At 58.9% G+C, this 101,806-nt stretch carries 97 protein-coding genes and 7 tRNA genes; 69 read left to right on the forward strand and 35 right to left on the reverse strand.

Going from position 1 to position 101,806, the window contains the following annotated elements; all coding sequences use genetic code 11:
- Positions 1-371: 371 nt before the first annotated feature.
- From ACB040_RS12240 to ACB040_RS12255, 4 genes are all read left to right on the forward strand, one after another.
- Complete coding sequence (locus ACB040_RS12240) at positions 372-575, forward strand: hypothetical protein (RefSeq protein ID WP_167565963.1); 204 nt, start codon at positions 372-374, stop codon at positions 573-575.
- A 223-nt stretch (positions 576-798) separates the two neighbouring features.
- A complete protein-coding gene (locus tag ACB040_RS12245; RefSeq protein WP_371155025.1) occupies positions 799-5,040 on the forward strand; it encodes an ATP-binding protein in 4,242 nt (1,413 codons plus the stop codon).
- Positions 5,021-6,232 (forward strand): EAL domain-containing protein, encoded by a 1,212-nt coding sequence (locus ACB040_RS12250; protein WP_371155023.1) that lies wholly within the window; start codon positions 5,021-5,023, stop codon positions 6,230-6,232. Before ACB040_RS12245 ends, ACB040_RS12250 begins: the two co-directional genes overlap by 20 nt.
- Positions 6,233-6,271: 39 nt before the next feature.
- Positions 6,272-8,248, forward strand: a complete 1,977-nt coding sequence (locus ACB040_RS12255; protein WP_371155021.1) for a methyl-accepting chemotaxis protein — start codon at positions 6,272-6,274, stop codon at positions 8,246-8,248.
- A 59-nt stretch (positions 8,249-8,307) separates the two neighbouring features.
- On the opposite strand, the gene rfaH is transcribed toward ACB040_RS12255, so the two are convergent.
- The 4 genes from rfaH to metN all read right to left on the reverse strand — a co-directional run bounded on the left by rfaH (position 8,308) and on the right by metN (position 11,408).
- The gene (rfaH, locus tag ACB040_RS12260; protein ID WP_216949623.1) at positions 8,308-8,808 is read right to left on the reverse strand and encodes a transcription/translation regulatory transformer protein RfaH; all 501 of its coding nucleotides are present in this window, start codon (positions 8,806-8,808) and stop codon (positions 8,308-8,310) included.
- A gap of 96 nt (positions 8,809-8,904) precedes the next feature.
- Positions 8,905-9,705, reverse strand: a complete 801-nt coding sequence (gene metQ, locus ACB040_RS12265; protein ID WP_005339072.1) for a methionine ABC transporter substrate-binding lipoprotein MetQ — start codon at positions 9,703-9,705, stop codon at positions 8,905-8,907.
- A gap of 25 nt (positions 9,706-9,730) precedes the next feature.
- Positions 9,731-10,384: a methionine ABC transporter permease gene (locus ACB040_RS12270; protein WP_005339070.1), complete on the reverse strand. Its 654-nt coding sequence runs from the start codon at positions 10,382-10,384 to the stop codon at positions 9,731-9,733.
- Positions 10,365-11,408: a methionine ABC transporter ATP-binding protein MetN gene (gene metN, locus ACB040_RS12275; protein WP_335854508.1), complete on the reverse strand. Its 1,044-nt coding sequence runs from the start codon at positions 11,406-11,408 to the stop codon at positions 10,365-10,367. The genes ACB040_RS12270 and metN overlap by 20 nt, the downstream gene beginning before the upstream one ends.
- A 505-nt stretch (positions 11,409-11,913) precedes the next feature.
- Here metN and ACB040_RS12280 point away from each other — a divergent pair.
- Entirely contained in the window at positions 11,914-12,369 is a 456-nt protein-coding gene (locus ACB040_RS12280) for a hypothetical protein (protein WP_338773830.1), read from the forward strand.
- Positions 12,370-12,473: 104 nt separating this feature from the next.
- Here the strand turns inward: ACB040_RS12280 and ppgK are convergent, their stop codons facing one another.
- A complete protein-coding gene (gene ppgK / locus ACB040_RS12285) occupies positions 12,474-13,214 on the reverse strand; it encodes a polyphosphate--glucose phosphotransferase (RefSeq protein ID WP_005339062.1) in 741 nt (246 codons plus the stop codon).
- A gap of 111 nt (positions 13,215-13,325) precedes the next feature.
- Complete coding sequence (gene queG, locus ACB040_RS12290; RefSeq protein ID WP_371155016.1) at positions 13,326-14,480, reverse strand: tRNA epoxyqueuosine(34) reductase QueG; 1,155 nt, start codon at positions 14,478-14,480, stop codon at positions 13,326-13,328.
- Between the two features lie 60 nt (positions 14,481-14,540).
- Between queG and ACB040_RS12295 the strand changes: the two genes are divergently transcribed.
- From ACB040_RS12295 to ACB040_RS12345, 11 genes are all read left to right on the forward strand, one after another.
- The gene (locus ACB040_RS12295; RefSeq protein ID WP_371155014.1) at positions 14,541-16,052 is read left to right on the forward strand and encodes an NAD(P)H-hydrate dehydratase; all 1,512 of its coding nucleotides are present in this window, start codon (positions 14,541-14,543) and stop codon (positions 16,050-16,052) included.
- 10 nt (positions 16,053-16,062) lie between these two features.
- Positions 16,063-16,536, forward strand: a complete 474-nt coding sequence (gene tsaE, locus ACB040_RS12300; RefSeq protein ID WP_005339056.1) for a tRNA (adenosine(37)-N6)-threonylcarbamoyltransferase complex ATPase subunit type 1 TsaE — start codon at positions 16,063-16,065, stop codon at positions 16,534-16,536.
- Between the two features lie 23 nt (positions 16,537-16,559).
- On the forward strand, positions 16,560-18,248 hold the full coding sequence (locus ACB040_RS12305; protein WP_338773836.1) for an N-acetylmuramoyl-L-alanine amidase: 1,689 nt from the start codon (positions 16,560-16,562) through the stop codon (positions 18,246-18,248).
- Positions 18,249-18,264: 16 nt separating this feature from the next.
- Complete coding sequence (locus ACB040_RS12310) at positions 18,265-18,423, forward strand: hypothetical protein (RefSeq protein WP_338773837.1); 159 nt, start codon at positions 18,265-18,267, stop codon at positions 18,421-18,423.
- Positions 18,424-18,426: 3 nt separating this feature from the next.
- A complete protein-coding gene (mutL, locus tag ACB040_RS12315) occupies positions 18,427-20,292 on the forward strand; it encodes a DNA mismatch repair endonuclease MutL (RefSeq protein WP_338773839.1) in 1,866 nt (621 codons plus the stop codon).
- Positions 20,282-21,211, forward strand: a complete 930-nt coding sequence (gene miaA, locus ACB040_RS12320; RefSeq protein WP_082182310.1) for a tRNA (adenosine(37)-N6)-dimethylallyltransferase MiaA — start codon at positions 20,282-20,284, stop codon at positions 21,209-21,211. The genes mutL and miaA overlap by 11 nt, the downstream gene beginning before the upstream one ends.
- A gap of 72 nt (positions 21,212-21,283) precedes the next feature.
- A complete protein-coding gene (gene hfq, locus ACB040_RS12325; RefSeq protein ID WP_005339045.1) occupies positions 21,284-21,547 on the forward strand; it encodes an RNA chaperone Hfq in 264 nt (87 codons plus the stop codon).
- Between the two features lie 63 nt (positions 21,548-21,610).
- Positions 21,611-22,897, forward strand: a complete 1,287-nt coding sequence (hflX, locus tag ACB040_RS12330; RefSeq protein WP_005339043.1) for a ribosome rescue GTPase HflX — start codon at positions 21,611-21,613, stop codon at positions 22,895-22,897.
- 91 nt (positions 22,898-22,988) lie between these two features.
- A complete protein-coding gene (gene hflK, locus ACB040_RS12335; RefSeq protein ID WP_005339041.1) occupies positions 22,989-24,140 on the forward strand; it encodes an FtsH protease activity modulator HflK in 1,152 nt (383 codons plus the stop codon).
- A gap of 3 nt (positions 24,141-24,143) precedes the next feature.
- Positions 24,144-25,028 (forward strand): protease modulator HflC, encoded by an 885-nt coding sequence (hflC, locus tag ACB040_RS12340; protein ID WP_005339038.1) that lies wholly within the window; start codon positions 24,144-24,146, stop codon positions 25,026-25,028.
- Between the two features lie 106 nt (positions 25,029-25,134).
- Positions 25,135-25,323: a DUF2065 family protein gene (locus ACB040_RS12345; protein ID WP_194496634.1), complete on the forward strand. Its 189-nt coding sequence runs from the start codon at positions 25,135-25,137 to the stop codon at positions 25,321-25,323.
- Between the two features lie 81 nt (positions 25,324-25,404).
- Here the strand turns inward: ACB040_RS12345 and ispB are convergent, their stop codons facing one another.
- Positions 25,405-26,376: an octaprenyl diphosphate synthase gene (gene ispB / locus ACB040_RS12350; RefSeq protein ID WP_005339034.1), complete on the reverse strand. Its 972-nt coding sequence runs from the start codon at positions 26,374-26,376 to the stop codon at positions 25,405-25,407.
- Between the two features lie 242 nt (positions 26,377-26,618).
- Here ispB and rplU point away from each other — a divergent pair, with 242 nt between their 5' ends.
- From rplU to ACB040_RS12370, 4 genes are all read left to right on the forward strand, one after another.
- A complete protein-coding gene (gene rplU / locus ACB040_RS12355; RefSeq protein ID WP_005304210.1) occupies positions 26,619-26,930 on the forward strand; it encodes a 50S ribosomal protein L21 in 312 nt (103 codons plus the stop codon).
- A 17-nt stretch (positions 26,931-26,947) separates the two neighbouring features.
- Positions 26,948-27,205: a 50S ribosomal protein L27 gene (rpmA, locus tag ACB040_RS12360; protein ID WP_005339028.1), complete on the forward strand. Its 258-nt coding sequence runs from the start codon at positions 26,948-26,950 to the stop codon at positions 27,203-27,205.
- A gap of 200 nt (positions 27,206-27,405) precedes the next feature.
- Entirely contained in the window at positions 27,406-28,608 is a 1,203-nt protein-coding gene (gene cgtA, locus ACB040_RS12365; RefSeq protein WP_005339026.1) for an Obg family GTPase CgtA, read from the forward strand.
- A gap of 366 nt (positions 28,609-28,974) precedes the next feature.
- Entirely contained in the window at positions 28,975-30,345 is a 1,371-nt protein-coding gene (locus tag ACB040_RS12370; protein WP_005339025.1) for a YjiH family protein, read from the forward strand.
- 99 nt (positions 30,346-30,444) lie between these two features.
- On the opposite strand, the gene ACB040_RS12375 is transcribed toward ACB040_RS12370, so the two are convergent.
- Both ACB040_RS12375 and ACB040_RS12380 read right to left on the reverse strand, forming a co-directional pair.
- Positions 30,445-30,786, reverse strand: coding sequence for a hypothetical protein (locus ACB040_RS12375; RefSeq protein ID WP_108612192.1), 342 nt, complete (start codon positions 30,784-30,786; stop codon positions 30,445-30,447).
- Between the two features lie 101 nt (positions 30,787-30,887).
- Positions 30,888-31,217: a hypothetical protein gene (locus tag ACB040_RS12380; protein ID WP_019444893.1), complete on the reverse strand. Its 330-nt coding sequence runs from the start codon at positions 31,215-31,217 to the stop codon at positions 30,888-30,890.
- A gap of 305 nt (positions 31,218-31,522) precedes the next feature.
- Between ACB040_RS12380 and ACB040_RS12385 the strand changes: the two genes are divergently transcribed.
- The 3 genes from ACB040_RS12385 to ACB040_RS12395 all read left to right on the forward strand — a co-directional run bounded on the left by ACB040_RS12385 (position 31,523) and on the right by ACB040_RS12395 (position 33,586).
- Positions 31,523-32,512 (forward strand): luciferase-like monooxygenase, encoded by a 990-nt coding sequence (locus tag ACB040_RS12385; protein ID WP_371155006.1) that lies wholly within the window; start codon positions 31,523-31,525, stop codon positions 32,510-32,512.
- 3 nt (positions 32,513-32,515) lie between these two features.
- Positions 32,516-32,962 carry a VOC family protein gene (locus ACB040_RS12390; RefSeq protein ID WP_115521655.1) on the forward strand — a complete coding sequence of 149 codons (447 nt, stop codon included), beginning with the start codon at positions 32,516-32,518 and terminating at the stop codon, positions 32,960-32,962.
- Positions 32,963-33,085: 123 nt separating this feature from the next.
- Positions 33,086-33,586, forward strand: a complete 501-nt coding sequence (locus ACB040_RS12395; protein WP_064338711.1) for a 2TM domain-containing protein — start codon at positions 33,086-33,088, stop codon at positions 33,584-33,586.
- Positions 33,587-33,705: 119 nt separating this feature from the next.
- On the opposite strand, the gene ACB040_RS12400 is transcribed toward ACB040_RS12395, so the two are convergent.
- From ACB040_RS12400 to lptD, 6 genes are read right to left on the reverse strand one after another with little or no spacing between them, the layout of a single operon-like run.
- Complete coding sequence (locus ACB040_RS12400; RefSeq protein ID WP_069526582.1) at positions 33,706-34,527, reverse strand: symmetrical bis(5'-nucleosyl)-tetraphosphatase; 822 nt, start codon at positions 34,525-34,527, stop codon at positions 33,706-33,708.
- Positions 34,528-34,533: 6 nt separating this feature from the next.
- Positions 34,534-34,896 (reverse strand): Co2+/Mg2+ efflux protein ApaG, encoded by a 363-nt coding sequence (apaG, locus tag ACB040_RS12405; RefSeq protein WP_040065073.1) that lies wholly within the window; start codon positions 34,894-34,896, stop codon positions 34,534-34,536.
- 4 nt (positions 34,897-34,900) lie between these two features.
- Positions 34,901-35,713 (reverse strand): 16S rRNA (adenine(1518)-N(6)/adenine(1519)-N(6))-dimethyltransferase RsmA, encoded by an 813-nt coding sequence (gene rsmA / locus ACB040_RS12410; RefSeq protein ID WP_139732845.1) that lies wholly within the window; start codon positions 35,711-35,713, stop codon positions 34,901-34,903.
- On the reverse strand, positions 35,703-36,698 hold the full coding sequence (pdxA, locus tag ACB040_RS12415; protein ID WP_371155002.1) for a 4-hydroxythreonine-4-phosphate dehydrogenase PdxA: 996 nt from the start codon (positions 36,696-36,698) through the stop codon (positions 35,703-35,705). Before pdxA ends, rsmA begins: the two co-directional genes overlap by 11 nt.
- Positions 36,698-37,996 (reverse strand): peptidylprolyl isomerase SurA, encoded by a 1,299-nt coding sequence (gene surA, locus ACB040_RS12420; protein WP_005349338.1) that lies wholly within the window; start codon positions 37,994-37,996, stop codon positions 36,698-36,700. Before surA ends, pdxA begins: the two co-directional genes overlap by 1 nt.
- Positions 37,997-38,025: 29 nt before the next feature.
- On the reverse strand, positions 38,026-40,479 hold the full coding sequence (gene lptD / locus ACB040_RS12425; RefSeq protein WP_371154999.1) for an LPS assembly protein LptD: 2,454 nt from the start codon (positions 40,477-40,479) through the stop codon (positions 38,026-38,028).
- Positions 40,480-40,653: 174 nt separating this feature from the next.
- On the opposite strand from lptD, the gene ACB040_RS12430 reads away from it, so the two are divergent.
- From ACB040_RS12430 to djlA, 3 genes are read left to right on the forward strand one after another with little or no spacing between them, the layout of a single operon-like run.
- A complete protein-coding gene (locus ACB040_RS12430) occupies positions 40,654-41,664 on the forward strand; it encodes an aminoglycoside phosphotransferase family protein (RefSeq protein ID WP_371154997.1) in 1,011 nt (336 codons plus the stop codon).
- Entirely contained in the window at positions 41,661-42,329 is a 669-nt protein-coding gene (gene murU, locus ACB040_RS12435; RefSeq protein WP_371154995.1) for an N-acetylmuramate alpha-1-phosphate uridylyltransferase MurU, read from the forward strand. The genes ACB040_RS12430 and murU overlap by 4 nt, the downstream gene beginning before the upstream one ends.
- A gap of 19 nt (positions 42,330-42,348) precedes the next feature.
- On the forward strand, positions 42,349-43,182 hold the full coding sequence (djlA, locus tag ACB040_RS12440; protein ID WP_005358354.1) for a co-chaperone DjlA: 834 nt from the start codon (positions 42,349-42,351) through the stop codon (positions 43,180-43,182).
- 81 nt (positions 43,183-43,263) lie between these two features.
- On the opposite strand, the gene ACB040_RS12445 is transcribed toward djlA, so the two are convergent.
- Entirely contained in the window at positions 43,264-44,715 is a 1,452-nt protein-coding gene (locus ACB040_RS12445) for an aminoacyl-histidine dipeptidase (protein ID WP_371154992.1), read from the reverse strand.
- A gap of 947 nt (positions 44,716-45,662) precedes the next feature.
- On the opposite strand from ACB040_RS12445, the gene gpt reads away from it, so the two are divergent.
- The 5 genes from gpt to ACB040_RS12470 all read left to right on the forward strand — a co-directional run bounded on the left by gpt (position 45,663) and on the right by ACB040_RS12470 (position 50,598).
- Positions 45,663-46,130, forward strand: a complete 468-nt coding sequence (gpt, locus tag ACB040_RS12450; protein ID WP_005339007.1) for a xanthine phosphoribosyltransferase — start codon at positions 45,663-45,665, stop codon at positions 46,128-46,130.
- 172 nt (positions 46,131-46,302) lie between these two features.
- Positions 46,303-47,571: an esterase FrsA gene (frsA, locus tag ACB040_RS12455; RefSeq protein ID WP_005349360.1), complete on the forward strand. Its 1,269-nt coding sequence runs from the start codon at positions 46,303-46,305 to the stop codon at positions 47,569-47,571.
- 62 nt (positions 47,572-47,633) lie between these two features.
- Entirely contained in the window at positions 47,634-48,026 is a 393-nt protein-coding gene (gene crl, locus ACB040_RS12460) for a sigma factor-binding protein Crl (RefSeq protein WP_005339003.1), read from the forward strand.
- Positions 48,027-48,206: 180 nt separating this feature from the next.
- Entirely contained in the window at positions 48,207-49,310 is a 1,104-nt protein-coding gene (gene proB / locus ACB040_RS12465) for a glutamate 5-kinase (protein ID WP_005358365.1), read from the forward strand.
- A 34-nt stretch (positions 49,311-49,344) separates the two neighbouring features.
- Positions 49,345-50,598: a glutamate-5-semialdehyde dehydrogenase gene (locus tag ACB040_RS12470; RefSeq protein WP_265783944.1), complete on the forward strand. Its 1,254-nt coding sequence runs from the start codon at positions 49,345-49,347 to the stop codon at positions 50,596-50,598.
- A gap of 85 nt (positions 50,599-50,683) precedes the next feature.
- Here the strand turns inward: ACB040_RS12470 and ACB040_RS12475 are convergent, their stop codons facing one another.
- From ACB040_RS12475 to rsgA, 5 genes are read right to left on the reverse strand one after another with little or no spacing between them, the layout of a single operon-like run.
- Complete coding sequence (locus ACB040_RS12475) at positions 50,684-51,073, reverse strand: hypothetical protein (protein ID WP_279499106.1); 390 nt, start codon at positions 51,071-51,073, stop codon at positions 50,684-50,686.
- 2 nt (positions 51,074-51,075) lie between these two features.
- Entirely contained in the window at positions 51,076-51,327 is a 252-nt protein-coding gene (locus ACB040_RS12480; RefSeq protein ID WP_005338984.1) for a DUF2960 domain-containing protein, read from the reverse strand.
- Positions 51,317-51,586: a VF530 family DNA-binding protein gene (locus ACB040_RS12485; protein WP_005349372.1), complete on the reverse strand. Its 270-nt coding sequence runs from the start codon at positions 51,584-51,586 to the stop codon at positions 51,317-51,319. The genes ACB040_RS12480 and ACB040_RS12485 overlap by 11 nt, the downstream gene beginning before the upstream one ends.
- Positions 51,583-52,455 carry an archaetidylserine decarboxylase gene (gene asd / locus ACB040_RS12490; RefSeq protein WP_026034874.1) on the reverse strand — a complete coding sequence of 291 codons (873 nt, stop codon included), beginning with the start codon at positions 52,453-52,455 and terminating at the stop codon, positions 51,583-51,585. Before asd ends, ACB040_RS12485 begins: the two co-directional genes overlap by 4 nt.
- A gap of 28 nt (positions 52,456-52,483) precedes the next feature.
- Positions 52,484-53,518 (reverse strand): small ribosomal subunit biogenesis GTPase RsgA, encoded by a 1,035-nt coding sequence (rsgA, locus tag ACB040_RS12495; RefSeq protein ID WP_043822940.1) that lies wholly within the window; start codon positions 53,516-53,518, stop codon positions 52,484-52,486.
- Positions 53,519-53,609: 91 nt separating this feature from the next.
- On the opposite strand from rsgA, the gene orn reads away from it, so the two are divergent.
- The 8 genes from orn to ACB040_RS12535 all read left to right on the forward strand — a co-directional run bounded on the left by orn (position 53,610) and on the right by ACB040_RS12535 (position 55,032).
- The gene (gene orn, locus ACB040_RS12500) at positions 53,610-54,155 is read left to right on the forward strand and encodes an oligoribonuclease (RefSeq protein WP_042080584.1); all 546 of its coding nucleotides are present in this window, start codon (positions 53,610-53,612) and stop codon (positions 54,153-54,155) included.
- Positions 54,156-54,333: 178 nt separating this feature from the next.
- Positions 54,334-54,409, forward strand: a tRNA-Gly gene (locus tag ACB040_RS12505).
- 37 nt (positions 54,410-54,446) lie between these two features.
- Positions 54,447-54,522, forward strand: a tRNA-Gly gene (locus ACB040_RS12510).
- Positions 54,523-54,555: 33 nt separating this feature from the next.
- Positions 54,556-54,631, forward strand: a tRNA-Gly gene (locus tag ACB040_RS12515).
- A 25-nt stretch (positions 54,632-54,656) separates the two neighbouring features.
- Positions 54,657-54,732, forward strand: a tRNA-Gly gene (locus ACB040_RS12520).
- A 24-nt stretch (positions 54,733-54,756) separates the two neighbouring features.
- Positions 54,757-54,832, forward strand: a tRNA-Gly gene (locus ACB040_RS12525).
- 24 nt (positions 54,833-54,856) lie between these two features.
- Positions 54,857-54,932: transfer RNA gene (locus ACB040_RS12530), tRNA-Gly, on the forward strand.
- A 24-nt stretch (positions 54,933-54,956) separates the two neighbouring features.
- Positions 54,957-55,032 (forward strand) — tRNA-Gly (locus ACB040_RS12535).
- Positions 55,033-55,261: 229 nt separating this feature from the next.
- On the opposite strand, the gene ACB040_RS12540 is transcribed toward ACB040_RS12535, so the two are convergent.
- From ACB040_RS12540 to ACB040_RS12550, 3 genes are all read right to left on the reverse strand, one after another.
- A complete protein-coding gene (locus ACB040_RS12540; RefSeq protein WP_005338972.1) occupies positions 55,262-55,471 on the reverse strand; it encodes a cold-shock protein in 210 nt (69 codons plus the stop codon).
- 274 nt (positions 55,472-55,745) lie between these two features.
- Positions 55,746-56,414, reverse strand: a complete 669-nt coding sequence (locus ACB040_RS12545; RefSeq protein ID WP_194496624.1) for a LysM-like peptidoglycan-binding domain-containing protein — start codon at positions 56,412-56,414, stop codon at positions 55,746-55,748.
- A 99-nt stretch (positions 56,415-56,513) separates the two neighbouring features.
- The gene (locus ACB040_RS12550; protein WP_338773866.1) at positions 56,514-58,616 is read right to left on the reverse strand and encodes a methyl-accepting chemotaxis protein; all 2,103 of its coding nucleotides are present in this window, start codon (positions 58,614-58,616) and stop codon (positions 56,514-56,516) included.
- Between the two features lie 252 nt (positions 58,617-58,868).
- On the opposite strand from ACB040_RS12550, the gene gltX reads away from it, so the two are divergent.
- Positions 58,869-60,284 (forward strand): glutamate--tRNA ligase, encoded by a 1,416-nt coding sequence (gene gltX / locus ACB040_RS12555; RefSeq protein WP_371154984.1) that lies wholly within the window; start codon positions 58,869-58,871, stop codon positions 60,282-60,284.
- A 144-nt stretch (positions 60,285-60,428) separates the two neighbouring features.
- On the opposite strand, the gene ACB040_RS12560 is transcribed toward gltX, so the two are convergent.
- Positions 60,429-61,679 (reverse strand): methyl-accepting chemotaxis protein, encoded by a 1,251-nt coding sequence (locus ACB040_RS12560; RefSeq protein ID WP_005362726.1) that lies wholly within the window; start codon positions 61,677-61,679, stop codon positions 60,429-60,431.
- A 101-nt stretch (positions 61,680-61,780) separates the two neighbouring features.
- Between ACB040_RS12560 and ACB040_RS12565 the strand changes: the two genes are divergently transcribed.
- The 11 genes from ACB040_RS12565 to ACB040_RS12615 all read left to right on the forward strand — a co-directional run bounded on the left by ACB040_RS12565 (position 61,781) and on the right by ACB040_RS12615 (position 76,156).
- Positions 61,781-62,533 carry a potassium channel family protein gene (locus ACB040_RS12565; protein ID WP_227342006.1) on the forward strand — a complete coding sequence of 251 codons (753 nt, stop codon included), beginning with the start codon at positions 61,781-61,783 and terminating at the stop codon, positions 62,531-62,533.
- Between the two features lie 146 nt (positions 62,534-62,679).
- The gene (locus tag ACB040_RS12570) at positions 62,680-63,285 is read left to right on the forward strand and encodes a TIGR04211 family SH3 domain-containing protein (protein ID WP_005335443.1); all 606 of its coding nucleotides are present in this window, start codon (positions 62,680-62,682) and stop codon (positions 63,283-63,285) included.
- Positions 63,286-63,620: 335 nt separating this feature from the next.
- Positions 63,621-66,785: a bifunctional proline dehydrogenase/L-glutamate gamma-semialdehyde dehydrogenase PutA gene (gene putA / locus ACB040_RS12575; RefSeq protein ID WP_371154981.1), complete on the forward strand. Its 3,165-nt coding sequence runs from the start codon at positions 63,621-63,623 to the stop codon at positions 66,783-66,785.
- A 220-nt stretch (positions 66,786-67,005) separates the two neighbouring features.
- The gene (nudC, locus tag ACB040_RS12580) at positions 67,006-67,785 is read left to right on the forward strand and encodes an NAD(+) diphosphatase (protein WP_338773873.1); all 780 of its coding nucleotides are present in this window, start codon (positions 67,006-67,008) and stop codon (positions 67,783-67,785) included.
- Between the two features lie 180 nt (positions 67,786-67,965).
- On the forward strand, positions 67,966-69,033 hold the full coding sequence (gene hemE, locus ACB040_RS12585; RefSeq protein WP_005354434.1) for a uroporphyrinogen decarboxylase: 1,068 nt from the start codon (positions 67,966-67,968) through the stop codon (positions 69,031-69,033).
- Between the two features lie 112 nt (positions 69,034-69,145).
- Positions 69,146-70,075 carry an ROK family protein gene (locus ACB040_RS12590; RefSeq protein WP_371154978.1) on the forward strand — a complete coding sequence of 310 codons (930 nt, stop codon included), beginning with the start codon at positions 69,146-69,148 and terminating at the stop codon, positions 70,073-70,075.
- 60 nt (positions 70,076-70,135) lie between these two features.
- Complete coding sequence (epd, locus tag ACB040_RS12595) at positions 70,136-71,146, forward strand: erythrose-4-phosphate dehydrogenase (protein ID WP_005335438.1); 1,011 nt, start codon at positions 70,136-70,138, stop codon at positions 71,144-71,146.
- Positions 71,147-71,207: 61 nt separating this feature from the next.
- Positions 71,208-72,371, forward strand: coding sequence for a phosphoglycerate kinase (locus tag ACB040_RS12600; RefSeq protein ID WP_005335436.1), 1,164 nt, complete (start codon positions 71,208-71,210; stop codon positions 72,369-72,371).
- A 115-nt stretch (positions 72,372-72,486) separates the two neighbouring features.
- Entirely contained in the window at positions 72,487-73,566 is a 1,080-nt protein-coding gene (gene fbaA / locus ACB040_RS12605) for a class II fructose-bisphosphate aldolase (protein ID WP_005340963.1), read from the forward strand.
- Positions 73,567-73,725: 159 nt separating this feature from the next.
- Positions 73,726-75,030, forward strand: a complete 1,305-nt coding sequence (locus ACB040_RS12610) for an NAD(P)/FAD-dependent oxidoreductase (protein ID WP_371154975.1) — start codon at positions 73,726-73,728, stop codon at positions 75,028-75,030.
- A 115-nt stretch (positions 75,031-75,145) separates the two neighbouring features.
- Entirely contained in the window at positions 75,146-76,156 is a 1,011-nt protein-coding gene (locus ACB040_RS12615; protein WP_139433854.1) for a hypothetical protein, read from the forward strand.
- 4 nt (positions 76,157-76,160) lie between these two features.
- Here ACB040_RS12615 and ACB040_RS12620 read toward each other — a convergent pair whose 3' ends face one another.
- From ACB040_RS12620 to cutA, 4 genes are all read right to left on the reverse strand, one after another.
- Complete coding sequence (locus ACB040_RS12620) at positions 76,161-76,574, reverse strand: hypothetical protein (RefSeq protein ID WP_371154973.1); 414 nt, start codon at positions 76,572-76,574, stop codon at positions 76,161-76,163.
- 70 nt (positions 76,575-76,644) lie between these two features.
- Positions 76,645-77,136, reverse strand: coding sequence for a GNAT family N-acetyltransferase (locus ACB040_RS12625; RefSeq protein ID WP_371154971.1), 492 nt, complete (start codon positions 77,134-77,136; stop codon positions 76,645-76,647).
- The gene (locus ACB040_RS12630; RefSeq protein ID WP_371154969.1) at positions 77,126-78,925 is read right to left on the reverse strand and encodes a protein-disulfide reductase DsbD; all 1,800 of its coding nucleotides are present in this window, start codon (positions 78,923-78,925) and stop codon (positions 77,126-77,128) included. The genes ACB040_RS12625 and ACB040_RS12630 overlap by 11 nt, the downstream gene beginning before the upstream one ends.
- Positions 78,922-79,239 (reverse strand): divalent-cation tolerance protein CutA, encoded by a 318-nt coding sequence (gene cutA, locus ACB040_RS12635; RefSeq protein ID WP_371154967.1) that lies wholly within the window; start codon positions 79,237-79,239, stop codon positions 78,922-78,924. The genes ACB040_RS12630 and cutA overlap by 4 nt, the downstream gene beginning before the upstream one ends.
- Positions 79,240-79,483: 244 nt before the next feature.
- Between cutA and ACB040_RS12640 the strand changes: the two genes are divergently transcribed.
- On the forward strand, positions 79,484-79,840 hold the full coding sequence (locus tag ACB040_RS12640; RefSeq protein ID WP_005362699.1) for a hypothetical protein: 357 nt from the start codon (positions 79,484-79,486) through the stop codon (positions 79,838-79,840).
- Positions 79,841-80,002: 162 nt separating this feature from the next.
- Here the strand turns inward: ACB040_RS12640 and ACB040_RS12645 are convergent, their stop codons facing one another.
- Positions 80,003-80,449: a PACE efflux transporter gene (locus ACB040_RS12645; RefSeq protein WP_371154965.1), complete on the reverse strand. Its 447-nt coding sequence runs from the start codon at positions 80,447-80,449 to the stop codon at positions 80,003-80,005.
- Between the two features lie 125 nt (positions 80,450-80,574).
- Between ACB040_RS12645 and ACB040_RS12650 the strand changes: the two genes are divergently transcribed.
- Positions 80,575-81,456 carry a LysR family transcriptional regulator gene (locus ACB040_RS12650; RefSeq protein WP_338773880.1) on the forward strand — a complete coding sequence of 294 codons (882 nt, stop codon included), beginning with the start codon at positions 80,575-80,577 and terminating at the stop codon, positions 81,454-81,456.
- A gap of 6 nt (positions 81,457-81,462) precedes the next feature.
- Here ACB040_RS12650 and ygfZ read toward each other — a convergent pair whose 3' ends face one another.
- Complete coding sequence (gene ygfZ, locus ACB040_RS12655) at positions 81,463-82,371, reverse strand: tRNA-modifying protein YgfZ (protein ID WP_338773882.1); 909 nt, start codon at positions 82,369-82,371, stop codon at positions 81,463-81,465.
- 111 nt (positions 82,372-82,482) lie between these two features.
- Here ygfZ and ACB040_RS12660 point away from each other — a divergent pair, with 111 nt between their 5' ends.
- Both ACB040_RS12660 and ACB040_RS12665 read left to right on the forward strand, forming a co-directional pair.
- On the forward strand, positions 82,483-82,752 hold the full coding sequence (locus ACB040_RS12660; protein WP_005335417.1) for a succinate dehydrogenase assembly factor 2: 270 nt from the start codon (positions 82,483-82,485) through the stop codon (positions 82,750-82,752).
- A gap of 19 nt (positions 82,753-82,771) precedes the next feature.
- The gene (locus tag ACB040_RS12665; protein ID WP_338773884.1) at positions 82,772-83,164 is read left to right on the forward strand and encodes a protein YgfX; all 393 of its coding nucleotides are present in this window, start codon (positions 82,772-82,774) and stop codon (positions 83,162-83,164) included.
- Between the two features lie 155 nt (positions 83,165-83,319).
- On the opposite strand, the gene nadB is transcribed toward ACB040_RS12665, so the two are convergent.
- On the reverse strand, positions 83,320-84,927 hold the full coding sequence (nadB, locus tag ACB040_RS12670; protein ID WP_005335413.1) for an L-aspartate oxidase: 1,608 nt from the start codon (positions 84,925-84,927) through the stop codon (positions 83,320-83,322).
- A gap of 182 nt (positions 84,928-85,109) precedes the next feature.
- Here nadB and rpoE point away from each other — a divergent pair, with 182 nt between their 5' ends.
- The 11 genes from rpoE (at position 85,110) to cysQ (ending at position 94,781) form a co-directional block, all read left to right on the forward strand.
- Positions 85,110-85,691 carry an RNA polymerase sigma factor RpoE gene (gene rpoE / locus ACB040_RS12675; RefSeq protein ID WP_005335411.1) on the forward strand — a complete coding sequence of 194 codons (582 nt, stop codon included), beginning with the start codon at positions 85,110-85,112 and terminating at the stop codon, positions 85,689-85,691.
- A 22-nt stretch (positions 85,692-85,713) separates the two neighbouring features.
- On the forward strand, positions 85,714-86,316 hold the full coding sequence (locus ACB040_RS12680) for an RseA family anti-sigma factor (RefSeq protein WP_005335409.1): 603 nt from the start codon (positions 85,714-85,716) through the stop codon (positions 86,314-86,316).
- A gap of 21 nt (positions 86,317-86,337) precedes the next feature.
- Complete coding sequence (locus tag ACB040_RS12685; protein ID WP_047436059.1) at positions 86,338-87,318, forward strand: MucB/RseB C-terminal domain-containing protein; 981 nt, start codon at positions 86,338-86,340, stop codon at positions 87,316-87,318.
- A 93-nt stretch (positions 87,319-87,411) separates the two neighbouring features.
- Positions 87,412-87,873, forward strand: a complete 462-nt coding sequence (locus ACB040_RS12690) for a SoxR reducing system RseC family protein (protein WP_047436058.1) — start codon at positions 87,412-87,414, stop codon at positions 87,871-87,873.
- Between the two features lie 116 nt (positions 87,874-87,989).
- Positions 87,990-89,783 (forward strand): translation elongation factor 4, encoded by a 1,794-nt coding sequence (lepA, locus tag ACB040_RS12695; protein WP_005335396.1) that lies wholly within the window; start codon positions 87,990-87,992, stop codon positions 89,781-89,783.
- A gap of 3 nt (positions 89,784-89,786) precedes the next feature.
- Complete coding sequence (gene lepB, locus ACB040_RS12700) at positions 89,787-90,710, forward strand: signal peptidase I (RefSeq protein WP_005335395.1); 924 nt, start codon at positions 89,787-89,789, stop codon at positions 90,708-90,710.
- Positions 90,711-91,382, forward strand: a complete 672-nt coding sequence (gene rnc, locus ACB040_RS12705) for a ribonuclease III (RefSeq protein ID WP_005335394.1) — start codon at positions 90,711-90,713, stop codon at positions 91,380-91,382.
- Positions 91,379-92,278: a GTPase Era gene (era, locus tag ACB040_RS12710; protein ID WP_064341348.1), complete on the forward strand. Its 900-nt coding sequence runs from the start codon at positions 91,379-91,381 to the stop codon at positions 92,276-92,278. Before rnc ends, era begins: the two co-directional genes overlap by 4 nt.
- Entirely contained in the window at positions 92,279-92,989 is a 711-nt protein-coding gene (gene recO / locus ACB040_RS12715) for a DNA repair protein RecO (RefSeq protein ID WP_005335391.1), read from the forward strand.
- Between the two features lie 84 nt (positions 92,990-93,073).
- Positions 93,074-93,811 (forward strand): pyridoxine 5'-phosphate synthase, encoded by a 738-nt coding sequence (pdxJ, locus tag ACB040_RS12720; protein WP_005335389.1) that lies wholly within the window; start codon positions 93,074-93,076, stop codon positions 93,809-93,811.
- A 202-nt stretch (positions 93,812-94,013) separates the two neighbouring features.
- Positions 94,014-94,781 carry a 3'(2'),5'-bisphosphate nucleotidase CysQ gene (gene cysQ / locus ACB040_RS12725; protein WP_371154957.1) on the forward strand — a complete coding sequence of 256 codons (768 nt, stop codon included), beginning with the start codon at positions 94,014-94,016 and terminating at the stop codon, positions 94,779-94,781.
- A gap of 79 nt (positions 94,782-94,860) precedes the next feature.
- On the opposite strand, the gene ACB040_RS12730 is transcribed toward cysQ, so the two are convergent.
- The 3 genes from ACB040_RS12730 to ACB040_RS12740 all read right to left on the reverse strand — a co-directional run bounded on the left by ACB040_RS12730 (position 94,861) and on the right by ACB040_RS12740 (position 97,359).
- A complete protein-coding gene (locus tag ACB040_RS12730; protein ID WP_371154955.1) occupies positions 94,861-95,157 on the reverse strand; it encodes a YciI family protein in 297 nt (98 codons plus the stop codon).
- Positions 95,158-95,181: 24 nt separating this feature from the next.
- Positions 95,182-95,745, reverse strand: coding sequence for a septation protein A (locus ACB040_RS12735; protein ID WP_064335576.1), 564 nt, complete (start codon positions 95,743-95,745; stop codon positions 95,182-95,184).
- 90 nt (positions 95,746-95,835) lie between these two features.
- A complete protein-coding gene (locus ACB040_RS12740) occupies positions 95,836-97,359 on the reverse strand; it encodes an aminotransferase class V-fold PLP-dependent enzyme (protein ID WP_371154953.1) in 1,524 nt (507 codons plus the stop codon).
- A 174-nt stretch (positions 97,360-97,533) separates the two neighbouring features.
- On the opposite strand from ACB040_RS12740, the gene ACB040_RS12745 reads away from it, so the two are divergent.
- The 3 genes from ACB040_RS12745 to ACB040_RS12755 all read left to right on the forward strand — a co-directional run.
- The gene (locus tag ACB040_RS12745) at positions 97,534-98,169 is read left to right on the forward strand and encodes a hemolysin III family protein (protein ID WP_371154951.1); all 636 of its coding nucleotides are present in this window, start codon (positions 97,534-97,536) and stop codon (positions 98,167-98,169) included.
- Between the two features lie 127 nt (positions 98,170-98,296).
- Positions 98,297-99,958 carry a putative transporter gene (locus ACB040_RS12750; protein WP_371154949.1) on the forward strand — a complete coding sequence of 554 codons (1,662 nt, stop codon included), beginning with the start codon at positions 98,297-98,299 and terminating at the stop codon, positions 99,956-99,958.
- Positions 99,959-100,189: 231 nt separating this feature from the next.
- On the forward strand, positions 100,190-101,806 hold a 1,617-nt coding region (locus tag ACB040_RS12755), incomplete at its 3' end, for a retention module-containing protein (RefSeq protein ID WP_371154947.1).

Consider the following 101,806-nt stretch of genomic DNA (forward strand, 5'->3'; position numbering starts at 1 on the left):
GGAAGTCGAGAGCATGGGCGATACGCATAAAAAATCCGAAACCAATCAACAGGTTTCGGATTTTCACACAACAGAAGGATCGGTCAATGGATCCTTAACTGATCGGCATTAGTCGCAAGAGGCTTGTTTTAAATTCGGATATTTTTTAGACTTCTGCAACCTGTTCAACTTTTACCCGGTAAGGAGATGAATATGCAACATCTGATGCTCAATATTGCATTCTCTCGCGGCACTGCGTGCGGCGTGAAATCTCGTGCTCTTTTACCGCGTGGCGTAAACAGGTAACCCCTGTCTTTTTATCACCCGCGGTTCGTCCCGCAGGGTGATATCCACTTTCTCCGGGAGAACCGCATGTTCAACTGGAGAATGTCATGTCTATCGAACTGGTTTTACTGCGCAGTGTTGAATCCCTGGTCCAGAGAAGGATTGCCTGGGTCGAGCGTCGTCTCGTGCAGGTCAATTTGTCACCCGCCCTGCTCAGGGATATCGGGCTGGAAGGATATCAGGGTCAAATCGCCCTCGTTCGCGAGCGGGAGTATCAAACCGGCTTCCGCCTCGGGAATCGAATAACCTGATCGCGAAGGGGAGAATAAGATCCCCCTCGCTAGTGAAATGGCAGGCTGCATGCCTGCCATTTTTCCATCTTATGGTTGATTCCAGGTTCACATGTTGGTGACTCAGTATTATCCTCTCCGCCCTCTTTGTTACAGTTGCGATTGTTTTCTCGCCTTGCGTCGTCAGGATCTGCAAGATTAGAGGTGGCAGCCCTATCTGTTTTACTCATCAGGACAAGACCTTATGCCACTCCTTCGTCAGCTTTTTCTTCCCATGTTGCTGTTGTTTTCAGGCATGTTGGCTGTTGCGGCTCCCCAGCCGCAAGATGAGAGCACAAGTAACGAAATCTCCGCACAAAAGGAGCTGCTGGTCGGGGTTCCCCGTGGCGGCTATCTCCCTTTCATCTATCAACTCCCCAACCAGCGTTATGCCGGTCCGCTCAAGGAGCTGGCCTCGCGCATTGCAGCCGAAATGGGCGTGTCATTGCGTTATATCCCCTACAACTCCTACGTGGATGCCCAGATTGCTCTCCAAGGCGGCCAGATCGATGCATTAATCGGGGTCGAACGTAATGCTCTTGAATTGAAGGGGATAAACCCTATTGGCAGTATCGGTTCTTATGCTCGCTCCATTTTAATGCATACCCCGGATCAGCGATTGACCCTGGAGCAGGCGCGCAAGTTACTCTGGGTCTGTATTCGTGGTTTTGGCAGTTGTAATGAATTGGCTCGTTTGGGGATCTCTGATGTAACTGAGCTTGAGAGCCGTGACGAGGCGACCTATATGGTCAAGCTGGGCGCTGTCGATGCATATCTTGATTTGGAACCAATTGTTTCCCTTAAGATGGAGAGAATGCCTGCATCAATGGGGGTTGTCGCTCCTGGGTGGCTTTCTGGCAGCACGCTGACGATGGCGACCAGCTCCCGCCAGCCAGAGCTGAGCGAGAAGCTTTGGCAGGCATATCAACGGATACCCGTTGCAGACTCACGATTACGGTTGCATCAGAAAGATGAACGCGCCAACGCTGGCCTTTTGCTGGAACCAGATGAAGCTAGTTGGCTGAAGCAGAGAAACAAGGTGATCAAGTTCGCCGTTGCCCCCGGATTTGCCGGCATCAGTGAAATCGATGACGAAGGTGAATTGCATGGCTATACGGCAGACCTGATGAAGTTACTGAGTCTGCGCTCCGGAATCCGCTTTGAGCTGGTGTCGACAAATACCTGGCAGGAGTCACTTAAACTGCTGAAAGAGCACAAAGTGGACCTTATTCCCTTGATGACACCGCTCAAGGATCGTCAGTCCTTTGCCTCTTTTACCTCCTCCTATCTGAAGTTCGACAGCTATGTCGTAGCCAGACACGGTGCTCGCCCGCTGAAGTCGTTGGTCGAGCTGAAAGGGCGTCTGATTGGTGGTGTGACGGGCTCTTACGAAGCCTCTCTCATTCACGCGCTGGGCGCCAATATTATCGAAGTGGGCAAAGATGCCGATTTACTGACCTTGCTTGATACTGGGCGAGCCGAATATGTGCTGTTGACCATGACCAATCTGGGACAGCAGGCGATGAAGGGTTTCAATGATAAGTATCAGGTGGTGCTGAGCTCCCCCGAATTTTCCGTACCTATCAGTATGGCCGTCGATAATGCTCAGCCCGAGTTGCTCCGCATCATGGACAAGTTGCTGCTGACCATCACGGATGAGGAGTGGCAACTGCTGGAGCGACGCTGGCTCAATGTGTCGGTCAATATCGAGTCTGATTACACCCTGATTTACAAGTGGTTGGCTATAGGGGGGGGCGCCTTGCTCGTCAGCGGTTTGCTGGTGATGCTCTGGGCTCGCAGTTTGCGTCGCCAGATTGCGCAGCGGAAAATCGCAGAGGACAAGCTGAACGAACAGTTGCTGTTTGTGCAGACCTTGCTCAACTCACTGCCAACCATGGTGGCGCTACGTGATAGCGAGCAGCGGATCACCTTGTGCAATCAGGCCTATCGCGATGCTTTCCTTGGTGCTGGCAGTAGCAGTGAGGAGCTGCAAAACATGCCAGAGACACTCAGAAACAGTGTGTTGGCAGAAGAGCGCCGGGTGTGGCAGACCGGACAGGATCTGGAGGGGGCAGGGAGCAACCTGCGAGCAGATGGCACGCCCTGCCATGTTATCTATGCCAAACGTCCTTATCGCGATCCCGATGGCAATATGCTGGGGGTGTTGACAGTACTGACCGATGTCAGCCGGATCAAAGAGGCGGAGGAGCGCGCCCGTCAGGCTGAAAATCGCCTTACCCAGATTACCGACAGCATGCCTGGGGTGGTCTATCAGTATTTGTGGCAAGGACCCGGCAAGGGGCGGTTTTTGTATGCCTCTCAGGGTGCCAGCGAGATCCTCGGGGCTTCCCGGCAGGATCTGTTCAATGCCGAATCGGGTGGTGAGGTGTTCGGCTTTACCGAAGAGGCGCTTCAGGATTTTGTCAGCAAGGTGGCCAATCATGCCGAGACCCTGGCGCCCCTCGATCTGGAGGTCAAGGTGGAGCGGCCTGATGGAGATCGCTATCTGCAAGTGCGTGGCAACTTTGTCAGACAGGAGCAGCAGGCACTGATCCTTAACGGGGTGATTCAGGACATCACTGCCCTCAAGCAACAGGAATACGAGCTGCGCGAAGCTCGCGCCTATGCCGAGCAGGCGATGCAGGCTCGCAGCCGCTTTTTGGCAACCATGAGCCATGAACTACGAACACCTATTTCAGGCATGCATGGCATGCTCGAATTGCTGCAAATGAGCGAGCTCAACGACGACCAGCGTTTTATGGTGCGCAATGTGGTCACCTCGACCAATAACCTGCTCTATCTGGTCAATGACATCCTCGATTTTTCCAAGATAGAAGCGGGTCAGTTGCAGTTGAATTACCAGAGCAGCCGCTTGCAAACGGTGATCTGCGATGCCATTCGTGGCCACGCGGCACTGGCTCATAACAAGGGGCTCCACGTGGTGCTGGAGTGGGAGCATCATGTGCCGGATTGGGCCGACATCGATGGGGTGCGTATTGGTCAGGTCATCTCCAACCTGCTCAACAATGCGGTGAAGTTTACCGAACAAGGGGGTATTACTATCCGGGTCAGCTATCTGAGTGAGCAACTGACCATCAGTGTCAGTGACACCGGTATCGGGATCGCCGAAGAGAAGCAGGCGCTGCTGTTCACGCCTTTTGAGCAGGTGGAGTCAGATATCAACCGTCGTTTCGGTGGCACCGGCCTGGGGTTGGCAATCTGTGAGCAGCTGGTGTGCAAAATGGGGGGAGCACTGACACTGACCAGCAAGGCAGGAGAGGGCTCCAGCTTCCGCTTTACCGTACCGCTTACCAATCCGCAGTGGGATCCCCCAGCTCTGGCTGACACAGAATGGTGGTTTTTCAGCGATGACACCAACCTCGAAGCGGCCATGGTGCGGCAGGGGGCCAAGCTCAGGTACTTGGGGGCCAATGAGCTCAGTCGTTCACTGGAAGGGTTGCTGTTGGCCGATCAACGGTGGCTTGAGCAAGCGCTTGGGGGGGAATGGCAAAGCTGGCTGCAACACTCTGCGCTGAAGGGGATCATAGCGTCACCCGATGAGGCGTTACGGGGTCGGATTGGTGAACAGAAATGGTGGCGCCTGGGTCTATCTCCTCTCTATCCGGATCTTCTGCTGGAGAGCTGCCACGAATTGCTACAGGAGCGGGTCACACCAATCCTCCCTGCGCTTGCAGAGAAGCTGGGTGGCAAAGTATTGGTGGCCGATGATCATCCGGTCAATCGTGCCTTGCTGGCACGGCAGTTGGCCATTCTTGGTATCGAGGCTCAGGTTGTGGAAGATGGCGAGAAGGCTCTGCGGGCCTGGCAGGGACAGCAATTCTCTCTGCTGCTGACTGATTGCCATATGCCGGTGATGGATGGTTATGCCCTGACCAAGGCGCTGCGGGCTGCGGGAGTGACGGCCCCCATCATAGGGGTAACGGCAGATACGTCGGAAGAGGCGAGTGCTCGTATGGTAGAGGCAGGCATGAGTGACATGTTACTGAAGCCCTACCCGCTGGATATCTTGCGCCAGATGCTGGCCCATTGGCTGGCAGAGAAGACGCCAACCAGAAGCGCGGTTGCGCCCGTTGATGGGGCTACAGGCATGCAGGCTGAACGCTGGTTGGCGTTGTTTGGTGACGAGCTGACCGCGCGAGCCATGGCGGTGGAGTATCTCGATTCCAACCGGCAGGATGGCGAGGCCATGATGGCAGCGCTTATTTGTCATGATGCCAGCGCTTTGGTAGAGAGCGCCCACCGGATCAAGGGGGCTGCCCGAATGGTCGGGTTGGAGGAGCTTGCCAGCCAGGCCGCCATGCTGGAATCGGCAGCGCGATTGAAGCGGCTCGACGAGCTCGACGATCTGGTCAGCACAGTGCAGAGGTTGATGACGGCGATTGCCCACGACATTGGATTATGGCTCGATGAAAAAAGCACAACATGAGTTGGTCATCATGGTCGTGGAAGACCATGGATTTCAGCGCAAGGCGCTGCTGCACCAGATCCGCAGCCTGGGTTACCAGAATCTGCTGGAAGCGGTTGATGGTATCGAGGCGTTGGCGCTTAGCCAGCAACACAACGTCGATATCCTGTTTTGCGATCTGCGAATGCCCGGAATGGATGGCATGGCGCTGTTGCGCCGCCTGTCGCTGGGTGGTTTTCAGGGCGGCATTATCCTCTCCAGCGCGCTTGAGGGGGATGTGGTCGAAGCCGTATTGCGTATGAGTACCGCTTATGGCCTGCAGGTGCTCGGTCGCATAGAGAAACCCTCAACGCCGCAGCAGCTCCAGCGGCTTATCCAGGCTTGGTCACCCCGGCAGGAACCCCTCAGGGAGGAAGAGGGGCACAGAATAGGACTCGATGAGTTGCGTCGGGCGATCGAACAAGATCAACTGCTGCCCTGGTATCAGCCCAAGGTGAGTTTTGCATCCGGCGAGTGGGTCGGGATGGAGGCGTTGGCCCGCTGGCAACACCCCGAGTTTGGCCTGATCCCGCCCGGGCGTTTTATTTCACTGGCGGAGCACAACGGGTTTATCGATCCGTTGACCGAGGTGATCATCAGCAAATCTCTGAGTGATGGCCATTTATGGGAGGAAACCGGGTTGTCACTCAATCTGTCGATGAACCTCTCCACCACCTCACTCATTGAAGGGGACCTCTGCAACTTATTGATTGATCAGTGCAAGCGCTGGAGTATCAATCCTGAGCTCATCACCCTCGAGGTGACCGAGAGCGCATTCGTGCAGGATCTGGGCAAGTCTCTGGAGGTGCTGACCCGGCTGAGGATGCATGGTTTTGGCCTCTCCATAGATGATTTTGGTACCGGCTACTCCTCGATGCAGCAGCTGGCACTGTTGCCGTTCACCGAACTCAAGCTGGATCGCTCCTTTGTCGATCGCTGCCATGCCGATCCGTCACGTTTGGCTATCATCGAGTCCAGTATCGAGTTGGCCCGCAAGCTGGGGCTGAAGTCGGTGGCGGAAGGGGTAGAGGATGAGGCAACCTGGCGAGTGCTGGCCCAACTCGGTTGCGACCTCTGTCAGGGATTTTTCTCTGCCCGCCCGATGCCGCGCAGTGAATTGGCTAATTGGCACCGGACTTGGCAAGATAGATTACCTACACTGATATCTATCTGATTCTGTTGGCTGGATCCCTCCGTTTGAACAAGGATGTTCATGAAAATCTCAAGCAAGTTGCTGCTCAGCTTCGGTTTTATCAACCTGCTGATCCTGCTCTCCTCCACGCTGGTCTATTACCGGCTGACCCAGATCAATCAGGCCCAGCACACCCTGCTGGAGCAGGCGCTGCCCGCCTTGCAGCGGGATGAGGCGAGCCAGAAGGCACTGGTTGCCACCGTTTCTGCCCTGCGTGGCTATCTGATCCTCGGCAAGGATCCGGCTCAGGCTTCCCGCCTCAAGCAGGAGTGGGAGTCGGCCTGGCAGGCCATTGCCCATCAGGCCTTCAGTCCGGCGCTCGCCAAGTCTCTCGAGACCTTCAAAAGCCATCAGGAGAAGGTGTGGACCATCGCCCAGAGTGAAGAGAATCTGCCCGCTCACACCCTGATGCTGCAGGAGGCGGGGCCGCTGGCGGAGGCTGCGCTCGATCAGCTGCAATCCTTTGCCAATGAAGAAGTTGGCACTCCGCAGGATCAACTCTCCGGCGATCGCCGCATGCTGCTCAAACAGGTGGGGGATGCCTACAACAGCCTCGCCAACGCCCTCTCAGCCCTGCGGGATTTTCTCATCTCAGGCGACCCCGAATACCGCAGCAAGTATCAGGATTACTACCAGTTTCATCAGCAGCGTGTGGCTGAGGTTAAACAGCAAGCCGCGCTCTTTACCGACACCCAGCAGAGCCTCTGGCAGCTGTTTGAAGAGATGGTGACCCCTTTCTCCGAGCTGGTGGGGCAGGTGATCGAGAAACGCCAGGCGCCGGATTGGGATCAGGCAAACTACCTGATGGCCACCGACATCGAGCCGATGCAGTCCAGCCTCAGCGAGCAGCTGGTCCAGCAGGTGGGGAAAACCCGTGCCGAGGTGGATCAGATTTCGGCGCAGATGACCGGAGCTGGGAGGGCCATCAACCAGACACTGCTGTTGGCTACCGGCAGCGCCATCGTGCTTGGCATGGTGGTCGCTTGGCTCTTTAGTCGCCGTCTGACCCGTGACATTGCCTGTTTGGTGACCCGGGCGGGGCAGGTTGCGGATGGCCGGCTGGCGGCCGAGTCCTTGCCAATCACAGGGCAGGATGAGTTGGGAGAGTTGACCGGTTCCATCAACCGGATGTCTGCCCAGTTACATCATCTGGTCGGGGAGTTGCAGGGTGCAGTGGGGCAGGTCGAGGTGGCCTGTCTCGATGTGGGCAGCACCACCAGAGCCATAGTGGCGGATCTGACGGAGCAGGATCAGCGGGTTGATGCGGTGGCGGCGGCTATCGATCAGATGTCGGTGAGCGCTCGTGATGTGGCTGGCAACATTGCCGGTGTGGCGGATGGTGCCCATCAGGTGCGGCAGCAGACCCGTCAGGGAGAGGCCGCGCTGACGCGAATGAGCGATACCATGCAGCAGATTGCCGCCATGATTGGACAGGCCAACGAAGCCATGGGGCTGTTGGAGCATCAGAGTGAACAGGTGGGGCAGATCACCGAGGTGATCGCCACTATAGCCGAGCAGACCAATCTGCTGGCACTCAATGCGGCGATAGAAGCTGCGCGGGCAGGCGAGCAGGGGCGTGGTTTTGCGGTGGTGGCCGATGAGGTTCGCCAGCTGGCAACCCGCACCCATCAATCCACCGCCGAGATCAGCCAGACTATTGCGGCCATCTCCCAGCAGACTCGCCAGACGGTGAGTACCGTCAGCAGCGGTACCCGGTTGGTAGAGCAAGGCCGGGATGCTGTTGGATTGGTGACCGATACCCTGAGTGCCATGAACCAGCTGGTACAGTCGCTGTCGGGCCAGCTGGAGGCCATTTCGGTGGCAACCGAGCAGCAGTCGCGGGTGGCCGCCGAGGTATCCGGGACGGTCGACGACATTGCCGCGCTCAGTCGGCAATCCTGTCAGCGCAGTCAGCAGGGGGAGGAGATCGTAGCCAGACTGGCTGGTGATACCGGCAAGCTGAAGGCGGTCATCGCCCGCTTTGATCTTGATGCATGAGATGGCGGGATCATCCCGCCATTGCTATTGCCATTCACCGATCCGTCTGGCCCGTGGGTTTAGTCCAGACGTCTGAAGGTGTGGTTGTCGAAGCTGCTGGTGGTCTCCCGGTTGAGCAGGCTGACCAGCAAAATTGCCCGTTTCTCTCCATCCGGCTCCATATAGATGGCTTCGAATCCAGCCAACGGCCCCTCTTCAATCAGCACCTTGTCGCCCGAGCAGGGCAGGCAGGCGTAGCTGGCTCTCGCCTCGTCGCTGTCATCGCGGCTCATCAGCTGATAGACCAGCTTGCTGCTGATGGGGGTCCATTCACTGCCAAAGTGGATGATCCGGCTGATGCCGCGGGTCGATTTCAGGGTGACCGGTGTCACCTCTTCCAGATCGACAAAGATAAACAGGTAGTTGGGGAACATGGGTTCCCGTACCGGAACTCGCTTGCCCCGGCGCAGCTTCTCGATCTCCACCATGGGGTAATAGGATTCGATACCCTGGGCATCGAGGTGGGCGCGGGCGCGGGCCTCTTCTTTTGGCTTGCAGTAGGCCAGATACCATTTTTTCATGTTATGAGTATGTTCGTGTTGCCGTGCTCGCGGATATGATAGCGGCGCCAATAAAAAAGGCCACGCATTGCGTGGCCTTTTTTGCCGAGTGAGCAATTACCAACCTTTTACCAGGCCGCCTTTGAACAGCTCCAACCCTTTCTTGTAGACATCATCAGTCTGGAAAGCTTGTACGAACTGTTTGACCTTCTCGTCATCCTTGTTGTTGTCGCGGGCGACGATCAGGTTGACGTACGGGGACTCTTTGTCTTCAACAAACAGGCCGTTTTCGGTCGGGGTCAGACCAATCTGACCGGCGAAGGTGTTGTTGATGATAGCCAGATCCACATCTTCCAGCGAGCGCGGCAGCTGGGCTGCTTCCAGCTCGACAATCTTGAAGTTGCGCGGGTTGCTGGCGATATCCAGCACGGTGGCTTCCAGACCGGCGCCATCCTTCAGGGTGATCAGACCCTGTTTGGCCAGCAGGATCAGCGAGCGACCCAGGTTGGTCGGATCGTTCGGTACCGCGATCTGGGCGCCATCTTGCAGTTCGCTCAGCGCCTTGATCTTCTTGGAGTAACCGGCAATCGGGTAGACGAAGGTGTTGCCAACCGGCACCAGCTTGAAGCCGCGATCACGCACTTGTGCATCCAGATAGGGTTTGTGCTGGAAAGCGTTGACGTCGATGCTCCCATCGTTAAGCGCTACGTTCGGGGTGACGTAGTCGGAGAAGTTGACCACCTCGACTGTCAGACCGTATTTCTCTTTGGCTACCTTGGCAGCCACTTCAACCAGTTCGGTCTCCGGGCCGGCAATAGCGCCCACTTTCAGAACCTTGCTCTCTTCTTTTTGACCGCAACCGGCCAGAACCAGACCAGCCAGCAGGGCAGCCGCAACGGATTTGATGCCAAATTTCATAAAACCTCCTGTCAGAAATCGACGATTAACGATGATCACATTTGTTGACCAGGCGCTCACCCGCGCTCTGGATAAGTTGAACCAGTACTACCAGGATAACCACGGTCACCAGCATGACGGTCGGGTCAAAGCGCTGATAACCATAACGAATACCCACATCCCCCAGACCACCGCCACCGATGGCCCCGGCCATGGCCGAGTAGTTCACCAGCGTGACGAGGGTAATGGTGACGCTGTTGAGGATGCCGGGCAGGGCCTCGGGCAGCAGCACCTTGGTGATGATTTGCAGCGGCTTGGCGCCCATCGCCTTGGCCGCTTCCAGCAGGCCGTCCGGCACTTCCATCAGGGCCCCTTCCACCAGACGGGCGATGAAAGGGATGCAGCCGACAGTCAGCGGCACTATGGCGGCGATGGTGCCGATACTGGTGCCGACAATCAGCCGGGTTAGCGGAATGATGGCGACCAGCAGGATGATAAAGGGCACCGAGCGACCCACGTTGACCACCATACCCAGAGTACGGTTGAGCAAGGGGTTGGCCAGGATCTGGCCCGCCTTGGTCACGTGCAGTGCCACGCCGAGCGGCAGACCCAGCAGGCAGCCGAACAGGGCGGAGGCAAACACCATGATCAGGGTGTCGCCCAGGGCCGTGATGAGCAGATTAATCATGGCTTCGGACATAACCCATTACCTCCAGCTGAATGTGGTTGTCGATAAGGAACTGCTGGGTGGCCTCGCATTGGGCTTCATCCCCGAACAGCTCGGCCAGCAGGAAACCGAATTTGACGCCACCGGCGTATTCGATGTCTGCGCTCAGAATGCTGATGTCGATATTGAAACGGCGGCTCGCCTCGGAGATGAGCGGCGTATCGACCGTGCTGCCGGTAAAGCCGAGCTTCACCAGCGGGTAGCTGCCCGGCACCCGCTCCGCACTCATCCGATCCTGATACTCCTGCGGTACCTCCAGATGGATGGTGGAGTGGATGAAGTCACGGGCCAGCTGGGTCTTGGCATTGCTGAAGAACCAGGCCACTTCGCCCTGTTCGATCAGGCGGCCGTCGCTGATGATGGCCACTTCGTCACAGATCCCCTTCACCACATCCATCTCGTGGGTGATGAGCAGGATGGTGAGCCCCAGCTTGACGTTGATCTCCTTGAGCAGGGTCAGGATCGAGCGGGTGGTCTGCGGGTCGAGGGCCGAGGTGGCCTCGTCGCAGAGCAGTACCTTGGGGGCCGGTGCCAGTGCGCGGGCAATGGCGACGCGCTGTTTCTGACCGCCGGAAAGCTCGGACGGGTAGGCATGGGCACGGGCTTCCAGCCCGACTAGCGCCAGCAGCTCGGCAACCCGTTGCTGGATCTTCTCTTTGCTCCAGCCTGCCAGCTCCAGCGGAAAGGCGATGTTGGCAAACACGGTACGGGAGGCAAGCAGGTTGAAGTGCTGGAAAATCATCCCGATCTGGCGGCGAGCCTGGGTCAGATCCCGTTCGCTCAGGGCGACCAGATCCTGGCCATCAACGATGACTTGACCCTCTGTCGGGCGCTCCAGCAGGTTGACACAACGAATGAGGGTACTCTTGCCGGCACCGGAGGCACCGATCACCCCGAAAATTTTGCCTTGGGGTACATGCAGACTAACATCACGCAGGGCGTGCACGGCGTCACTGCCTGTACCGTAGACTTTGTTGAGACCGATCAACTTAATCATGGATTCTTCCGTGCTAACAGCCTTAAAGCACAGGGCGCTACAGGCGGGGAAATTGGGCAGAGGTTCCACTGGGTTACTCTGTCATCATGGAGGATGATGCTAAGATGTCTGGATGGCCATGTCAACGCATGTTTTTACGTCTAGACGTCTAAAAAAGTGATAAGGATTTCTGTCAGGCGGATAACGATCAGGATGGTATTGTTGCTCTTCCAGATCCTGTTTCGTACCTGCGGTATATGGCCGAATTAAAGATGGTTTATATCGGGTATATGCTGGTTTTATTAGTGTGCCAGCCCGTTTCTGTTCACATCTGCTGTCGAGCCTGATGCTCCTCCATCGTTGCACAAATTGCTGCACAAATCGTTCCCTATTCGTGACCGTAGCACCTGACAGTCACTTTGTCGGCGTCAACCTTGATGCAGCGCAAGGGGGGCTCGGATAGGGATTGGGTCGGTTGCGCTTGTTTTTTATACTGATGATGCCTACAAGCATGGAGGGCAGTGCGATGAGATTCCAACAGATCAAAGAGTTGCTGCACTATCTTGAACAGGTTCATCACCAGCTCGGGCTCTGTTACGGGCGTTTGACCAGTCAGGTGGACAGCGAGCGCAGCCGGATGTTGCTGGTCTATCTGCAAGGGCGTGAGGATGCGGCCAGTGCCCATCTGCACGAATATGCCGCTCAGCTGGGAGATGCGGTCAGGGAGACCTGGCTGAACCAGAGTTTCAGCGAGGATATGCTGCCTGCCATTACCCGCTTCGAGCTGCCGGTATCAGTCCAGACCCAGGATATCGTCACTCAGGTATGCCGTTGGGAAGAGCAGCTGGTGGGCGAGCTGAGTCATCTGGCCCGGGAGTGCCCGACACCGGCCACCACCGCCCTGCTCGAGAATCTGGCCGGGCTGGAGCAGACTCGTCTGACCCGACTGGTGCACGGCGTTCATCGACTCGACGACATGTAACGGGTGATAAGCGCCAAACACGCAAGATGACCGCCAAACAAAAGGGCCCGGCAGCAGTGCCGGGCCCTTTCCATTGGTATCTGCTGACTTGCAGTGAACGTCGGTCAGCCCTGCTGCTCGGCCGCGTAGAGGGCGGCCCCGATAATGCCCGCCTGATTGAGGCTGGCCGCCGGAATAAGCGGCGCCCGGGTCTCGATGCGATCGACAAACTTATCCAGCTTGGCTGCGCTGCCGCCCCCCAGAATGAAGAGGTCGGGGGAGAAGAGAAACTCAAGGCGCGCCAGATACTTGTTGAAACGCTTGCCCCAGCGGTTCCAGGAGAGATCTTCCCGTTTGCGCGCCGCATCGGAGCAGTAGTGCTCGGCGACCATCCCTTCCAGCATCAGATGGCCCAGCTCGGTGTTGGGCAGCAGATGGCCGTTGACGAAGATGGCGGTGCCGATGCCGGTGCCGACCGTGATGAGGATGATGACCCCCTTGCGATCCTTGCCGGCGCCAAAGCGCATCTCGGCCAGACCGGCGGCATCGGCATCATTCAGCACATAGCAGGGCTTGCCGGTGACATCGGCAAACAGATGCTCGGCATCGGTTTCGATCCAGCTCTTGTCGATGTTGGCGGCACTCTTGGCAACCCCGTTGTGGATGGTGGCGGGAAAGCCGCAACCCACCGGTCCTTTCCAGTCGAAATGTTCGACCAGCGCCTTGAGGGTATGGGCGATGGCGGCCGGGGTGGCCGGTTGCGGTGTGGCAATGCGATGGCGCTCGCCAATCAATTCGCCGGTTTTGGTATCCACCAGACAGCCCTTGATCCCTGAGCCTCCAATATCCACTCCCAACATATGCATCTGTGTTGTCCTTGTTGTGTGCCGAGCAGTTTGCAGTGACCACGCTGTTATGGGCACTGCAGGTCGGCAGAGCATGAAAAAAGTGCTGCAATCCGGCAAGGGGCAGATCACTTATGCGTGATCCGACAGACCTTTTTCGATGCAGCGGATCAGCAAACGGGTCTTCTTGTTCTCTTCATCCTGACGTCGGGCAAGGGTGGCCAGCGCCCATTCGATATGTTCGGCCACCATGGGTTCGGCGGTGGTCAGCGCCAGTTGCAGGGCGGCGATCACCTCGGGAGTCGCCGGGCCATTGCCCAGGGCGACCGCCAGATTGCGGCGCCAGCGCTGGTAACCGATGCGGCGGATCGGGCTCCCTTCGGTCTGCTTGAGAAAGTCGCTCTCGCTCCAGCACCACAGCGCCAGCAGGGGCGGGCGGTGCAGACTGGGGCGCGGGCTGAAGTCGGGTTCCGGGCTGGCATCGGCGTAGCGGTTCCAGGGGCAGATGAGCTGGCAGTCGTCGCAGCCGTAGATGCGGTTGCCCATCAGGGGCCTGAACTCTTCCGGAATAGGGCCGTCATTCTCGATGGTGAGATAGGAGATGCAGCGGCGGCCATCTACCACATAGGGGGCGACAATGGCGCCGGTCGGGCAGATGTTGATGCAGGCGACACACTTGCCGCACTGCTCCTTCTCCACTGGCTGGTCGAGCGGCAGCGGCAGGTTGAGCAACAGCTCACCGAGAAAGAAGAAGGAGCCGGCCGATTCGTTGAGCAGCAGTGAGTGTTTGCCAACCCAGCCGAGGCCGGCCTTGGCTGCCAGCGGCCGCTCGAGGATGGGGGCGGAGTCGACGAAGGGGCGCCACTCACCCAAGGTCTCTTCAGAGCCTTGAAACAGCTCGGCGCAGCGCGCTTCAATGCGATCACCCAGCTGTTTGAGCCGGTTGCGCAGCACCTTGTGGTAGTCACGGCCGAGGGCATAGCGGCTGATATAGCCGAGAGTCGGATCGCGCAGGGTAGCGGCAAAGCCCGCCTCGAACGGCAAGTAGTTCATCCGCACCGACAACACCCGCACCGTGCCCGGCAGCAGTTCGTGGGGGCGCGCCCGCATCATGCCGTGACGTGCCATGTAATCCATGCTGCCGTGATAGCCCGCATCCAGCCAGGCCTGCAATCTCGGCTCTTCGATACGCAGGTCGGTGTCGGTGATGCCCGCCTGGTCAAATCCTAGCTCCCGTGCCCAGAGCTTGATATCGTGGGCCAGCTGGTGGAAGTCAGGTGCACTCATGCGGCTTGGCCTGGCCGGAGTTTGCTGGCGTGGGTCGATTGATAAGAGGCGGGAGCCGTCATGGTAGAGGTCATCAGGGGCGCGTTGGGCACAAAAGAGGGGAGCAGTTTACCACAGGGGTTGTGGCAGACTGAACAGATCCGCGCACTGGAGCTCAACTGGGCCGCGCGTGAGGGGCAACCTCTCTATGCCCTGATGGAGCGAGCCGGTGCCGCGCTCCGCACCTATGCCACTCTGCATTGGCCCGACAGTCGCTGCTGGTGGATTTTCGTCGGCCCCGGTAATAACGGCGGTGATGGCTATGTGCTGGCCCGCCTTGCCCGCCAGATTGGCATCGAGGTGGTGGTGATTGCCGCCAGAGCACCTGACCAGTTGAAGGGGGATGCCAGACGGGCCGCCGATGAGTGGCTGGCGACCGGTGGCCGGGTCTGGCTGGCCGAACAGTTTTATGGGGACCAGCACTCCACCCCGGAGCTGGTGGTCGATGCCCTGCTTGGCACCGGCGTCAACACGTCCCTCTCGCCACTACTGACAAAGATCGTCGCAACAATCAATGGCTTGGCTGTGCCCGTGCTGGCGGTGGATCTCCCCTCCGGCCTCAACGGCGATACCGGCCGTGCCATGGGGGCCGTGGTGCAGGCCACTCGCACCCTCACCTTTATCGGTATCAAGCAGGGGATGCTCACCGGCGACGGGGTGGATTGTGTCGGCCAGCTCGACTGTGATCCCCTTGGCGTGACGCCAGATGATGCTATTTCGCCCGCCGCCTGGCGTATCGATTATCCGCTGCTCTGCACGCAGCTGACCCCGCGCCCGCGCGCTTCCCACAAGGGCTCTTATGGCAAGGTACTGCTGGTGGGGGGCAATCGCGGCATGCAGGGGGCCATCGTGCTGGCGGCCCGCGCCTGCCTGCGGGCGGGGGCCGGGCTGGTGCGGGTATGTCAGCATCCGGAACATCCGCCGGTCAGCCTCTATCAACCCGAACTGATGAGTCTCACTACCGCAGATGACGAGGGGTGGGCGTCGGTGCGGGTCATTGGCCCCGGGCTCGGTCAGGATGAGTGGGGAAGAGCGCAAATCGCTCGTTATCTCACCGATCGGCTGCCACTGGTTTTGGACGCCGATGGATTGAATTGGCTGGCGCAATCTCCCCGCCATCAGGATAATTGGGTGCTCACGCCCCATCCCGGCGAAGCGGCGCGCCTGCTGGGATGCACCATTGCCGAGATTGAAACAGACCGGTTTGCCGCCGTGCAGGCGCTGCAGCGGCGTTATGGCGGTGTGGTGTTGTTAAAAGGGGCGGGAACACTTATTTATGACGGCGAGCGGGTCGCTCTCTGTTGTGAAGGCAATCCCGGCATGGCAAGTGGCGGGATGGGCGATCTGTTATCTGGTATAATCGCCGCCCTTTTGGCCCAGGGCTGGTCTGCCACCATGGCAAGCTGGCTGGGCGCAGTGATCCACGGCGAGGCTGCAGATCAGGCCGCCGCTGACGGCGAGCGGGGCATGCTGGCGTCAGACTTGCTGCCGCTGATCCGCAAACTGGTTAATCCCGACACCATTACAAGTTAAAAAGAAGAACATGGCAAAACAGTTGATGATGACACTGCCGGACGAGGCAGCAACCGTGGCACTGGGTGGCCGTCTGGCACAGGCTTGCCAGCAGGCGACCACAGTGTTTTTGCATGGCACGCTTGGCGCCGGTAAAACCACCCTGACCCGCGGCTGGGTGCAGGGCCTTGGCCATCAGGGCAAGGTAAAAAGCCCGACTTACACCTTGGTCGAACCCTATGAGCTCGATGGCTGGCAGGTCTACCATTTTGATCTCTATCGCCTTGCAGATCCGGAAGAGCTGGAATTCATGGGCATTCGGGACTATTTTGCCGCCAACACTCTCTGTCTGGTGGAGTGGTCCGAGAAGGGCGAGGGCTGGTTACCGGCTCCCGACCTGGAAATTACCCTCACTTATGTAGGCGAGCAGCGCGAGGTTCTGATAGAGGCCCGCACTGCTATTGGCGAAGCCATTCTGGAACGGTTGTCATCTACGTGCGCTTGATCCTTGTTATTGCTCTCTCTTTGATGGCGTTACCCTCCTGGGCGAATCAGCTCAAGAGCGTACGAATCTGGCCATCACCGGATAACACCCGGGTGGTGCTCGATATGAGCAGCGCCCCCAACTTCAACTATTTCACCCTCACCGGCCCGGATCGGCTGGTGATCGATCTGAAAGGGGCGAGCAACGCCGCCAATCTGGCGCGGATCGAGAACAACAGCGAACTGGTGCGCAAGATCCGCCAGAGTACTCCGCTGGAGAAGGGCGGTCTGCGGCTAGTGATGGATCTAAGCTCCGCCATCAAGCCGGTGGTCTTTCCGTTGGCGCCAGCCGGGCCCTATGGCCACCGTCTGGTCATCGACCTCCCTTATGAAGAGAAGCGCTCGGCGGCTGCGGTGCAAGCCACGCCCGTCGGTGGCAAGGGCAAGGGGGTGGTGATTGCTATCGACCCGGGCCACGGCGGGGAAGACCCGGGATCCATCGGCCCGCGCCGTACCTATGAGAAGCGGGTGACGCTGGCGGTCTCCCAGAAGCTGGCGGCACTGATCGACCGCGAGCCGGGGATGCGTGCCGTGATGACCCGTCGTGGCGACTATTTCGTCGACCTCAACAAGCGCTCCGAGATTGCCCGCAAGGCCAAGGCGGATCTGCTGGTGTCGGTCCATGCGGACAGCTTCCATAACTCCACTCCGCGCGGCGCCTCGGTCTGGGTCCTCTCGACCAACCGTGCCAACCGCGAGATGGGCAGCTGGCTGGAGAAGCAGGAGAAGCAGGGCGAGCTGCTGGGCGGTGTCGGCAAGGTGTTGGCGGAATCCGATCCCAATCCCTATCTGGCGCAGACCTTCCTCGACCTATCCATGGACAAGTCCCGTGCCGAAGGGTACGACGTCAGCCGCCAGATCCTGCGCTCCATGGGCAAGGTTGCCCGACTGCACAAGAAGGCACCGGAGCATGCCAGTCTGGCGGTGCTGAAAGCGCCGGATATTCCCTCGGTGCTGGTGGAGACCGGTTTTATCTCCAACCATGCGGAAGAGAAACTACTGGCCACCGCCAGCTATCAGGACCAGCTCGCCCGCGCCATCTTCGAGGGGATCCGCAACTACTACCGCGCCCACCCGACCAAGGGGGCCATGCTGACCGGCAAAGGGCAGGTGAGCCAACCTGCCGCTACTCGCCCTGCACCGGTAGCCCGGCAGCCGGTGAGCCAGCCCAGGCAGACACAGTCGCAGCCGGTAGTGACCAACAAGATGCCCGCCACCGCCCGCGACGGCGGTGCTGGGAGCGGCTCTGGCGCCGGGGTGATCAAGCCTTACTCGGCGGCAGCGCAGGAGAGCGGTGCACCGGTCAGCAGTGTGGGCGACTATGACAAATCGCGGATGCTCCGCCATGTGGTCAAACGGGGTGAGAGCCTCTCCCGCCTTGCCGAGAAGCATGGAGTGAGTCAGTCCACTCTGGTGGAGATCAACCAGCTGCGCAGCCGGGATATTCAGATTGGTCAGACCATCTATATTCCCCAGCAAGGGCAGAGCCGCGCTGCTGCTCCCGTTCGCAGTGACGACAAGTCGCAGATGATCCGCCATGTGGTCAAGCGGGGCGAGAGTCTCTCCCGCCTTGCCGAGAAACATGGGGTGAGTCAGGCTCGGCTGGTAGAGATCAACAAGCTCAAGTCGCGGAATATCCAGGTAGGGCAGGTGCTCTACATTCCGCAAAACTGACGCGCGGGAGCGAGCGATGCCGCTCCCGCTGTTAGCGAATACCATCAGCAAGATTGAAATTCAGGAGCAAGTGATGCCGATCCGTATATTGCCCTCGATTCTGGCTAACCAGATTTCGGTTGGTGGAGAGGTGGTGGAGCGGCTCTCTATCCGCAAGATTGAAATTCAGGAGTAAGTGATGCCGATCCGTATTTTGCCACCCATTCTGGCTAACCAGATTGCAGCCGGAGAGGTGGTGGAGCGGCCCTCATCTGTGGTGAAAGAGCTGGTGGAAAACAGCCTGGATGCGGGGGCCGACCGGGTCGAGATCGACATCGACAAGGGGGGCGCCAAGCTGATCCGCATCCGTGACAACGGCTGTGGCGTCGCCAAAGACGAGCTGGTGCTGGCGCTGTCGCGTCATGCGACCTCCAAGGTGGCCACGCTGGATGATCTGGAAGGGATCAACAGCCTCGGCTTTCGTGGTGAGGCGCTCGCCTCCATCAGCTCGGTCTCCCGTCTCACCTTCACCTCCCGTACTGCAGATCAGTCCGAAGCTTGGCAAGCCCAGGCGGAAGGGCGCGAAATGAGCGTCACCATCAAGCCGGCGGCCCATCCGGTGGGCACCACGGTGGAGGTGGTGGATCTCTTCTTCAATACCCCGGCGCGGCGCAAGTTCATGCGCAGCGAAAAGACCGAGTTTGCCCACATCGACGAGCTGGTGCGCCGCATCGCGCTCTCCCGCTTCGATGCCACCCTGATCCTGCGCCACAATGGCAAGGTGGTGCGCCAGTACAAGTTCGCCAATACCGTGCCGGAGCAGGAGCGACGTCTTGCCGCCGTTTGCGGCACTCCCTTCATGCACCATGCGCTGGCGGTGGAGAGCGAGCACAGCGATGTGCGGCTGTGGGGCTGGTTGGCGACTCCGGAGGGGGCAAGACCGCAAAACGATCTGCAATACACCTATGTCAACGGCCGGATGATGCGCGACAAGCTCATCAACCACGCCATTCGTCAGGCCTATGACGAGTTGCTGCCTCCCGACCGCTTCGCCGCCTATGTGCTCTATATCGAGCTGGATCCCCGTCAGGTGGATGTCAACGTCCACCCGGCCAAGCATGAGGTGCGCTTCCATCAGGCGCGGCTCATCCACGACTTTATCTTTCAGGCGCTGTTTACCGCGCTGCGCCGCGAAGGAGTCAGCGCCGCTCATCAGGACGCGCCGCTGGCCGAAACCCTGGTCGAGTTGCCGGTCAGTCCGCAGATTGAATATCCCGGTCAGGCGCCACGTCCCGAATGGTACGGTGCCGAGCACAGCTACCGGGCACCTGCACAGGTGCGGGAGGGGGGCAGTGGGGCTGGCCGAGCCAGTAATTATCAACCGCCCGAGCCCCCCAGTCGGGAGGCGATGCGCGGCATGGGCGCTCTGCTCACTACGCTGCCTATAGCAGCTGAGGTTGCTCCTGCGCAGCCCACTGATCCAGTGCCGTCACCCAAACAGGGGGGATGTCGCGCCCTGACACTGGTGGAGCAGGCCTACCTGTTGATCGAGCGGGATAATCAGCTGGCCCTGCTCTCGCTGGTACGCGCCGAGCGGGTGCTGCTGCGCCACTGGCTGCTGGAGACCTGGGGCCAGGGACTGGCGGCCCAGCCGCTGTTGCTGCCGGTCTCCTTCAAATTGCCGAAGAATTTGATCGCGCTGGTGACCGAGCAGGAGCGTTTGCTGAAACGGATGGGGCTAGAGTTGAAAAGCGGGGGGCGTGACACCATGATCCTGACTCGGGTGCCGGCTCTGCTGCGCCAGACCGATCTGGTTCGTCTGTTACCCGAATTGCTGCAAATTATCGAGGGCGGATCTGACAGTGATGCTGGTCAGCAGGCTGAAGTATTATGCCAATGGCTGGTGGAGCAGGGGATAAGCCGCGAGAAGATATACGATTTTTCAACTGCCAGTCGTCTGCTGACGGAACTTGTGACCGATTTCAGTGACCAACTGGCAGACATTCGCATGGTGCGCCCCCTTTCGCTGGTGACCGTGCTGGAGGAGTTTGAACATGGCGAGTGACTTGCCGACCGCAATTTTTCTGATGGGGCCGACGGCCTCCGGCAAGACGGATCTCGCCATTGAACTGTGCCAGGCATTGCCTTGCGACATCATCAGCGTCGATTCTGCGCTGATCTATCGCGGCATGGATATAGGTACGGCCAAGCCGACCGCCGATGAACTGGCACGTGCCCCGCACCGGCTGATCGATATTCTTGATCCCGCTGTGAGCTATTCGGCTGCCGATTTTTGCAAGGATGCCCTGCGGGAGATGAAAGAGATCGCCGACCGTGGCCGCATTCCGTTGCTGGTGGGCGGCACAATGCTCTATTTCAAGGCGCTGCTGGAGGGATTGTCCCCGCTGCCCTCTGCCGATCCCGCCATTCGTGCCGGGATTGAGGAAGAGGCTGCCCGCCTCGGTTGGCAGGCGCTGCACGATGAGCTGGTGCGCATCGACCCGGTGGCCGGTGCGCGGATCCACCCCAATGACCCGCAACGACTCTCCCGGGCGCTGGAGGTCTACCGCATCAGCGGCAAGACCCTTACCGAGCTGACGCAGGTGCAGGGGGAGGGCTTGCCCTATCGGGTGCAGCAGTTTGCCATCGCCCCGAGCGATCGCGCCGTGCTGCATCAGCGGATCGAACAACGCTTTGACAAGATGCTGCAAGGCGGCTTTGAACAGGAGGTTCGTGCGCTGATGGCGCGCGGCGATCTGCACCCGGATCTCCCCTCCATTCGCTGTGTGGGTTATCGCCAAATGTGGGACTACCTGTGCGGTGAAGTGGGGTATGATGAGATGCGTTATCGTGGCATTGTTGCCACACGCCAATTGGCAAAACGACAGATGACCTGGTTGCGCGGCTGGCCCGATGTGACCTGGTTGGAATCTGGTGAGTCTGGCAATCTCGACCGCGTGCTTGCTCGCGCTGGTGCGGCTTGACACTCCCTGTATAATCAGGTTGTTATATTGATATTCGGTGTTTAAAAACAACAAACTATAAGGAAAAGAAAAATGGCTAAGGGGCAATCTCTCCAAGACCCGTTTTTGAATGCGCTGCGCCGTGAGCGGATTCCTGTTTCTATCTATTTGGTGAACGGCATCAAACTGCAAGGTCAGATCGAGTCTTTTGACCAGTTTGTTATCCTGCTGAAAAACACCGTGAGCCAGATGGTTTACAAGCACGCCATCTCGACTGTCGTACCGGCCCGTGCCGTCAATCATCACCAGCCCACTCCGGGTGGCGCGGCTGATGAACAGGGTGATGCCGAGGCGTGATACCCCTGGGCGAGTCGACTCGCCAACTCAGATTCATCATGATTCCTGTTAAGGAGCAAGCGCTTGTTTGACCGTTATGAAGCTGGCGAACAGGCCGTTCTGGTGCATGTCAACTTCAGTGATGAGGGTGAGCGGGAGGATCTGGAAGAGCTCAAGATGTTGGTGAGCTCGGCCGGAGTCAATGCGCTGGGGGTAATTACCACCAGTCGCAGTGCGCCCAGTGCCAAATTTTTTGTCGGTAGCGGCAAGGCTGAAGAGATCGCGTCCCAAGTCCAGATGCTGGATGCCGACGTCGTCATCTTCAACCATGCCCTGACCCCTGCCCAGGAGCGCAATCTGGAGCGTCTGTTCCAGTGCCGGGTGGTGGATCGAACCGGCCTGATCCTCGATATCTTTGCCCAGCGCGCCCGTACCCACGAAGGTAAACTGCAGGTCGAACTGGCCCAGTTGCGCCATCTTTCCACTCGTCTGGTGCGAGGCTGGACCCACCTTGAGCGTCAAAAGGGCGGGATCGGTCTGCGTGGCCCGGGTGAAACCCAGCTTGAAACTGACCGACGTCTGCTGCGGGAACGCATCAAGGCGATTTTGCGTCGGCTCGACAAGGTGGCCAAGCAGAGGGAGCAGGGACGCCGCGCCCGCAACCGCAACGAAGTGCCGACGGTGTCACTGGTTGGTTATACCAACGCCGGAAAGTCCACTTTGTTCAACCAACTTACAGCTGCCAGCGTGTATGCTGCCGACCAATTGTTCGCAACTCTGGATCCCACCCTGCGTAAACTGGTGATCCGGGATGTGGGTGATGTGATTTTGGCGGATACAGTTGGATTTATTCGACACTTGCCCCATGATCTGGTCGCGGCCTTCAAGGCGACCCTGCAGGAGACCCGTGAAGCGGATCTGCTGCTGCATGTGGTGGACTGTGCCGATGAGCAGATGCAGGAGAATATCGACTCCGTGCAGCAGGTGCTCGCCGAGATCGAAGCCGATGACAGGCCCCAGCTGATGATCTGCAACAAGATCGACAAGCTGGCGGATCGTCCGGCAGGTCTGGAGCGAGATGACGAGGGGCGCCCGTTGCGCGTCTGGTTGTCGGCCCAGACTGGTGAAGGTTGTGAGCATCTGTTTACGGCGCTGACCGAATTGCTGGCTGGCTCCATGGTGCATCACACCCTGCAGTTGCCTCCTTCTGCCGCGAGATTGCGCAGTGCGCTCTATCAGCTGAAAGGGATTGAGCAGGAAGGTTTTAGCGAGGAGGGTGATTTCGTGCTGGAAGTCCGCTTGCAAGTGGCCGACTGGAACCGCCTCGTGAAACAGGAAGGTGAGAGTTTACAACGCTTTATCAGGCATTGATTCGTCGATGAAGGTGACCCCTTAGGGGCTTCTCAACGTATGATGGCCCGATAGAGATGATATCCATCCGCATGTATTAATGGAGACGCTGATGGCTTGGAATGAGCCTGGTAACAACGGCAAAGACCGTGACCCTTGGGGGAATAACGGCAAGAATCAGGGACCCCCTGATCTGGATGAAATGCTGCGCAAAGTGAGTCGCCGTTTCGGTGGCTTGTTTGGTGGCGGCAAATCTGGCGGCGATGTAGGTCGCTTTGGTATCTCCATCGCGCTGGTTGTGGCTGTGGTGGTGTGGGTCGTCAGCGGCTTCTACACCATTCGCGAAGCGGAGCGTGGTGCCGTGCTGCGGTTTGGCAAGTTTTCCCATATTGTCGAGCCGGGCCTGCGCTGGAAGCCGACCTTTATCGATCAGGTGATCCCGGTGGACGTCGAGTCCGTGCGCTCCCTGCCTGCCTCCGGTTTCATGCTGACTCAGGATGAGAACGTGGTACGGGTCGAGATGGACGTGCAGTACCGTGTCGTCAATCCCGAGCAGTATCTGTTCAGCGTGACCAATGCCGACGAGAGTCTGGGTCAGGCCACCGATAGCGCCCTGCGCTACGTGGTGGGTCATACCCGGATGGATGACGTCCTGACTACCGGTCGTGAGAAGGTGCGTCAGGAGACCTGGCAGGTGATCGATGGCATTATCGAGCCCTACCAGATGGGTCTGCAGATCGTCGATGTCAACTTCCTGCCGGCGCGTCCGCCGGAAGAGGTGAAAGACGCCTTTGATGACGCCATCTCCGCTCAGGAAGATGAACAGCGCTTCATTCGTGAAGCAGAAGCCTATGCCCGTGAAGTGGAGCCGAAGGCTCGTGGTCAGGTGAAGCGTCTGGAGCAGGAAGCGGAAGCTTACAAATCCCAGATCGTGTTGAAAGCCCAGGGTGAAGTTGCTCGCTTCAACGAGCTGCTGCCCCAGTATCTGGCTGCCCCCGAGCTGACCCGTGAGCGTATCTATCTGGAAACCATGGAAGAGCTCTATCAGCAGGCCAACAAGGTGGTGGTCGACATGCCGGCTGGCAACAACAGCATGATCTACCTGCCGCTCGACAAGCTGTCTGGCAAGCCGAAGGCTGCCCAGTCTGATCGTGCCACTGTCGCCCCGGTCACAGAGCAGGTCCCCGTTTCCAACGAGGGTGCCAACTCTACCCCGACAATGCCGCTGCGTAGCGGTGACCGCTTCAGCTCAGGGAGAAACTGATAGATGAAAAAGCTAGCTATTGGTGCAATCGCTGTCGCGGCCATGGTCTGCTTCTCCTCTGTCTTTATCGTTGATGAAGGTCAGAAGGGGATTGTGGTGCAGTTTGGCAAGGTGAAGCGGGTTGACTCCGGTGAACCCCGCCTCTATGAGCCGGGCCTGCACTTCAAGGTGCCGCTCATCGACCAGGTTCGCAAGATGGATGCCCGCATCCAGACCATTGACAGCCAGGCCGACCGTTTTGTCACCTCCGAGAAGAAAGACCTGATCATCGACTCCTACGTGAAGTGGAAGATCGAGGACTTCTCCAAGTACTACCTGGCAACCGGTGGTGGCAACAAGCTGCAGGCTGAAGATCTGCTCAAGCGCAAGATCAACAACGGTCTGCGTTCCGAGATCGGTAACCGCACCATCAAGGACATCGTCTCCGGTGAACGTAGTACCGTGATGGAAGATGCCCTGAAGAAGATGGCGCGCTCCTCCGAGCTCGGTATCAAGGTGGTTGATGTGCGGATCAAGCAGATCAACCTGCCGGTGGAAGTCTCCAACTCCATCTACCAGCGGATGCGTGCCGAACGTACCGCAGTCGCCCGTGAGCACCGCTCTCAGGGTCGCGAGAAGGCTGAAATCCTGCGTGCTGATATCGACCGCAAGGTGACCGTCATGATCGCCGACGCCGAGAGTAACGCTCGCCAGCTGCGTGGTGAAGGGGATGCGGAAGCCGCCAAGATCTATGCCGACAGCTACAAGAAAGACCCCGAGTTTTTCAGCTTCGTGCGTAGCATGGAGGCCTATCGCAAGAGCTTTGCCGGTGGCAACGACCTGATGGTGCTCAAGCCGGACAGCGAGTTCTTCCGTTACCTCAAGTCTCCTCACGGCACCAAGCAGTAATCGCCACGAGGTCACATTCAAAGGGTCTGCATTGTCAGACCCTTTTTGTTTTTGGTGCCAATGCCAGCCGTCGACCCAGGGGGCTGGTTGCATTGAAGGAGGTCGGATGCTGACATCCATGCTGATAGGGTTGGGATTGCTGCTGTTGTTCGAGGGGCTCGGCCCGTTGTTGATGCCCAGAGCATGGCAGCAGATGTTGCGGCTGCTGAGCGAGCAGCCACCGGAGCAGTTGCGCCGTATCGGCGGTTCGCTAGTGGTGGCGGGTAGCGTGATCCTCTGGATGCTGAGTCGCTGAGTCTCGCGCAATGTACAGTTCAGCAGATAGCAGACAATAAAAAAGAGGCCAACGGCCTCTTTTTTCATCCATGTCGTTTACTCAGGCACTGCGCTGCACGGCCATGTGGGCCAGTGTTTCCAGCGCGTGCTTGTGCGGGGAGTCCGGCAGGATGGCGAGAGCGGCAATGGCCTTGTCTGCCTCTTCCCGGGCCCGCATGCGGGAGTACTCCAGCGCGCCGGTACGATCGAGAATGCCGAGGATCTGCTCAAGATGCTCCATGCCGTTGCGGTGCTCGATGGCATCGCGCACCAGCTGGCGCTCTTCCGGCGTGCCCACTTCCATGGCACGCAGCAGCGGCAGGGTTGGTTTGCCTTCGGCCAGATCGTCGCCGACGTTCTTGCCCATCTCTTCGCTCTGGGAGCAGTAGTCCATCACGTCATCGATGATTTGGAACGCGGTGCCCAGATACTTGCCGTAATCGGTCATGGCCTGCTCGACGGGCTCGGGCTGATGGGTCAGCACGGCGGCAAGGCGAGTGGCGGCCTCGAACAGCTTGGCGGTCTTGCAGTAGATGACCGTCATGTAGCTCTCTTCGGTGGTATCCGGATCGTTGCAGTTCATCAGCTGCAACACTTCCCCTTCGGCGATGGTGTTGGTGGCATCCGAGAGGATCTCCATCACCCGCAGGTTGGAGAGTTCGGCCATCATCTGGAAGGAGCGGCTATAGAGGTAGTCACCGACCAGCACGCTGGCGGCATTGCCAAACATGGCGTTGGCGGTCTCCCTGCCACGGCGCAGGTCGGATTCGTCGACCACGTCGTCATGCAGCAGGGTCGAGGTGTGAATGAATTCGATGATGGCGGCCAGTTTCAGGTGATCCTCACCCTCATAGCCCAGCGCACGCGCAGCCATCACGGTCAGCATGGGGCGCATCCGTTTCCCACCGGCGCTGACAATGTAGAAACCCAGCTGATTAATCAGACTAACGTCGGACTGGAGTCGGGCCAGGATCAGTTCATTGACCGCCGTCATGTCGGCGGCACAGAGCGCACGGATAGTCTGTTGGTCCATAAGTCTCGTAACGTGACAGCAGCAATAACTGCGATTTTAGTAATGGCAGGGATTCTACACGATTTCACAATGGGTTACAGTTAGGCGTTTATCCACGGCGGCAGATATGCGCACAAAATAAACTTTTTGCTAAATTGGCCTTGCCTGAGCAGATCGATTTGCGTAGAATGCCCGCCCATTGTTATAGGTTTTTGCGCATGTCTAGCCTTGAGCAAAAGACATGCCTTTACGGAGTTAATCAAATGTACGCGGTATTCCAAAGCGGCGGAAAACAACACCGTGTGGCCGAAGGTCAAATCGTTCGTCTGGAAAAGCTGAACGTTGAGACTGGCGCTACCATCGACTTCAACGAAGTTCTGATGGTTGCTGCAGGCGACACTTTTAAAGTAGGTGCTCCTTTCGTTGAAGGTGGCAAGGTTGTAGCTGAAGTTGTGGCTCACGGCCGTGGCGAGAAAGTGACTATCGTCAAGTTCCGTCGTCGTAAGCACCATCGTAAGCAAGCGGGCCACCGTCAGTGGTTCACTGAAGTCAAAATCACTGGCATCAGCGCTTAATTAGAGGAGTCCGATAAATGGCACACAAAAAAGCTGGCGGTTCATCCCGCAACGGTCGCGATTCTGAAGCTAAACGCCTGGGCGTGAAGCGTTTCGGCGGCGAAACAGTTCTGGCTGGCAGCATCATCGTTCGTCAACGTGGTACCAAGTTCCACGCTGGCACCAACGTTGGTCTGGGCAAGGATCACACCCTGTTCGCAACCGCGACTGGTAAAATCCTGTTCGAAGTTAAAGGTCCGCTGAATCGTAAGTACGTTAGCATCGTTGCTGAGTAATTACGGACCGCAAGGATCCGAAGCCCCGCCAACAGGCGGGGCTTTTGTTTTTCTGACGTCTTTCTGATGTCGTTGACGAAAAAACGGAACGCAGCTGACTTTGGCTCTGACGGGCATGATTGGCAAGATGCGTATCGCCCGCAGGGGTCTGTACCACTATAATTGCGTATCGGTTTTTCGAATTAAGGTGACGGTTACCTATGAAGTTTGTTGATGAAGTCCAGATTCGAGTCGATGCCGGTGACGGTGGTAACGGTTGTGTAAGCTTTCGCCGTGAAAAATATATTCCCAACGGTGGTCCGGACGGCGGTGACGGCGGTGACGGTGGCGACGTATATCTGATCGCCGACGAGAACCTCAATACCCTGATCGACTACCGTTTCGAGCGTTTCCATGCTGCCGAGCGCGGTGAGAATGGCCAGAGCGCCAACTGTACCGGTCGCCGCGGCAAGGACAAGATCCTGCGTGTGCCGGTCGGTACCCGAGCGACCGATGAAGATACCGGTGAACTGCTGGGGGATTTGACCCACCATGAGCAGAAGCTGCTGGTTGCCAAAGGTGGTTTCCATGGTCTGGGCAACACCCGCTTCAAGAGCTCCGTCAACCGTGCTCCCCGCCAGAAGAGTAATGGTACTCCGGGTGAAGTGCGTACTCTGAAGCTGGAGCTGCTGCTGCTGGCTGATGTCGGCATGCTGGGTCTGCCCAACGCAGGCAAGTCTACCTTTATTCGCGCCGTGTCTGCAGCTCGCCCGAAAGTAGCTGATTACCCCTTCACTACCCTGGTACCGAACCTGGGTGTGGTGCGTGGCGAGAACTCCCGCTCCTTCGTGATCGCCGATATCCCGGGTCTGATCGAAGGCGCAGCCGAAGGCGCAGGTCTGGGTATCCGCTTCCTGAAACACCTCGAGCGCTGCCGCGTGCTGATCCACTTGGTGGATATCTGCCCGGTTGATGGCTCCGATCCTGCTGAAAATGCCGTGACCATCGTCAAGGAGCTGGAGAAGTACAGCCCGGAACTGGCTGGCAAGCCGCGCTGGTTGGTGTTTAACAAGATGGACCTGATCCTGGAAGAAGAAGCCCAGGAGGTGATGGATCGCGTCAAGGCGGCCCTGAACCACGAAGGTCCGGTCTATGCCATCACTGCCATCAGCAAGGAAGGCACCAAGAAGGTCTGCTACGACATTCTGGATCTGCTGGATACCATGCCCCGTCAGCTGGCGGAAGATGCCAAAGACGCCATCGAGAAGGTGGAGTTCAAGTGGGACGACTACCACAAGAACCAGCTGGCCAAGGCTGAAGCGGAAGCACTGGCTGCTTCTCTTGCCTTCGATGAAGGGCTTGATGATGACGATTGGGATGACGACGAAGATGATGGCGTTGAAGTCATCTACGTCCGTGACTGATCCCTGTCACTCTCATTGAAAACCGGAGCCTGAACAGGCTCCGGTTTTTTTATGTCTATCGAGCAGCAACTCATTAGGTATATTTGTGATGTCACTTATTGCCTGCTACTGATAACCGATTATACTGCCCACCAAAATTAACAATGACGAAACAATTATCTGGCGATGTCGATTGAATCGATATGCGCCGCTGTATCTTATTGTTTTAATGGAAGGTTTGCCTGTGGAAATATTTATGCGCAGATTTCTGCCTTAAGGGCTTGTTTGTGCATTTTTTTAGAGTATTCTTGCGCCCGTTTTGCCGGTTAATGCATGAATACGCAGGTTGGCCGGGCTAGGGAAAAGTAACATTAGGGCAGTCATATCATGTTGGAAAAGAGTCTCGAAGCACCTGCGGTCAATACTCGCCGTAACTTGTTGATGTTTCTGGTTCCGTCACTTATCGGGATCCTGCTGTTCATGACGCCGGTCGTCTATGACGGTAACGTCACCATCCCGGTGGCCGTGCTGGCCAAGCTGGTACAGCGCGTTTTTGCCGATTATCTGGTCGCCATGGTCAGTGCGGTGATCACCACCACCATGCTGATGACGGTGATTGCCTGGTTGTTCAAGCCGGCGATTCTGGTGCGTCGTCCTTTCCTCAACAGCTTGTTCAATGTCTCCCCTTTCTGGGCCTGCGTGCGGGTATTGGGCGGTATCTTCGTGCTGCTGACCTTCTTCCAGGTGGGGCCAGAGGTGCTTTACTCCGGCGCAACCGGTGGACTGGTGCTCAACGATCTGCTGCCGGTGCTGTTCTCGGTCTTCATTTTTGCCGGCCTGCTGCTGCCGTTGTTGCTCGATTTCGGGCTGCTGGAATTTGTCGGCACCATGATGACCCGCATCATGCGTCCGGTGTTTCGGTTGCCGGGTCGCTCCGCAGTGGACTGCTTTGCCTCCTGGCTTGGCGATGGCAGCGTCGGCATCCTGCTGACCAGCAAGCAGTACGAAGGGAAGTTCTATACCCAGCGTGAAGCCGCGGTGATTGGCACCACCTTCTCTGCCGTCTCCATCACCTTCTGTCTGGTGGTGATCTCCCAGGTGAAGCTGGAGCACATGTTCGTCCCCTTCTACCTGACCGTCTGTCTGGCGGGGGTGGTCGCCGCCATCGTGGTGCCGCGTCTGCCACCGCTCTGCTGGAAGAAGGACATCTATGCCGATGGCACTCCCCTGTGCCGCAAGCAGGAAGCCGTGCCGCACCAGCACAGCGTAATGAGCTATGGTTTCGAGCGTGCCCTGACCAAGGCTGACAGCATGACTGATCTCGGTGCCGTCGCGCGGGAAGGGGTGAAGAATGCACTGGATATGGTGTTTGGTGTGCTGCCGGTGGTGATGGCGATCGGTACCTGCGCCCTGATGCTGGCCGAACATACCCCTATCTTCAACTGGCTTGGCGCCCCGTTTGTCCCCTTGCTGGAGCTGCTGCAACTGCCGGAGGCGGAAGCGGCTTCCAAGACCATCATGGTCGGTTTTGCCGACATGTTTATTCCGGCGGTGCTGGCCTCGACCATCGAGAGCGACATGACCCGCTTCGTGATTGCCGCCATGTCGGTAACCCAGCTGATCTATATGTCGGAAGTGGGCGCCCTGCTGTTGGGCAGCAAGATCCCGGTCAAGCTGTGGGAGTTGTTCGTTATCTTCCTGCTGCGCACTCTGGTCACCTTGCCGGTTATCGCCGGGGTGGCACACCTGCTGTTCTAAGGGCGCAGCGCAGTGAAAGACGGTCAACCTCGGTTGACCGTTTTTTTATGGCTTTTCCTCTTTTCTCCGGGCTTGATGGATGACGCGGGCCCTTGCTCATCAGTGTCCCTGCGGATGGAGTTGTGCTGGCTTGCGGGGACACTGCACCAGAAGGGTATGGATGGTGAAGGTGCTGATCTGGGGGACGCTCGGGCTAAATCCCCTCATCGGGTCGGTGCCCCCCATGCTCATCTGAACGTTGGTGAAGGTATGCTGGCTGCGATCGGTTTCCTGATAGCCCTGCGGACAGCTCAAGCTTGCCTGTTGCTGGCAATCATCCGGCGCACTGCACTCGATCTGGAATCGTTGCAGCGAGGAATCTGCGGAGGTGAGCTCAGTGACAGTGGCGGGGGCGCAACCGGACAGCAATATACTGCCCAGCAGGACAATTCTCTGTGACATAAAAGGCGCGTGCTCTGTGGGACAAGAAAAGGGTGGTAGCGTGCCGGCTTGGGCCTTGGTATCCCGTACCGGCCGCAGTATGCGTTTGCGTGACGTTATGCTCAGATCGGACACTGGATGGTCAGCGAGTGGACCGTGTTGGCGATGCGATAGGGCTTGGCTGCCTTGTAGACCTTCTTCTCGTCGTCATAGCTTCCCCCCAGATACTGGGTGCTGTAGAGCGTCTGCTGGCGGCGGTCGGTCTCCTTGTAACCTTGCGGGCAGGTCTGGTTGGCCTGCTGGAAGCAGGCTTTCATGCTGCTGCATTCGATGTAGAAACCGCGCTGGCTGGTATCGGCAAGGTGCACCGGGGTGACGGTGGGGGCGGGGGGAGACAACAGGGCGCAACCGGACAGCGTCAGTGCGCCCAGCAGAACGAGATGTTTTGACATAGATAACCTGAACAGTGTGGTGTGACAAAAAGTGAGGGGGAGTCTATTGCTCCCCCTTCGCTATAGGGGCACCGTTATAACCAGCCGAGGGCGCTCAGGCCAGCCCGCAAATGTAAGAAAATATGATCCACCCCCGTGCATGCGCGGCCAGCAGGATGATCGTTCGAACAATACTTGCCTGAGATTTGTTCCGTTCGATTGCTGCCGCTTGGCAGGCAGAGTGTGGCAGGAGATAGTGATTCATTCAGGTATCCCATGCTACATTGCCCAACTTGTTACTGGCCTGTAAATCAATGGAGTGACCCATGTCTGCCATCCCCTATTCCGTGCTCGATCTGGTGCCTGTTGCCGAAGGTTCCGTGCCTGCCGAGTCGTTTCGCCGTTCACGGGATCTTGCCCGCCATGCCGAGGGTTGGGGTTACCAGCGCTACTGGCTGGCCGAACATCACAACATGCCGGGCATTGCTAGTGCCGCCACCTCGGTGCTGATCGGCCATCTGGCCGAGGCCACCACCACCCTGCGGATCGGCGCGGGTGGCATCATGCTGCCGAACCACTCGCCGCTGGTGATTGCCGAACAGTTTGGCACCTTGGCTTCGCTCTATCCGGATCGCATCGATCTCGGCCTTGGCCGCGCCCCCGGGACCGATCAGCGCACCATGCGGGCGCTGCGACGTATGCGCAGCGGTGAGGTGGATGATTTCCCAGCCGATGTGCGTGAGCTGATGAGCTACTTTGGCGACGAGATAGGCGCGGTGCAGGCGGTGCCCGGTCAGGGGCTGCATCTGCCCATCTGGCTGCTGGGCTCCAGCCTCTACAGCGCGCAACTTGCAGCGGCGATGGGCTTGCCGTTCGGTTTTGCCTCCCATTTCGCACCCGCCATGTTGCTGCAAGCGCTGGAGATCTACCGTAGCCAGTATCGCCCCTCCGCTCGTTGGCCCAAGCCCCATGCGGTGGTCTGCATCAACATGATTGCCGCCGACAGCGAGCGGGAGGCCCGCTTCCAGTTCACTACCGTGCAGCAGCAGTTCTTGCGCCTTCATCGCGGTGATGCGGGCAAGCTGCCCGCGCCGATCGTCCAGCTTGGCGATGAGTGGTCTCCCCGTGAGCTGATGGCGATGGAGCAGACCTTGGCCCGCTCTCTGGTGGGCAACCCGGAGCAGGTTCGTCATGGCCTCAAGGCGCTGCTGGCGGAAACCCGTGCCGATGAGCTGATGTTCAATGGGCCCATCGTCGATCATCAGGCCCGACTGCGCTCCTTTGAAATTGCCGCCGAGCTGATGCAGAGCCTGTAAGCCATGACGAACCCTACTGTCGCGGTGGATGAGGTGTATTGGAATCCCATGGTACCGGAGCTGTCGGTTACCGATCTGGCTCGATCTCTGGTTTTCTATAACGGTTTGTTGGGCTTCTCGGTCCGCTATCGGCGCGATGACCCTCCTTTTGCTTATCTTGAGCAGCAACAGGTACAACTGATGCTGGAGCAGGTACATCCGGCGGGTTGGCAGGTCGGGGCGCTGGAGCCACCGTTCGGTCGGGGAATTAATCTGCAGATGGAGCTGACCGAGATCCAGCCGCTACTCGACCGCTTGCAGGCCGCCGAGATTGCACTTTTCCGGCAGCCCACTGAGGTCTGGTATCCAGTGGGCGAGATGCTGGCCGGGCAGCGCGAATTTTTGCTGCAGGATCCCGATGGTTATCTGTTACGGTTTGTGCAATATCTGGGGGAACGAGCGGCTGACTGACAAGATCAAAATCTTAACCATCTGATTTTAAAGGACTGTCAGATGTATGTCGGCTATCTGTCGTGTCACCTTTCGCGGCGCAAGCCCTATGCTGGCCCTGTCAATTACCACAAGGAGTTCGAGATGATCGTCAGGAAGTTGAGATTGCAACGGGGTTGGTCTCAGGATCAGTTGGCAACGTTGACTGGTTTGAGTGTCCGCACTATCCAGCGGATCGAGCAGGGGCAGCAACCCGGACTGGAATCTCTCAAGGCCCTGGCCGCCGTCTTTGAACTCGATGTGGCTCAACTGGATGGATCAGAGCAACAGGAGCGCGAGATGAGAGGAAGTGACACTATGGGTCAGGATGCGGTGCAGGTATCGGCAGAGGAGCGGTCGGCAATGCGCTATGTGGAGGAGCTCAAGGGCTTCTATCACCATGTCGCCAGCTATGTGGTGGTGATCTGCGGGCTGTTTGTCATCAACTACCTGAGCAATCCGGAGTACATCTGGGCATGGTGGCCAACCCTGGGTTGGGGGCTGGGACTTGCCTCCCATGCTGTTCGGGTGTTTCAGCCCTTCAAGCTGTTTGGCCCCGAGTGGGAGCGGCGCCAGATCGAGAAGCGGCTGGGGCGCAAGTTGTAACTTCATTCGCCGGAAAACAGGGAACCTAAAACAGCAAGCCCGGCAACCTGCCGGGCTTTGTTATTGGAGCGGGTTGTTGCCATCCGTGCGGCAGCGACCGCCAGATTGCAGCGCACTCCCTAGCTGGCGTGAACCGGGCAGGGGGTGGCGATCAGGGCATCATCCTCGTAGCGCCACAGGGTGAGGCTGTTGCCCCAGACGCAGCCGGTATCGAGCGCCTTGATATCGCTCTTGCCGGTGTTGCCCATCAGGGCCGCCCAGTGGCCGAACACCAGAATGGGGTCATCCACGTGGTGTTCGCGCTGTTCGAACCAGGGACGCAGCCCCGGGGTCGACTCCTTGGGCCCCTTCTTGCATTTGAAGTCGAGACGACCGTCGAAATAGCAGAAGCGCATCCGGGTGAAGGTGTTGATGATGTAGCGGTAGCGGTCGATCCCGACCAGATCATCTTTCCAGCCATCGGGCTGGTCGCCGTACATGTTGTGCAGCAGCCAGCTGTACTGGTCACCGCGCAGCAGGCTCTCTACCTCGCGGGCGCAGTTGCGCGCGGTGCGGACATCCCATGCGGGGGAGATCCCGGCATGCACCATCATGATGGGCAGATCCGGATGTTCGGCCAGTAGCGGGCGGTGGCGCAGCCACTCCAGCAGTTCATCCCGATCAGGGGCATCCATCAGGCTTTGCAGCTTGTCTTTCTTCTTGAGCGGTGCAACGCCATCGGCGACCGCCAGCAAGTGCAGGTCGTGGTTGCCGAGCACGGTAACGGCGCGGTTGCCCAGCCCTTTGACAAAACGCAGGGTATTGAGGGAGTCCGGGCCGCGGGCGACCAGATCGCCGCAGAGCCAGAGCACGTCATTTTCGGGATCGAACGTGGCAAGATCCAGCAGACGGCGCAAGTCGTCGTAACAGCCCTGGATGTCACCGACAAAACAGTTCGCCATGAAACCTCAGTTGATAATATTGGGGATGGCCAGCGTGAAGGGGGCGATGGGCGCCTCAAACTGCTGACCAGAGCCATCTTGCAGGGTATAGCTCCCTTCCATCACCCCAAGCGGGGTCGCCAGCGGCACGCCGCTCTGGTAGCGGTAGGTCTCACCTTCGGCAATGACGGGTTGTTCCCCGACCACGCCCGGGCCTGCCACTTCCTGCATCTTGCCATTGGCATCGGTGATGAGCCAGCGCCGATGCAGCAGTTGCACCGGGCCGGGCCCCAGATTCTCAATCTCGATCAGATAGTGAAACTGGTAAGGGTCTTTGGAGCCCGCCACATACACGGGGTATGGGCGGATCTCGATGTGCGGGAGTGCCACCGGATCAGGCCTGTTGCTGATCCGCCAGCCAGTTGGCGATCATGACAAACTGCTCGAGGGAGAGATTCTCCGGGCGCAGGTTGCCATCGATACCAAGCTCGGTCAGCTGGGCGTCGGTGATGAAGTTGGAGAAGCTGTTGCGGATGGTCTTGCGACGCTGGCCAAAGCCTTCGGTACAGACGCGATTCAGACAACGAATATCTTTTGCGACTATGGTCGGATTCTTGTGCGGGATCAGGCGAACTACGGCAGAGTCCACCTTTGGCGCCGGTTTGAAGGCACCCGGGCCCACTTCCAGCACCGGCACCACCTGGCAGTAGTACTGGGTCATCACGCTCAGACGGCCATAAGCCTTGCTGCCCGGGCCAGCGGCCAGACGCAACACCACTTCCTTTTGCAGCATGAAGTGCATGTCTTCAACCCGGTCGGCAAATTCGCACAGGTGGAAGATGAGCGGGGTGGAGATGTTGTAGGGCAGGTTGCCGAAGATGCGCAGCGGCCCCTTGCCTTCACCCATCAGGGTGCCGAAGTCGAAACGCATGGCATCCGCTTCGATGACGGTGAGCTTCTCCTTCAGGGTCGGGTGCTCGCGCAGGCGAGCTGCCAGGTCCCGGTCAAGCTCGACCACGGTCATTTTGTCCATCTGGGCGGCAACCGGCTCGGTCAGCGCGGCCAGACCCGGACCGATCTCCACCAGATTCTGACCCGGCTGCGGGTTGATGGCGGCGACGATCTGATCGATCACATACCGGTCGTGCAAGAAGTTCTGACCGAAACGCTTACGGGCCGTGTGGCCCATGTGCACCTTACTGCTCATATCTTTTTTTCTCTACCATCTTGATGGCGTGGTTAATCGCGGTGACAAGGCTGCCCGGATCGGCCAGGCCCTTGCCTGCCAGATCCAGCGCGGTGCCGTGATCCACCGAAGTGCGGATGAAGGGAAGCCCCAGGGTGATATTGACCGAACTGCCGAAGCCCTTGTATTTGAGCACAGGCAGCCCCTGGTCGTGGTACATGGCGAGTACCGCATCCGCATCCTTGAGGTATTTCTCCTGGAACAGGGTGTCGGCCGGTAACGGGCCGACCAGATCGATCCCTTCCTGGCGCAGGGTGGCCAGAGCGGGTTCGATCACGTCAATCTCTTCACGTCCAAGATGGCCACCTTCCCCTGCGTGGGGGTTGAGGCCGCAGACGTAAATACGGGGTTTGGCGATGCCAAACTTGGTGGCGAGATCCTCGTTGAGGATCCGGATCACCTTGCCGAGGCGATCCTCGGTGATGGCCATCGCTACATAGGCCAGCGGAATATGGGTAGTCGCCAGTGCGACCCGCAGCCCCTCGGTTGCCAGCATCATTACCACATCGGCGGTGTTGGATTGCTGGGCAAAGAACTCGGTGTGGCCGCTGAACGAGACCCCGGCCTGGTTGATGATCCCCTTGTGCACCGGCCCGGTCACCACGGCGGCAAATTCGCCGCTCATGTTGCCATCACAGGCGCGCTGCAGGGTTGCCAGCACATAGGCGCCATTGCTTTCGTTCAGCTCGCCCGGCACCACGGGGGCGCCGAGGGTGACCGGACAGACGGTCAGGGTGCCCGCCCGCTGCGGATGAGCAGGGGCGGTTGCGTCATAGGGCTCAAGCTCGATGGGCAGCCCCAGCAGGGCTGCCCGCTCGCACAGCAGCGCCGGATCGGCGATCACCACCAACTGGTGGGGCCAATCCTGCCGGGCAATCTGCAGCACCAGATCCGGGCCGATCCCGGCCGGTTCGCCCGGGGTAACGGCAAGGCGACGGCAGCTCATCAGCTACCGGCTCCTTCGATCTGGATGTAGGCCTCGTCACGCAGCTCATCCAGCCACGCCTGGGACTCTTCCACGAAGCGGCGATTGTAGATCAGCTGGTAGGCGCGCTGCTCCTGAGCCTTGTCGGTCGCATCCTGGCTGCGGCGATCTTCCACCTGCACTATGTGCCAGCCGTGGCTGGTACGGAACGGGGCACTGATCTGGCCTGGTTGCAGACGGTTGACCATGTCGCGGAACTCGGGGACATAGACGTTGGGATCAGACCAGCCCAGTTCGCCACCCTGCACCGCAGAGCCCGGATCTTCGGAGTACTTCTCCGCCATGCTGGCGAAGCTGGCCTTGCCGCTCTTGATGTCGTGCAGAATGCCATCCAGCATCCCCTTGGCTTTCTCTTCGCTCAGGATAATAGACGGCTTGATCAGGATGTGGCGGGCTTTCACCTCGGTCTGCATCACTTGCTGCTGACCCTTGGTGTCGAACACCTTGACGATGTGCAGGCCGGCGCCGGAGCGCAGTGGGCCGACGATGTCGCCCTTCTTGGCACCCTGTACCGCTTCCGCCATCAGGGTCGGCATCTCTTGCGGGCTCATCCAGCCCCAGTCGCCCCCTTCCAGCGCCTTGGGACCGTTACTCTCGGCAATGGCCAGTTTGCGGAAGTCGGCACCCTGCTTGAGGGCGGCCAGAATGCGCTCGATCTTGCTCTTGGCGGCATCCAGCTGGGCGGCAGTGGGGTTGTCCGGCAGGGCAATCTGGATATGACCGACGTGGTATTCGTTCTGCTGTTGACCCTGTTTCTTCAGGATCTCCACCACCTGCTTCACCTCCTGCTCGGAGATGTTGATACGGCGGCGCACCTGGTTGCGGCGCACCTCGTTCATCAGGATCTCGCGGCGAACCTCTTCCCGATACTGGGCATAGGTCATCCCTTCACGGGCGAGCTGGGCGCGCAGCTGATCCAGGGTCATCTTGTTGTCGGCGGCGATGCCCTGAATAGCCTGTTCCAGCTGGGTATCGCTAATCTTCAGCCCCTGGCGCTCTGCCAGTTGCAGTTGCAGGCTCTCCTGGATCAGGCGATCCAGCGCCTGTTTGCGCAGGGTGGCATCGTCAGGCAGGGACTGGCCGCTCTCCTGAGCGGAGAGTTTTACCTTGTTGACCAGCGCGTCCTGTTGGCTGGACAGCACCACGTCCTTGTTGACCACGGCCAGCACCTTGTCCATCAGCTCGGGCGCAGCCAGTGCGGCCTGGCTCATGGCACCGAACATTCCCGCGGTCAGCAGGGCAATCAGGGTCTTTTTCATATCCATCTCTCAAGGCTGGGCCAGCATCATTACTGGCCTTTCAGATTAAACGGGCGAACATAGGGCAACAGCTCGGTATCCAGGGTGACGCTGCGGCCACCGGTACCCACGCTGCCAAGTCCCTTCATTTCAAACTGCAGACCAATGACTTTTTCCGAAGTGGGCTTCAGGGTGACGTTGTCCGGCTGATTGTGCCACTCCAGGCTCATGTTGATGCTCCAGCAGCAGGAGTCGTATTTGACACCGATCTTGCGGTCAATGTTCACATCCTGCTTGATGTCACGGTAGTAACCGCCATACATCTGCCACTGATCGGCGATCGGTGTCATCATTACCAGACCTGTTTGGTTCAGATCCTCGGTCAATGCTGTGTTGTTATAGTTTCTATTACCGTCTTTGATGTAGCGGTAGTTGACCTGAGTGGTCAGCTTGCCGGTTCGGTACTCGACCGCACTGTTGCCAGCCGTAAATTCACCCTCTGAGGTGTCGTACTGGGTGCCCGCATGGGCGAACCACTCATCGGTGATCCGGGCATCCCCCTCAAACGAGAGCAGGGAGCGGGCGTTGGTGCTTTCCGGGTCGGACGGGTAGAGGCGCACCTTGGGGGGGGTCACTTCGAAGGCCTGGGCCACCGCCAGACGCAACCGTTCATCACCCACGTTGTCATAGACCCGGCTGGTCAGGCCAACAGTGACCCGGTTGGCATCGCTGATGCGGTCGAGACCGGCAAAGCGGCGATCACTGAACAGGCTGTAGTAGTCCTGACGGGTGGTGGTGGTGTCGTAGATCCCGATCTCATCCTGGTCCCGATAGGGCACGTAGAGATACTGGAACTCGGGCTCGAGGGTCTGGGTGCCCTTGCCATCATACCAGTCGAGCGGCCGATCGAAGTTGACGCCCCCCTTGAGGCGGAAGGATGGCAGGGTGCGGGTAATGGTGCCGTCTTTGAGAACTACATTCTCTTGGCGACCATTTTCACCCTGTTTTCTTATCGGATCGAAGTTATTGATATCAGCTTGAGTCAGTCGTTTTGGAACCTCTTGGTTGTAGGAGGTAAACATCAGCTTGTACTGGCTGGTCAGGTAGTAACCCGGTGCATCCACCAGGGGCACGGTCAGGGTTGGCGCCAGATGCAGACGGGTGGCGGTATAGCGCTCTCCCGCCTGCTGAGCGTTAGCATTACCACTGTCATAGCCAAACTTGGTCAGCTCGCTGTTCCAGGCCAGATCGAACCACTTCCCCTGTTGGTAGTAGTTGTAGTCGATACGCGGCAGCATCTCATGGGGGAGTTGTGCGCCAGCAATCAGGATCTGGTAGCGGCGCACCTCGGAGGTGAGGTTCCAGTTGGGCTGGTAGTAGCCGGCGGTAAAGGATTGCTGCAACTGGCTGTCGACCTGAGTGCCCACTTGCGGGCTGAAGTCGTTGAAGTAGTTGTAATCCTTGTCGCGCACCTGGGTGTAGTCGATACCAAAACGCAGGCTGCCATCCATCAGGGCGGAACCGTGGCGGACGTTCATCAGGTAGCGATGTCCATCGGACAGGCCAGCCAGACTCGGATTGCTCGGGCTGTACTGCTTGTCATCCGCCAGATTTTCAAAATAGAGGGTGCCGATGTGGGCGGGGTCCGGCATGTAGCGGAACTCCACCTGTTCCATCAGGCCGCGTTTATCCATAAAACGGGAGGTGATGGTGGCATCGTAGTTGGGAGCTATGTTCCAGTAGAAGGGCTGGGTGATATCCATGCCGTTGCTGGAGCTCTGCTTGTAGCCCGGGTAGAGCAGACCGGTCTTTCGCTCATCCTTGATGGGGAAGTTGATATAGGGGAAGTAGAACACCGGGTAGTCATAGAGCCAGAGGCTGGCGTTCCAGGCTTCGCCGAACACCTCTTTCTGGTCAATGTCGATGCTGCCTGCCTTGAGGGTCCACACTTCCTGACCGGGGGGGCAGGTGGTGTACTGGGCCCCCTGCATGGTGATGTTCTGGTTGTTGTTGGTCATCACTACGCGCTTGGCAAAGCCGCGCACCGGTGAGCCATGCACCTGATACTTGCCCTCTTCCAGCTCGGAGTTCTTGGTATCCAGATTGGATTTGAGGGTCTTGTCGCTGGTGACGGTCACCTGACCGTCGTTGTAATAGATGTTGCCGATGGCGATGACATCCCGACTCTTCTGATCGAGCTGGGCATAGTCGGAGTCAAACTTGCGAACCCCCTGACGAACCTTGACGTCACCTTCATAGACGGCGGTGCCGCCCTGTTTGGCCTCGAGACGGTCGGCATCAACCTCGACCGGCTGTGCGTTGGCATCCTGATCCGATGCAGGCTTCTCTATCTTGGGAACATAGTCATAGCAGAGACTATCGAGAATGCCGGTGGCTGGCGGCGCTTCGAACGGGGCTGCCTGCACCATCATAGGGGTGAGTGCGGGGGCCAGGCTGATAGTCAGGGCGATGGGATAGCGGTACCCCAGTGTCCATTTTGTCATGTGAAAGACTCGTGCAATCCGTGATAGATACGGTTGATCCAAGGCATGCATTTTACGACAGGTTTCATCGAGTTGACATTGCATGTCATTGCTTTATGTTAGCCGGCAATGATAAAGCATTATTGCGGCCAGGGCTAACAGCCAAGTGCTGCTTTCCACCTTGGTCCTCTACTTATGCACGATCGCGATTCCCTGCTATTGCAGTGGGCACGCCGTATTTCCGGTGATGCCACTCTCACCCTTACCCTCATTTCCGGTGATGCCAGCTTCCGCCGCTACTCTCGTGGTGGTGGTCTGGTGTGGGTGGATGCCAATCCGAAAACCGAAAAAAATCATGAATTTGTTCGTAACGCGGCGGCCTTGCAGGCGCGTCAGCTGTTGGCGCCAGAGGTGAAGGCGGTGGACTACGAACAGGGGCTGCTGGCGGTCAGTGACCTGGGCGATACCCAGCTGATCAGCTGCCTGAACGAACACAACGTGCTGGCCTGGTATGGCAAGGCGATTGATTTGCTGCCCCGCCTGGGGGCGGTTGAACTGGCGCTTGAACCCTTCGATGCCGCCTTTATGGCACGGGAGAACAGCATTTTTCCCAAGTGGCTGCTGGGCCACCATCTAAAACTGACCCTGAGCGACGAAGAGCAGCAACTGCTGGACGAGACCTTTGCTTGTCTCACCGCCTGCAATCTGGCCCAGCCGCAGGGGGTGATGCATAGAGATTTTCACAGTCGCAACCTGATGGTGTGTGGCGGGGATACCCCTGAGAGCAGCCGGCTGGCCATCATCGATTTTCAGGATATGGTCATCGGGCCCCTGAGCTATGACCTGGTCTCCCTGCTGAAAGATTGCTACGTACGCTGGCCGGACGAGGTGATCGATGAAGGGATGCGCCACGGCTTTGTCACCCTGCAACAGGCGGGTCTGCTTGGCGAGCTCGATTATGCCAGTTTCCGTCGTGATGCCGACCTGACCGGCATGCAGCGCCACCTCAAAGCGGCGGGGATCTTTACCCGGCTCTATCATCGCGACGGCAAGTCCGGCTATCTCAAGGATATTCCCCGTACCCTCGGCTATGTGGTGGATGTCTGTCGCACTCACGGTAGCGCCTATCCGGTATTGGCCCGTTTTGGTCAGTGGCTGGAGCGGGTGGTGTTGCCGGGGATCGCCAATGCTGGAGTTAAATCATGAAGGCGATGATCCTGGCCGCTGGCCGTGGCGAGCGGATGCGCCCGCTGACTGACCTGCTGCCCAAGCCGCTGCTGGCGGTGGGGGGCAAGCCGCTCATCGTTCATCACATCGAAAAACTCAAAGCCGCCGGCGTGACCGAGTTGGTCATCAACCACGCCTGGCTTGGCCACAAGCTGGTCGAGAGCCTGGGTGATGGCAGTGCGCTTGGCGTGACCATCCACTGGTCAGCCGAGGAGAGCGCGCTGGAGACCGCGGGCGGAATCGTGCAGGCGCTGCCGCTGCTGGGCTCTGAACCCTTTTTGGTGATCAACGGCGATACCTGGCTCGATCTCGATTATCACACCTTGGTCAGCCAGCCCCTTGGCGATGATTTGGCCCACCTCTGGCTGGTGCCCAATCCTCCCCAGCACCCGAGCGGGGACTTTGCCCTGCAAGAAGGGCGAGTCGTGGATACGCCAGCGTTTACCTTCAGCGGGGTCGGACTATATGATCCGGCGGCCTTTGCCGGTCTCACGGGCGGTGCCCGCAAGCTGGCGCCCCTGCTCCGTGACTGGATGGCGCAAGGGCGGGTGGGCGGCAGCCTGCTCGCTGGCGAGTGGCGAGATATCGGCACGGTCGATCGACTGCGCGAGCTGGATGACCAGCTCCAGGCCCGCACTTATTAACTTCAAGAGGTCTTGAACCATGCGTATTTGGGGTAAGGTGCTGGGCGCCTTCTTCGGTTTTCTGCTCGGCAATATCATCGGCGCCCTGATTGGCCTCTGGATTGGCCACCGTTTCGACCGTGGCATGGGGCTGCAGGGGGCATTTCGTCGCGGCCCGAGTCAGGAGCAGCAAGCCGTCTTTTTCCATGCCACCTTCTCGGTGATGGGCCATATTGCCAAGTCCAGCGGCCAGGTGACCGAACAGGAGATCCGGGTTGCCTCCAACCTGATGGATCGGATGCGGCTGGCGGGCGAACAGCGTGCCCGGGCGCAGGAGTCGTTTCGTCTCGGTAAGGAGGCCGACTTCCCGCTACGCGAGACCCTGGCCGAGTTCCGCCGTGCCAGTCTGGGGCAGCGCGATATTCTGCGCTTCTTCCTCGAAGTGCAGTTGCAGGCGGCCTTTGCCGACGGGCGGGTGGAGGAGGGTGAGCGCGCCATTTTGCACACCATTGCCGACGAACTGGGCTTCAGCCGCATCGAGTTGGCCCGTATTCTGGCGATGGCCGAAGCGCAGATGAACTTCTTCAATCAGGCCCATGGCCAGTATCAGGGGGGCCATTCCGGTGGCCAGCAGTATCGGCAGGCGGCACCCTCTGCGGATCGCCTCAAGAATGCCTACCAGTTGCTGGGGGTGAGCGAGAGCGACAGCGATCAGGATATCAAGCGCGCCTACCGCAAGGAGATGAGCAAGCATCACCCGGACAAGCTGGCCGCCAAAGGGTTGCCGCCGGAGATGATGGAGATGGCCAAGGAGAAGACCCAGGAGATCCAGCAAGCCTGGGAGTGGATCCGCGAGGCCCGCGGCATCCGGTAAGCGCCAACGTCAGGCTGGAACAGACAATAAAAAGCCCCGCAGCAGTGCGGGGCTTTGCTTTGCCGTGTGGCGCAGGCCGGGTTATTTGGTCGGAATCGCTTCCAGCACGTGCACCAGCAGTTGCCAGAAACGCTCGACCGCCGGGATATGTACCTTCTCGTCAGGGGAGTGGGCACCGCGGATGGTCGGGCCGAAGGAGACCATGTCCCACTCCGGGTAGGCGCTCTTGAACAGACCGCACTCGAGACCGGCATGGATCACCATGACGTTGGGCATGGTGCCGAACAGGGTCTGGTAGCTATTGCGTACCAGCGCCATGACGGGGGAGTCCACGTTCGGCGCCCAACCCGGGTAGGCACCGGTGAATTCGCAGCTGGCGCCTGCCAAGGTGAACAGGGAGCGGGTCATCTGCTCGATGCTCTCGCGGCCGGAGTCGATCAGGGAGCGGATCAAGCACTGGACGTACACTTCGCCATCCTGAGTCTTGATGACCCCCAGGTTGGTCGAGGTTTCGGTCACGCCGGGCATGGCATCGCTCATGCGCATCACGCCGTTCGGGCAGGCCATCAGGGCATCCAGCAGGCGCTGCTGCAGGGAGACGCTCATCAGCTTGGCCGGTTTAGCGGCGCTGTTGACCAGCACGGTCAGGTTCGGCTCGGTGGCGGCCAGTTCGGTCTGGTAGATCCCGGTGTAGCGGTCAACCAGCGCCTTGAACTCGTTCACGCTGGCAGCGGGCACCAGCAGGGTGGCACGGGCTTCGCGCGGGATGGCGTTGCGCAGAGTGCCGCCGTGGATCTCGGCCAGACGCACACCCAGCGGCTCGGCTGCTTTGAGCAGACGCACCAGCAGCTTGTTGGCGTTGCCACGACCGCGATGGATATCGCAACCGGAGTGGCCGCCGCGCAGTCCTTTTACGGCCAGTTCGAACGCTTCGCCTTCGCTGGCATCAACCAGCTCGAGCGGGAAGCGGATATTGGCATCCACACCGCCAGCGCAGCCCATATAGACTTCGCCATCCTCTTCGGAGTCGGTGTTGAGCAAAATTTCGCCCTCCAGCCAGCCCGCTTCCAGACCGAAGGCGCCGGTCATGCCGGTCTCTTCGTCTGTGGTCAGCAGCACTTCCAGCGGGCCGTGCTTGATGGTCTTGTCAGCCAGCACAGCCAGGCAACCGGCCATGCCGATGCCGTTGTCGGCACCCAGGGTGGTGCCACGGGCTGTGACCCACTCGCCATCGACATAGGCATCGATGGGATCGTTGGCGAAGTCGTGTTTGGTGTCGGCGTTGGCCTGCGGCACCATGTCGATGTGGGCCTGCAGTACCACGGCTTTGCGGTTTTCCATCCCCGGGGTGGCCGGTTTCTTGATGATGATGTTGCCGACCTTGTCCTGCTTGACCGCCAGACCTTCCCCTTGAGCCCATTGGATGATCCAGGCGTTCAGTTTGGCTTCATGTTTGGAAGGGTGGGGGATGGAGCAGATCTGTTCGAAGAAATGCCAAATCAGTTTGGGAGAGAGAGAGCTAAGCTGTGCCACGTCGGGACTCCTTACCAGCACGGAATTAACAGGGCCCCATCAGCGGGCCGGGGAAGAGGATAACGATAATACAGTCAATCACACAAAAATGTGAGCAATCAGCGCAAATCGCAGGCAGCTTGTGCTGGCTGATGGCAACCAGGCAGTACGATCGTCAGGTTCGGACGACGCTGACCGATAGAAAAGAAAATGTGTGACCGATCTCACAAAAATATTGAATTTAACGCACCGACTGGTAAATTAGCTCCCGTGGTTCGCCACCCGTCAGGATGACGATGAAAGCCTCCAGGGAACCGAAGCAAAGCAAGTGCGCCTCCATGGAACCGAGTGTTCGTTCAAGGATTTGAGCCCGCATTAAAGGTACGTAACTTGTTAAGCAATCAGGAGTTTCAATATGCCAGGCAGCAACTCAACCTATTGGTTTGCCCCCTCTTTGTATACCCAGGGTTTCAGCTACCCTAACCCCTTCGTCACTCGTCGCTAAGACGAGCTGCCCAACCAGGCAGAGGCGAGAAAGCAGCAGGTGCGTGAGGTAAATCCTCCCCCTGCTATTTTTTTATCTGCGATTTGCCGCACAGCCCATTTGGACTCGGCAGCAGGGGCGGCAGGTTAGTCGTTTGGCGCTCGAGATGTGCCGAATGGAGAGGGTGATGCCGATTTTTCCTGTTTTTGGCATACGTTTGCCAGGCATTTTCTCTGCAAACGGTGCTATCATATCGGCCCAACAGCCTGTCCGCGGTTTGGACACATCATCTAACCGATCGCCGGATAAGCCCATCTTGCTTCCATTGTTATCAGATTTGCTGCCGAGGCTTAGCCCTGAGGCAGCCGAAGTGCAATCTGAATTCAGTCGGACAAGGGCCGCCATTTACTGGCATTCGCAGGGATAATTGCGGATGTTTTTATTTTAAGTGATTGTTTTTAAATAACTATTCGAGATCGATAACATGCCGAAAAAGTTCTATGTGTCGTGGGACAACCTGCAACGTGAAGCTCGCCGTCTGGCCCGTCGTCAGCTGCCTGTCAGCCAGTGGAAAGGTATCATCGCGGTCAGCCGTGGTGGTCTGGTGCCCGCAGCCCTGATGGCCCGTGAACTTGGCATTCGTAATGTGGAAACCCTCTGCATCTCCAGCTATGACCATGACAGCCAGCGCGAGCTGGTGGTCGTGAAGGCTGCCACCACCGCTGGTGATGGCGAAGGCTGGCTGGTGGTGGAAGATCTGGTGGACACCGGCACTACCGCCAAGGCGATCCGCGAGCTCTACCCGAAAGCCAAGTTCATCGCGATTTTCGCCAAGCCGATGGGCGAAGCGCTGCTGGACGATTTCGAAGTGGCGATCCCGCAGGATACCTGGATCGAACAGCCATGGGATATGGCACTGGAGTTCGCCACACCGATCTGCGACGAAAAGTAACGGGAGCGGGATGTGACGCTCGCTGCGTCCATTGGTCGCGACCGGCAATAATGGTTTCACAGGGCTCCAATTTGGAGCCCTGTTTTTTTGTGTATCAATCTGTTGCAGGGTGGCTGATGGGCAGTAAAAGTGGTTAAGATGAGCTATTGCCTGATATGAATGGGACACTATCTTGGACTTGAACGAAGACCTAAACCTGACCGAACAGCTCTTTACCCGCGTCAAGAAGGTATTGGAAACATCCGAGATCTCCAACTCCAGTGCGGCTGATCTGGCGCAAGCCGAGTCAGACGAGATGTTTATCGACGGATCCATGTCAAAGAGCTGGTATCGCCTGCTGCGCCGCCCCTCCTGGACCTGGCAGGGGGCAGATCCCATCGAAGTGGAGCAGACCCTGGCCCGTATCGCCATGGCGACCGGCGAGCGTACCCACGATTGCTATCTCGATACCATCAAGGGCTATGTGCCTGGCAACTGGATCTACGAGTGGAGCCAGGTGGCTGGCAACTATTTCAAGCAGGGCCGCGAACTGCGCGAGAAGGGTGATCCTTCTGGCGCCTTGAAACAGCTGCTCAAGGCGGTGCGCTACTACTCCATCGCCAGCTATCCCCATCTCAAGGATGACGAGCTGGCGGATCAGGCCCAGTTGCTTGGCAACATGGCCTATCGCGAGGCAGGTCGCCTGTTCAAGGTGCCGCTCAAAGAGATCCAGGTGCCTTTTCGCGGCAAGCATATTCAGGGTTATCTCCACCTGCCGACGACCGAAAAACCGGTGCCGCTGGTGATCATCAGCGGCGGGATCGACTCCCTGCAGCTCGATTTCCTCAACTTCTATCTCAAACGGCTCGAGCCCAACGGCATCGGCATGCTATCCCTCGATATGCCCGGGGTCGGCTATGCCGAGCATTGGCCGCTGGTGCAGGATACCAGCCGCCTCCATCAGGCGGTGCTCCATTACCTCTCCGAAGTGGCCTGGGTCGATCATCAGCGTATCGCCATGGTGGGAATGCGTCTGGCGGGCAATATCGCAGCCAGACTGGCCTTTATCGAACCCTTTAAGCTGCGCACCGTGGTCTGTGTCGGCGCCGGGGTCAATCAGGTGTTTACCAATCAGGAGCTGTTTGCCAAGTGTCCGCGCATGATGCGGGACAGTCTGGCCAACCGGTTGGGGGCGGATGCGGCGCAGTGGGACGGCATGCGTACCAAGTGCCAGGTATTTTCACTTAAAACACAAGGATTACTGGGGACTCGCACCTCTGTGCCGATATTGAGTATTGGACACAAGCGAGATTTTATTTGTCCCGAGCAGGATGTACGGGCATTGGCGGCGGCCAGTCGTAACGGCAAGGCCATCGTATTCGACAAACAGCCTTTGCTGGAGGTGTATGACAAGGCACTGGACGAAATCGTCGAGTGGCTGAAACAGCATTTGTGTACCTGATATTGCGCTAAAGAACTGACGCCATCCCGAGGTGGCGCGGCTTGTTTAACAGGGAGGTTAACATGTCTGAAAGAGTGACCTACAAGCGACTGCTGAGGCAGTTTGCTGCCATTGGCCCCTATTTGCGCGAAGATCTCTGCGAAGAGGGGCGTTATCGTTTCGACTGCCTGTCGGTCTGTGTCAGCGCCAAGCCGGCGCCGGACAAACGGGAGTTCTGGGGCTGGTGGCTGGTGCTGGAGCAGGACGATCACCATTTCCGTTACCACTATCAACTCGGTTTCTACAATGCTGATGGTGAGTGGCTGGACAAGCCGATCCCCAAGAAGCACCAGGTAGAAGTGGAACGGACCCTCAACCGTTTCTACAAGCTCATCAGCGACAAACTGACGGCTCTGGAGTGTCAGTTAGCGCCAGCGGATCAGGTCACCAATGAGTTGACCGTGACCGCCGCTTGATCCCTGATGCCCGGCGAGCAGCATCCCGCTGTTTGCCGGGCCATCAGTCAGCCATCTCCCCTTCCGACCGCAATCATCCGGGCCTTTGCCCCATCTCCTCACCCCGGCGTTAATTGCCTTGCAGGGCACCATGGCCGTGGGTATAAAGATATTCCTTACTTTTTTAGCCTTTATGCTCCCATGGAAAACAGAACCATAGTCGTCAAGTTGGGCACCAGCGTGCTCACAGGGGGGTCTTCCCAGCTCAATCGTGCCCATATGGTCGAGCTGGTCAGACAGTGTGCGGCCTTGCACCGTCACGGCCATCGGGTCGTGGTCGTCACATCAGGGGCTATCGCCGCCGGGCGTGAACATCTGGGTCACCCGCCACTGGCGCCAACCCTGCCCAACAAGCAGATGCTGGCGGCGGTTGGTCAGACCCAGCTGATTCGGGTATGGCAGGATCTGTTCAACCTCTACGGTCTGCATATCGGCCAGATGCTGCTGACCCGCGCCGATCTGGAAGATCGGGAGCGCTACCTCAACGCCCGCGACACCATGCGCACCCTGCTCGATCACCGCATTATTCCGGTGATCAACGAAAACGATGCGGTGGCGACCGCCGAGATCAAGGTCGGCGACAACGACAACCTCTCCGCACGGGCCGCCATTCTGGCGGATGCGGATCTGCTGATCCTGCTGACAGATCAGAAGGGGCTCTTTACCGCCGATCCGCGCACCAATCCGGATGCCCAGTTGATCGAAGAAGTGCAGACCATCGACGATACCCTGCGCTCGCTGGCGGGTGACAGTGTCAGCGGCCTTGGCACCGGCGGCATGGCTACCAAGCTGCAGGCCGCCGATGTGGCGCGTCGAGCTGGTGTCAACGTGGTGATCGCGACCGGCCAGATGCCGGAGGTGATCGGCCGTCTTGCCAAGGGCGAGCGGATTGGCACCCTGTTCCCGGCGCTGGCGTCCCCGCTGGAAGGGCGCAAGAGCTGGATCCTGGCAGGCCCGCCCCCTCACGGTGAAGTGCATGTGGATCAGGGGGCTGTCGCCGCCATGAAGGAGAAAGGCTCCAGCCTGCTGCCCAAGGGGATTGTCGCGGTCAAGGGCGACTTTATTCGGGGCGATGTGGTGCGCATTCTTGATCCCAAGGGCGCCGAGCTGGCCCGTGGCATCTGCCGTTACGATCATCTGGAGCTGGAGAAGTTGCGCGGCGTCCACTCTGATCAGATTGAGCAGGTACTGGGCTATGGATATGGTTCAGTAGCCATCCATCGAGACGATATGGTGCTGCTCTAATCAGGGCGGCACAGCATGAACAAAGGGAACCGAGATGAGTCTGGAGAAAATGGGGCAGGCGGCCCGAGAAGCCGCCTATCAGCTGGCTACCGTCAGCACGGCGCAGAAGAACCGAGCGCTGGCCGCCATCGCCGACGAGCTGGAGGCGCGCAGTGAACAGATCCTTGCTGCCAACGCGAAAGATATCGCCGCCGGCCGTGAGGCGGGCTTGTCAGAAGCCATGCTGGATCGCCTGCTGCTCAATCCGGCCCGGCTGGCCGGTATCGTGGCGGATGTGCGCAAGGTGATCACGCTGGATGATCCGGTCGGCGCCGAAATGGATAGCCGGGTGCTGGAAAATGGCCTGCGGCTCTCCCGTCGTCGGGTGCCCATCGGGGTTATCGGCGTCATCTACGAGGCGCGACCCAACGTCACCATCGATATCGCCAGTCTCTGCCTCAAGACCGGCAACGCCAGCATACTCCGCGGCGGGCGCGAGACCTTCCACTCCAATCTGGAGCTGGTGCGGGTGATCCAGCATGCCTTGGCGGCCTCCGGTCTGCCCGAGGCGGCGGTGCAGTACATCGACAACCCGGATCGGGCGCTGGTCGGCGAGTTGCTGCGCCTAGACCGCTATGTGGACATGATCATCCCCCGTGGTGGCGCGGGCCTGCACAAGATGTGCAAGGAGAACAGCTCCATCCCGGTCATCATCGGCGGGTTCGGTATCAGCCATATTTTCGTCGACGAGAGTGCTGATCTGGTGCGCTCTCTGGCGGTCATCGACAACGCCAAGGTGCAGCGCCCCTCCGCCTGCAATGCCCTCGATACCCTGCTGGTACACGAGAAAGTCGCTTCGGCTTTCCTGCCGCAGCTGGTGACGCTGATGAACGAGCGCAAGGTGACGCTGGTGGCCGCGCCCAACGCCATGAGGCAGTTGGCGGGTGCCGACAACCTGTGCGAGGCAGGGCCGGAGGATTTCGATACCGAGTGGCTCGGGCTGACCCTGGGGGTCAAGTTAGTGGCGGATGTGAACGAGGCGCTGGCCCATATGCGCGAGCACAACGCCGGCCACTCCGATGCCATCCTGACCAACGATCTGGCCAACGCCGAGCGTTTTGTCAATGGCGCCGGTTCGGCGGCTGTCTATGTCAACGCCTCCACCCGTTTCACTGATGGTGGCCAGTTTGGTCTGGGCGCTGAAGTGGCGGTCTCGACCCAGATGCTGCACGCCCGTGGCCCCATGGGGTTGACCGAGCTCACCAGCTACAAGTGGGTAGGGCAGGCCGATTACCTCAGCCGCGCCTGATAACCGGTTGTGTCAGATACAAAAATGCCGACCACTGGGTCGGCATTTTATTTGGCGGATATCGCGAAGATATCAGGCGATCGGGTTATTCCCCGTGATAGAGCACCTTGTCACCGGACTTGAGCACATAACCCTTCCAGATAAAGAGGGTGTAGCCGCTACCCTGCCACGACCAGTTGCCCTCCGCACCTTGACGGGTCAGCTGGTGCTGCTCGCCGCTTGGTAGATGCAGTTCGGCCTGCGTCTGATCGGCGTTGAACAGCACGAAGGCGCTGCTGGTCTGGCTGGCATCGGTTGGATTGAGCCGGATACCCTCTTCAAACAGGCGCATACATTTGCCAGTCAGTGCTGACCACTGATAGCCCGCACTGCCGATACAGCCGTGGCTGTCGCGATCGCTGCCAACCAGATGTTGTTCCGGTGTACTGCATGCCGCCAGCAGCAGAGAGGCGGCCATCAGAGTCAAGGTGCGCATGGTTACTCCTGAAGATCCCGTTCGATGACGATGTTGGAGAATCCCAACTCTTTGAAGTAGTTCTCCTGATAATCTTTCACGCTCTTTTTGTCACGGCGGCAAACCTGAGCCAGCTGGGCCTCCATGGCGTGAAAACTGGTGAGATCCAGCCCTTCGGCAGCGGCGATGGCGTCGTAGATGCTGCGGAACTTATCGTTCGCGTAGCCGATCTCTTTGGCCTGTTTTTTATAGGTGTACGTAATCTTAAAGGCCATCTTGCCCTTCCTTCTTCGATTTGGCTTGCTTGCGCTGGACGTAGAGGTAGAGGCTTTCGACCTTCTCCCGAGCCCAGGGGGTCTTGCGCAAGAACTTCAGGCTGGACTTGATGCTGGGATTATCGGTGAAGCAGCGGATATTGATCTGCTGCCCCAGCTCTTCCCAGCCGTAGTGTTCGACCAGCGCAGTGACGATGGCTTCCAGCGTCAGCCCGTGCAGCGGGTTGTTCTTCTGCGAGGCGTTCGGTTGCTCGCTCATGCCTGCTCCGCCAGCTTGGCAAAGGGCTGACCCATGCGGGTGGTGACGCCATTGGCCAGATGGGGCTCGAAACCGGCCAGCATGCCCGGGCCAAACAGGCAGACGACAGTACTGCCCAGTTTGAACAGCCCCATCTCGGCACCTTTTTGCAGGGTAATGGCCTCGTCGCCGGTGTAGTCCCAGCGCACCACCTTCTTCTCTTTGGTCGGCGCAATGTTGCCGGCCCAGATGGTCTCGATGCTGGCCACGATAGTCGCACCGACCAGCACCAGCGCCATCGGGCCGTGCGGGGTGCGGAAGGTGGCCACCACCCGCTCGTTGCGGGCAAACAGGTTTGGCACGTTCTCGGCGGTGAGCGGGTTGACGGAGAAGAGATCCCCCGGCACGAACACCATGCTCTCCAGCACGCCATCCAGCGGCATGTGGATGCGGTGGTAATCCTTGGGCGCCAGATAGATGGTGGCGAAGTCGCCATCCTTGAACGGCGCCACCAGATCCTCATAGCCGCCCAGCAGCTCGCGGGCGCTGTAGTCGTGACCTTTGGCTTGGATGATGCGCCCCTGCTGGATCGGGCCGAGCTGGCTGACGGTGCCATCCACCGGCAGCGCCAGAGTCATGGCATCTTCTACCACGGGGCGGATACCGGGCTTGAGCTCGCGGGTGAAGAACTCGTTGAAGCTCTTGTAGTGGGCTGGACTCTCGTGCAGCGCCTCGCTCATGTCGACCTGATACTGCTTGATAAAGGCCTCGATCACTTTGGTGGTGATGTTACCCGCTTCGGCGGCGGCAAATTTGCCGATCAGACGGGAGAGGGCGTGCTTGGGCAGACAGTATTGACCGGCAATTTTCAGGTTGTCAGTAATGCTCATGTTCATCATCAACGTAGGTTTATTAGGGTCACAGGCGCGCTTGCTGGCGACCGTGACGGGCTTCCTGCATGGTTTCCAGGATGCGGTGATAGTTGTGGAAGCGATCGGCGCTGATGGCGCCCGCCTCGACCGCGGCGCGCAGGGCACAGCCGGGATCGTCCTTGTGGGTACAGTCGCGGAACTTGCAGCCACCCAGATAGTCTCGAAACTCAACGAAGCACCAGGTGATGCGGTCGGCCTCCAGATGCCAGAGGGCGAACTCGCGGATCCCGGGGGAGTCGATGAGATCGCCACCGCTCGGGAAGTGGTAGAGCCGCGCCGTGGTGGTGGTGTGCTGGCCGAGCCCCGAGTTTTCGGAGATCTCGCCGGTGAGTACATCCAGCCCCGGCATCAGGGCGTTGGTGAGCGACGACTTGCCCACCCCGGACTGGCCGACGAAGATGCTGATCTTGTCGGTCAGGGCTGCCTTGAGTTCATCCAGCCCTTCGCCGCTCTCGCAGCTCACCAGCAGCACCTCGTAATTGAGTTTGCGGTAGGTTTCGAGCTGGCTTTCGATGCGCGCTCTGGCGGCATCATCGAGCATATCGACCTTGTTCAGCACGATGAGGGGGCGGATCTCCACATCCTCGGCGGCCACCAGGTAGCGGTCGACGATATTGGTGGAGAACTCGGGCATCACCGCCGAGACGATGATGATCTGGTCGATATTGGCGGCGATGGGTTTGACCCCGTCGTAGAAGTCCGGCCGGGTCAGTACCGAGTGGCGCGGATGCACCGCCTCGATAACGCCCGCTGTCGCGGCATTGAGGCCGGGACGCCACACCACCTTGTCGCCGCACACCAGACTGCTGATGCTGCTGCGCCGCAGATTGCTGCGGTGGATGGTGCCATCGACCGCTTCCACGTCTGCGTGCTGACCAAAACGGCTGATCACCACCCCTTCGATGGCGGGGCCAAACAGGGTGTCATCCACCACTGTGGTGTGATCTTTTTGCAGCCGCCGCTCGCGGTTGGCCTGGACGCGCCTTTGTTGACCCAGATTGAGTTTTGCTTTCTTTGCCACTCGATTCGCCAGTTTATGAACAGATCCAAAGCCAGTATGATACATGCAAATTGGCAAAATTCCGCCATTCCTCCCAATAGAGAGAGCAATCATGACAGTCAGCGCGCAGAACCTGGTATGGATCGACATGGAGATGACGGGTCTCGACCCCGAAGAGAACGTGGTACTGGAGATTGCCACCATAGTCACCGACAAGGATCTGAACGTACTGGCCGAAGGGCCGGTCATCGCCATTCATCAGAGTGATGAAGAGCTGGCCAAGATGGACGACTGGAACGTCAACACCCATACCAAGAGCGGTCTGGTGGCCCGGGTCAAGGCGAGTCAGCACGATGAGGCGAAAGCTATTGCCGAGACCCTCGAGTTCATTCGCCAGTGGGTGCCGGAGCGCACCAGCCCGCTGTGCGGCAACAGCATCGGTCAGGATCGCCGCTTCATGGTCAAGCACATGGCCGAGCTGGAAGCCTTCTTCCACTACCGCAACGTCGACGTCAGCACCATCAAGGAGCTGGTACGCCGCTGGCAGCCGGAACTGCTGGATCAGTTCAAGAAGAGCGGCACCCACCAGGCGCTGGACGATATCCGCGAATCCATCGCCGAGCTGCAGTTCTATCGCAGCCACGTCTTCAAGATCTGATTCCCCGGCAAGGGGTTGTCATACTCTGGCTGCTAAAATCGACAGTTCGGCCAGCTTTTGAGCGAACGCGCGCAACCAGACAAAAAAGCCCTTGCAATTGGAATGACTGCTCTTATAATTCGGCTCCCGTACAGTAGCGCAAGCAACCAAATGCTGTACGGCCTGTTTTAAGGTAGTTGCGGGAATAGCTCAGTTGGTAGAGCACGACCTTGCCAAGGTCGGGGTCGCGAGTTCGAGTCTCGTTTCCCGCTCCAAAAATCTGATGATGACACTGGTGCAAACCAGCCCGATGCGGGAATAGCTCAGTTGGTAGAGCACGACCTTGCCAAGGTCGGGGTCGCGAGTTCGAGTCTCGTTTCCCGCTCCAATCATCAGCCAGCCTAAAGACAATCAAATTGTTGCGGGAATAGCTCAGTTGGTAGAGCACGACCTTGCCAAGGTCGGGGTCGCGAGTTCGAGTCTCGTTTCCCGCTCCAAAAAATTTGTAAGTGATATTCCGATGCGGGAATAGCTCAGTTGGTAGAGCACGACCTTGCCAAGGTCGGGGTCGCGAGTTCGAGTCTCGTTTCCCGCTCCAATCACTTGCAGATGACATTCTGTTGCGGGAATAGCTCAGTTGGTAGAGCACGACCTTGCCAAGGTCGGGGTCGCGAGTTCGAGTCTCGTTTCCCGCTCCAAACATTTGTAAGTGACATTCCGTTGCGGGAATAGCTCAGTTGGTAGAGCACGACCTTGCCAAGGTCGGGGTCGCGAGTTCGAGTCTCGTTTCCCGCTCCAATCACTTGTAAATGACATTCTGTTGCGGGAATAGCTCAGTTGGTAGAGCACGACCTTGCCAAGGTCGGGGTCGCGAGTTCGAGTCTCGTTTCCCGCTCCAATCTCTCTTCGAAGTTTTCATAATCCCTTTGAATTGCCCTTCACATCGCGCTGCGATGCTTTGTCGTATCTGGCGTTTACTCAGCGTGTCTCAGCCGCCTTCTGCAAACAGGGGGGGGACTCTGTGGGCTGATCGAGGCAAGCGGTTGTGACAGGTGGTGGAAGGCGAGAATTGCGGGCAAAAAAGAGGAGGGGCCTTGGCTCCTCCTGCATGATTCACTGGCGCGGGCTTAGACCAGAGTAACGTTCTCAGCCTGAGGGCCTTTTTTGCCCTGGGTCACAGTGAACTGGACTTTTTGACCTTCAGCCAGGGTTTTGAAACCGGTGCTCTGGATGGAGGAGAAGTGAACGAATACGTCCGGACCTTGGGATTGTTCAATAAAGCCAAAACCCTTGGTTTCGTTGAACCATTTTACCTGGCCGGTGCGAATGTCAGACATGTGCTAAATCCTATCAATAACAAAATGAAACTAAGCCCGTGCTGGGCTGCATTTGCCTTGCAATCAGGGGTTGGCTCATGACTGACCACGTCTCTTTGTCCCAGTAGCACGTAGAACAATCCCTGTCTAAAGCACAAACGATTGTACGTTAGCGCCGATCCTTGTCAATTTGACCCCTTTCGTTTTTTGAACAAGCTAAAAATATTGTGAAGTCAGTAGCTTATTTGAAGATATTTGACTGAAAAAAACGGGAAGCCAGCGCCTCCCGTTTTTGTTATTCCTTGAGGGCGAACCCTTCGCCCTGCCGGTCGTAGCGGTAGACTGCCTGACCGTAGGAGCGGATCTCCACCCGCTGGATGCGGCGGGTGTCGTCCACCAGGATGAAGATAGAGCGGCCCGATTGCAGGCGGGTCAGGGGGCGATCCGGCCCCTCAATGGCGATCAGGCGGCTCAGCTCGGCACCCGGCAACTCGAATTTACGCCAGATGGAGTAGAGGGTTTCACCCGCCTGCACATCGTGTTGCAGCCAGGTACCGTTGACCTTCTCTTCGACTGGTTTGGCTGCCGCGGGAGCACTACCTGCCGCGCCATTACCGACAGTTAGAGCTTGAGCAGGTACGGCCAGCGGCACTTCCAGCGAGCCGGAAGGGGCGGCTTTGGGTGCAGATGGTGCCGGCTCCCAGGCCAGTACCAGCAACCAGAGCGGGATCAGGATCAGCAGACCTATGGTGTTTTTGCGGGGCAGCGGGCTGGACAGCTTGAATTTGCCTGCTTTGGCATCCTGGCGGCGTTGGCCGAGTTTGCTCATCCCTTGGCCAAAACGTTGGCGCAGGGACAGGGTCGCGGCATTGATGCGATGGAGCAGGGATCCTTGTGATTCGTCTTGGCGACGCTGCTGGGCTCGTCTGTTATGGCCTCGTGGGCGACGGTCCGGGGTGGGCACGGCATTTACCTCTCACTACATTGCCTGCCATCAGGCAAATTCGTCGCCTATGGTAAACGGACTCGCCCCCGAGGGGGAGAGTCCTGAAGCGGAAAATTATCAGCTGAGACGAAATTGACCCAATAATTGCTGCAATTTGTCGGCCGCCTGACGCAATGCCTGACTGGCTTTGGCCGTTTCGGTCGCATCCTGAGCAATGTCGTTGGCCAGTGCGTTGGTTTTTGACAGGTTGCCAGAGACGGTTTCTGAGACCGAGCTCTGCTCTTCGGCGGCGGAGGCGATCTGATAGGTCATATCGTTGATGGTGGAGATGGCCTGGTAGATGCTGCCAAGCGCCTCTTCCGCCAGATCCGCCTCGCCCACCGCCTGATGGGTCAGCTGCTGGCTTTGGGTGATGGCGTTGACTGCATTGGTGGAGCTGAGGCGGATCTTCTCTATCAACTCCTGGGTGTTCTGCACCGCCTGCTGGGTATTGCCCGCCAGTTTGCGCACTTCGTCGGCGACTACCGCAAAGCCGCGGCCCTGTTCGCCAGCCCGTGCAGCCTCGATGGCGGCGTTGAGGGCCAGCAAGTTGGTTTGATCTGCAATACCCTGAATGACGGTGAGGATGCTGGTGATCTGGGCGCTGTCGTGAGCCAGCCCTTCCACCACTTCTGCCCCTTTTCCGGCTTCTGCTGCGACCTTGTGCATCGACTGGATCACCTGCTGGAAGCGCTCCTTGCCCTGATCCGCCGCGCTTTGCGCCTGTTTGGCCGAGTCGGCGGTATTGTTGGCGTGGGTGGCGACCTCCTGACTGACGTAGGACATCTCCTGTACCGCGGTCAGCATCTGCTCCATCTCCGCCTGATGGTGCTGCAGGTTGTTGTCGGTCTGACCGGCGATGCGATCGGTGTCACCGGCGTAGCGGTTCACCTCGCTGGCAGTCTTGAGCACATCCCCGAGCAGCCCTTGCAGCTTGTCGATAAAGCGGTTGATCCCCTTGGCCAGATCCCCCAGCTCATCCACCGAGCGGGTCGTGAGGCGTTTGGTGAGATCCCCTTCACCATCTGCGATGTCATCCACCAGGCTGACCATCTGACGGATGGGGCCAGTGATGCTGCGGGCAATCACCAGCATGGTGGCCAGCGCCAGCGCCAGTACGATAACGGCGCCTACCAATTGCTGGGTCACCGCGGCCCGGTTCATCTCATTGAGCTGGCTTTCCAGTTGATCGGCGCCCGCCAGAACCACCTTGTAGGGCAGGGTGACGATGATGGCCCAGTTGCGGCTCATTCCCGGAACCGAGATTGGTACAGAAATACGCAGATTGTCGTTGAGCTCTTCACGTTGCTCCTGCTGTTGCAGGTACTGTTTCCAGTTGTTGCCCAACAACTCTTTGGCATGCTTACCCAGCATATTGTCATTGCCGCTGGTACCTGTAATCACACCAGCTGCGCTGACGATCAGGGTCTCCCCCTGGCCATCATAGATGTTGTTGTTGAGGCTCTTGGCCTGCTGGTTAAGGGCAGTAACCTCAAGATCGACGCCGATGATCCCCTTGAAGTCTCCGTCAATAAACAGTGGGGATGAGATGGTACTCAGCATGACTTGCTTGCCATTGACATCAAATACATAGGGATCGATAAGGCATGCACTTTTATGCTGTTGGGGGCAACTGTAATAGTCGTTGGCTGGGTTACCGAAGCTGTCGGTATCTGTTTTGGTAATGGAGTAAAGCAGGTCTGTGCCTATAGTACCCCCGTCACGGTAGTAATAGGGAACAAACCGGCCATTACTGTCACTGCCCAGCTCCTTCTGGCCGACATAATTACTATCTTGCTCGTCCAGTGCGTTGGGCTCAAATCCCGCCAAGACGCCATATATCTGAGGATCTGTGGTCAACGTTTTTTTCATTAGTGCAACAACGTTGGGGCGCGTCAGTGGTAGCTCCTTGGAAATGGCCAGTTGAACCACTCCTGCAAGTTGTTGGTCATATGCCAATGCCTTTTGTAGCAGTTGGGTGATGGTGGCCGCCTCGGCGCGGGCATTGGCGCTGACCTTCTGCCAGGCCTCCTGCTGCAGCGCTTCACGGCTGGAGCTGATGGTGAGTTGTTGAGTCTGCTGACCCGAGTATTGGTTGAGCAGGATCAGGATGACCAAGGCGGTGGTCATGGCGATCCCGGCCATCACTAGAATGCGATTCTGGATAGAACGGAACTGCATCGTCTCTTCCTTTTTAGTAGCGGTGTTATTTGGATATCGACCGAAGCCGACAGTGGTTGTAGCAAATAGGAAATAGAACTTCTGTTTTGCGATCCCCTTCAAATATCAGGCGGCAAGCGCCCCGCCAGTAAATTTAATCCCCTACTTTAGCCCGCAATGGCGTCATGGTTTTCCCATCCGTGATTGTCGGTGCTAAAATGCGACGGTTTTTTCTAACGAATTGGCCCAAGGCCCTCTACACAAGGCTTAAAGATGAAAGTCAAAACCCGTTTTGCTCCCAGCCCGACCGGCTTTTTGCATGTCGGCGGTGCCCGTACCGCACTCTATTCCTGGTTGTTTGCAAAGAACCAGGGCGGTGAGTTCGTGCTGCGTATTGAGGATACCGACCTGGAACGTTCCACTCAGGAGGCGATCGACGCCATCATTGAGGGCATGGAATGGCTGGAGCTGAACTGGGATGAGGGCCCCTACTACCAGACCAAGCGCTTCGATCGCTACAACGGTCTGATCGACGAGATGCTGGCCGATGGCCGCGCCTACAAGTGCTACTGCTCCAAAGAGCGTCTGGAAGCACTGCGCGAAGGCCAGATGGCCAACGGCGAGAAGCCCCGTTATGACGGCAAGTGCCGCGACCACGCCCACGATCACCCGGCCGATGCGCCGCATGTCATTCGTTTCCGCAACCCGACCGAAGGTTCAGTGGTGTTCGATGACCATGTCCGTGGCCGCATCGAGTTCGCCAACACCGAGCTGGACGATCTGATTATCCGCCGTACCGACGGTGCCCCGACCTACAACTTCTGTGTTGTTGTCGATGACTGGGATATGGAGATCACCCACGTGGTGCGTGGCGAAGACCACATCAACAACACCCCGCGCCAGATCAACATCTACAAGGCGCTGAACGCGCCGGTGCCGGAGTTTGCCCACGTCTCCATGATCCTGGGTGATGACGGTGCCAAGCTCTCCAAGCGCCACGGTGCCGTTTCCGTGATGCAGTACCGCGACGACGGCTACCTGCCGGAAGCGCTGCTGAACTATCTGGTACGTCTGGGCTGGTCCCACGGCGATCAGGAGATCTTCAGCCTGGAAGAGATGATCAAGCTGTTCAGCCTGGATGCCATCTCCAAGTCCGCCTCTGCCTTCAACACCGACAAGCTGCTGTGGCTGAACAACCACTACATGCGCAGCCTGGATCCGGCTTATGTTGCCAAGCATCTGGCATGGCACATGGAAAACCAGAAGATCGACACCAGCAATGGCCCGGCGCTGGCCGAGGTAGTTACCCTGCTGGCCGAGCGCTGTAACACCCTGGTCGAGATGGCCGCCCAGAGCCGCTACCTGTTCGAAGAGTACGAGGCCATCGACGAAGTCGCTGCCAAGAAGCACCTGCGCGGCGTGGCTGCCGAGCCGCTGGCTCTGGCCAAAACCAAGCTGGCTGCACTGGATAGCTGGACTACCGAAGCGCTGCACGAGCTGATTGAAGCGACCGCTGCCGAGCTGGGTCAGGGCATGGGCAAGGTTGGTATGCCGCTGCGTGTGGCCGTCACCGGTCTGGGCCAATCCCCTGCCATCGACGCCGTAATGGCGCTGGTGGGTAAGGAGCGTGTTCTGGCGCGTATCGACCGCGCACTGGCTTACATCGAAGCCCGCATGGCTGCCGAGTAAGCTCTGCCGATGTGGCAGGCGAGGGGATTACCCCGCTCTGCCACATACTGAATAGCAAAAATCCGAAACCACTGGTTTCGGATTTTTTTATGGTCAGAGAGGCGGCGAGGCATAATGGCGGTCATGCCCGACCAAGGAAAGCTGTCACGCCAGTTTGAAGGACTGGATCTGGCTGTCGAGCTCCTTGCTGTGCTGCTCGACCAGCTCGGAGGCCTCTTGCAGTTCACGCAGCACTACGACGGAGCCTTCGGCGATCTGCTTGACCTGCTCCAGATTGCCGCGCATCTCTTCGGCGACCGAGCTTTGTTGCTCGGAGGCGGCGGCGATGTGGCGGTTCATGTCGGCGACACCCTGTACCCGCTGCACTATGGTGGCGAGCTGGGTACCGGCCTGGGTCACCTGTTCCACCCCCTTGTCGGCCTGCTGTACGCTTTGGGCCATCAGCTCGCCAGCCTGATGGGCATTGCCCTGCAGCTGTTCGATCATCTTCTGGATCTCGACGGTGGCGGCCTGAGCCCGGTTGGCCAGCTCGCGAACTTCGGAGGCCACCACGGCAAAGCCGCGACCCGCTTCACCGGCGCGGGCCGCCTCGATGGCCGCGTTAAGTGCCAGCAGGTTGGTCTGTTCCGAGATGCCGCGAATGGTGTCGACCACAGAGCCAATGCGCTCGACCCCCTGCTCCACCTCGTTGACCACGGTGGCGGAGCGTTGGATGTTGCCGGAGAGGGTGTCGATGGTGCTGACGGTGTCGGCGACGCAGCGGCTCCCCTCTTCCGCCAGCTGGCTGGTTTCGGCGGTGGCGTGAGAGGCCTGATCCGCATGGGCGGCCACTTCGCGAATGGCGCCGACCATCTGGCTCATGGCGCTGGCCAGCTGTTCGATCTGGGTGAACTCTTCGTTGATCGCTTCGTTGGCCTCTTCCATGCAAAGGGTCACCTGGGAGGCGATGTCGTTGAGCTCCTTGCAGGCGGCGCGCTGGTTGCCAAACACCTCTTTGAGGTTCTCCTGCGAGTGGGAGACTGCCTTGGCGATGTCACCGAATTCGTCACGAGACTTGAGCAGTACCTTGTGGCTGAGGTCCCGCTTGGCGAAGCGCTCCAGCAGGCCCACCAGATAGTGCACTTGCTTGACCATCAGGCGGGAGCCGGTGAGCAGCAGGATCACGAACAGCAGCCCCATGATGGCGGTCTCCATCAGGCCGGTCCAGAGCAGGCGATTGGAGATCGCATCCGCCTTGGCGGGATCGAGCCCTTCGCTGAGCAGGGTCGCTTCCAGATTGTTGGCGTCAAACCAGAGTTTTGTCAGTAGCAGGAGGGTACTGAACACCATCAGCAGCACCACTTTGGGTACCAACCGGATGTTGCTCATTCTTTTCTCCAGCAGGTTCAGCTGCATTGTCATTCTCCTTTTAAAAGCCGTTTTTTCCTTTGCCCTCAGGACTATCGGCATTATCTTCTCTTTTATTAATTTGCACTGTGCTTAAAGTTGGAAAATGTATGCGACATCACTTAACTCATCTGCGGGCGATGGATCTGCTGATGGCATTTCTGTCGATTATCTCGGTTGTACTGGTGACGGCCCGCTGGTGGGGCCATGAGAGCCTGACACCACAGACCCTGCAGCTCTTCTATGACCTCGACAGTCTGATCTGCTACTTCTTCCTCGCGCACTTTGCTTATGGCTGGATCCGGGCCTCCGATCGCAAGGCCTATTTCAAGGCCAACTGGATCTATCTGCCGGGTAGCCTGCCGATGGCGGAGCAACTGCGCTGGGCGCGGTTGATCCAGCTGTGGCGGGTCTATCAGCTGTTCAAGGAGCACCCGGATCTCTGGGCCATGTTCCGTCGCGAGCGCAACGAGACCACTCTCTCCGGCATCCTGTTTCTGTTCTTCCTGCTGCTGGGGGTGGGCTCCGGCGTCATGTTCTGGATTGAGTCAGGCCAGCCCGGCAGCCAGATTGAGACACCCTATGACGCGTTCTGGTGGACGCTGGTGACCCTCTCGACAGTCGGTTACGGCGATCTGGTGCCCAAGACCGAGGAGGGGCGGTTTGTCGCCAGCCTGCTGATCTTGTTCGGGGTCGGTCTGTTCGGTGCCATCAGCGGTTTCATGGCCAGCCTGTTTTTGCAGCCCAACAAGGGGGATGGCGAGACCGACAAGTGGCGTCATCACTACAACAACCAGCAAGAGGAGCTGCTGCGGGAGATCCGCGCCCTGCGCAGCGAGGTGCAGGAGCTGAAAAACAAGTGAGACCGCAGACGGGCAAGTTGCGAGGTGACTCGCAACTCTGCGCTCTTTATCTGGGGGGAGGTGCTTTTTCTTTGCTTGTCCTTTAACCTGCTGGCGGCTTAACATTCAACCTCTTGTCCAAACCTGAAAAAGAGAACCGATCGACCATGCGCGCCCTTCTCGGGATTTTGATCTGCTTGTGTGCCCAACAGGCACTGGCCGATACCCGTTATGTTTCAGACAACATCTTTACCTATATCCACAATGGCCCGGGTACCCAGTACCGGATCCTTGGCAGCGTCAAGGCTGGTGAACCGCTGGAGGTAAAGGCGGTGAACAGCGAGGCCGGTTTCACCCAGGTGGTGGACGGTCGTGGCCGCGAGGGGTGGATCAAAAACAGCGAACTGCAGAGCCAGATCAGCCTGCGCGAGCGTCTGCCCCAGGTGGAAAAAGAGCGCGATGAGCTTAAAGATCGCTTGCAGAACCTTAACGGTGACAACGAGAAACGCTTCACCGAGAAGGATGGCCAGATCGCTGCCCAGAGCAAGGAGATCGCCGCTCTCAAGGCCCAGCTGGTCAGTCAGGGTGAGGAGATGAGCAATCTCAAAGAGCAGAATGATGCCCTGACCCAAAGCTACGACAACCAGGAGCACGACATGCAGATGGACTGGTTTATCCGTGGTGGTGCCATGGTGGGTGCCGGTATCCTGCTTGGCATCCTGCTGCCCATGCTGCCCCGTCGTCGCAGCCGTGGCGATCGCTGGATGAACTGACAGCCTCTGGCTGAATGAATTGCTGAGAAGGGTCGCCGTGGCGGCCCTTCTTTTTTTTGGGGCGCATTGGGGACATCCGGTATTGGGCGGAATGCGTGGTTGCTTTGCGACAGGGCGGGCGGTGGCAGATCGTATACAAAATGAAGTCAGATGACCCTCACGCTTGCTGGCGTATTGGCTTCAAAAGGGAATTCATGGGGTGAATGAGCGATCTTTGTTAAAGAGTGGCAACAAATTCATTTCATATAGGGTGCAACATTGTATACATTATCGGCGTTTCGGCGGCGCGTCCGCCTTTGTCGATATCAGCCCTAGGGCGTACAGGAAGACCCCATATGTTCAAAGCTACTCAAGTGCTTGCCGCTGACTATATCCCCTCTGATCTGGCCGCCCTGCGCGAAGCCATCACCCAGAACTACGTGGTGGATGAAAATGCCTATCTGGCCGAACTGTCGGCCATGTTGCCGGGGGATGGCGCCTCGCTGGAGCAGGTGACCCAGCGTGCCCGCACCCTGGTGACCAAGGTGCGCAAGGAGAGCGGCTCCGGTGACGGTATCGACGCCTTCCTGCAGGAGTACAGCCTCGATACCCAGGAGGGGATCATCCTGATGTGTCTGGCCGAGGCGCTGCTGCGCATTCCCGATGCCGAGACCGCCGATGCCCTGATCAAGGACAAGCTCTCCGGCGCCAACTGGTCATCCCATTTCCGCAAGAGCGACTCTACTCTGGTCAACGCCTCCACCTGGGGGCTGATGCTGACCGGCAAGATCATCAAGCTCGACAAAAAGCTCGACGGCAACCCGGCCAACCTGCTGGGGCGCATGGTCAACAAGCTGGGGGAGCCGGTGGTGCGCTCCGCCATGTATGCCGCCATGAAGATCATGGGCAAGCAGTTCGTGCTGGGGCGCGATATGAAGGAGGCACTCAAGGCGAGCCGCAAATCCCGCGAGCTGGGCTACACCCACACCTACGACATGCTGGGCGAATCGGCGCTGACCATGCAGGATGCCGACAAGTATCTGACCGATTATCGTAACGCCATCGAGGCTGTCGGCAACGAGCGCATCAGCGACGGCGGCCCGGCCCCTTCCATCTCCATCAAGCTCTCGGCGCTCCATCCGCGCTATGACGTGGCGAACCGCGAACGGGTGCTCGGCGAGATGTGCGAGCGGCTGGTGGGGCTGGTGCGTCTGGCCCGCGACAAGGATGTGGCCATCAGCATCGATGCCGAGGAGATGGACCGCCTCGAGCTATCGCTGGATCTGTTCGAGCAGCTCTACCGCTCCGATGCCAACCGTGGCTGGGGCAAGCTCGGCATGGTGGTGCAGGCTTACTCCAAACGCGCCCTGCCGGTACTCTGCTGGCTCACCGCACTGGCCCGCGAGCAGGGTGACCTCATTCCGGTTCGCTTGGTAAAAGGCGCCTACTGGGACAGCGAACTGAAATATGCCCAGCAGGCGGGCCTGCCCGGCTACCCGCTGTTTACCCGCAAGGCGGGCACCGATATCTCCTACCTCGCCTGCGCCCGCTACCTGCTGAGCGAGCCGACTCGCGGCTTTATCGCTCCACAGTTCGCCACCCACAACGCCAATACCGTGGTCAGCATTCTGGAGATGGCTGGTGATCGCCAGTTCGAGTTCCAGCGTCTGCACGGCATGGGGGAGGAGCTGCACAACGCGGTGCTGAACGACAATCCCGGCCTGCACTGCCGCATCTATGCGCCGGTCGGCGCCCACAAGGATCTGCTGCCCTATCTGGTGCGCCGCCTGCTGGAGAACGGGGCAAACACCTCCTTCGTTCACAAGCTGGTGGATCCCAATACCCCGGTCGATTCGCTGGCCGAGCACCCGCTGCGCACCCTCAAGCGCTACTCCGGCTTTTCCAACGACCGCATTCCGCAGCCGGTGAACCTGTTCAGCGACCGCAAGAACTCCAGCGGCGTCAACATGAACATTCTCTCCATCCAGCGCCCCTTCTTCGCCCGCTTGAAAGAGCTGGAGAGCAAGCAGTGGCTGGCGGGCCCCATCGTCGATGGCGAGACCCTCAAGCGCAGCGAGGCTCGCACCGTGCTGAGCCCGCAGGATGTGAGCCTGACTGTCGGCAAGATCCACTGGGCCGACGAGCAGGCGGTGGAGCAGGCCTTGGCATCTGCCCACGCCGCCTTCCCGCGCTGGCGAGAAACCCCGGTGAGCGAGCGTGCCGCCGTGCTGGAGAAGCTGGCGGATCTGCTGGAAGCGAACCGTGAGCAGTTTGTCTCCCTCTGTACCCGCGAGGCGGGCAAGCTGCTGCAAGATGGCATCGACGAGGTGCGTGAAGCGGTCGATTTCTGCCGCTACTACGCGGTGCAGGCCCGCAGCCTGATGGGGCAGGCGACCCTGCTGCCCGGTTATACCGGCGAGCAGAACGAGCTGTTCCTGCAGGGGCGCGGTGTCTTTGTCTGCATCAGCCCGTGGAACTTCCCGCTGGCGATCTTCCTCGGCCAAATTGCTGCTGCGCTGGCCACCGGCAACACCGTCATCGCCAAACCGGCGGAGCAGACCGGCCTTATCGCCCATCTGGCGGTGACGCTGGCCCATCAGGCCGGTATTCCGGGCGACGTACTGCAATTGCTGCCCGGTGACGGCGCCACCGTGGGTGCCAAGTTGACAGCCGATCCGCGTATCGGCGGCGTCTGCTTCACCGGCTCCACCGAGACCGCCAAGCTGATCAACATGACCCTGGCCCAGCGCGATGGAGCCATCCTGCCGCTCATCGCCGAGACCGGCGGCCAGAACGCCATGATCGTTGACTCCACCGCCCTGCCGGAACAGGTGGTGCGCGACGTGGTGAGCGCCGCCTTCCAGAGCGCCGGTCAGCGCTGCTCGGCCCTGCGGGTGCTCTACCTGCAGGAGGAGATCGCCGAGCGGGTGCTGGAGATCCTCACTGGCGCCATGCAGGAGCTCAAAGTGGGCAACCCGGCCGAGCACAACACCGACGTCGGCCCGGTGATCGATGCCGATGCCAAGGCGGGGCTGGATGCCCATTTGGCCCGGATGATCCCGCGAGCTCGCCTGATTGCCCAGGCGCCGATGCCCGCCGCGACCATGGAAGGGCACTTTGTCCAGCCGACCGCGCTGGAGATCGGCTCCATCCGCGAGCTGGCCAAGGAGCAGTTCGGCCCCATCCTGCACGTGGTGCGCTACGCCACCCGGGATCTGGACAAGGTGATCGGCGACATCAACGGCACTGGTTACGGCCTGACGCTCGGGATCCACAGCCGCAACGAATCCCACGCCGAGGAGCTGGCGAGCCGCATCAACGTCGGTAACGTCTACATCAACCGCAACCAGATCGGTGCCATGGTCGGGGTGCAGCCGTTCGGCGGGCAGGGGCTCTCCGGCACCGGCCCCAAGGCGGGTGGCCCCCACTATCTCGGGCGGTTTGTTACCGAGAAGACCCGCACCATCAACACCACTGCAGTGGGCGGCAACGCCTCCCTGCTGGCGATGGGCGATGCCTGATCCGCGTCGGTAGAGGCCGGATACTGGATGCCGGATAACAGCGGGCCGCCTTCGGGCGGCCTCTTTATTTGCGCCATCCGTTTTTACGAATGAGACAATCGGCCACGGCGGGGTCGTCAGCGACCCGTGCTGGTCGTAAGATGGGAGCCATTCGTGCGGCGTTTGCCCCTTGGTCGGCCAGCCGTGGTCAGGGTTTTGTTTTAACGAGAGTGTTTATCCGATGTCATTAACCGAACAAGCCTGCTGGTTCGTGCTGGGGGGCGATCATCTGGTACTGCTCGATCAGCAGGGAGAGGTGCCACAAGGAAGTAAAGCGTGCCTGCCCGCAGCGCTGGCCGGTGCCCGTTTCGAGCGTTTTGATGAGTGGCAGGGGCTGCCCTGCTATCTGCTCGATCTGGGGGCTGAGGCCGACACGACTATGATGGCCCCCCTGCGCCAGCTGATGGTGGCGGGTGACGAAGAGGGGTTTCGTCTCGCGGGCCGTGCCTGGCAGCTCGTCACTTTCCGCCGCACCCACCGTTTCTGCGGCGAGTGCGGCGCCCCCATGACCCCGAAGATGGGGGAGTGGGCGCAGATGTGCCACCACGGCCACAGCGTCTATCCGCGCATCTCCCCCTGCATCATAGTGGCGGTGCGCAAGGGGCCGGAGCTCCTGCTGGCGGCCCATCGCCGTCACTATCAGGCGGACGATCCCATGTATACCGTGCTGGCCGGCTTTGTGGAGGCGGGGGAGAATCTCGAGCAGTGCGTGGCACGGGAGGTGTTCGAGGAGAGCGGCATCCGGGTGCGCAATGTGCGCTATGTGGCGAGCCAGCCCTGGCCCTTCCCCCACAGCCTGATGATGGGCTTTACCGCCGACTACGAGAGCGGCGAGATCAAGGTGCAGGATGACGAACTGGTGGCCGCCGCTTTCTTTGCCGCCGACCGGCTGCCGCGCTTGCCGCCCCACGGCACCATTGCCCGGCGGCTGATCGAGTTGTCACTGGCTGGCGAGGGGTAACGGCGCTTATCTTTTCGCCAACCTTTTTGCACTTCTTTATAAAAACGGGGCGCTCTGGTTTGCGCCCCTTCACATCTTTGCAACCGATCACCCATTTGCCACGTTTTGGGCAGTCCGCTTGACTGGGCAAAGTGGTATTATGACCGCCATTTTATGCGTGATATGAATTCAGGAACTGGGATGAAAGAGCTGAAGAACGATCGATACCTGCGCGCTTTGCTGCGTCAGGATGTAGACATGACGCCGGTATGGATGATGCGCCAGGCAGGGCGCTATCTGCCGGAATACAAGGCGACTCGCGCCCAGGCGGGGGATTTCATGTCCCTGTGCCGCAATGCCGAGCTGGCCTGTGAAGTCACCCTGCAGCCGCTGCGCCGCTACCCGCTCGATGCCGCCATCCTCTTCTCCGACATCCTCACCGTGCCCGATGCCATGGGGCTGGGTCTCTACTTCGAGCAGGGTGAAGGCCCGCGTTTCGAGCGCCCGATCACCTCCATGGCCGACGTGCAGGCGCTGCCCATTCCGGATCCGGAAGATGAGCTGGGCTACGTGATGAATGCGGTGCGCACCATTCGCCGCGAGCTGAAGGGCGAAGTGCCGCTGATCGGCTTCTCCGGCAGCCCCTGGACCCTGGCCACCTACATGGTGGAGGGGGGCAGCTCCAAGGCATTCACCAAGATCAAGCAGATGATGTACGCGGAGCCGCAAACCCTGCACCTGCTGCTCGACAAGCTGGCCGACAGCGTGATTAGCTATCTCAACGCCCAGATCAAGGCGGGTGCCCAAGCGGTCATGGTGTTCGACACCTGGGGCGGCGTGCTCACCCCGCGCGATTACCGCGATTTCTCCCTGCAGTACATGCACAAGATTGTCGATGGCCTGATCCGCGAGCACGACGGTCGCCGTGTGCCGGTCACCCTGTTCACCAAGAACGGCGGTCAGTGGCTGGAGCAGATCGCCGCCACCGGTTGCGATGCGCTGGGTCTGGACTGGACCACCGACATCGCCGATGCCAAGCGCCGGGTCGGCGACAAGGTGGCGCTGCAGGGCAACATGGATCCCTCCATGCTCTACGCCACTCCCGCTCGCATTCGTGAAGAGGTAGCCTCCATTCTGGCCGGTTTCGGTCACGGCAATGGCCATGTATTCAACCTCGGCCACGGCATCCATCAGGATGTGAACCCGGAACACGCCGGCGTGTTCGTCAACGCGGTACACGAGCTCTCTGCCCAGTACCACGGTCGCTAAGGCCGGGGCGAGAGAAGAAGAGTTTGTTTGATATCCGGGGCCGTCAGGCCCCGTTTTACATTAAAAAATGGCGCTGCGACGACGAGCGCGTGGCGGCCGAGCAGGAGGCAAGATGAGCAGCAAGTCACTGGATTGGGGTATCGATCTTGGCGGTACCAAGTGTGAATGCGTGGTGCTGGATGGCGACGAGGTGCTGCTGCGCCACCGCATCCCCACCGAGCGAGCGGGCGGTTATGACCATATGATCGGCCAGATCGCCAAGCTGGTAGCTGAGTGCGCCGAGAAGATTGGCCAGCGCCCGGCCGTCATCGGCATGGGCACCCCCGGCGCGCGGGATCCACAGACCGGCCTGATGAAGAACTGCAACACCACCGAGCTCAACGGCAAGCCGTTCAAGGAGGATCTGGAGCGCAAGCTGGGCGTGCCGGTGCTGATCGCCAACGACGCCAACTGCTTTGCGCTGGCAGAAACCCATCTCGGTGCAGTGCGCCAGCACCATCCTGATGCGAAAGTGGTGTTCGGCATCATCATGGGCACCGGGGTCGGCTCCGGCATCGTCATCAACGGCCAGATCCTTAACGGCCACCACGGCATCGCTGGTGAGTGGGGCCACAACGTGCTTTCCCCTGATGGCCCCGAGTGCTACTGCGGCAAGCGTGGCTGCGTCGAGACCCTGATCAGCGGTCCGGCGCTGGAGGCCTGGTACGAGGCGAAGGCCAAGCGCCACCTCTCGCTCGCCCAAATCGCGGCTGCCACCGCCCACGATCACATCGCCAAGCTCACCATCGACCGGCTGCACCTGCTGTTTGGTCAGGCGCTGGCCAATGTGGTCAACATTCTCGACCCGGATGTGATCGTCATCGGTGGCGGGGTGGGCAATGTGCAGAGCCTTTACAGCGCCGGACGACAGACAATTTTGCCCTTCCTCTTTAATCCCCGCTTCGCAACCCCCATTATTGCTCCTGCCCTTGGTGACAGTGCCGGGGTATTCGGGGCCGCACTGCTGGCCCGCGGTGAATTCAAGGAGGCCCTGCTGTCGTAGCCGGGGCTCCCGGGCGGCCGGTGCGCCGCCCTGTTGCTGGTTCAAGGAAACGGATTCTCGATGATCAAGATTGCCATCAATGGTTACGGGCGGATCGGTCGCAACGTGTTGCGAGCCCTCTATGAAAGCGGGCGCGACAAGACCATCAAGATCGTCGCCATCAACGAGCTGGCGGCCCCCGAGGCCATGGTGCACCTGACCCGTTACGATACCAGTCACGGTCGCTTCCACCATCCGGTGCAACTGGCGGGCAACAGCATGCTGGTGGGGGAGGATCTCATCTCTCTCTTTGCCGAGCGGGATCCGTCAAAGCTGCCGTGGCGGGCGCTGGGGGTGGATGTGGTGCTCGATTGCACCGGGGTGTTTGGCTCGCGGGCCGATGCCGAGCTGCATCTGGCGGCGGGGGCGGGCAAGGTGCTCTTCTCCCACCCGGCGGATGCGGATGTGGATGCCACCGTGGTCTACGGGGTCAACCATCATACCCTCACCGGAGCGGAGCGGATCGTCTCCAACGCCTCCTGTACCACCAACTGCGTGGTGCCGGTGATTGAAACATTGCATCGAGAATTCGAGATAAATTGTGGTACTATTACGACAATTCATTCGGCCATGCATGATCAGCAAGTCATCGATGCCTACCACAGTGACTTGCGCCGAACCCGCGCTGCCAGTCAGTCCATCATTCCGGTGGACACCAAGCTGGCAAAGGGGCTGGAGCGTATCCTGCCCCACTTCGCCGGCAAGTTCGAGGCGATCGCGGTGCGGGTGCCGACCATCAATGTAACAGCGATGGATCTCAGTATTACTGTTCGTAAAAAAGTGACAGTTACTGACGTAAATCAAGCCCTGCAACGGGCATCCAGAGGTACATTACACGGTATTCTGGATTACACGGAAGAACCTCTGGTCTCCGTAGACTTCAATCATGATGCACACTCCTGCATCATTGATGGTACCCAGACCCGGGTGAGCGATGCCAACCTCGTCAAGATGTTGATGTGGTGCGATAACGAATGGGGCTTCGCAAACCGGATGCTGGATACCACCCGGGCCATGATGGCCGCAGGCTGAGCCTGCCCCGGGCGAAAGGTTACTGTTTTTAACATTACCTGGAAAATATAGAGGACTGAATATGTCTGTTATCAAGATGACTGACCTGGATCTGGCGGGTAAACGCGTTCTGATCCGTGCTGACCTGAACGTACCGGTAAAAGACGGCAAGGTCACCTCCGATGCACGTATCGTTGCGACTCTGCCGACCATCAAGCTGGCTCTGGAAAAGGGCGCCAAGCTGATGATCACCTCCCACCTGGGTCGTCCGACCGAGGGTGAATACAACGAAGAATTCTCCCTGGCTCCGGTTGTCAACTATCTGAAAGACGCTCTGTCCTGCCCGGTTCGCCTGGCCAAGGATTACCTGGATGGCGTAGAAGTCGCTGCCGGTGAGCTGGTTGTGCTGGAAAACTGCCGCTTCAACAAAGGCGAGAAGAAGAACACCGAAGAGCTGGCCAAAAAATACGCCGCCCTGTGTGACGTCTTTGTAATGGATGCGTTCGGTACTGCTCACCGCGCCGAAGGTTCCACCTACGGTGTTGCACAGTTCGCTCCGGTCGCCTGTGCCGGCCCGCTGCTGGCGGGTGAACTGGAAGCGCTGGGCAAAGCCATGCTGAAGCCCGAGCGCCCGATGGTTGCCATCGTTGGCGGCTCCAAGGTCTCCACCAAGCTGACCGTTCTGGAATCCCTCTCCAAAATCGCTGACCAGCTGGTTGTCGGTGGTGGCATCGCCAACACCTTCATCGCTGCTGCCGGTCACAACGTCGGCAAGTCCCTGTGCGAGCACGACCTGATCGACACCGCCAAGAAACTGGCTGCCGAGACCAACATTCCTGTGACCACCGACGTGGTTGTAGGTGCCGAGTTCTCCGAGTCCACTCCGGCGACCATCAAGTCCGTCTCTGACGTGACTGACGGCGACATGATCTTCGACATCGGCCCGGATTCTGCCAAGGCCTTGGCTGACATCATCATGAACGCCAAGACCATCCTGTGGAACGGCCCGGTTGGCGTGTTCGAGTTCGACCAGTTCGCTGAAGGCACCAAGGTGATCGCTGAAGCCATCGCTGCTTCTCCGGCCTTCTCCATCGCTGGCGGTGGCGACACCCTGGCTGCTATCGACAAGTTCGGCATCGCTGACAAAGTCTCCTACATCTCCACTGGCGGCGGCGCCTTCCTGGAGTTCGTAGAAGGCAAGGTACTGCCGGCTGTTGCGATTCTGGAACAGCGCGCCAAAGCCTAATTGACCCGGAACGGGGGGCAAAAGCCTCCCGTTTCGTTTATCATGTGCCCGCTGTGCCGGTTCATGATGAACCCCCCATTTTTTATTAACGGCATACGAGACAGGACGATTAAACATGTCTAAGAAAATTTTCGACTTCGTAAAACCCGGCGTGATCACTGGTGATGACGTTCAGAAAGTGTTCGCCATCGCTAAAGAGAACGGCTTTGCTCTGCCGGCCGTAAACTGCGTTGGTACCGACTCCGTTAACGCCGTACTGGAAGCTGCCGCCAAGGTTAAAGCGCCGGTTATCGTTCAGTTCTCCAACGGTGGTGCCGTGTTCACCGCCGGTAAGGGTCTGAAGCTGGAAGGTCAGAAAGCTGCCATCCTGGGTGCCATCTCTGGTGCCAAGCACGTTCACGCTGTTGCCGAAGCCTACGGCGTGCCGGTAATCCTGCACACTGACCACGCTGCCAAGAAGCTGCTGCCGTGGATCGACGGTCTGCTGGAAGCGGGCGAGAAGCACTTTGCTGAAACTGGCAAGCCGCTGTTCTCCTCCCACATGCTGGATCTGTCCGAAGAGTCTCTGGAAGAGAACATCGACATCTGCTGCGAGTACCTGACCCGCATGGCCAAGATGAACATGACTCTGGAGCTGGAACTGGGTTGCACCGGTGGCGAAGAAGACGGCGTCGACAACAGCCACATGGATCAGTCCGCTCTGTACACCCAGCCGGAAGATGTTGCTTACGCTTACGAGCGTCTGTCCAAGATCAGCCCGCGTTTCACCATCGCTGCCTCCTTCGGCAACGTACACGGTGTATACAAGCCGGGTAACGTCAAGCTGACCCCGTCCATCCTGGACGCTTCCCAGAAGTACGTTTCCGAGAAGTTTGGCGTTCCAGCCAAGTCTCTGGACTTCGTATTCCACGGTGGTTCAGGTTCCACTCTGGAAGAGATCCGCGAGTCCATCTCCTACGGCGTAGTGAAGATGAACATCGACACCGACACCCAGTGGGCAACCTGGGAAGGTCTGCTGAACTTCTACAAGAAGAACGAAGCTTACCTGCAAGGCCAGCTGGGCAACCCGGAAGGCGCCGACAAGCCGAACAAGAAGTACTACGATCCGCGCGTATGGCTGCGTGAAGGTCAGACTTCCATGATCGCTCGTCTGGAGAAAGCATTCTCCGACCTGAACGCCATCGACGTACTGTAATTCGTTACCGCACCTTGATTGCATGAAAAGGCGCCCTTCGGGGTGCCTTTTGCATTTCTGTGATCCGCACCGGTTGGTGAGTGGAGGAGGAACTGGGTATTATCGAAACAACTTTGCTTATTTTATTAAACAATTTGCAACCAAGGCAGGATGCTGAGTATGCAGGCAGGAAAGCACAACGGATATCAGGAGCACGTCGCCTCCTACTACGCGGCCACCCGCAACGACTCGCAACAGTGGCCCGAGCTGGAGGGGGAGCACAAGGCTGACGTCTGCATCATCGGCGGCGGTTTTACCGGTCTCAATACCGCCATCAATCTGGCTGATGCCGGTTACAAGGTCGCCTTGCTGGAGGCCAACCGTATCGGCTGGGGCGCCTCCGGGCGCAACGGCGGTCAGCTTATTCGCGGTATCGGCCACGATACCAGCCAGTTTGCCCGCTGGATTGGCGAGCAAGGAGTGCGCGAGCTCGATTTGATGGGGCTGGAGGCGGTGCAGCTGGTACGCGAGCGGGTCGAGCGTTTCAATATCGAGTGCGATCTCACCTGGGGTTACTGCGACCTTGCCACCCGTCAGCGCCATCTGGCCGGCTTTGAGGAAGATCTCGACCATCTGGCGAGCCTTGGCTATGAGCACGAACTCAAGCTGGTGCCGCGCGAAGATATCCATAGCGTGGTGGGGTCGGATCGCTATATCGGCGGCCTTATCGACATGGGCTCAGGCCATCTCCATCCCCTCAATCTGGCGCTCGGCGAGGCGCGCGCCGCAGCCAGCCTCGGGGTTTCCCTGTTTGAACACTCCAGAGTGACCCATATCGATTACGGCAAGCAGGTTGAAGTGACCACCGCCCACGGCCGGGTCACTGCCGACTATCTGGTTATCGGCTGCAACGCCTATCTCAACGACCTCAATCCGGAGCTGGGCGGGCGGGTGCTGCCGGCCGGCTCCTACATCCTTGCCACCGAAGTGCTGGATCGCCGCTTGCGCCAGCGCTTGCTGCCGCAAAACATGGCGGTGTGCGATCAGAACGTGGCGCTCGACTACTACCGTCTCTCCGCCGACGGTCGCCTGCTGTTTGGCGGGGCCTGCAACTACTCGGGAAGGGATCCCCGCGATATCAAGGCCTTCATGTTGCCCAAGATGCTGCGGGTCTTCCCCGAGCTGGCTGGCACCGCCATCGAGTTTCAGTGGGGCGGGATGATCGGGATTGGCGCCAACCGGCTGCCGCAGATTGGCCGATTGAAGGCTCACCCCAACGTGCTCTACGCCCAGGCCTACTCGGGTCACGGCCTCAATGCCACCCATATGGCGGGCAAGCTGGTAGCCGAGGCGATCCGCGGCGAGAGCCGTGGTTTCGATCTCTTCGCCAGCGTGCCCCATATCACCTTCCCCGGCGGCCCGGCGCTGCGCTCCCCGCTGCTGGCACTGGGGATGCTGTGGCACCGGATAAAAGATGTTTTATAAACGAAACTTTTTCCTAATTTAAATTATGTGACAAAAAACGAGATTAAAATGTTGTTCATGTTCTCGTATGAACATATCATTGGCGGCATATTTACTAATTTATCAGAGTGTGATTATGAATGAGTTGGTTATAAAGTCAGAAGCGGATTTGTATAATTCTTTAAATCTTATTAAAAATGATAAGTTAGATTTTGATGGATTAGCTATTCGCTTTGATGGTTGGCCAACTATGTCTATTCATTTACATGGTGATAAATTTGATTCAACTATCACGCCTGAATTGATGAAAGCTTTTATTGAAATGCAGTCATCTATATTTAGAGCTTACTCTTTAGCACGATATAATACTGTGCAAATAAGAGGGTTGAAACAAATAGAGAAGGACTTATTAGAAATAAGAGTAAAAGTTCAGCCTGGTAGTTCATTGTTTGAAATTAATTTTCAGGAGATTCTTGAGAACATTTGTAATTCCATGGTGGGGAAAATGGAGAGTAAGCACTTAGTGATTATGGTGCTCGGTATAGCCGCAATTTATGGATCTAACTCTGCATTTAATTCTTATTTAGAAGGGCAAAAAGAAGTTCGTCTTGCAGAGATAAAAAGTGAAGAACAAAGAGGCCTGATAGAGCAACTAAAGTTAAGTCAAGAGGGGGAGACTGAACGGCTAAAAATATTGAAGGATATTATTGACGAACAGCCACGCTTGAAAACAATAAATCAATATTACGCATCTGCATCCAATGAGATTTTAAAACGGTCTAGTGATGCAACCTTGATAACTATGCAGGGAATGGATATATCAGGTGATGTGGCTGTCGAATTAACAAAGACTGAAAGAAAGAAGTCCAATGAAGTATATTTGGATGGCAGTTATAGGATTTTAGGTGTTGACTCATCTAAAACAGGTGAGTTTAAAGTTAAATTAAAGAATACAAGTACAAATGAATCATTTATTGCCATGATTGTTGATGAGAAAATAAACCCAGATTATATAAAATTAATTCAGAAAGCCGAATGGCAACAGCTGCCAATCCGGCTACATGTAAACGCAAGAGAAGCTAATGGAGTGATAAAGCAGGCTCATATAGTGAGAGCTGAATCTATCCATATAAGTTCTGCTGACTGAGTGTTTATGGGGCTGGTTCGGCCAGCCGCCATCCCTGTTCGCTCTTCATCATCCACACTTCTGCCTCTTGCGGCAGCACCTGGCCCGCCTCGAACTCGCCATATTTGCGCTCGAGCTCCATCAGCCCCATCTCCTGCTGGAAGGGGCCCACCCGGTCGTAGACCAGGTCCTCGTCGTGCAACACCTGCAACTGATCGAGCCCCTGTTTGAAGTGGAGCTGGTAACTCACCTTGACCAGATAGACCCCCTCCATCCGCTCCTCCTTGCCGAGGATGGTGAAGTCGCTGATATCGAACAGGTTGGCGTCTGTCTCGGCCAGCAGCTTGGCGGTGACCTGCTGGCGGATATCCTCTTCACCGGGCCCTGCACTGCAGCCATAAAGCCAGAGGGCTAGCAGGGGGATGAACCACTTTTTCATCAAAACTCCGGACAAGTGCAAAACGAGAGGGGCGATTGTGCCACGCGAATGCGCGGCGGCAAACCTCGGCTCACGGTTCCAGTGAACGTTCCAGCACGATGGCCTCGGCCCGATAACCAGCCAGCTCGCGGCGATAGCACTCGGTGAACCCTCTGCGCAGCCAGAAGGATAGAGCACTCTCATTGCTGGCAATCACTGACAGGCGAAGCCGGGTAGCCCCCCATGAGCTTGCCAGCGTGCAGGCGTGAAGATAGAGCGACTGACCACGGCCACTCCCTTGCCAGGGTTCCCCCACCAGTAACAGACCCAGATAGGCGGTGTCTGGATTGGGGTAGCCGCGCAGCAGATCAATGACAGCGGTGAGTTCTCCCTGCTCCCAGCGGCCGATGAGATGTTTGTCGGAGAGAGGCAGGCCGGATGGGCAGGCGACAAGTTCCTCTTCTCCTGCCTGTGCAGAGAGAGGGGCATTGCTCACCGCCGCCTGATAGGAGGGGGCCTGCTCGAACAGCCGCTGCAAGGCAGGTGCATCGCTTGTCTGCAGCCGACGCAACTCAGTGTGCATCACTTACCATCTCGAGATGTTTGGCAAAGGGGATAGGCCCCATAAAACCGGTGACCCGCTGCCCTGTCAGCTCCTTGCCCTCGCGGTCGAAGAAGATCAGGGTCGGCAGCCCCAGCACATTGAGGCTGTTGAGCAGCTCGATATCGGCATCGTCGTTGGCGGTAACATCCGCCTGCAGCAGCACCATCTGGCCGAAGCGCGCCCTCACCGCGGGATCGCTGAAGGTCTTGTGCTCGAACTCCTTGCAGGCGACGCACCAGTCGGCGTAGAGGTCGAGCAGCACCGGTTTGCCGCGGGCGGCGGCCAGCTGCACCTTGAGATCATCCAGCGTCTTGACGCGGATAAACCGCGGCGCCGTTTGACCGGCATCCGCCGTGATGGCAGCAGGGGTGGCCGGTTGCAGCAGATCCTTGCCCACCACCACGGCGCTGATCATCGCCAGCAACAGCACGAAGCCGCGCACGCTTTTGGCCACCGAGTGGGGCTGATGCTGGTTGTGGTGATAGAGATAGCCGCACAGCAGCAGCCCCCAGCCGAGCCAGGCGAGAGTAGTAATCTGATCGCTCCAGAGCCGTGACAGCAGCAGGATCGGCACCGCCAGCAGGGCAAAGCCAAACAGCTGCTTGATCACATCCATCCAGGCGCCCGCTTTTGGCAGCAGCTTGCCACCCGAGGTGCCGAGCAGCAGCAGCGGCAGCCCCATCCCCAGTGACAGTGCATAGAGCGCCGCGCCGCCGAGCCAGAGATCGCCGCTCTGGGCCACGTAGATCAGCGCCCCCGAGAGCGGCGCCGTGGTGCAGGGGGAGCAGACCAGCCCGGAGATCATCCCCATGATGGCGACCCCGACTACCGAGCCCCCCTGCTGGCGGTTGGAGAGGCCGGAGAGTCGGGTTTGCAAACTGCTCGGCAGTTGCAGGGTGTAGAGGCCGAACATGGAGAGGGCCAGCAGCACGAACATCACCGATAGACCGGTCAGCACATAGGGGTGTTGCATCGCAGCCTGGAATTTCAGTCCCGCTGAGGCCACTACCAGCCCCAGCAAGGTGTAGGTGACCGCCATCCCCTGCACATAGACAAAGGAGAGCAGGAAGGCGCGACCGGTGGAGAGGCTATGGCCAGCACCGGCGATGATGCCGGTCAGGATTGGGTACATGGGGAAGACGCAGGGGGTGAAGGCGAGCCCCAGCCCCAGCGCGAAGAAGGCGACGATGCTGAGCCAGAAACCCTGATGGCCGAGGGCGGCGGCGAGCTGATCCTGCTGACTCACTGGTGCGACGTTTTGTGCCGTTTCAGTAGTGGACGCTGTGGTTGCCGTAACCAGCGGGGCCACATCGATCAGCTTGTCAGTCGGCGGATAGCAGAGGCCGTCGGTACAGCCCTGATAGCGCACCCGCAGGGTGGCATTTTCCCCCACCTCCTTTAGCGGCACCGCGATGCTCACCTGCTGGTAGTAGACCCGGGTTTTGCCGAAGAAGTCATCCTCGTGCTCGGTGCCTTCCGGCAGGGGCGGCTCGCTGAAGGTGAGGTTGTTCCCCTTGAAACTCATGCTGTGGCGATAGAGGTAGTAGTTGTCGGCGATGTGGAGGGTCAGCAGCAGCTGATCGCCACGCTGTTCGCTCTCGATCTGAAAGGCCTCATCGACCTGCAAAAATTTGGGTTTGGCGTTGGCCTCAATGCCCAGCGAGCTGAGCAGATCGGCGCCACTGGCGTGGGCTGGGGCGCTGCCCACCGCTGTCATCAACAGGGCACAGAGCAGCAACAGGGGAGAGAGCAAGCGGGTGAACGTCATGAGGTCTCCCCATTGAGCCAGTCGAGATAGGCAGGTAGTCCGGCACTCACCGGCAGGGTCAGCAGCTCGGGCACTTCATAGGGGTGATTGGCTTGAATACATGCCTGCAGCTCGGCAAAGCGCGATTGGCGGGATTTGATGATGAGCTGGATCTCGGTGGCGCGCTCCACCTTGCCTTGCCAACGATAGACGGAGGTGACGCCCGGCAGTTGATTGATGCAGGCGGCCAACCGCTGGTTCAGCAGTTGTTCGCAGAGAAGGTCGGCACTGGTTTGATCTGGGCAGGTGCAGAGCACCACAATGGCGTCGGTCATAAAGCGGATCTTCACCTCGTTGGGGTAAACCGGGCAGGCGCCCTTGCCGTATCATCCCCATTTGCGGATGAAGGTGAAAAAAGCGCCTGAAAATCAGCGGCTACTATACCCCAGAGCCGCTTCAAATAGCATCTGTAGCCATTTGTGAGCCAGCGCCAAAAATTTGTGGGGGGCATGAGATAGACGCTGTCATGGGGACAGGGCAGAATGAGCGGGCTTGTTCCCAATTGACGTAAGGAAATGTATGACCCAACAGAATGAGCAGCAGAGAAACCGCATGTTGAGCCTGCTGCGCGAAGGTGAGCGCCGCATGTTGGTTCAATTGGCCGGGCTGCTGCGCACGACCGCCGATGAAATCAATGCCGAGCTGGAGAAAGAGGAGCTGATGGCCACCCTGGAGCAGCCCATCACGGTGGAGTATCTCAACGGCGTGGTGCAGCACCATCTGTTCGAGCGCAAACACAAGGGAGATATGGCGGTTGCCCAGCAGATCCTGAGCGATTATCAGAGCGAGCTGGAAGCGCTGCAGGCTGCCCAGGCCCAGCCTGAAGAGGCTGCCGCTGCCGACGAGAGCGGCGAAGAGCTCAAGGCCCAGGCTTGAGCGACGGGCAGGCCTGAATCCTTACCTCTGAATCAGCCGGCCTGCCAGCGCTGACGCCTTTTGCGGCCCCATCATGTCTGCCATGATGGGGCCGTGTCGTTTCTTCTGTAGTCTTTCCTTGTTGACCTTCACTTCCCGGTTTCAATCCAACGGATTCGTACCTTAGCGCGCCTCTTGGGGCATGCCGTGCGGCACGTCGCGGGGGATGGGGAACACCTTGTCATAGCCCCAGTTGTAGACGAAGGCATAGATCAGGTAGAAGACGACGAAGCCCAGATCCAGCACCAGCGCCTCCAGCAGGCTGACGCTCAGCCACCAGGACATGACCGGCAGCGCGACGATCAGCAGACCGCCCTCAAAGCCGAAGGTATGCAGCACCCGTTGCCACAGGGTTTTGTGGGTATGGCCCTGATACTTCAGCAGCAGCTTGTCGACCCCGATGTTGTAGATGTAGTTCCAGACGGTGGCCAGCACCGAGAAGAACAGTGCCAGCGGGCCCATATGGTTGAGCCCGACCCCGGTAACCCAGCTGGCCAGCGGGGCGGCAATCAGCAGGCCAATGAATTCAAAGCCAATGGCATGGCGCAGGCGATCGTTACGGGTACGCATAAGTCACTCTCTCAATCAGATTTATTCACGGATTGCTGGTTAATCTATAGACCTTTAGCGATAGATTCATGTTGGTATCCATCGCTAAAATAGATGGATGAGAGAGCTTGCCGGAGGGCCATAAGATGACGCCATCACTGGAACAACTGAGGATCTTGCTGGCGGCCGCCGAAACCGGCTCGTTTTCCGCTGCCGCCCGCAAGCTGGGCAAGGCGCAGTCGGTGGTGAGCAGCGCCATCGCCAATCTGGAGATCGATCTGGCGCTCACCCTGTTTGACCGCAGCGGCCGCTATCCGCAGCTGACGGAGGCGGGGGCCCGCATGGTGCAGGAGGCGGGGATCCTGCTGGCGCAGAGTGAACGGTTGCAATCCATTGCCGGAGAGCTGGCGGCCGGGGTGGAGACGCGCCTCACTCTGGCCATCGATGATGACTCCCACCTCCCCTGGCTCGGCACCCTGCTGGAGGCGTTCGCCACTCGCTACCCGACCGTGGAGCTGGAGCTGCTCTTCCCACTGATGGAAGATGTGACCGAGATGCTGGTGACCGGCCGGGCCCAGCTCGGCATCAGCTATCAGAAGGTGTATCCGCAGCGGGAGATCGTTGCCCATTCGCTGGGGGAGGTGACTATGCCGCTGGTGGTGTCACCGGATCATCCGCTGGCCCGCAAGCAGCCGCTGCGGGAGGTCGATCTGCAGGGGGCACGCCAGCTGATGGTGACCGGCCGACGGGAAGGGAGCGAGCGTCAGCGTTTTCGCATCTCGGCTCAGGTGTGGTGGGTCGAGGGGGATCTCGGGGTGCTGGAGCTGGTCAAGCGGGGCCTTGGCTGGTCCGCCATCCCGGAATTTCTGCTGCATCAGCCGCTGGCTCGCGGCGAAGTGGTGGTGCTGGAGCCGGACTTTATCGCCAGCCACGCGCTGGCGCTGGAGTTGCAGTGGCATCGCGCCCGCCCGCTGGGGCAGGCGGGGCGCTGGCTGAAGGAGGCACTGCTGGCGCGAGTGCCTCGCTAGCCGACCTTACTCGGTCAGGGCGTAAGGCAGGGGTTGCAGGGTGAGGCGGGAGCCTTCGTCCTGCTTGAGGCGGAATTGGGCGTCAGCCTCGGTATCCTTCGGCAGTACGGCGGTGAGCCACACCTGCCCAGCCTGTTGCCAGGCGTTGAGCACCATGCCGCTGCGGCGCCAGTTGTCACCCAGTTGTAGCTCCAGGGTATCGCCGCTGGCAACCGGCTCGCCGGTAGTCCCCGCCAGCAGGAACAGGGCGCGGTTGTTGGCGCCGCGATACTTGGCGCGGGCCACCGTCTCCTGCCCCATGTAGCAGCCCTTGTTGAAGCTGATGCCGTCCAGTGCCTGCAGGTTGAGCATCTGCGGGATGAACTCCCCCTGATGCACCTCTTCCATGTGTGGCAGGCCCGCCTTGATCTCGAGCCCCCACCAGAGTGACTCGTCACCTTGCGGCAGGGCGTCGGCTTGTTGATTGCTCACCAGCAGCCAGCGATCCTGCTCAATCTTCACCGCCATGCCGCCGTCGATCAGACCGCTCTGCAGAAGGCCAAACTGCGCGGCGATCCAGCCATCGCTGCCCGTACCGGCGATCCCGGTGGCGTGACGATCATCGGCGGCGATCTCGACCTTGGAGAAGACGGCAAATTTCTTCAGCTCCGGCAGCTGACGCTCAAGTACCGAAGGGCTGGTCAGCAGCAGCAGGCTGTCGTCGAGGCAGAGCAGGCGGAAATTGCTCCACAGCTTGCCCTTGGGATCACAGTGGCCGCCCGGGGTCTGTTGCCCCGGTTGCAGGGCGTTGACATCACAGGTGACCTGACCTTGCAGATATTTGGCGCGATCCTGGCCGCTGATACGGGTGATGGCCAGCTTGGTCAGGGGGAAGCGGGTCGGCTCGGCAGGAAAAACAGGTGGTTGCAGGCTCACGATGGTATTCCAGAGAGAAAGTATGTGAGCTGCATGGTAAAGACGTAACTAATGTTTGTCAGCCGGAAAATCCAGCTGGTACCATCCCCCGGTCTTTGTAAGGAGAGTGCCATGTTGAGCCCAGTTGAAAAATCCCGCCTGAAGTGGGCCTGCCGTCGCGGTATGCTCGAACTGGATGTGATCTTTATGCCCTTTTTCGAACACGAGTTCGACTCCCTGAGCGAAGCCGATCAGCAGACTTTTATCCGCCTGCTGGCGAGCGACGATCCGGATCTGTTCAAATGGTGCATGGGTCATGGTGTCCCTGCCGATCCCGCATTTGCCGCCATGATCCCGATGATCCTGGAGCGCAATCAGGCGCGCCACGACCGCCAGGGGTAATACCGTGGAGCGGGTGATCATGACGGTTCACCCCTCCCGCCATCAGCAATGTTTGCTGGTGGCCCTCTTTCTGTTGCTGCTTTGGCCGGTGGCTGGCCTGATTGCCGGTTGGCAGTGGGCGCTGTTGCTGCCCGTCTGGCTGGTGGCGCTCTGGCTGAGCTGGCGGGCGCTCGCCGAGCCCCCGTTCGAGCTTGTCTGGGATGGTCAGTGGTTGCAGTGGCAAGGTCGCCGCTATCAGCTCGACAAGAAAAGCCGCATTCTGCCCGGCGTGCTCAGGCTGGCGCTTTGTCCCGAACCGCAAGAGAGTGGAGCCGTGTCGCCACGGCAACTCTGGCTCTTCTCCGATGCCCTTCTCCCCGAACATTACCGCCTGCTGGCGCGAGCCATCCACTTTCTGCCGTCTCGGCGCTGACACCTGCTTTCCGTGATGACCATGCGCTGATTTACCGCGATAAGCTGCTGCCATGTGGCTGGCGGCACTCTTTTTGGGGCTGAAAAGCGGTTGAAAACAAGTGACCCCGCCGGGGCGGGGTCACTGATAGCTGCAACGCTTGGCAGGAAGGGGGATTAATCCCGCTCCGGGGTCAGCACGGTCGGTTTGGAGTCCGGCAGCATATCCGGATGATCCAGGTTGTAGTGCAGGCCGCGAGACTCCTTGCGCTGCAGGGCGCAGTTGACGATAAGCTCGGCTACCTGCAACAGGTTGCGCAGCTCCAGCAGGTTGTTGGAGACGCGGAAGTTGGCGTAGTACTCCTGCACCTCCTGCTTGAGCAGGTCAATGCGGCGCTTGGCGCGGGCGAGGCGTTTGTTGGTACGCACTATCCCCACGTAGTCCCACATCATCAACCGCAGCTCGTGCCAGTTGTGCTGGATCACCACCAGTTCGTCGGAATCTTCCACCTTGCTCTCGTCCCACACCGGCAGGCGCGGCGGCTCCACGCTCATCGGCAGCTTGGCCAGAATATCGGCCCCCGCCTGATGGGCATAGACCACGCATTCCAGCAGGGAGTTGGAGGCCATGCGGTTGGCGCCGTGCAGACCGGTGTAGGTCACTTCGCCGATGGCATAGAGGCCGGGGATATCGGTCTGGCCGTTGTTGTCGATCATCACGCCGCCACAGGTGTAGTGGGCGGCCGGCACTATGGGCATCGGCTCCTTGGTGATGTCGATGCCGACCGCAAGGCAGCGCTCATAGATGGTCGGGAAGTGCTTGATGATGAAATCGGCCGGTTTGTGGCTGATATCCAGATACATGCAATCCGCCCCGAGCCGCTTCATCTCGTGGTCGATGGCGCGGGCGACGATATCCCGCGGTGCCAGCTCGGCCCGCTCGTCAAACTCCGGCATAAAGCGGCTGCCGTCCGGGCGGCGCAGATAGGCCCCCTCGCCACGCAGCGCTTCGGTCAGCAGGAAGTTGGGGTCGTCCGGGTGGAACAGGCTGGTGGGGTGGAACTGGTTGAACTCTAGGTTCGCCACCCGGCAACCGGCCCGCCATGCCATGGCGATGCCATCGCCAGAACTCACATCCGGGTTGGAGGTGTACTGGTAGACCTTGGAGGCACCACCGGTGGCCAGCGCCACGAAACGGGCACGGATCACCTCGACCTGCTCGGCGTTGCGGTTCCAGACGTAGGCCCCCAGCACCTTGTTGCCCGGCAGGTTGAGCTTGCGGGTGGTGATGAGGTCGACCGCGTTGAAGCGCTCCATCAGCTGGATATTGGGGTGAGCGCGCACCTGATCGATCAGGGTTAGTTGCACCGCTTTGCCGGTGGCATCCGCCGCGTGGAAGATGCGGCGATGGCTGTGTCCCCCTTCCCGGGTGAGGTGGTACTGGGATTCGCCGTCGGCGTTCTCCTCCTGATCGAAGGGGACCCCTTGCTGAATGAGCCACTGGATGGACTCGCGGGCGTGGCGAGCGGTGAACTCGACCACTGCCGGGTCACACAACCCGGCGCCCGCGTTGAGCGTGTCGCTCACGTGGGATTCGATGCTGTCGGTTTCGTCGAAAACGGCAGCGATGCCTCCTTGCGCATAGAAAGTGGCCCCTTCACTGATGGGCCCCTTGCTCAGAACCAGGACTTTGGCGTGGTCTGCCAATCGCAACGCGAGGGACAAACCAGCGGCACCGCTGCCAATGATCAGTACATCGCAAAGGTATTCAACACTTGCTTTCATAAGTATCATTGGCCTGGATTAAGAACTGGCACCATGGTAGCCCAAGCGAGGGCGAGGATGCAGCCTGCATCACATTTTTTTCAATTGAAGCGAACTTTCTCTGATTCTCCCTGTCTGAACTTGTGCGCTTAGGAAGGGCCGGAAAAGAAAAACGATAACCTGATGGGGGTTTTACGGCTCTGATGAGCGACCAGAATCTACTGGACGAACAGCTGGTTGAACGGGTCCAGCGCGGCGATAAAGCAGCTTTCAACCTGTTGGTAAAAAAATACCAGCATAAGGTGGTCAACCTGGTTGCCAGGTATGTCAACAATCCCGGTGATGTGCCCGATGTGGCGCAAGAGGCCTTTATAAAAGCCTACCGTGCATTGCCGACATTCCGTGGCGAAAGTGCTTTTTACACTTGGTTGTACCGAATTGCCGTCAACACGGCGAAGAATTATCTCACCTCCCAGGGGCGCAGGCCGCCCAGCAGTGATGTGGAGGCTGACGAAGCGGAGTCTTATGGTGGTGGTGAAGCCTTGCAAGAGGTCTCAACCCCCGAAAACCTGGCGCTGACTGACGAGATCAAACGCACCGTGTTTTCAGCCATAGAGGCATTGCCGGAAGACCTGAGGACAGCTATCACCCTTCGCGAACTGGAAGGGCTGAGCTACGAAGAGATTGCCGAAATCATGGATTGCCCAGTGGGTACGGTCAGATCCCGTATCTTCCGGGCGAGGGAAGCAATCGATAAAAAGCTGCAACCTCTGATCGAGAATTAACTGGGGAAAGACGGGTTAACTTATGGCAAATAAAGAGCAAATCTCTGCCCTGATGGATGGTGACCTGAGTGACGCAGAGGTACTGAACGAGCTGGAGATGGACTCCGACTTGCAAGATACCTGGGGTCGTTACCACCTGATCGGCGATGCCATGCGGGGTGACCTGCCGGTCAATCTGCAACTGGATCTCAGTGACAGCATTATGGCTGCGCTGGAGGATGAGCCCACCATACTGGCACCCAAGCCGGTCGAGACGGCTCCCGTGCTGCAACCAGCCGTTGCGCCGGTCAAGACTGATTCCAATGTGGTTCCGTTGTTCCGCCGTGTCGGTCAGCAACTGGGTCAATATGCCATTGCGGCATCTGTGGCCGCTGCCGTGATCTTCGGGGTGCAGCAGTATCAGGGGCAGGATGGCGTTCCGGCCAATCCGGTTCTCAATACCATTCCAATCGGTGGCAGTGCTGCACCTGTGAGTGTTCACTATCCGCAACAGGATGGTGCCCGTGCCCGTCAGCAGGGGCTGACCGAACAGCAGATGCAGGAGCAGCGGGAGCGGATCAACGCCTTCCTGCGTGACCACCAGTTGCAGCAGCGCCTGTTGCAAGACAGACAGATCCAACAATAACGAATTGTCAGGGATACAAACGTGCGCCAGTCCAGCCGTATTTTGCTGGCCTCTCTCCTGCTGATCAGTGCCAAGGCCTCGGCCGACGATAAGTCGGCCGAGGCCTTGTTGCAGCAGATGCAGAGTGCCGTGCAGCAACAGAATTTCGAGTTGTCCATGGTCAAGGCCCGTCAGGGGCGTCTTGAACCGATCCGGATCAGCCATGCCATCATCAACGGCAAGGAAGTGGCCCACCTCAGTTACCTCGACGGCAAGGCGATCGAGTATCTCCAGCGCCAGAATGAATACACCTTTTTTGAAAACAGCCACGATCCCTACACCCTGAAGGATGCCCGCTTCCCCGGCATCTGGTCGACGTTGGTGAAGATGCCGCTGGCGCAGGTGCTGGAGAGCTATGATCCAGTGCTGGCCGGTCGCAGCCGGGTTGCCGGTGTGGTGGCACAGGTGGTGAGGCTGGTGCCTAAAGAGGCCGATAAATATGGTTTCGTGCTCTGGATTGACGAGCAGAGCCACTTGCTGCTGCGGATCGACATGGTCGAGCGGGAAGGCAATCTGGTGGAGCAGGTACTCGGTGTCGAACTGGATCTGCAGAGCAAACCGGCCCCCTGGCTGGTGAAGCTGGCCAACAGCAAGCAGCCTCCGGCGCTGGCGCTGGAGGATGCCTATCCGGCGCCGCAACAGCAGTTGAACTGGCAGATCACCTGGTTGCCCGATGGCTTCAAGGTGCTGTCGCAAGACCGGCACCAGCTGGTGACCACCAGTATGCCGGTGGATTACATGATGCTCTCCGACGGGCTGGTGGATCTCTCAGTCTATGTCTCCCGGGTGGATCCCAAGCAGGCGGTGCGCCAGCAGCTGATCCGCCAGGGGGCGACCTCGCTGGTGAGCTATGTCAACGAGGTGGGGGTCGAGATCACCGTGGTCGGCGAGGTGCCTGCCGAAACCGCCAAGCGCATCGCCGAGTCGGTCCAGCCGCTGGCCCGCAACGAAGCGGTGCAGTAACGGGGGATGCGGGGTTGTCCCCCGCTTGCCGAGCGTGGCGAGTCGTGGTCAGATCCCCTGATTGTGTGAACCCGAGGTGTTGCCGTGAATGAGATGAGTGAAGAGCTGGCGACCGTGGTGGCCATTGAGGGTGACCATGCCTGGGTGGAGTGCGAGCGTCGCTCCGCCTGCAGCGGTTGTCAGCAGCAATCCAACTGCGGTACCGGCACCGTGGCCAAGGCGTTTCCCCTGAAAGCTCCCCGCTTGCGGGTCAGGCTGACCGCCGAGGTGCGGGTTGGCCAGCAAGTGAGGCTCGGTATCCCGCAGGAGAGTCTGCTGCGCGGGGCTGCGCTGGTCTATGTGCTGCCGCTTTTCTGTCTGTTGGCCGGCGCCTTGCTGGGGCAGCTCTGGCTGGCGCCGCTGCTCTCGGGCGGGGAGAGGATTACCATTCTCTGTTGCCTGCTGGGGGGCGTGCTGGGCTTTTTACTGGTTCGTTACTTTTCCAACCGCCTGGATCAGGGGCGCTACGGCCCGCAGATGCTCGGCGTTATCGTCCCTGTCCGCATCCTCCCCTGACCGAACAGGCGCTATTTCACTGGCGCTGGCGACTAAAGAATGGCCGTCAGCCGGGTTATCCAGTAAAATCGCGCCTCCATAACTGACCTTAACTAATTTTGAGTGACTCTTGCTCGATGAAACACATTCGTAACTTTTCGATTATTGCGCACATCGACCACGGTAAATCGACCCTGTCGGACCGTCTGATCCAGACTTGCGGTGGCTTGTCCGACCGCGAGATGCAGGCTCAGGTGCTTGACTCCATGGATCTGGAGCGCGAGCGCGGCATTACCATCAAAGCACAGAGTGTGACCCTGAACTACCAGGCACAAGACGGTAACACCTACCAGCTGAACTTTATCGACACCCCGGGCCACGTGGATTTCTCCTACGAGGTCTCCCGCTCTTTGGCGGCCTGTGAAGGGGCGCTGCTGGTGGTGGATGCCGGCCAGGGGGTTGAGGCACAGACTCTGGCCAACTGCTACACCGCCATGGAAATGGATCTGGAAGTGGTGCCGGTGCTGAACAAGATTGACCTGCCGGCCGCAGAACCCGAGCGGGTTGCCGAGGAGATCGAAGACATCGTCGGTATCGATGCGGTTGATGCGGTGCGCTGCTCCGCCAAGACCGGCCTGGGTGTTGATCTGGTGCTGGAAGAGATCGTCGCCAAGATCCCGGCGCCGGAAGGTGACCCGGATGCCCCGCTGCAGGCGCTGATCATCGACTCCTGGTTCGACTCCTATCTGGGCGTTGTCTCTTTGGTGCGGATCAAGAACGGTTCCCTGAAGAAGAACGACAAGATCAAGGTGATGAGCACCGGTCAGGTGTGGGGTGTCGATCGTATCGGTATCTTCACGCCCAAGCAGGTGGATACCCAGGGTCTGGGCTGTGGCGAGGTAGGTTGGGTTGTCTGCGGTATCAAGGATATCCACGGCGCGCCGGTGGGCGATACCCTGACTCAGGCCAAGAACGGTGCCGACAAGGCGCTGGCTGGCTTCAAGAAGGTGAAGCCGCAGGTTTATGCGGGTCTGTTCCCCATCTCCAGCGATGACTATGAGTCGTTCCGTGACGCCCTCGACAAGCTCTCCCTGAACGATGCCTCCCTGTTCTTCGAACCGGAGAGCTCCACGGCGCTGGGCTTCGGCTTCCGTTGCGGCTTCCTCGGCATGCTGCACATGGAGATCATTCAGGAGCGTCTGGAGCGTGAATACGATCTGGATCTGATCACCACGGCGCCGACCGTAGTGTACGAGATCGAGCTGACCGACGGCTCCACCATCCATATCGACAGCCCGGCCCAGATGCCCGCCATCACCAGCATCAAGGAGATGCGCGAGCCGATCGCCGAGTGTCATATCCTGCTGCCGCAGGAGTACATGGGCAACGTGATCACCCTCTGTATCGAGAAGCGTGGCGTGCAGACCAACATGGTCTATCACGGCAAGCAGGTGGCACTGACCTATGAAATCCCGATGGCGGAAGTGGTGCTCGACTTCTTCGACCGTCTGAAATCCACCAGTCGTGGTTACGCCTCGCTGGACTATGGCTTCAAGCGTTTCGAAACCTCCGACATGGTCCGTCTGGATATCATGATCAACGGTGAGCGCGTCGATGCCCTGGCTATCATCACCCACAAGGACAACGCCCAGTATCGCGGTCGTCAGGTGGTGGAGAAGATGCGCGAGCTGATCCCGCGCCAGATGTTCGATATCGCCATTCAGGCGGCCATCGGCAACCAGATCATCGCTCGCAGCACCGTCAAGGCTCTGCGTAAAGACGTAACCGCCAAGTGCTACGGTGGTGACGTGAGTCGTAAGAAGAAACTGCTGAACAAGCAGAAAGAAGGTAAGAAGCGGATGAAGTCCCTCGGCCGTGTCGACGTGCCGCAGGAAGCCTTCCTCGCGATTCTCCACGTCGGAAAGGATTAATAGATGGCAAGCACGTTTTCCCTGATCCTGGTGGTGGTCTGCGCGATCACCGGTGTTATCTGGTGTCTGGACAAGATGATTTGGTCCAAGCAGCGCGCCGCCAAGATTGCCGTGGCTCGTGCCCATGGCGGTGCCCACCTGGATGAGAAGACTCTGGCCAAGGTGGCCCCTGTACCGGTTTGGATTGAGCAGACCGCCGGGGTCTTCCCGGTCATCACCTTTGTGCTGATCCTGCGTTCGTTCATTTTTGAACCGTTCCAGATCCCGTCAGGTTCCATGATGCCCACCCTGCTGGTGGGCGATTTCATCCTGGTGGAAAAGTTTGCCTATGGTCTGCGGGACCCGGTGACCAACACCAAGTTCCTCGAGACTGGCGAGCCCAAGCGTGGCGACGTGGTGGTATTCAAGTATCCCCTTGAACCGCGCGTTGACTACATCAAGCGGGTGGTCGGCATGCCGGGTGATCGGGTTATCTATCGCAACAAGGAGCTGATGATCCGGCCCAAGTGCGAAGAGCAGGAAGGGAAAACGTGCCCGGGCTTCAAGAAGCTCGACGTCAAGTTTGAACAAAGAGGCGAATTTACCCAGATGGGGATCCCCCTTGATCGCTATACCGAGCAGTTGGGTGATGTCTCCCACGAGACCCTGCGCAATCCGCTGATGCCCGACATGGTTGGCCGTTACTATCGCCAGCCCGGCACCTACCCCGACGAGTGGGTGGTACCGGAAGGCCAGTATTTCGTGATGGGCGACAACCGCGACAACAGCACCGACAGCCGCTTCTGGGGCTTTGTGCCCGAGCAGAATCTGGTCGGCAAGGCGGTCGCTATCTGGATAAGTTTTGAATTCGAGCGCGAAGAAGGCTCCCTGCTGCCAAGTTGGGTACCGACAGGTGTGCGCTTCAACCGCATTGGCGGAATCAAGTAAATGAATATCAAGATGAACAGACTGCAGTCCCGTCTCGGGCATGTTTTTGCGGATCTGGAACTGCTGACCCGGGCGCTGACTCACCGCAGCGCCGGTTCCCGTCACAATGAACGACTGGAATTTCTGGGTGACTCGATTTTGAGTCTGGTGATTGCCGATGATCTGTTCCACCGCTTCCCGCAAGCGGCGGAAGGGGATCTCAGCCGGATGCGCGCCACCCTGGTGCGCGAGAAGACCCTGGCCGAACTGGGCCGGGAGTTTGACCTCGGGGATCACCTGATCCTGGGGCCCGGCGAACTCAAGAGCGGCGGTTTTCGCCGCGAATCCATTCTGGCCGACACGGTCGAGGCGGTGATCGGTGCCGTCTATCTGGATACCAATCTTGAGACGGTGCGGACACTGCTGCTGAGCTGGTATGCCAGCCGCCTGGAAGAGATCAAGCCGGGCATCGAGCAGAAAGATCCCAAGACCCGTCTGCAAGAAATTTTGCAGGGAAGCCGCAAATCCCTGCCGACCTACACCGTGACCAACGTCAAGGGCGAGGCCCACAACCAGGAGTTCACCGTCCAGTGTGATGTGGAAGGTCTGGATGGTCCCCTCGTCGGGGTCGGCACCAGCCGTCGCAAGGCCGAACAGGCCGCGGCGCAGCAAGCATTGGAAAAACTGTCATGACAGATACCACCTACTGCGGCTTTGTCGCCATCGTGGGCCGCCCGAATGTGGGCAAGTCCACCCTGCTCAACAAGCTGCTTGGCCAGAAGGTCAGCATCACCTCGAAGAAGCCCCAGACCACCCGTCACCGGATTTTGGGGATCGATACCGAGGAGAACTACCAGACCATCTATGTGGATACCCCTGGTCTGCACATTGAAGAGAAACGGGCCATCAACCGCCTGATGAACCGTGCCGCCACCAGTTCGCTGGGTGATGTGGCCATGGTGGTGTTCATGGTCGACGGTACCCACTGGACCAAAGACGACGAGATGGTGCTGGGCAAGCTGCGCAATCTCAAGTGCCCGGTGGTGCTGGCGGTCAACAAGATTGACAACGTCAAAGAGAAAGAAGATCTGCTGCCCCACCTCGAGTGGCTGGGCCAACAGATGAACTTCGCCCATATTCTGCCCATCAGTGCCGAAAAGGGCACCAACGTGGAGAAGATCCGCGAGTGGGCCAAGGATCTGCTGCCGGAAAACGTCCACTTCTTCCCGGAAGATTACGTGACCGACCGCTCCTCCCGCTTTATGGCCTCCGAAATCATCCGCGAGAAGCTGATGCGCTTCACCGGTGAGGAGCTGCCCTACTCGGTGACGGTGGAGATCGAGCGCTTCAAGGTGGAAGAGAGCGGCCTTTATCACATCCACGGCCTGATCCTGGTCGAGCGCGATGGCCAGAAGAAGATGGTCATCGGCAACAAGGGTGAGAAGATCAAGACCATCGGCACCGAGGCGCGCCTCGATATGGAACGTCTGTTCCAGAACAAGGTGCACCTGGAGCTGTGGGTCAAGGTCAAGTCGGGCTGGGCTGATGATGAGCGCGCCCTGCGCAGCCTCGGGTATGGCGACGACTGATTGCTGACCCCGGCTTTCGTCATCCATAGTCGGCCCTATCGGGAGACCAGCCAGCTGGTCGAGGTCTTCACCCAGGATAGTGGCCGATTTACCCTGGTGGCTCGCGGTTCTCGCGGGCCACGCTCCCCTCTCAAGGGGCTGCTGCAACCCTTTACCCTGCTCACCATCGCCTGGCGCGGCAAGGGGGATCTCAAGAACCTCACCCAGGTCGAGTGCCCCGACCACTCCCTGCGTCTCGGCGGTGATCGCCTCTTCTACGGTCTCTATCTCAACGAGCTGGTCTACTACCTGCTGGAAGCGCACACCCCGTTCCCCGAAGTGTTCGATGCCTATGCCCGTGCCATCATGGCGCTGGCCGATGGCGAGACGCCGGAGCTGCCGCTGCGCCGCTTCGAGTTCCTGCTGCTGCAGGCGCTCGGCTATGCGGTGGATTTCGAATACACGGCGGACGACGAGTCGCCCATCGAGCCGACCCTGCTCTATGGCTTCGAGCGTGAATTGGGCTTTGTTGCTTGCGAGCGGGCGCCGGATCCCCGTACCCTGTTTCTCGGTGCCCACCTGCTCGCCTTTGCCGAGGGACGTTTCGATACCCCTCCCTTGCTGCAGGCGGCCAAACGTTTCAGCCGATTGGCGTTGCAACCCTATCTGGGCAAGCGCCAGCTAAAGAGCCGGGAGCTGTTTTTAAAACGCAAAGCCAGCATGCAAGGCTGACACAGATTACAGACATACGGATATTGGCGCGGTGTGATTCGCTGACCGCGCAGTCAACAGATGAAGCCTTTCAAGGAGTTCTCAATGAGTGAAATCTATCTGGGTGTGAACATCGACCATATCGCCACCCTGCGCAACGCCCGTGGCACCCAGTATCCGGATCCGGTACAGGCCGCGTTCGTGGCCGAGCAGGCCGGGGCCGATGGCATTACCGTGCATCTGCGTGAAGATCGCCGCCACATCACCGACCGCGATGTGGAGATCCTGCGCCAGACTATCCAGACCAGAATGAACCTGGAGATGGCGGTGACCGAAGAGATGATCGGCATCGCCTGCCGCATCAAGCCCCACTTCGTCTGTCTGGTGCCGGAGAAGCGCACCGAAGTGACCACCGAGGGCGGTCTGGACGTGGCCGGTCAGCTGGACAAGGTGACTGACGCAGTTGCCCGCCTCTCTGCTGTGGGTGCCCAGGTATCCCTCTTTATCGATGCCGACCCAATCCAGATCGATGCGGCTGCCGAGAGTGGCGCCCCCTTTATCGAGATCCACACTGGCCGTTACGCCGATGCAACTACCGATGCCGAGCGCAACGCCGAGTTCAAGCGCATTGCCGCCGGTGCCTCCTATGCCGCTGGCAAGGGGCTCAAGGTCAATGCCGGCCACGGCCTGCACTACCACAACGTCAAGGCTATCGCTGCTATTCCCGAGCTCTATGAACTCAATATAGGCCACGCCATCATCGGCCGTGCCGCCTTCGATGGTCTGGCCAAAGCCGTGAGCGATATGCGCCTGCTGATGCAGGAAGCCCGTCAGGGGATCTGATTCGCTGGATGGGTCCGCGGTCTGAGACCGGCCGCTAGAAATAACAAGGGACGCCGCGGCGTCCTTTGTTATTTCAGGTGTTGTTCAAGTGAGGGCAATGGGTTGGCGGCCACCGAGCTGTAATAACCCAGCACAATCGGCTATAAGCAGTTGATGTCAAAAGGGTTACACTGGTTGACCCTGTAAGCTGGACGAGATTGTTATGGATCATCCCTTGTACCACCCCGATATCACCGAACTTGAACCTGTTGCCCGAGCGGCGGGGGCGGCCATCATGGCCATCTACAGCCAGCCCTTCGCGGTGGAGTACAAGAGCGACGAAAGTCCGCTGACCGCGGCCGACAAGGGGGCTCATGAGGTGATCGTTCAGGCGTTGGCACGGCTGACTCCGGATATTCCCGTACTGTCTGAGGAGTCGGGGCCCGAGGTGATGGCGGCGCGCCACGGCTGGTCCCGCTACTGGCTGGTGGATCCCCTCGACGGCACCAAGGAGTTTGTCTCGCGCAACGGCGAGTTCACCGTCAATATCGCGCTGATTGAAGAGGGGGCACCGCGCTGGGGGCTGGTCTATGCCCCTGTGCTGGACAAGCTCTGGTATGGCGGAAAGGGTCTCGGTGCCTGGCGCATCGCCGATGGCAAGCGCGAGCCTATCCAGACCCGGCCTCATCGTGAAGGCGAGGCGTGGCGAGTGGTGGGCAGTCGCAACCACCTGTCGCAGGAGACCCTCGATTTCTTGGCTCCTTTTGGCGAGCTCGAGCTGGTCTCCATGGGCAGCTCCCTCAAGTTCTGCATCATTGCCGAGGGGGGCGCCGAGCTCTATCCGCGCCTTGCTCCTACTTGCGAGTGGGACACCGGTGCGGCGCAGGCTTTGCTGGAGGGGGCCGGTGGCAGCGTCACCCAACTCGATGGCTCATCCCTTGCCTACAACAAGCCCGATATCCTCAATCCCTGGTTTGTCGCCAAGGCATAAACGAGATATCGGGATGCAAAAAGGCCGGACTGGAATGAACTTCCAGTCCGGCCTTTTTTATTTCGCTATTCGCTTCGGGTCAGAAGACCTTTTTGAACGGCTTGATGATGACCTTGGCGTAAACACCGGCGGTCACATAAGGGTCGGCATCAGCCCAGGCTTTGGCGTCAGCTTGCGAGGCAAACTCGGCGATAACGGTGCTGCCGGTAAAGCCTGCATCTGCTGGATCCTCGGCATCGATGGCCGGGTTGGGACCGGCGGTCAGCAGGCGCCCTTCACCCTGCAGGGCTTGCAGGCGAGCCAGATGGGCAGGGCGAACCTGCTTGCGCAGTGGCAGGCTATCGGGGACATCTTCGGAGTAGATGAGATACCACATGAGACAATCCTTTTCTGATGAGGGTTATTTTTTTGGTTCGTCTTTTTGCTGGGACAACTGCTCGGCAGGGATGTGGCGATAGAGATAGACGCCGCTCAGCAGGGTAAAGACCAGCGTCATCCCCAGCAGACCGAACACCTTGAAGTTGACCCACATCTCTTGCGGCAGGTTGAACGCCACGTAGAGGTTGAGCAGGCCACAGACGGTAAAGAAGCCGACCCAGCCGAGATTGACTGTGTCCCAGACCTTATCGGGTGCTTGCAGCTCTTTGGCCAGCATCTGTTTGATCAAATTTTTGCCAAAGCCGTAGCGGCTGATGAGCAGGCCCAGTGCGAACAGCACGTTGATGACAGTCACTTTCCACTTGATGAAGGTGTCATCGTGGAAGAACACGGTGAGACCGCCAAAGAAGCCGACCAGCAGGAAGGTGAACAGCTGCATTTTCTCGACTTTGCGATAGCGGATCCAGCTATAGGCGAGCTGCAGACCGGTGACCACCACCAGTGCACCGGTAGCCATGTAGATGTCGTAGAACTTGTAGACCGCGAAGAAAACGATAAGTGGAATAAATTCAATAAATTGCTTCATTGTTGGCGCCTAGTCCTCAAAGATGGCCTGCAAATTTCGCCCAGTCTACCTGTACAGCAGACAACGGCAAATGAATAAGACCGCTCATTTTTACGCCGGTTCCGCGCCGTCGCCAAACAGTTGGCGTGCAATAGAGATCCCCAGTCGCTGCTGATCGGCCAGCAGGTCGCGGATATGGCGCTCTTCAATCAGAGGGTTGAGCAGCACGGCGCGCAGCAGGGTGAGCGGTTGGGCACCGTAGCGCACCACGGCGCGCTGGGTACGGGAGACAAAGCTGTGTCCCTCGGCCCGCTGGGCTTTTTGCAGGGACACGTTGAAGTCGTTGATCTGCGCATTGGCCGTCTCATCCAGCACCTTGCCCTGCAGATGGGGCGGGATGCAGCGATAGGAGAGCAGATTCATCACCGGTGCCGACATCAGCTCGAAGGCGGGGGCGCTTTCGATGAGCTCGGCCATCAATCTGGCTCGGTCGTAGTTGGCTTCGATAAGCTCGGCATAGCCTTGCTGGCCGAAGACCTGGAAGGCGGCGTCCAGATAGAGTGCATTGGCCGGGCGGGTGCCCTCCAGGGTAAAGCGACCCTGATCAAACGAGGTGGCGCGAATAGCGTAGGGCGCCTCTCGCTTGACCGCCATCATCAAGTCTGGCTGGCGGCAGAGCAGCATGCCGGTACCGAGCGGCACCAGCAGTTGCTTGTGACCATCGAGGGTGACGGTGTCGGCGTGCTCTATTCCGGCCAGCAGACCTTGATAGCGGGGGGAGAAGAGGGTGGGGCCGCCCCAGGCGGCATCCACGTGGAAGTGGATCTGCTCGCGCTCGGCGATGGCGGCCAGCTCAGGCAGGGGGTCGATGGAGCCAAAGTCGGTACTGCCAGCCACGCCGACCAATGCCAGTATTTTCAATTTCTGCTCTTTGCACTGGATCAGCGCCTGCTCCAGCGCAGCCAGACTGAGCCGGTTCTGTTCGTCAGTCTCAAGGCGCCAGACGCTGCGGGCGCCCAGTCCCAGCAGATCCATCCCCTTGTCGAAGGAGTAGTGCATCAGCCGGGAGCCCAGAATGACGGCGCCGCGATAGCCCTGCTCATAGAGGGCGAACAGGTTGTCGCCGCAGGCGCGGTTGCGGGCCAGCCAGAGGGCGGTGACGTTGGCGATGGTACCGCCGCTGGTCATGACGCCGAGGGCGGCATCCTTGGCATGCATCTGCTCGCCGTAGAAGGCATCATCCCTGCCATAGATGAGGCGGTGCAGCTTGGCCAGCACCTCCCGCTCCAGAAAGCTGAGCAGACGGGAGGACTCCATCTTCATCGGATTCTGGTTCAGCATCACCAGCAGGCGCGAGAGCTCGGCAGTATAGGCCGGCAGTGGTGCCGTCATGTGGCCCATATAGCGTGGCGAGGTGAGGTGCGAGGCGCCGGGCACCAGAGTAGCCAGCCGCGCCAGATACTCCTCGATAGGTTGGCCGACTGCAGGCATGCGGGATTGATCGAGCTGGTGGGTGAACAGGTCGCGCTGATAGGGGGCCTGACTGTCGTCGGAGTGGTGGAAGCTCTCCAGCAAGGTGTTCATCGCCTCGCCAAAGGCGGGATCCGCTTGTGCAAACAACTCAGTCAACTTCATCAGGTTCTCCAGACCAGGTCACCGGGTTAGGTGTCTATGCCGCTTGTCTCGGGCATCGGCGGCAGAGCATACACCAAAGGGGGGCGGGTGACAGCCACCCCATTTTTAAGTGAACACTTGTACTCTGAAATGGTGCTGGGTAGAGTGAGCCGCAGTTATTGTGGAGTCGATGTTATGAGTGGTGTGATGGATTACTCCCCCCGGGAGGAGCTGGCAAACCGGCTGAGTCACGGTGCGGGATTGTTGCTGGGGATTGTCGGGCTGGTGTTGTTGCTCATCAAAGGATGGGGGCAGGGTACGCAGGCGCTGGTGAGTTACAGCCTTTATGGCGGCAGTCTGGTGCTGCTCTATCTCGCCTCGACCCTTTACCACAGCATGGGGTCAGGGTGGGCCAGACGCTGGTGCAAGGTGTTTGATCACTGTGCCATCTATCTGCTGATCGCCGGTACTTATACCCCCTTTCTGCTGGTGGCGCTCGACACGCCGCTGGCGAAAGGGTTGATGGTGGTGATCTGGGCCCTGGCGCTGGCTGGCGTGGTGTTCAAGCTGGTGTTTATCAACCGCTTCAAGAAGTTGTCGCTCTTTACCTACCTGATGCTGGGTTGGCTGTCGCTGGTGGTCATCTACCAGCTCTATATCCATCTGGCCGGTGAGGGGCTGCTGCTGCTCGGGCTTGGCGGCCTTATCTACAGCCTCGGGGTCATCTTCTATGTGGCCAAGCAGATCCCCTATAACCACGCCATCTGGCATCTCTTTGTGCTGGGTGGCAGCGTTTGTCACTTTATGGCCATTTACGGCTACGTCGCCTAACGTCTTGCAACTAGCCCTTAATTGGTATTTTTAGCGCGTAAAAGGATAAATTCGTGCGGTATCACACAGTTGGCATCAGCGTTTGCTGACAAGCTAGGGCCAGTTCAATTCGCAAAGGATGCACGAAATGAGTGAAATTGCGCTTTCCATCAGCATGTTGTCGCTGGTGGCAGTGCTAGGACTCTGGCTGGGAAACTGGCGAGTCTATGGCGTTGGCTTGGGAATAGGGGGGGTGCTGTTCGGCGGCATCATAGTGGGTCACTTTGCAGGCGCCTCCGATCTCGCGCTGGATGCACAAACGCTTCACTTTATTCAAGAATTTGGTCTGATCCTGTTTGTCTATACCATCGGCATCCAGGTTGGGCCGGGTTTCTTCTCGTCATTGCGCAGTTCGGGTCTCAAACTCAACGCCTTTGCTGCTTTGCTGGTTATCCTGGGGTGCATCGTTGCGGCGGCACTTCATCAACTGTTTGATGTGCCGCTACCGGTGATCCTCGGGGTCTTCTCCGGTGCCGTCACCAATACGCCATCCCTCGGTGCGGGCCAGCAGATCCTGGCCGAGCTGGGCGCCGCGCCCGGCTCTACCGGCCTGATGGGGATGGGCTATGCGGTTGCCTATCCGTTTGGTATCTGTGGCATTTTGCTCACCATGTGGCTGGTTCGGGTATTCTTTCGCATCAAGATCGACGATGAAGCCGCCCAGTTCGAGCTGCAAACCGGTAAAACCAAGGAGAGCTTGCAGACCATCAACATCGCGGTGCGCAACCCCAACATGCACGGCCTGATGCTGAGCGAGATCCCGAGTCTCGACGAGTCTGATGTCATCTGCTCGCGCCTCAAACGGGGCGACGAGCTGATGGTGCCACGGCCGGAATCCCGTATCGAACTGGGTGACTTGTTACATCTGGTGGGTGAGCGCCACGCGCTGCACAAGGTGTTGCTGGTATTGGGGGAGGAGGTGGAGACCTCGCTCTCGACCCGGGGCACCGATCTGCGCGTCGAGCGGGTAGTGGTGACCAACGAGCAGGTTCTTGGCAAGAAGATCCGCGATCTGGATATCAAACAACGCTATGACGTGGTGATCTCGCGCCTCAACCGTGCCGGTATCGAACTGGTGCCGACCAGTCAGACTAGCCTGCAGTTTGGCGATATTCTCAACCTGGTTGGCCGTCTCGACGCCATCGAAGCGGTGACCAATGTGGTCGGCAACGTGCAGCAAAAACTGCAGCAGGTGCAGATGTTGCCGGTATTTATCGGGATCGGTCTCGGCGTATTGCTCGGTTCCATCCCCTTCTATCTGCCCGGTTTCCCGGCCGCCCTCAAGCTGGGTCTGGCGGGCGGGCCGCTGGTGGTGGCGCTGATCCTGTCGCGGATCGGCAGCATCGGCAAGCTCTACTGGTTCATGCCACCCAGCGCCAACCTGGCACTGCGGGAGATCGGGATCGTGCTGTTTCTGGCTGTGGTCGGCTTCAAGTCCGGTGCCGGTTTCGTCGATACCCTGATCAACGGTGATGGCCCAGCCTGGATGCTCTACGGTATGGCGATCACCCTGATCCCGCTGCTGGTGGTCGGTGTGCTGGCACGCCTCTACGGCAAGATGAACTATCTGACCCTGTGCGGCTTGCTGGCCGGCTCCATGACAGATCCTCCCGCGCTGGCCTTTGCCAACGCCATGCACCCGACCAGTGGCGCCAGTGCGCTCTCATACGCCACTGTCTACCCGCTGGTGATGTTTCTGCGGATCATCTCGCCACAGCTGCTGGCTATCATCCTCTGGGCGGGAGCCTAGGGTTAATCTTGACGGGAGCATGCCTTGTCATGCTCTCGTCATTATTCTGTAATTTATTGATAATTTTGGTTTTTACCATTCTCGCAACCTCGTTTTACACACTTCTGTCTGGCTGAACAGTTCAGCCTCAAATCGGTCTATCCTTTCGAATTTTCGAGCTGGTTATTTTTCCCCTCAGTCTGCAAAGTAGGCTGTGGCTTATTGCATTCAAATCAGGATTCAGGAGAGAACATGATCACCAATGCCGTTACCTTGGAACAGGGCGTAACCGTAACCCAACTTAAAGGACAAATTTATCTGGTTGCCGCAGATGGCAGCCGGAAGCTGTTGGCTGAAGGTGATGTACTGCCGAAAGGGGCGGTGATCATGTCGCCGGATGGCGCCAGTTTCATGGGAGGCGGACAGTCGTTCAATGTGCAACCAGCCAGCGAGCAGAGTGAACCTGCCGAAGAGGGGGATGCTCCCCAGCTGGCGCAAAACGGCGCTGCTGGTACTCCTGATGATATCAGTGCCTTGCAACAGGCGATCTTGGGTGGCGCTGACCCGACTCAGGCCTTTGAAGCCTCTGCTGCAGGCGGTGCACCTGCCGCCGGTGGTGGCGGTATTGGGGGCGTAGCCGGTGCCAGTGGCAACGGCGGTTTTGTCACCATCGATCGTACCGGTTCCGCAACCATTGCTGAAGCCACCTTCGATACCACCTACAACGCCAATGGTGAGCCACCGCAGGGTGCTGCTGGCGAAGATGAGCCTCTATTTATATCCGCGAACCTTGTCTTGAGTGCAAATACGCAGGTGAACGAAGGTGGGCTTATCACCTTTACCGCGACACTTGATGAACTTGTTTTTGGTTCTGACTTGGTTATTCAGTTGTCGAATGGTGCAGTTATCACCATTCCCGTTGGTCAGAGCTCCGGTTCAGTCACTGTTGCTGCTCCGGCAGACAGCCCTTATATCGATCCGTCAACGATCACCGTTTCGATTACCGGTACTCTGGGCAGTGGTTTCAACCAGATTATCACTGGACCTTCAACGACTACCCAGATTAACGACACTGTCGACACCACCACTGTGACCCTGGGCGCCCCGGCGCAGGTCAACGAAGGGGGCCAGATCACCTACAGTGCCAGCGTCAATAACGCCCCGCAGAGTGACCTGGTGCTGACCCTGTCCAACGGCGCCAGCATCACCATCAAGGCGGGCGAACTGAGCGGCAGCGTGACGGTCGATGCCCCGATCGACGATGTGTACAAGGATGGTAGCAGCCTGACGGTGAACATCACCGGTAGCCAGGGCGGCAACTACGAGCAACTGGATACCAGCAGCACGGTAACCACTGTGGTGGGCGACACCGTGGATACCACCACGGTGACCCTGAGCTCGGTCACCAACGGCCTGACGGTGACCGAGGGCGGCAGCATCGTCTACACCGCCAGCGTCAACAACCCGGTGACCGGCAGCCCGCTCACCGTGACCCTCTCCAACGGGGTGGTGATCACCATTCCGGTGGGCAGCAGCAGCGCCAACAGCGAGCCGTTCTCGGTGCGGGAAGATGATGCCTACCATCAGGGTAACGAGACGCTGAGCGTCACCATCGACGAGACCAGCGGTGGCAACTACGAGAGCGTGGCGACCACAGGCACTATCACCAACACCGTGGTGGATGACAACGACACCGCTTTTACTCTGAAGCTGTTTGCGGTGGATGCGCAGGGCAATGTGGTCGACAGCTCCACAGTGTCGGAAGAAGGTGAAACCAGCGCCTACTACGTGGTGCGTGCCGTGGATGCCAACGGTAACGTGCTGGCGACCCAGCCGACCGGCAACGTGAACGTGAGCTTTGGCAACCTG

The organism is Aeromonas sp. S11(2024), from assembly GCF_041402345.1.
Lineage (GTDB): Bacteria > Pseudomonadota > Gammaproteobacteria > Enterobacterales > Aeromonadaceae > Aeromonas > Aeromonas veronii.

Excerpts from the sequence above, each read along its gene's own strand:
- ACB040_RS12620 (WP_371154973.1), bottom strand. The coding sequence starts at position 76,574 with ATGAAAAAGTGGTTCATCCCCCTGCTAGCCCTCTGGCTTTATGGCTGC.
- ACB040_RS12295 (WP_371155014.1), top strand. The coding sequence starts at position 14,541 with ATGGTAGAGGTCATCAGGGGCGCGTTGGGCACAAAAGAGGGGAGCAGT.
- ACB040_RS12305 (WP_338773836.1), top strand. The coding sequence starts at position 16,560 with ATGGCGTTACCCTCCTGGGCGAATCAGCTCAAGAGCGTACGAATCTGG.
- surA (WP_005349338.1), bottom strand. The coding sequence starts at position 37,996 with ATGAAAAAGACCCTGATTGCCCTGCTGACCGCGGGAATGTTCGGTGCC.
- ACB040_RS12475 (WP_279499106.1), bottom strand. The coding sequence starts at position 51,073 with ATGCGCACCTTGACTCTGATGGCCGCCTCTCTGCTGCTGGCGGCATGC.
- ACB040_RS12645 (WP_371154965.1), bottom strand. The coding sequence starts at position 80,449 with ATGCGTACCCGTAACGATCGCCTGCGCCATGCCATTGGCTTTGAATTC.
- ACB040_RS12615 (WP_139433854.1), top strand. The coding sequence starts at position 75,146 with ATGAATGAGTTGGTTATAAAGTCAGAAGCGGATTTGTATAATTCTTTA.
- metQ (WP_005339072.1), bottom strand. The coding sequence starts at position 9,705 with ATGAAATTTGGCATCAAATCCGTTGCGGCTGCCCTGCTGGCTGGTCTG.
- era (WP_064341348.1), top strand. The coding sequence starts at position 91,379 with ATGACAGATACCACCTACTGCGGCTTTGTCGCCATCGTGGGCCGCCCG.
- rplU (WP_005304210.1), top strand. The coding sequence starts at position 26,619 with ATGTACGCGGTATTCCAAAGCGGCGGAAAACAACACCGTGTGGCCGAA.
- ACB040_RS12590 (WP_371154978.1), top strand. The coding sequence starts at position 69,146 with ATGAGCAGCAAGTCACTGGATTGGGGTATCGATCTTGGCGGTACCAAG.
- lepA (WP_005335396.1), top strand. The coding sequence starts at position 87,990 with ATGAAACACATTCGTAACTTTTCGATTATTGCGCACATCGACCACGGT.
- hflC (WP_005339038.1), top strand. The coding sequence starts at position 24,144 with ATGAAAAAGCTAGCTATTGGTGCAATCGCTGTCGCGGCCATGGTCTGC.
- tsaE (WP_005339056.1), top strand. The coding sequence starts at position 16,063 with ATGGCAAAACAGTTGATGATGACACTGCCGGACGAGGCAGCAACCGTG.
- ACB040_RS12470 (WP_265783944.1), top strand. The coding sequence starts at position 49,345 with ATGAGTCTGGAGAAAATGGGGCAGGCGGCCCGAGAAGCCGCCTATCAG.
- putA (WP_371154981.1), top strand. The coding sequence starts at position 63,621 with ATGTTCAAAGCTACTCAAGTGCTTGCCGCTGACTATATCCCCTCTGAT.
- ACB040_RS12565 (WP_227342006.1), top strand. The coding sequence starts at position 61,781 with ATGCGACATCACTTAACTCATCTGCGGGCGATGGATCTGCTGATGGCA.
- proB (WP_005358365.1), top strand. The coding sequence starts at position 48,207 with ATGGAAAACAGAACCATAGTCGTCAAGTTGGGCACCAGCGTGCTCACA.
- ACB040_RS12280 (WP_338773830.1), top strand. The coding sequence starts at position 11,914 with ATGAGATTCCAACAGATCAAAGAGTTGCTGCACTATCTTGAACAGGTT.
- ACB040_RS12250 (WP_371155023.1), top strand. The coding sequence starts at position 5,021 with ATGAAAAAAGCACAACATGAGTTGGTCATCATGGTCGTGGAAGACCAT.
- rnc (WP_005335394.1), top strand. The coding sequence starts at position 90,711 with ATGAATATCAAGATGAACAGACTGCAGTCCCGTCTCGGGCATGTTTTT.
- ACB040_RS12370 (WP_005339025.1), top strand. The coding sequence starts at position 28,975 with ATGTTGGAAAAGAGTCTCGAAGCACCTGCGGTCAATACTCGCCGTAAC.
- ACB040_RS12540 (WP_005338972.1), bottom strand. The coding sequence starts at position 55,471 with ATGTCTGACATTCGCACCGGCCAGGTAAAATGGTTCAACGAAACCAAG.
- hfq (WP_005339045.1), top strand. The coding sequence starts at position 21,284 with ATGGCTAAGGGGCAATCTCTCCAAGACCCGTTTTTGAATGCGCTGCGC.
- ACB040_RS12485 (WP_005349372.1), bottom strand. The coding sequence starts at position 51,586 with ATGAGCGAGCAACCGAACGCCTCGCAGAAGAACAACCCGCTGCACGGG.
- ACB040_RS12430 (WP_371154997.1), top strand. The coding sequence starts at position 40,654 with ATGCACGATCGCGATTCCCTGCTATTGCAGTGGGCACGCCGTATTTCC.
- ACB040_RS12690 (WP_047436058.1), top strand. The coding sequence starts at position 87,412 with ATGAGTGAAGAGCTGGCGACCGTGGTGGCCATTGAGGGTGACCATGCC.
- ACB040_RS12735 (WP_064335576.1), bottom strand. The coding sequence starts at position 95,745 with ATGAAGCAATTTATTGAATTTATTCCACTTATCGTTTTCTTCGCGGTC.
- nadB (WP_005335413.1), bottom strand. The coding sequence starts at position 84,927 with ATGAAAGCAAGTGTTGAATACCTTTGCGATGTACTGATCATTGGCAGC.
- ACB040_RS12310 (WP_338773837.1), top strand. The coding sequence starts at position 18,265 with ATGCCGCTCCCGCTGTTAGCGAATACCATCAGCAAGATTGAAATTCAG.
- ACB040_RS12730 (WP_371154955.1), bottom strand. The coding sequence starts at position 95,157 with ATGTGGTATCTCATCTACTCCGAAGATGTCCCCGATAGCCTGCCACTG.
- rfaH (WP_216949623.1), bottom strand. The coding sequence starts at position 8,808 with ATGAAAAAATGGTATCTGGCCTACTGCAAGCCAAAAGAAGAGGCCCGC.
- ACB040_RS12650 (WP_338773880.1), top strand. The coding sequence starts at position 80,575 with ATGACGCCATCACTGGAACAACTGAGGATCTTGCTGGCGGCCGCCGAA.
- ppgK (WP_005339062.1), bottom strand. The coding sequence starts at position 13,214 with ATGCATATGTTGGGAGTGGATATTGGAGGCTCAGGGATCAAGGGCTGT.
- gltX (WP_371154984.1), top strand. The coding sequence starts at position 58,869 with ATGAAAGTCAAAACCCGTTTTGCTCCCAGCCCGACCGGCTTTTTGCAT.
- djlA (WP_005358354.1), top strand. The coding sequence starts at position 42,349 with ATGCGTATTTGGGGTAAGGTGCTGGGCGCCTTCTTCGGTTTTCTGCTC.
- ACB040_RS12240 (WP_167565963.1), top strand. The coding sequence starts at position 372 with ATGTCTATCGAACTGGTTTTACTGCGCAGTGTTGAATCCCTGGTCCAG.
- ACB040_RS12270 (WP_005339070.1), bottom strand. The coding sequence starts at position 10,384 with ATGTCCGAAGCCATGATTAATCTGCTCATCACGGCCCTGGGCGACACC.
- pdxA (WP_371155002.1), bottom strand. The coding sequence starts at position 36,698 with ATGAGCTGCCGTCGCCTTGCCGTTACCCCGGGCGAACCGGCCGGGATC.
- ACB040_RS12680 (WP_005335409.1), top strand. The coding sequence starts at position 85,714 with ATGGCAAATAAAGAGCAAATCTCTGCCCTGATGGATGGTGACCTGAGT.
- lepB (WP_005335395.1), top strand. The coding sequence starts at position 89,787 with ATGGCAAGCACGTTTTCCCTGATCCTGGTGGTGGTCTGCGCGATCACC.
- ACB040_RS12390 (WP_115521655.1), top strand. The coding sequence starts at position 32,516 with ATGACGAACCCTACTGTCGCGGTGGATGAGGTGTATTGGAATCCCATG.
- ACB040_RS12385 (WP_371155006.1), top strand. The coding sequence starts at position 31,523 with ATGTCTGCCATCCCCTATTCCGTGCTCGATCTGGTGCCTGTTGCCGAA.
- epd (WP_005335438.1), top strand. The coding sequence starts at position 70,136 with ATGATCAAGATTGCCATCAATGGTTACGGGCGGATCGGTCGCAACGTG.
- hemE (WP_005354434.1), top strand. The coding sequence starts at position 67,966 with ATGAAAGAGCTGAAGAACGATCGATACCTGCGCGCTTTGCTGCGTCAG.
- ACB040_RS12625 (WP_371154971.1), bottom strand. The coding sequence starts at position 77,136 with ATGCACACTGAGTTGCGTCGGCTGCAGACAAGCGATGCACCTGCCTTG.
- ACB040_RS12560 (WP_005362726.1), bottom strand. The coding sequence starts at position 61,679 with ATGCAGCTGAACCTGCTGGAGAAAAGAATGAGCAACATCCGGTTGGTA.
- cysQ (WP_371154957.1), top strand. The coding sequence starts at position 94,014 with ATGGATCATCCCTTGTACCACCCCGATATCACCGAACTTGAACCTGTT.
- asd (WP_026034874.1), bottom strand. The coding sequence starts at position 52,455 with ATGAGCATTACTGACAACCTGAAAATTGCCGGTCAATACTGTCTGCCC.
- ACB040_RS12665 (WP_338773884.1), top strand. The coding sequence starts at position 82,772 with ATGACGGTTCACCCCTCCCGCCATCAGCAATGTTTGCTGGTGGCCCTC.
- ACB040_RS12640 (WP_005362699.1), top strand. The coding sequence starts at position 79,484 with ATGACCCAACAGAATGAGCAGCAGAGAAACCGCATGTTGAGCCTGCTG.
- rpmA (WP_005339028.1), top strand. The coding sequence starts at position 26,948 with ATGGCACACAAAAAAGCTGGCGGTTCATCCCGCAACGGTCGCGATTCT.
- miaA (WP_082182310.1), top strand. The coding sequence starts at position 20,282 with ATGGCGAGTGACTTGCCGACCGCAATTTTTCTGATGGGGCCGACGGCC.
- mutL (WP_338773839.1), top strand. The coding sequence starts at position 18,427 with ATGCCGATCCGTATTTTGCCACCCATTCTGGCTAACCAGATTGCAGCC.
- murU (WP_371154995.1), top strand. The coding sequence starts at position 41,661 with ATGAAGGCGATGATCCTGGCCGCTGGCCGTGGCGAGCGGATGCGCCCG.
- fbaA (WP_005340963.1), top strand. The coding sequence starts at position 72,487 with ATGTCTAAGAAAATTTTCGACTTCGTAAAACCCGGCGTGATCACTGGT.
- ACB040_RS12610 (WP_371154975.1), top strand. The coding sequence starts at position 73,726 with ATGCAGGCAGGAAAGCACAACGGATATCAGGAGCACGTCGCCTCCTAC.
- ACB040_RS12630 (WP_371154969.1), bottom strand. The coding sequence starts at position 78,925 with ATGACGTTCACCCGCTTGCTCTCTCCCCTGTTGCTGCTCTGTGCCCTG.
- ACB040_RS12600 (WP_005335436.1), top strand. The coding sequence starts at position 71,208 with ATGTCTGTTATCAAGATGACTGACCTGGATCTGGCGGGTAAACGCGTT.
- orn (WP_042080584.1), top strand. The coding sequence starts at position 53,610 with ATGACAGTCAGCGCGCAGAACCTGGTATGGATCGACATGGAGATGACG.
- ACB040_RS12480 (WP_005338984.1), bottom strand. The coding sequence starts at position 51,327 with ATGGCCTTTAAGATTACGTACACCTATAAAAAACAGGCCAAAGAGATC.
- cgtA (WP_005339026.1), top strand. The coding sequence starts at position 27,406 with ATGAAGTTTGTTGATGAAGTCCAGATTCGAGTCGATGCCGGTGACGGT.
- metN (WP_335854508.1), bottom strand. The coding sequence starts at position 11,408 with ATGATTAAGTTGATCGGTCTCAACAAAGTCTACGGTACAGGCAGTGAC.
- ACB040_RS12375 (WP_108612192.1), bottom strand. The coding sequence starts at position 30,786 with ATGTCACAGAGAATTGTCCTGCTGGGCAGTATATTGCTGTCCGGTTGC.
- ACB040_RS12400 (WP_069526582.1), bottom strand. The coding sequence starts at position 34,527 with ATGGCGAACTGTTTTGTCGGTGACATCCAGGGCTGTTACGACGACTTG.
- ACB040_RS12550 (WP_338773866.1), bottom strand. The coding sequence starts at position 58,616 with ATGCAGTTCCGTTCTATCCAGAATCGCATTCTAGTGATGGCCGGGATC.
- rpoE (WP_005335411.1), top strand. The coding sequence starts at position 85,110 with ATGAGCGACCAGAATCTACTGGACGAACAGCTGGTTGAACGGGTCCAG.
- ACB040_RS12395 (WP_064338711.1), top strand. The coding sequence starts at position 33,086 with ATGATCGTCAGGAAGTTGAGATTGCAACGGGGTTGGTCTCAGGATCAG.
- ACB040_RS12380 (WP_019444893.1), bottom strand. The coding sequence starts at position 31,217 with ATGTCAAAACATCTCGTTCTGCTGGGCGCACTGACGCTGTCCGGTTGC.
- ACB040_RS12570 (WP_005335443.1), top strand. The coding sequence starts at position 62,680 with ATGCGCGCCCTTCTCGGGATTTTGATCTGCTTGTGTGCCCAACAGGCA.
- hflK (WP_005339041.1), top strand. The coding sequence starts at position 22,989 with ATGGCTTGGAATGAGCCTGGTAACAACGGCAAAGACCGTGACCCTTGG.
- cutA (WP_371154967.1), bottom strand. The coding sequence starts at position 79,239 with ATGACCGACGCCATTGTGGTGCTCTGCACCTGCCCAGATCAAACCAGT.
- ACB040_RS12255 (WP_371155021.1), top strand. The coding sequence starts at position 6,272 with ATGAAAATCTCAAGCAAGTTGCTGCTCAGCTTCGGTTTTATCAACCTG.
- rsmA (WP_139732845.1), bottom strand. The coding sequence starts at position 35,713 with ATGAGCAGTAAGGTGCACATGGGCCACACGGCCCGTAAGCGTTTCGGT.
- ACB040_RS12740 (WP_371154953.1), bottom strand. The coding sequence starts at position 97,359 with ATGAAGTTGACTGAGTTGTTTGCACAAGCGGATCCCGCCTTTGGCGAG.
- ispB (WP_005339034.1), bottom strand. The coding sequence starts at position 26,376 with ATGGACCAACAGACTATCCGTGCGCTCTGTGCCGCCGACATGACGGCG.
- gpt (WP_005339007.1), top strand. The coding sequence starts at position 45,663 with ATGCCGAAAAAGTTCTATGTGTCGTGGGACAACCTGCAACGTGAAGCT.
- crl (WP_005339003.1), top strand. The coding sequence starts at position 47,634 with ATGTCTGAAAGAGTGACCTACAAGCGACTGCTGAGGCAGTTTGCTGCC.
- nudC (WP_338773873.1), top strand. The coding sequence starts at position 67,006 with ATGTCATTAACCGAACAAGCCTGCTGGTTCGTGCTGGGGGGCGATCAT.
- ACB040_RS12345 (WP_194496634.1), top strand. The coding sequence starts at position 25,135 with ATGCTGACATCCATGCTGATAGGGTTGGGATTGCTGCTGTTGTTCGAG.
- queG (WP_371155016.1), bottom strand. The coding sequence starts at position 14,480 with ATGAGTGCACCTGACTTCCACCAGCTGGCCCACGATATCAAGCTCTGG.
- ACB040_RS12745 (WP_371154951.1), top strand. The coding sequence starts at position 97,534 with ATGAGTGGTGTGATGGATTACTCCCCCCGGGAGGAGCTGGCAAACCGG.
- ACB040_RS12750 (WP_371154949.1), top strand. The coding sequence starts at position 98,297 with ATGAGTGAAATTGCGCTTTCCATCAGCATGTTGTCGCTGGTGGCAGTG.
- ACB040_RS12660 (WP_005335417.1), top strand. The coding sequence starts at position 82,483 with ATGTTGAGCCCAGTTGAAAAATCCCGCCTGAAGTGGGCCTGCCGTCGC.
- ACB040_RS12245 (WP_371155025.1), top strand. The coding sequence starts at position 799 with ATGCCACTCCTTCGTCAGCTTTTTCTTCCCATGTTGCTGTTGTTTTCA.
- lptD (WP_371154999.1), bottom strand. The coding sequence starts at position 40,479 with ATGACAAAATGGACACTGGGGTACCGCTATCCCATCGCCCTGACTATC.
- pdxJ (WP_005335389.1), top strand. The coding sequence starts at position 93,074 with ATGAGTGAAATCTATCTGGGTGTGAACATCGACCATATCGCCACCCTG.